At 59.6% G+C, this 115343-nt stretch carries 93 protein-coding genes and 3 tRNA genes (2 of these 96 cut by a window edge); 36 read left to right on the forward strand and 60 right to left on the reverse strand.

The window, feature by feature from the left end; translation table 11 throughout:
• The 3 genes from mazG to rlmD form a co-directional block, all read right to left on the reverse strand.
• Positions 1-495: the 5' portion of a nucleoside triphosphate pyrophosphohydrolase gene (gene mazG, locus M2416_RS17215; protein ID WP_041146975.1), read on the reverse strand. 297 nt of this gene lie to the left of the window's left edge; the window shows 495 of its 792 coding nt (coding positions 1-495); its start codon is at positions 493-495; its stop codon lies beyond the left edge, outside the window.
• A gap of 142 nt (positions 496-637) precedes the next feature.
• Positions 638-2875 (reverse strand): GTP diphosphokinase, encoded by a 2238-nt coding sequence (relA, locus tag M2416_RS17220; protein ID WP_041146976.1) that lies wholly within the window; start codon positions 2873-2875, stop codon positions 638-640.
• Between the two features lie 131 nt (positions 2876-3006).
• The gene (gene rlmD / locus M2416_RS17225; protein ID WP_195711568.1) at positions 3007-4347 is read right to left on the reverse strand and encodes a 23S rRNA (uracil(1939)-C(5))-methyltransferase RlmD; all 1341 of its coding nucleotides are present in this window, start codon (positions 4345-4347) and stop codon (positions 3007-3009) included.
• A gap of 57 nt (positions 4348-4404) precedes the next feature.
• Between rlmD and barA the strand changes: the two genes are divergently transcribed.
• Positions 4405-7158, forward strand: coding sequence for a two-component sensor histidine kinase BarA (gene barA / locus M2416_RS17230; RefSeq protein WP_076945997.1), 2754 nt, complete (start codon positions 4405-4407; stop codon positions 7156-7158).
• 51 nt (positions 7159-7209) lie between these two features.
• On the opposite strand, the gene M2416_RS17235 is transcribed toward barA, so the two are convergent.
• From M2416_RS17235 to syd, 8 genes are all read right to left on the reverse strand, one after another.
• A complete protein-coding gene (locus M2416_RS17235; protein ID WP_259226088.1) occupies positions 7210-8349 on the reverse strand; it encodes a glycerate kinase in 1140 nt (379 codons plus the stop codon).
• Positions 8350-8419: 70 nt separating this feature from the next.
• Positions 8420-9760, reverse strand: a complete 1341-nt coding sequence (gudD, locus tag M2416_RS17240; protein WP_259226090.1) for a glucarate dehydratase — start codon at positions 9758-9760, stop codon at positions 8420-8422.
• Positions 9761-9778: 18 nt separating this feature from the next.
• A complete protein-coding gene (locus M2416_RS17245; protein WP_259226092.1) occupies positions 9779-11119 on the reverse strand; it encodes a glucarate dehydratase family protein in 1341 nt (446 codons plus the stop codon).
• Between the two features lie 2 nt (positions 11120-11121).
• A complete protein-coding gene (gudP, locus tag M2416_RS17250) occupies positions 11122-12474 on the reverse strand; it encodes a galactarate/glucarate/glycerate transporter GudP (protein ID WP_041146982.1) in 1353 nt (450 codons plus the stop codon).
• A gap of 474 nt (positions 12475-12948) precedes the next feature.
• A complete protein-coding gene (locus M2416_RS17255; RefSeq protein ID WP_041146983.1) occupies positions 12949-13392 on the reverse strand; it encodes a flavodoxin in 444 nt (147 codons plus the stop codon).
• Between the two features lie 2 nt (positions 13393-13394).
• A complete protein-coding gene (gene truC / locus M2416_RS17260; RefSeq protein WP_045857518.1) occupies positions 13395-14189 on the reverse strand; it encodes a tRNA pseudouridine(65) synthase TruC in 795 nt (264 codons plus the stop codon).
• Entirely contained in the window at positions 14189-14518 is a 330-nt protein-coding gene (locus tag M2416_RS17265) for a YqcC family protein (protein ID WP_076945994.1), read from the reverse strand. Before M2416_RS17265 ends, truC begins: the two co-directional genes overlap by 1 nt.
• 631 nt (positions 14519-15149) lie before the next feature.
• Positions 15150-15695 carry a SecY-interacting protein gene (gene syd, locus M2416_RS17270; protein ID WP_259226099.1) on the reverse strand — a complete coding sequence of 182 codons (546 nt, stop codon included), beginning with the start codon at positions 15693-15695 and terminating at the stop codon, positions 15150-15152.
• Between the two features lie 68 nt (positions 15696-15763).
• Here syd and queF point away from each other — a divergent pair, with 68 nt between their 5' ends.
• From queF to M2416_RS17295, 5 genes are all read left to right on the forward strand, one after another.
• A complete protein-coding gene (gene queF, locus M2416_RS17275; protein WP_115192008.1) occupies positions 15764-16609 on the forward strand; it encodes an NADPH-dependent 7-cyano-7-deazaguanine reductase QueF in 846 nt (281 codons plus the stop codon).
• 113 nt (positions 16610-16722) lie between these two features.
• Positions 16723-18090 carry a nucleotide 5'-monophosphate nucleosidase PpnN gene (gene ppnN / locus M2416_RS17280; RefSeq protein ID WP_133600419.1) on the forward strand — a complete coding sequence of 456 codons (1368 nt, stop codon included), beginning with the start codon at positions 16723-16725 and terminating at the stop codon, positions 18088-18090.
• 662 nt (positions 18091-18752) lie between these two features.
• A complete protein-coding gene (locus tag M2416_RS17285) occupies positions 18753-20042 on the forward strand; it encodes an HAAAP family serine/threonine permease (protein WP_076945990.1) in 1290 nt (429 codons plus the stop codon).
• Between the two features lie 57 nt (positions 20043-20099).
• Positions 20100-21467, forward strand: coding sequence for an L-serine ammonia-lyase (locus M2416_RS17290; RefSeq protein WP_076945989.1), 1368 nt, complete (start codon positions 20100-20102; stop codon positions 21465-21467).
• A gap of 148 nt (positions 21468-21615) precedes the next feature.
• The gene (locus tag M2416_RS17295; protein ID WP_259226104.1) at positions 21616-22554 is read left to right on the forward strand and encodes a sulfonate ABC transporter substrate-binding protein; all 939 of its coding nucleotides are present in this window, start codon (positions 21616-21618) and stop codon (positions 22552-22554) included.
• A 37-nt stretch (positions 22555-22591) separates the two neighbouring features.
• On the opposite strand, the gene M2416_RS17300 is transcribed toward M2416_RS17295, so the two are convergent.
• The 8 genes from M2416_RS17300 to ssuD all read right to left on the reverse strand — a co-directional run bounded on the left by M2416_RS17300 (position 22592) and on the right by ssuD (position 32061).
• On the reverse strand, positions 22592-23815 hold the full coding sequence (locus M2416_RS17300) for an acyl-CoA dehydrogenase family protein (protein WP_259226106.1): 1224 nt from the start codon (positions 23813-23815) through the stop codon (positions 22592-22594).
• A 10-nt stretch (positions 23816-23825) separates the two neighbouring features.
• Positions 23826-25247 (reverse strand): MFS transporter, encoded by a 1422-nt coding sequence (locus tag M2416_RS17305; RefSeq protein WP_076945987.1) that lies wholly within the window; start codon positions 25245-25247, stop codon positions 23826-23828.
• A 170-nt stretch (positions 25248-25417) separates the two neighbouring features.
• On the reverse strand, positions 25418-26296 hold the full coding sequence (locus M2416_RS17310) for a MetQ/NlpA family ABC transporter substrate-binding protein (protein ID WP_076945986.1): 879 nt from the start codon (positions 26294-26296) through the stop codon (positions 25418-25420).
• Positions 26293-26991 carry a methionine ABC transporter permease gene (locus M2416_RS17315; RefSeq protein WP_041146996.1) on the reverse strand — a complete coding sequence of 233 codons (699 nt, stop codon included), beginning with the start codon at positions 26989-26991 and terminating at the stop codon, positions 26293-26295. Before M2416_RS17315 ends, M2416_RS17310 begins: the two co-directional genes overlap by 4 nt.
• Positions 26988-28007 carry a methionine ABC transporter ATP-binding protein gene (locus tag M2416_RS17320; RefSeq protein ID WP_076945985.1) on the reverse strand — a complete coding sequence of 340 codons (1020 nt, stop codon included), beginning with the start codon at positions 28005-28007 and terminating at the stop codon, positions 26988-26990. The genes M2416_RS17315 and M2416_RS17320 overlap by 4 nt, the downstream gene beginning before the upstream one ends.
• A complete protein-coding gene (locus tag M2416_RS17325) occupies positions 28004-29410 on the reverse strand; it encodes an LLM class flavin-dependent oxidoreductase (protein ID WP_076945983.1) in 1407 nt (468 codons plus the stop codon). Before M2416_RS17325 ends, M2416_RS17320 begins: the two co-directional genes overlap by 4 nt.
• Before the next feature lie 39 nt (positions 29411-29449).
• Positions 29450-30844 (reverse strand): FAD/NAD(P)-binding protein, encoded by a 1395-nt coding sequence (locus M2416_RS17330; RefSeq protein WP_259226112.1) that lies wholly within the window; start codon positions 30842-30844, stop codon positions 29450-29452.
• Positions 30845-30888: 44 nt separating this feature from the next.
• Positions 30889-32061, reverse strand: coding sequence for an FMNH2-dependent alkanesulfonate monooxygenase (gene ssuD, locus M2416_RS17335; RefSeq protein ID WP_259226118.1), 1173 nt, complete (start codon positions 32059-32061; stop codon positions 30889-30891).
• Between the two features lie 271 nt (positions 32062-32332).
• Here ssuD and M2416_RS17340 point away from each other — a divergent pair, with 271 nt between their 5' ends.
• Positions 32333-34276 (forward strand): sigma-54-dependent Fis family transcriptional regulator, encoded by a 1944-nt coding sequence (locus tag M2416_RS17340; RefSeq protein WP_259226120.1) that lies wholly within the window; start codon positions 32333-32335, stop codon positions 34274-34276.
• Positions 34277-34432: 156 nt separating this feature from the next.
• Positions 34433-35188, forward strand: a complete 756-nt coding sequence (gene xni / locus M2416_RS17345) for a flap endonuclease Xni (protein ID WP_045857486.1) — start codon at positions 34433-34435, stop codon at positions 35186-35188.
• Between the two features lie 118 nt (positions 35189-35306).
• Here xni and fucO read toward each other — a convergent pair whose 3' ends face one another.
• Both fucO and fucA read right to left on the reverse strand, forming a co-directional pair.
• Positions 35307-36455 (reverse strand): lactaldehyde reductase, encoded by a 1149-nt coding sequence (gene fucO, locus M2416_RS17350; RefSeq protein WP_259226123.1) that lies wholly within the window; start codon positions 36453-36455, stop codon positions 35307-35309.
• A 27-nt stretch (positions 36456-36482) separates the two neighbouring features.
• Positions 36483-37130, reverse strand: coding sequence for an L-fuculose-phosphate aldolase (gene fucA / locus M2416_RS17355; RefSeq protein WP_041147004.1), 648 nt, complete (start codon positions 37128-37130; stop codon positions 36483-36485).
• Positions 37131-37695: 565 nt separating this feature from the next.
• Between fucA and fucP the strand changes: the two genes are divergently transcribed.
• Genes fucP through fucR form a run of 5 tightly spaced genes read left to right on the forward strand, consistent with a single transcriptional unit; the run spans position 37696 to position 43481 of the window.
• Positions 37696-39006 carry an L-fucose:H+ symporter permease gene (fucP, locus tag M2416_RS17360; RefSeq protein WP_259226126.1) on the forward strand — a complete coding sequence of 437 codons (1311 nt, stop codon included), beginning with the start codon at positions 37696-37698 and terminating at the stop codon, positions 39004-39006.
• A gap of 30 nt (positions 39007-39036) precedes the next feature.
• Positions 39037-40812, forward strand: a complete 1776-nt coding sequence (fucI, locus tag M2416_RS17365) for an L-fucose isomerase (RefSeq protein ID WP_259226127.1) — start codon at positions 39037-39039, stop codon at positions 40810-40812.
• A 51-nt stretch (positions 40813-40863) separates the two neighbouring features.
• Entirely contained in the window at positions 40864-42282 is a 1419-nt protein-coding gene (fucK, locus tag M2416_RS17370; RefSeq protein WP_259226128.1) for an L-fuculokinase, read from the forward strand.
• Between the two features lies 1 nt (position 42283).
• Positions 42284-42706, forward strand: a complete 423-nt coding sequence (fucU, locus tag M2416_RS17375) for an L-fucose mutarotase (RefSeq protein ID WP_259226131.1) — start codon at positions 42284-42286, stop codon at positions 42704-42706.
• A gap of 58 nt (positions 42707-42764) precedes the next feature.
• On the forward strand, positions 42765-43481 hold the full coding sequence (gene fucR / locus M2416_RS17380; RefSeq protein WP_041147009.1) for an L-fucose operon activator: 717 nt from the start codon (positions 42765-42767) through the stop codon (positions 43479-43481).
• 63 nt (positions 43482-43544) lie between these two features.
• On the opposite strand, the gene rlmM is transcribed toward fucR, so the two are convergent.
• The 3 genes from rlmM to gcvA are packed head-to-tail and all read right to left on the reverse strand — an operon-like array spanning position 43545 to position 45970.
• The gene (gene rlmM / locus M2416_RS17385) at positions 43545-44645 is read right to left on the reverse strand and encodes a 23S rRNA (cytidine(2498)-2'-O)-methyltransferase RlmM (RefSeq protein ID WP_076945971.1); all 1101 of its coding nucleotides are present in this window, start codon (positions 44643-44645) and stop codon (positions 43545-43547) included.
• Positions 44638-45033 carry a DUF423 domain-containing protein gene (locus M2416_RS17390; protein WP_041147011.1) on the reverse strand — a complete coding sequence of 132 codons (396 nt, stop codon included), beginning with the start codon at positions 45031-45033 and terminating at the stop codon, positions 44638-44640. Before M2416_RS17390 ends, rlmM begins: the two co-directional genes overlap by 8 nt.
• 19 nt (positions 45034-45052) lie before the next feature.
• Positions 45053-45970 (reverse strand): glycine cleavage system transcriptional regulator GcvA, encoded by a 918-nt coding sequence (gcvA, locus tag M2416_RS17395; protein ID WP_041147012.1) that lies wholly within the window; start codon positions 45968-45970, stop codon positions 45053-45055.
• Between the two features lie 434 nt (positions 45971-46404).
• Between gcvA and csdA the strand changes: the two genes are divergently transcribed.
• Together csdA and csdE are read left to right on the forward strand one after the other, a co-directional pair.
• Positions 46405-47610 carry a cysteine desulfurase CsdA gene (gene csdA / locus M2416_RS17400; protein WP_259226143.1) on the forward strand — a complete coding sequence of 402 codons (1206 nt, stop codon included), beginning with the start codon at positions 46405-46407 and terminating at the stop codon, positions 47608-47610.
• Positions 47610-48050, forward strand: coding sequence for a cysteine desulfurase sulfur acceptor subunit CsdE (gene csdE, locus M2416_RS17405; RefSeq protein WP_259226150.1), 441 nt, complete (start codon positions 47610-47612; stop codon positions 48048-48050). Before csdA ends, csdE begins: the two co-directional genes overlap by 1 nt.
• A gap of 6 nt (positions 48051-48056) precedes the next feature.
• On the opposite strand, the gene tcdA is transcribed toward csdE, so the two are convergent.
• Positions 48057-48872, reverse strand: coding sequence for a tRNA cyclic N6-threonylcarbamoyladenosine(37) synthase TcdA (gene tcdA / locus M2416_RS17410; RefSeq protein WP_115191993.1), 816 nt, complete (start codon positions 48870-48872; stop codon positions 48057-48059).
• 68 nt (positions 48873-48940) lie between these two features.
• Positions 48941-50038 (reverse strand): murein transglycosylase A, encoded by a 1098-nt coding sequence (mltA, locus tag M2416_RS17415; protein ID WP_041147016.1) that lies wholly within the window; start codon positions 50036-50038, stop codon positions 48941-48943.
• Positions 50039-50252: 214 nt separating this feature from the next.
• Between mltA and M2416_RS17420 the strand changes: the two genes are divergently transcribed.
• The 3 genes from M2416_RS17420 (at position 50253) to M2416_RS17430 (ending at position 50576) form a co-directional block, all read left to right on the forward strand.
• A tRNA-Met gene (locus M2416_RS17420) sits at positions 50253-50329 on the forward strand.
• A 48-nt stretch (positions 50330-50377) separates the two neighbouring features.
• Positions 50378-50454: transfer RNA gene (locus tag M2416_RS17425), tRNA-Met, on the forward strand.
• Between the two features lie 45 nt (positions 50455-50499).
• Positions 50500-50576 (forward strand) — tRNA-Met (locus tag M2416_RS17430).
• A gap of 165 nt (positions 50577-50741) precedes the next feature.
• Here the strand turns inward: M2416_RS17430 and cobS are convergent.
• From cobS to amiC, 6 genes are all read right to left on the reverse strand, one after another.
• Positions 50742-51485 carry an adenosylcobinamide-GDP ribazoletransferase gene (gene cobS, locus M2416_RS17435; protein WP_259226157.1) on the reverse strand — a complete coding sequence of 248 codons (744 nt, stop codon included), beginning with the start codon at positions 51483-51485 and terminating at the stop codon, positions 50742-50744.
• Positions 51482-52027 (reverse strand): bifunctional adenosylcobinamide kinase/adenosylcobinamide-phosphate guanylyltransferase, encoded by a 546-nt coding sequence (gene cobU, locus M2416_RS17440; protein WP_259226180.1) that lies wholly within the window; start codon positions 52025-52027, stop codon positions 51482-51484. The genes cobS and cobU overlap by 4 nt, the downstream gene beginning before the upstream one ends.
• Positions 52021-53544, reverse strand: coding sequence for a cobyric acid synthase (locus M2416_RS17445; RefSeq protein WP_259226189.1), 1524 nt, complete (start codon positions 53542-53544; stop codon positions 52021-52023). Before M2416_RS17445 ends, cobU begins: the two co-directional genes overlap by 7 nt.
• A 65-nt stretch (positions 53545-53609) precedes the next feature.
• Positions 53610-54569 (reverse strand): adenosylcobinamide-phosphate synthase CbiB, encoded by a 960-nt coding sequence (cbiB, locus tag M2416_RS17450; protein WP_259226190.1) that lies wholly within the window; start codon positions 54567-54569, stop codon positions 53610-53612.
• Between the two features lie 334 nt (positions 54570-54903).
• Complete coding sequence (gene cobD, locus M2416_RS17455) at positions 54904-55989, reverse strand: threonine-phosphate decarboxylase CobD (protein WP_259226192.1); 1086 nt, start codon at positions 55987-55989, stop codon at positions 54904-54906.
• 15 nt (positions 55990-56004) lie between these two features.
• Positions 56005-57258 carry an N-acetylmuramoyl-L-alanine amidase AmiC gene (amiC, locus tag M2416_RS17460; protein ID WP_076945965.1) on the reverse strand — a complete coding sequence of 418 codons (1254 nt, stop codon included), beginning with the start codon at positions 57256-57258 and terminating at the stop codon, positions 56005-56007.
• Between the two features lie 229 nt (positions 57259-57487).
• On the opposite strand from amiC, the gene argA reads away from it, so the two are divergent.
• Positions 57488-58819 carry an amino-acid N-acetyltransferase gene (gene argA, locus M2416_RS17465; RefSeq protein ID WP_076945964.1) on the forward strand — a complete coding sequence of 444 codons (1332 nt, stop codon included), beginning with the start codon at positions 57488-57490 and terminating at the stop codon, positions 58817-58819.
• A gap of 71 nt (positions 58820-58890) precedes the next feature.
• Here argA and recD read toward each other — a convergent pair whose 3' ends face one another.
• The 12 genes from recD to rppH all read right to left on the reverse strand — a co-directional run bounded on the left by recD (position 58891) and on the right by rppH (position 77440).
• Positions 58891-60729 (reverse strand): exodeoxyribonuclease V subunit alpha, encoded by a 1839-nt coding sequence (gene recD, locus M2416_RS17470; protein WP_259226197.1) that lies wholly within the window; start codon positions 60727-60729, stop codon positions 58891-58893.
• Complete coding sequence (gene recB / locus M2416_RS17475) at positions 60726-64271, reverse strand: exodeoxyribonuclease V subunit beta (RefSeq protein WP_259226198.1); 3546 nt, start codon at positions 64269-64271, stop codon at positions 60726-60728. Before recB ends, recD begins: the two co-directional genes overlap by 4 nt.
• Positions 64268-67153, reverse strand: a complete 2886-nt coding sequence (gene ptrA, locus M2416_RS17480; RefSeq protein WP_259226199.1) for a pitrilysin — start codon at positions 67151-67153, stop codon at positions 64268-64270. Before ptrA ends, recB begins: the two co-directional genes overlap by 4 nt.
• Before the next feature lie 128 nt (positions 67154-67281).
• Positions 67282-70653 (reverse strand): exodeoxyribonuclease V subunit gamma, encoded by a 3372-nt coding sequence (gene recC / locus M2416_RS17485; protein WP_259226200.1) that lies wholly within the window; start codon positions 70651-70653, stop codon positions 67282-67284.
• A gap of 12 nt (positions 70654-70665) precedes the next feature.
• Positions 70666-70989 (reverse strand): prepilin-type N-terminal cleavage/methylation domain-containing protein, encoded by a 324-nt coding sequence (locus M2416_RS17490; protein ID WP_076945956.1) that lies wholly within the window; start codon positions 70987-70989, stop codon positions 70666-70668.
• Positions 70974-71381, reverse strand: coding sequence for a DUF2509 family protein (locus M2416_RS17495; protein ID WP_076945955.1), 408 nt, complete (start codon positions 71379-71381; stop codon positions 70974-70976). The genes M2416_RS17490 and M2416_RS17495 overlap by 16 nt, the downstream gene beginning before the upstream one ends.
• A complete protein-coding gene (locus tag M2416_RS17500; protein ID WP_259226201.1) occupies positions 71378-71941 on the reverse strand; it encodes a prepilin peptidase-dependent protein in 564 nt (187 codons plus the stop codon). The genes M2416_RS17495 and M2416_RS17500 overlap by 4 nt, the downstream gene beginning before the upstream one ends.
• Positions 71932-72399, reverse strand: a complete 468-nt coding sequence (locus M2416_RS17505) for a prepilin peptidase-dependent protein (RefSeq protein WP_259226202.1) — start codon at positions 72397-72399, stop codon at positions 71932-71934. The genes M2416_RS17500 and M2416_RS17505 overlap by 10 nt, the downstream gene beginning before the upstream one ends.
• A 334-nt stretch (positions 72400-72733) precedes the next feature.
• Positions 72734-73528, reverse strand: coding sequence for a thymidylate synthase (gene thyA, locus M2416_RS17510; protein ID WP_045857434.1), 795 nt, complete (start codon positions 73526-73528; stop codon positions 72734-72736).
• A 6-nt stretch (positions 73529-73534) separates the two neighbouring features.
• Complete coding sequence (gene lgt, locus M2416_RS17515; protein WP_076945951.1) at positions 73535-74410, reverse strand: prolipoprotein diacylglyceryl transferase; 876 nt, start codon at positions 74408-74410, stop codon at positions 73535-73537.
• A 240-nt stretch (positions 74411-74650) separates the two neighbouring features.
• The gene (gene ptsP / locus M2416_RS17520; protein WP_041147035.1) at positions 74651-76897 is read right to left on the reverse strand and encodes a phosphoenolpyruvate--protein phosphotransferase; all 2247 of its coding nucleotides are present in this window, start codon (positions 76895-76897) and stop codon (positions 74651-74653) included.
• A gap of 12 nt (positions 76898-76909) precedes the next feature.
• The gene (gene rppH, locus M2416_RS17525; RefSeq protein WP_041147036.1) at positions 76910-77440 is read right to left on the reverse strand and encodes an RNA pyrophosphohydrolase; all 531 of its coding nucleotides are present in this window, start codon (positions 77438-77440) and stop codon (positions 76910-76912) included.
• 682 nt (positions 77441-78122) lie between these two features.
• Between rppH and mutH the strand changes: the two genes are divergently transcribed.
• From mutH to M2416_RS17545, 4 genes are all read left to right on the forward strand, one after another.
• Positions 78123-78818 (forward strand): DNA mismatch repair endonuclease MutH, encoded by a 696-nt coding sequence (mutH, locus tag M2416_RS17530; protein WP_076945949.1) that lies wholly within the window; start codon positions 78123-78125, stop codon positions 78816-78818.
• A gap of 63 nt (positions 78819-78881) precedes the next feature.
• Positions 78882-79595, forward strand: a complete 714-nt coding sequence (locus tag M2416_RS17535; protein ID WP_041147038.1) for a TerC family protein — start codon at positions 78882-78884, stop codon at positions 79593-79595.
• A gap of 125 nt (positions 79596-79720) precedes the next feature.
• The gene (locus tag M2416_RS17540; protein ID WP_004867116.1) at positions 79721-79939 is read left to right on the forward strand and encodes a YgdI/YgdR family lipoprotein; all 219 of its coding nucleotides are present in this window, start codon (positions 79721-79723) and stop codon (positions 79937-79939) included.
• Between the two features lie 233 nt (positions 79940-80172).
• Positions 80173-81213 (forward strand): NADP(H)-dependent aldo-keto reductase, encoded by a 1041-nt coding sequence (locus M2416_RS17545; RefSeq protein ID WP_041147039.1) that lies wholly within the window; start codon positions 80173-80175, stop codon positions 81211-81213.
• A gap of 57 nt (positions 81214-81270) precedes the next feature.
• On the opposite strand, the gene lplT is transcribed toward M2416_RS17545, so the two are convergent.
• Both lplT and aas read right to left on the reverse strand, forming a co-directional pair.
• The gene (gene lplT, locus M2416_RS17550) at positions 81271-82464 is read right to left on the reverse strand and encodes a lysophospholipid transporter LplT (RefSeq protein WP_076945948.1); all 1194 of its coding nucleotides are present in this window, start codon (positions 82462-82464) and stop codon (positions 81271-81273) included.
• A complete protein-coding gene (gene aas, locus M2416_RS17555; RefSeq protein ID WP_132512957.1) occupies positions 82457-84616 on the reverse strand; it encodes a bifunctional acyl-ACP--phospholipid O-acyltransferase/long-chain-fatty-acid--ACP ligase in 2160 nt (719 codons plus the stop codon). The genes lplT and aas overlap by 8 nt, the downstream gene beginning before the upstream one ends.
• Before the next feature lie 770 nt (positions 84617-85386).
• Between aas and galR the strand changes: the two genes are divergently transcribed.
• The gene (galR, locus tag M2416_RS17565; protein ID WP_041147042.1) at positions 85387-86403 is read left to right on the forward strand and encodes an HTH-type transcriptional regulator GalR; all 1017 of its coding nucleotides are present in this window, start codon (positions 85387-85389) and stop codon (positions 86401-86403) included.
• On the opposite strand, the gene M2416_RS17570 is transcribed toward galR, so the two are convergent.
• The 4 genes from M2416_RS17570 to M2416_RS17585 form a co-directional block, all read right to left on the reverse strand.
• On the reverse strand, positions 86364-86843 hold the full coding sequence (locus M2416_RS17570) for a GNAT family N-acetyltransferase (protein ID WP_076945946.1): 480 nt from the start codon (positions 86841-86843) through the stop codon (positions 86364-86366). The genes galR and M2416_RS17570 overlap by 40 nt on opposite strands.
• Positions 86840-87613, reverse strand: coding sequence for a GntR family transcriptional regulator (locus M2416_RS17575; protein ID WP_041147044.1), 774 nt, complete (start codon positions 87611-87613; stop codon positions 86840-86842). The genes M2416_RS17570 and M2416_RS17575 overlap by 4 nt, the downstream gene beginning before the upstream one ends.
• 67 nt (positions 87614-87680) lie before the next feature.
• Positions 87681-89108 carry a glycoside hydrolase family 1 protein gene (locus M2416_RS17580; RefSeq protein WP_259226203.1) on the reverse strand — a complete coding sequence of 476 codons (1428 nt, stop codon included), beginning with the start codon at positions 89106-89108 and terminating at the stop codon, positions 87681-87683.
• A gap of 7 nt (positions 89109-89115) precedes the next feature.
• Positions 89116-90453, reverse strand: a complete 1338-nt coding sequence (locus M2416_RS17585; RefSeq protein ID WP_041147045.1) for a PTS sugar transporter subunit IIC — start codon at positions 90451-90453, stop codon at positions 89116-89118.
• 312 nt (positions 90454-90765) lie between these two features.
• Between M2416_RS17585 and M2416_RS17590 the strand changes: the two genes are divergently transcribed.
• On the forward strand, positions 90766-91764 hold the full coding sequence (locus M2416_RS17590; RefSeq protein WP_166646214.1) for a LacI family DNA-binding transcriptional regulator: 999 nt from the start codon (positions 90766-90768) through the stop codon (positions 91762-91764).
• Position 91765: 1 nt separating this feature from the next.
• On the opposite strand, the gene lysA is transcribed toward M2416_RS17590, so the two are convergent.
• Positions 91766-93028 carry a diaminopimelate decarboxylase gene (gene lysA, locus M2416_RS17595; protein ID WP_133600460.1) on the reverse strand — a complete coding sequence of 421 codons (1263 nt, stop codon included), beginning with the start codon at positions 93026-93028 and terminating at the stop codon, positions 91766-91768.
• A gap of 135 nt (positions 93029-93163) precedes the next feature.
• On the opposite strand from lysA, the gene M2416_RS17600 reads away from it, so the two are divergent.
• On the forward strand, positions 93164-94090 hold the full coding sequence (locus tag M2416_RS17600) for a LysR family transcriptional regulator (protein WP_041147048.1): 927 nt from the start codon (positions 93164-93166) through the stop codon (positions 94088-94090).
• Here M2416_RS17600 and M2416_RS17605 read toward each other — a convergent pair.
• The gene (locus tag M2416_RS17605) at positions 94077-94769 is read right to left on the reverse strand and encodes an aspartate/glutamate racemase (protein ID WP_259226204.1); all 693 of its coding nucleotides are present in this window, start codon (positions 94767-94769) and stop codon (positions 94077-94079) included. The two genes, M2416_RS17600 and M2416_RS17605, sit on opposite strands and share 14 nt — an antisense overlap.
• Positions 94770-94907: 138 nt before the next feature.
• Here M2416_RS17605 and M2416_RS17610 point away from each other — a divergent pair, with 138 nt between their 5' ends.
• The 5 genes from M2416_RS17610 (at position 94908) to M2416_RS17630 (ending at position 99995) form a co-directional block, all read left to right on the forward strand.
• Positions 94908-95234 (forward strand): cupin domain-containing protein, encoded by a 327-nt coding sequence (locus M2416_RS17610; RefSeq protein ID WP_259226205.1) that lies wholly within the window; start codon positions 94908-94910, stop codon positions 95232-95234.
• A gap of 532 nt (positions 95235-95766) precedes the next feature.
• Positions 95767-96657: a carbohydrate ABC transporter permease gene (locus M2416_RS17615; protein WP_041147051.1), complete on the forward strand. Its 891-nt coding sequence runs from the start codon at positions 95767-95769 to the stop codon at positions 96655-96657.
• A complete protein-coding gene (locus tag M2416_RS17620; RefSeq protein WP_041147052.1) occupies positions 96650-97552 on the forward strand; it encodes a carbohydrate ABC transporter permease in 903 nt (300 codons plus the stop codon). Before M2416_RS17615 ends, M2416_RS17620 begins: the two co-directional genes overlap by 8 nt.
• 12 nt (positions 97553-97564) lie before the next feature.
• Positions 97565-98692, forward strand: coding sequence for an ABC transporter ATP-binding protein (locus M2416_RS17625; RefSeq protein ID WP_076945939.1), 1128 nt, complete (start codon positions 97565-97567; stop codon positions 98690-98692).
• Positions 98693-98708: 16 nt separating this feature from the next.
• Complete coding sequence (locus tag M2416_RS17630; protein ID WP_041147054.1) at positions 98709-99995, forward strand: ABC transporter substrate-binding protein; 1287 nt, start codon at positions 98709-98711, stop codon at positions 99993-99995.
• A gap of 114 nt (positions 99996-100109) precedes the next feature.
• Here the strand turns inward: M2416_RS17630 and M2416_RS17635 are convergent, their stop codons facing one another.
• The 3 genes from M2416_RS17635 to M2416_RS17645 form a co-directional block, all read right to left on the reverse strand.
• A complete protein-coding gene (locus M2416_RS17635; protein WP_259226206.1) occupies positions 100110-101453 on the reverse strand; it encodes a carbohydrate porin in 1344 nt (447 codons plus the stop codon).
• 253 nt (positions 101454-101706) lie between these two features.
• Positions 101707-103140 (reverse strand): glycoside hydrolase family 32 protein, encoded by a 1434-nt coding sequence (locus tag M2416_RS17640; protein ID WP_076945936.1) that lies wholly within the window; start codon positions 103138-103140, stop codon positions 101707-101709.
• An 18-nt stretch (positions 103141-103158) separates the two neighbouring features.
• Positions 103159-104400 carry an MFS transporter gene (locus tag M2416_RS17645; protein WP_041147057.1) on the reverse strand — a complete coding sequence of 414 codons (1242 nt, stop codon included), beginning with the start codon at positions 104398-104400 and terminating at the stop codon, positions 103159-103161.
• A 245-nt stretch (positions 104401-104645) separates the two neighbouring features.
• On the opposite strand from M2416_RS17645, the gene M2416_RS17650 reads away from it, so the two are divergent.
• Positions 104646-105641 (forward strand): LacI family DNA-binding transcriptional regulator, encoded by a 996-nt coding sequence (locus M2416_RS17650; protein WP_041147058.1) that lies wholly within the window; start codon positions 104646-104648, stop codon positions 105639-105641.
• On the opposite strand, the gene araE is transcribed toward M2416_RS17650, so the two are convergent.
• Together araE and kduD are read right to left on the reverse strand one after the other, a co-directional pair.
• Positions 105642-107060, reverse strand: coding sequence for an arabinose-proton symporter AraE (gene araE, locus M2416_RS17655; RefSeq protein WP_076945933.1), 1419 nt, complete (start codon positions 107058-107060; stop codon positions 105642-105644).
• A 307-nt stretch (positions 107061-107367) separates the two neighbouring features.
• The gene (gene kduD, locus M2416_RS17660) at positions 107368-108129 is read right to left on the reverse strand and encodes a 2-dehydro-3-deoxy-D-gluconate 5-dehydrogenase KduD (protein ID WP_045857388.1); all 762 of its coding nucleotides are present in this window, start codon (positions 108127-108129) and stop codon (positions 107368-107370) included.
• Positions 108130-108675: 546 nt separating this feature from the next.
• Between kduD and M2416_RS17665 the strand changes: the two genes are divergently transcribed.
• The gene (locus tag M2416_RS17665; protein ID WP_259226207.1) at positions 108676-109851 is read left to right on the forward strand and encodes an oligogalacturonate lyase family protein; all 1176 of its coding nucleotides are present in this window, start codon (positions 108676-108678) and stop codon (positions 109849-109851) included.
• 221 nt (positions 109852-110072) lie between these two features.
• On the opposite strand, the gene M2416_RS17670 is transcribed toward M2416_RS17665, so the two are convergent.
• The 3 genes from M2416_RS17670 to M2416_RS17680 all read right to left on the reverse strand — a co-directional run bounded on the left by M2416_RS17670 (position 110073) and on the right by M2416_RS17680 (position 113189).
• Positions 110073-110768, reverse strand: coding sequence for an oligogalacturonate-specific porin KdgM family protein (locus tag M2416_RS17670; RefSeq protein WP_041147062.1), 696 nt, complete (start codon positions 110766-110768; stop codon positions 110073-110075).
• Between the two features lie 256 nt (positions 110769-111024).
• Entirely contained in the window at positions 111025-112203 is a 1179-nt protein-coding gene (locus M2416_RS17675) for an acetyl-CoA C-acetyltransferase (RefSeq protein ID WP_045857382.1), read from the reverse strand.
• Positions 112204-112319: 116 nt separating this feature from the next.
• Positions 112320-113189, reverse strand: a complete 870-nt coding sequence (locus M2416_RS17680; protein WP_076945926.1) for a LysR family transcriptional regulator — start codon at positions 113187-113189, stop codon at positions 112320-112322.
• A gap of 140 nt (positions 113190-113329) precedes the next feature.
• Here M2416_RS17680 and M2416_RS17685 point away from each other — a divergent pair, with 140 nt between their 5' ends.
• From M2416_RS17685 to M2416_RS17695, 3 genes are all read left to right on the forward strand, one after another.
• Positions 113330-113791: a multidrug/biocide efflux PACE transporter gene (locus M2416_RS17685; RefSeq protein WP_076945925.1), complete on the forward strand. Its 462-nt coding sequence runs from the start codon at positions 113330-113332 to the stop codon at positions 113789-113791.
• A 135-nt stretch (positions 113792-113926) separates the two neighbouring features.
• Positions 113927-115156, forward strand: a complete 1230-nt coding sequence (locus M2416_RS17690; protein ID WP_076945924.1) for an amino acid permease — start codon at positions 113927-113929, stop codon at positions 115154-115156.
• Positions 115157-115272: 116 nt separating this feature from the next.
• Positions 115273-115343 carry the 5' end (the start) of an oxidoreductase gene (locus M2416_RS17695; protein WP_076945923.1) on the forward strand. Its footprint extends 796 nt past the window's final position, so 71 of the gene's 867 nt are visible here — the first part of the coding sequence; it begins with the start codon at positions 115273-115275; the stop codon falls past the right edge of the window.

Below are 115343 nucleotides of genomic sequence, written 5' to 3' on the forward strand. Positions count from 1 at the left end.
CACCGGGCCGAGCGAGGTCCAGTCAAAGCCCACTCCCGAGCAGCGCTTCTGTATTTTATGCGCGCGCATCAGCGCCGGCAGGCTGTGCGGGATATCATCCAGCGCGGAGTGCTGGGATTTTTCCGCCCGCTCGGCGCTTTTTATCTCTTCCCAGCGCGCCAGCACTTCGCTGCTGGTACCGGCGCTGGCATCGCCGAAGATATGCGGATGGCGGCGCTCCAGCTTGTCGCTGATAGCCGCGCAAACGTCGTCAAAGGCAAAGCGCCCCTCTTCCTGCGCCATCTGGGCGTAGAACACCACCTGGAACAGCAGGTCTCCCAGCTCGCCGCGCAGATCGTCAAAATCTTCGCGGGCGATAGCGTCCAGCACTTCGTAGGTTTCTTCGAGGGTATAGGGGGCAATGGTGGCAAAGGTCTGCTCTTTGTCCCACGGGCAGCCGGTTTCCGGGTCGCGCAGGCGTTGCATAATGCCGAGCAGGCGGTCGATTTGAGTCATGGTGATTCCTTGCAAAATTACGCGTATTTCCCCTCACCCACCCCGTTTAGTCAGAAAACCGCAGCCCGATGCCGGCTGCGCCGGGCCGAGCCAGAGGCAACCTCTCCCTGCCGGGAGAGGTTGGTGGTGAAGGGGAGAGAAATTAGCCGCCGTGCAGACGGCGGGCATCAATAACGTCCGGCACCTGGTTCAGCTTGCCGAGCACGCGGCCCAGCACCTGCAGGTTATAGATTTCGATATTCATATCGATGGTGGCCAGCTGCTGTTTGGTATCGCTACGGCTGGCAACGCCCAGCACGTTGACCTTCTCGTTGGCGAGGATGGTGGTGATATCGCGCAGCAGCCCGCTGCGATCGTTGGCGACCACGCGCACCACCAGCGAGTAGCCCGCCGAATAGCTCTCTCCCCAGACCGCATCCACGATCCGCTCCGGCGCGTGCGACTGCAGCTCCGCCAGCTGATCGCAGTCTGCCCGGTGCACCGAGATCCCGCGTCCCTGGGTGATAAAGCCGACGATCTCATCGCCGGGGATCGGCTGACAGCAGCGTGCGATGTGGTGCATCAGATTACCAACGCCTTCCACAACCACCCGACCGTTGTCTTTGCTGCGATTCTGCGGCGCCCAGCTCTTCTGCTGCAGCTGCTTCAGCGCCGCCGCATCCTGCTCGGCCGCGCTCGGCTTATTGAACTGCGCCTGCAGGAAGTTGACCATCTGGTTAAGGCGAATATCTCCGCCGCCGATGGCCGCCAGCAGCTCATCCAGCTCGTTGAAGTTGTAGCGCGGCAGCAGATGCTTTTCTGCGTCCTTCAGGCTGATGCCGAGATGCTCAAGCTCATCGTCAAGGATCTGCCGCCCGGCGATAATATTTTTGTCGCGATCCTGCTTGCGGAACCAGGCGTGAATTTTCGAGCGCCCGCGGCTGGTGGTGACGTAGCCAAGGTTCGGGTTCAGCCAGTCGCGGCTTGGGTTGGGCTGCTTCTGGGTGATGATTTCAATCTGATCGCCCATTTGCAGCTGATAGGTAAACGGCACAATGCGTCCGCTGATTTTCGCCCCGATGCAGCGATGCCCGACATCGCTGTGGATGTGGTAGGCGAAATCGAGCGGCGTCGAGCCGGCGGGTAAATCGACAACGTCGCCTTTCGGCGTAAAGACGTATACCCGGTCGTCAAAGACCTGGCTACGCACTTCATCCAGCATTTCGCCAGAATCCGCCATCTCTTCCTGCCAGGCGATCAGCTTACGCAGCCAGGCAATACGATCTTCGTAACCGCGGCCGCCGCCCACCACTGCGCCAGCGCCCTCTTTGTACTTCCAGTGCGCGGCGACGCCCAGCTCGGCATCCTCATGCATCTGGCGAGTACGAATTTGAATTTCCACCGTTTTGCCGCCGGGACCGAGCACCACGGTATGAATAGACTGGTAGCCGTTCGGTTTTGGGTTAGCGACGTAATCATCGAACTCATCCGGCAGATGACGATAGTGAGTATGTACTATCCCCAACGCGGCGTAGCAGTCCTGCAGGCGCTCAGCGACGATACGCACCGCCCGCACGTCAAACAGCTCATCAAAGGTGAGATGCTTTTTCTGCATTTTGCGCCAGATGCTGTAGATGTGCTTCGGCCGGCCGTACACTTCGGCCTTAACGCCTTCCGTTTTCATTTCTGAGCGCAGGTGGCCGACGAACTCGTCAATGTAGTGTTCACGGTCGATTCGCCGCTCGTGCAGCAGCTTGGCGATGCGCTTATATTCGTCCGGATGCAGATAGCGGAAGCAGTAATCCTCCAGCTCCCACTTCAGCTGGCCGATCCCTAAGCGGTTGGCCAGCGGGGCGTAGATATTGGTGCACTCTTTTGCCGCCAGTACACGCTCATCTTCAGGCTCGTCTTTGACTTCCCGCAGGTGGGCGATACGTTCGGCGAGCTTGATGACCACGCAGCGGAAATCGTCGACCATCGCCAGCAGCATGCGGCGAATGTTATCCACCTGTTCTGAGGAGACGGAGTCGGTATGGGTGGCCTTGAGCTGGCGGATGGCCGCCATGTCGCGTACGCCGTGGATCAGGGTCACCACCGATTTACCGACGCTCTCCTGCATCACCTCTTCGCTGACGACCTCACCGTCCGCCAGCGGGAACAGCATCGCGGCCCGCAGCGTATCGATGTCCATGCTCAATGTGGAGAGGATTTCTACCATCTCCACGCCGCGCCATAGCAGGATATCCGCACGCGGATGCCCCTGCGTTTGCTCGCGACAATAGTCCCAGGTTTCGGCTAAGCGTTCACACGACTGCTGGCTGGAAATTCCCAGACTCGCGATCCATTTATTCGGGTCAAATTCACCAGCTTTATTTAGATGTGCACTTCTTACCGCAACCATTGTCCTCTCCTTAAGGGACCTGGCCTGCCGAAGTCGGCAAGCCTCAACTTTTACACGTCATCCTGCAAATCGTGTCGCGTCGGCGCCTGTCCGCTCACCTCAGTTTCTGGGCTAAGCGGGCCGCTGAGGATTTACTCTACTGCCGCCTCGATGCGATTCGTATGATTTTGTGCAAGCTTGTGCTCAAACAGCACCATTGATTCCAGATGCCCGGTATGCGGGAACATATCCAGCATCGCCAGGCGTTGGATTTCATACCCCGCCGCTAAAAGCAGTTCGCTATCGCGCGCCAGCGTCGCCGGGTTACAGGAGACATAGACTACGCGCTGCGGGGCTAATTTTATAATGTGTAACATCACGCCAGGCGCACCGGCTCTTGCCGGATCGAGCAGTATTTTATCAAAGCCATGCTGCGCCCAGGCCTGGCGCGTCACGTCCTCTTCCAGATTTTCATGGAAGAATGTGACGTTATGCAGATGGTTAAGCGCGGCGTTCTCGCGCCCCTTTTCCACCAGAGCAGGAACGCCCTCAACGCCCACAACCTGCGCCGCGCGCTGCGCCAGCGGTAGGGTAAAATTGCCCATTCCGCAGAACAGATCCAGCACCCGGTCCTGCGGCTGAATATCCAGCCACTCGAGGGCCGTGCGCACCATCAGCTGATTAACGCCGTCGTTAACCTGAATAAAGTCGCGCGGACTGAACACTAAGCGTAGTCCGTCTGACGTATACCATGGCGCTTCGCCGCTAATATGTTCAAGTATCTCGCTTTGCGGCGCGAGGTACAGGGAAAGACCGTGAGATTGCGAAAATCGTTCCAGTTTTTCTTTATCGCCGGCGGGCAGCGCTGCGGTATGACGCAATACCATCAGCGGCCCGTTATCGGCCTGCACCAGCTCAACGTGGCCCAGTTGGCGCACGGATTTCAGGCTGCTCAGACATTCGCGTACCGCCGGCAGCAATGCCTCAAGAGTGGGCACCAAAACGGGGCACCGCACCACTTCGACAATGTCGTTGGAGCTGGCCTGGCGAAAGCCCATGCGTAATTGTTGGGTCTTTGGCTGATAATTCAAGCTCAGGCGCGCGCGTCGACGGTAGCCCCACGGCGAAGCGGCTATAATCTCATCGACATCGCGTTTCATCAGGCGACCGAGCGCGGCACGTTTGCTTTGCTGCTGCAGCTCAACGCTGGCATGCTGCTGCTGGCAGCCGCCGCAGACGCCAAAATGTGGGCAGCGCGGCGTCTGGCGCTGCGGGCTGTCGTTGAGGCGGCGTTTTACCGTGGCGTGCGCGTACTGTTTTTTCTCGTCAACCAGCACCACCTCGGCCTGCTCCTGCGGCAGCAGGCCGCGAACAAACAGCGCTTTTCCCTGGTGACGCGCAACGCCCTGACCAAAGGGATCGAGGTCATTGACTGTAACGGTTATGATCTGGCGCGTCGTCACACGCCGTTTTGCAGAGTAGAATTGCGCCATCGTAGAGATTTGTCTCAATCAAATATACTGACTCTTATTCTCCCATAACGGAACCGCATGACCAACTACAGCCTACGTGCTCGCATGATGATTCTTATTCTGGCACCCACCGTACTTATTGGTTTGCTGCTCAGTATTTTCTTCGTCGCCCATCGCTATCACGACCTGCAGCGGCAGCTGGAAGACGCCGGAGCCAGTATTATCGAGCCGCTGGCGGTCTCCAGTGAATACGGCATGAATCTGCAAAACCGCGAATCTATCGGGCAGCTGATAAGCGTGCTGCACCGCCGCCACTCGGATATTGTGCGCGCGATTTCGATCTATGATTCGCAAAATAAGCTCTTTGTGACCTCCAATTTTCAGCTTAACCCCAGCGAGCTGCGGCTGGAAAAAGGGGCAAAGTTCCCCCACCAGCTCAGCGTGACCCGCAAAGGCGACGTGATGATTTTGCGTACCCCTATCATCTCGGAAAGCTATTCGCCCGATGAGTCGCCGGTGACCGATGCCAAAATGCCCGGCAACATGCTGGGCTACGTGGCCCTCGAGCTGGATCTGAAATCGGTACGCCTGCAGCAGTACAAAGAGATTTTTATCTCCAGCGTCATGATGCTGTTTTGTATCGGGATTGCGCTGATTTTCGGCTGGCGGCTGATGCGGGACGTCACCGGGCCGATCCGCAATATGGTGAATACCGTTGACCGCATTCGCCGCGGGCAGCTGGATAGCCGCGTCGAAGGTTTTATGCTCGGCGAGCTGGATATGCTGAAGAACGGCATCAACTCCATGGCGATGTCGCTGGCGGCCTACCATGAAGAGATGCAGCACAATATCGATCAGGCGACGTCCGATCTGCGCGAAACCCTCGAGCAGATGGAGATCCAAAACGTGGAGCTGGATCTGGCGAAAAAGCGCGCTCAGGAAGCCGCGCGTATCAAATCAGAGTTCCTCGCCAATATGTCCCACGAGCTGCGTACGCCGCTGAACGGCGTGATTGGCTTTACCCGCCTGACGCTGAAAACCGATTTAAACACCACACAACGCGATCATCTGACCACCATCGAGCGCTCCGCCAACAACCTGCTGGCGATCATCAACGACGTGCTCGACTTCTCCAAACTGGAGGCCGGGAAGCTTATTCTCGAGAGCATCCCGTTCCTGCTGCGCAACTCGCTGGATGAGGTAGTAACCCTGCTGGCGCACTCGGCGCACGATAAAGGGCTGGAGCTGACGCTCAACATCAAAAATGACGTGCCGGATAATATTATCGGCGACCCGCTGCGCCTGCAGCAGATCATCACCAACCTGGTGGGCAACGCCATCAAGTTCACCGAGCACGGGAATATCGACGTGCTGGTGGAGCAGCGCGCCATCAGCAACTCCCGGGTGCAGATCGAGATTCAAATCCACGATACCGGGATCGGCATTCCGGAGCGCGACCAGTCGCGGCTGTTCCAGGCTTTCCGCCAGGCCGATGCCAGCATCTCCCGCCGTCACGGCGGCACCGGGCTGGGGCTGGTGATTACCCAGCGCCTGGTGAAGGAGATGGGGGGTGATATCTCCTTCCACAGCCAGCCTAATCGCGGCTCGACCTTCTGGTTCCATATCAGCCTCGACCTTAACCCGAACGCCATTCCCGACAGCCCGCTGACCGACTGCCTGCGGGGGAAAACGCTGGCCTATATCGAAGCCAACGCCGCGGCGGCCCAGTGCACGATGGAGCTGCTGGCCAACACGCCGCTGGAGGTGGTCTACAGCCCGACGTTTTCCGCTCTGCCGGAGGCGCATTACGACATTCTGCTGGCCGGTATTCCGGTTTCCATGCGCGACCTTAACCAGCAAAAGGATAAGCTCACCAAAGCCTGTTCGATGGCCGATAATTTACTTCTCGCGCTCCCCTGCCACGCGCAGATCAACGCCGAAGCGCTGAAGCGCGAGGGCGTGGCCGCCTGCCTGCTTAAACCGCTGACCTCAACCCGGCTCCTCCCTGCGCTAACGGCCTCCTGTCGGACGCAGCCCGCGGTGATGTTGACGCATACGGACAGCAGCAAGCTGCCGATGACGGTGATGGCGGTTGACGATAATCCGGCCAACCTGAAGCTTATCGGCGTGCTGCTGGAGGACCTGGTCCAGAACGTGACGCTCTGCGAGAGCGGCCAGCGCTCCGTAGAGCTGGCCAGGGAGATGCAGCTGGATCTGGTGCTGATGGATATTCAGATGCCGGACATGGACGGCATTCGCGCCTGCGAGCTCATCCGCCACCTCCCTCATCACCAGCAAACGCCGGTCATCGCGGTCACGGCCCATGCCCTGGAGGGACAAAAAGAGAAGCTGCTGAGCGCCGGCATGAACGATTACCTGGCAAAACCGATTGAAGAGGAGAAGCTGCACAGCCTGCTGCTGCGCTATCAGCCGGGGATGCACGCCGCCGCCCCGCTGGCGGCCGAAGTGGTTGAACCCCCGGTCGATCATAACGTGACCCTCAGCTGGCAGCTGGCGCTGCGGCAGGCGGCGATGAAGCCGGACCTGGCGCGGGAGATGCTGCAGATGCTGATCGCCTTTATGCCAGAGGTGCGTAACAAGGTTGAAGAGCAGCTGGTGGGCGAAGCGCCGGAAGGGCTGCTGGATTTGATTCATAAGCTTCACGGGAGCTGCAGCTACAGCGGCGTGCCGCGGCTGAAGAAGCTGTGTCAGACTATCGAGAGCCAGCTGCGCGCGGGAACCGCCGCCGAAGATCTGGAGCCCGAGCTTCTGGAACTGCTGGATGAGATGGATAACGTCACGCGGGAAGCCTGCAAGCTAATGGGCATCTAGCCCCGGCCAGCTCTGCGGGCCCAGGCTGTGGCCCGGCCCCGCGGAGCGCGGCTACAGCTTTTGCCCCATTTTCAGTATCGCCGCCACGTTGCGCGCCGTCATGCGCACGTTATCGGCAGCATTTTCCAGCGCCTCTTCGAGGGTGCAGACCGAATAGAGCACGCTGAAAACCGCATCCAGCCCGTGCTGGTGCACAACGCCCACGTCCGCAGTCAGGCTGCCGGCAATGCCAATCACCGGGATGTTGTAGCTTTTTGCCACCTTAGCCACCCCAACCGGCACCTTGCCGTGAATCGTCTGGCTGTCAATGCGCCCCTCGCCGGTGATAACCAGGTCAGCGTCCGCCACCCGCTCCGCAAGGTGCAGGGCGTCGGTCACAATCTCAATCCCCGGGCGCAGCTTCGCCCCGCAAAACGCGTAGAGCGCGGCGCCCATTCCGCCCGCCGCGCCACCGCCCTCAAGGTGCAGGACGTCAATACCGAGATCGCGATGAATAATTTGTGCGAAATGCGTCAGCGCGCGATCGAGGCGGGCGATCATCTCCTCCGTCGCCCCTTTCTGCGGGCCAAATACCGCCGTCGCGCCTTCCGGGCCGGTGAGCGGGTTGGTTACGTCGCAGGCAACCTCGATGCGGCAATCCGTTAAGCGTTGATCCAGCTCGCTGAGGTCAATCTTCGCCAGCGCCTCCAGCGCCGCGCCGCCGGCCGCTAGCTGCCGATTATCTTCCGTCAGCAGCCTGCCGCCCAGCGCCTGCACCATCCCGGCGCCGCCGTCGTTAGTGGCGCTGCCGCCGATGCCGATAATAATCTGCTTCACGCCGCTGTCCAGCGCGTGGCGGATCAGCTCCCCGGTCCCCCAGCTGGTGGTGAGCAGCGGATTACGGCGCGCCGGCGGTACGCTCTCCAGGCCGCTGGCCGCCGCCATTTCGATATAGGCGCAGCGTTCGTCGCCGGAAAGGCCGTAAAACGCGTTCACCGGCTCGCCGAGCGGGCCGGTAACGACAGCCCGCACCAGATGCCCCTGAGTGGCGGCAACCATCGCTTCGACGGTCCCCTCCCCGCCGTCGGCGACCGGTAGCTTGAGGTATTCTGCATCGGGATAAATCTCCCTGAACCCCTGCTCTATCGCGGTCGCTACGCCCAGCGCACTCAGGCTCTCCTTGTATGAATCTGGTGCAATGACTATTTTCATAAGCTGTCCTTAACATGAACACAAGCCAGATAGCAAAAAGCGACCGGCCCCCGCAGGAGCCGGTTTGTCCTCAGCGCACCATGCACGGGCGCTTGTTATTAAACGTCCACTCCGGGATCAGGTACTGCATCGCCATCGCATCGTCGCGAGCGCCCAGGCCGTGCTTTTTATACAACTCATTAGCCAGCATAACGCGGTCCATGTCGAGCTCTACGCCAAGGCCTGGCGTCGAAGGTACCTGCACCATACCACCTTTGATCTCAAAAGGTTGTCGGGTCAAACGCTGGTTCCCTTCCTGCCAGATCCAGTGGGTATCAATGGCGGTGATCTTACCCGGTGCCGCCGCCGCAACGTGGGTGAACATCGCCAGCGAGATATCAAAATGGTTATTGGAGTGCGAACCCCAGGTCAGGCCAAACTCATGGCACATCTGGGCAACGCGCACCGATCCCTGCATGGTCCAGAAGTGCGGATCGGCCAGCGGGATATCAACCGACTGCAGCGACAGGGTGTGCCCCATCTGCCGCCAGTCGGTGGCAATCATATTGGTCGCCGTCGGCAGACCGGTCGCGCGGCGGAATTCAGCCATCACCTCACGGCCGGAGTAACCCTGCTCGGCCCCGCACGGATCTTCCGCGTAGGCCAGCACGCCTTTCAGCTGTTTACCAATGGCGATGGCTTCGTCGAGCAGCCAGGCGCCGTTCGGGTCAAGCGTCACCCGCGCCTGCGGGAAGCGCTTCGCCAGCGCGACGATAGACTCGGCCTCCTCTTCGCCGGCCAGAACGCCGCCTTTGAGTTTGAAATCGTTGAAGCCGTACTTCTCATAGGCCGCTTCCGCCAGGCGCACGACGGCGTCCGGGGTCATGGCCTCTTCGTGGCGCAGCCGATACCAGCCACACTTCTCATCCGTCTGGCTCTGGTAGGCCAGCGGCGTGGCCTGGCGGTTGCCGACGAAGAACAGGTAGCCAAGCATTTCCACTTCGCTACGCTGCTGCCCGTCGCCCAGCAGTGAAGCCACGTTCACGCCAAGGTGCTGCCCAAGCAGGTCCAGCAGCGCCGCTTCAATCCCGGTCACCACATGAATAGTGGTACGCAGGTCAAAGGTTTGCAAACCGCGGCCGCCGGCATCGCGGTCGGCAAATTGCTGGCGAACGGCGCCCAGCACGTTTTTGTATTCGCCGAGAGTTTTGCCGACAACCAGCGCCGCGGCATCCTCCAGGGTCTGGCGGATTTTCTCACCGCCAGGAATTTCGCCCACCCCGGTGTGACCCGAGTTATCTTTAATAATCACGATATTGCGGGTGAAGTACGGCGCGTGCGCGCCGCTGAGATTCATCAGCATGCTGTCGTGACCGGCCACCGGGATAACCTGCATAGAGGTGACTGCCGGCGTTGAGAATTGCGTCGTCATGATTGAATCCTTTTCTAATTAATTACGGCCGAAAACGGGACGTTTGCGGTCAAATTTCCAACCCGGGATCAGGTATTGCATTGGGGCGGCGTCGTTACGCGCCCCTCCGGGCAGCGTCTTATAGACCTCGTGCGCCTTTTGCACCTGCTCCCAGTCCAGCTCCACGCCCAGACCCGGCGCGTCAGGTACGGCAATCCTGCCGTTTTCAATCTGCAGCGGATTTTTGGTCAGGCGGCAGTCGCCCTCCTGCCAAATCCAGTGGGTATCGATGGCGGTCGGATTGCCCGGCGCCGCCGCGCCGACGTGGGTAAACATAGCCAGTGAAATATCGAAGTGGTTATTTGAGTGGCAGCCCCACGTCAGCCCCCAGTCATCGCACAGCTGCGCGACCCGCACCGCGCCGGACAAGGTCCAGAAGTGCGGATCGGCGAGCGGGATATCCACCGCATTGAGCATCACCGCGTGCCCCATTTCACGCCAGTTAGTGGCAATCATATTGGTTGCTACCGGCAGCCCGGTGGCGCGGCGGAATTCCGCCATTACCTCGCGACCGGAAAAGCCCTGTTCGGCGCCGCAGGGATCTTCGGCGTAGGTCAGCACGTCCTGCAGGCCTTTGCAGAGCTCAATGGCTTCATCCAGCAGCCAGGCGCCGTTGGGATCGACGGTAATACGCGCATCCGGGAACCGTTTTTTCAGCGCGCGAGCGGTATCAATCTCCTGCTCGCCCGGCAGCACGCCGCCCTTAAGCTTGAAATCTTTAAAGCCGTAGCGCTCCTGGGCGGCCTCAGCGAGGCGGACCACCGCTTCGCTGCTCAGCGCTTCCTGATGCCGCAGGTGGTACCAGTCGTGCTGGCCTGGGGTAGTCTCCAGGTACGGCAGATCCGTTTTCTGGCGATCGCCGATATAGAAGAGATAGCCCAGAACGGTGACCGCGTCGCGCTGTTTGCCAGGCCCCAGCAGCTCGCACACCGGGACATTCAGCGCTTTGCCCAGCAGATCCAGCAGCGCAGCCTCCAGCGCCGCGACCGCGTTAACCCGCAGTTCGAAGGTCCAGGCGCCGTTTCCGAAAGTGTCGAAATCCGCCGCCTGATTGCCTTTATGCACCTGCTGAACCACCTTGTTCAGGCGCGCAATTTCCTGCCCCAGCACCTGCGGAATAGCGTCCACCAGCGTCTGGTAGATAACTTCACCGCCGGGGGCCTCACCGATGCCTGTGTTGCCGGCGCTGTCGGTGAGTACCACGATATTGCGGGTAAACCAGGCGCCGTGCGCGCCGCCGATATTCAGCAGCATACTGTCATGCCCGGCCACCGGGATCACCTTCATGTCGGTGACGACTGGAGTCGATTGCGTATTCATCGTTAGCGCTCCCCTACAGGCTTCAGTTCGATACGTTTAATATCCCCCACCAGCACCAGGTAGCTCAGTACCGCCACCAGCGCATGCACCCCGACATAAATCAGCGCCCCGTTGAACGAGCCCGTCGTCCCGACGATGTAGCCGATGGCAATAGGCGTGACGATACCGGAGATATTGCCGAACATATTGAACAGACCGCCGGAGAGGCCGCTTATCTCTTTCGGTGCGGTATCCGCCATCACCGCCCAGCCCAGCGCGCCGATGCCCTTGCCGAAGAAGGCCATCGCCATAAAGCCGATAATCATCCATTCCGCGTTAACGTAGTTACAGAACACCATTACCATCGACAGCAACATGCCAAGCACGATGGGGGTCTTGCGGGCAATATTCAGCGAGCCGGTGCGGCGCATCAGCCAGTCGGAGATAATGCCGCCTAAGACGCCGCCGACAAAGCCGCAGATGGCGGGAACGGAGGCGACAAACCCGGCTTTCAGAATCGACATGCCGCGCGCCTGCACCAGATAGACCGGGAACCAGGTGATAAAGAAGTAGGTCAACGCGTTGATGCAGTACTGACCAATGTAGATCCCGACCATCATTCGCGATCCGATCAGCTGTTTGATCTGTCCCCACTTTTCACTGAACGGCACCTTCTGCGCGTTTTTCTTCTGATCCATATTGATCAGCGCCCCGCCGGCGGCGATATAGTCCAGCTCTTTTTGGTTCACGCCGGGGTGCTGATTCGGCTCGTGGATCACTTTCAACCACACGAAGCTAATCACGATCCCCAGTCCTCCCATAAAGAAGAAGACGTGCGACCAGCCGACTTCGTGGGTCAGCCAGCCCATGATCGGCGCGAAGATAACGGTGGCAAAGTACTGGGCGGAGTTAAAAATAGAGACCGCGGTGCCTCTCTCCTGCGCCGGGAACCAGGCCGCGACGATGCGGCTGTTGCCGGGAAAGGATGGCGCTTCCGCTAAGCCGACGAGGAATCGCAGGGTAAACAGCGCGATGATGATGCCAAAACCGCTAAAGATATCGACGAAACCCTGCAAGAGGGTAAACATCGACCAAATGAAGATCGACCAAAAATAGACCCGTTTTGAGCCAAAGCGATCGAGCAGCCAACCGCCGGGGATCTGACCAATAACGTAGGCCCATGAGAACGCAGAGAAAACGTAGCCCATTCCCACCGCGTCGAGGCCAATATCTTTGGCCATTTCCGAGCCGGCAATCGACAGCGTCGCGCGGTCGCCGTAGTTAAAAGAGGTGACGATAAACAGCATCACCACTATCCAGTAGCGGGCGTTGGTGCGTTTTTCCGCGCCGCTCGCCGCCTGACTTAATGTACTCATTGTTGCACTCCTGAATCATAGCAATTAGCTACGTTCATTCTGAACAGCACAACCTGTAGGGTAGTCAGAATGACGTGTTAGTGTTTTCGTTTTATCTGGCATTTTGCTTTTTCAAACTGGCAGGAAAAGTATAAAAAGAGGACATGGCTGGCTCACCGTGCACATACACAGCTTTGCGGGACGTGCTGAAATCGATTTATGGCTTATGCCTAATCAGATGGGGGGTAGTTCACGGAAATGAAAAGCAACCGCCGGTTAGCGCTGCCGGTGACGGTGCAAACGGCAGGAGTGTGAAATGTCTCTCTTGACCCGGTGAAAACAGGCGCAAAAAACCACTTTTATCCAGTGGTTATTAGGCAGATGCCTGAACCCCTGACGGGCGGGCGCGGGTATGATCCCGTTGGGCATTTATCCGGCGCTGGCCTTCAGAAGGGACGCCCTCTACGGAGGGGGAGAGCGTCACTTTTCATCCGCTTATTCGAGCAGGGTCGCCCACTGTTCAACCCACGGGTTGGACACGCCTTCGGGTTCCGGGTCTTCGCTGGCGTCGATCGTCAGCATGTCGCCGACGCGCTTTGCGCCCTGCTCCTGCAGCAGCGCATCAAAGGTCTTGCCGCCGCCGCAGAAGTTAGCGTAGGTGCTGTCGCCGAGCGCAATGATTCCGTAGCGCAGGTGCGGCTGGTACATATCCTTAATGCCTTCGTACAGCGGAATGATGCTGTCCGGCAGATCGCCCTGTCCGGTCGTTGACGTCACGACCAGAACGTATTTGCCGCTGTAGGGCTCCCAGTCCTGAACCTCCGGGTCTTCGAACACCTTCGCCTTGTGGCCAAGGCCGCTCAAAATGGCTTCAGCTTCTTCAGCGACCAGCAGCGCGTTACCGTACATCGTACCGACAAAAATCCCGACTTCTGCCATCTTTATCTCCCTGGATTGACCTCAATCCGTTCATCCTGACCGCTGTCGTCTGCAAACTCAACCCTTTCATTTAACGGCAGAAGGCCTCGCCAGCCAAACTGCGACAGCGCCCGCATCCACACGTCGTCCAGGCTGGCGCGAATGACCAGCGGCTCGCCGGTAAACGGATGGGTTAACGAGAGCTGGCTGGCGTGCAGCATCAGGCGGTCGCAGGCAAAGTTTTCAACCGCGCTGCGGTTCTGGCGCAAATCGCCGTGCTTGCTGTCGCCGATAATCGGGTGGCGCAGGTGGGAGAGATGGCGGCGCAGCTGGTGCTTACGCCCCGTTTTCGGCTCCAGCTCAACCAGGCTGTAGCGCGTCGTCGGATAGCGTCCGGTGGCGACCGGCATCTCAACCGTCGCCAGGCCACGATAGTGGGTGACCGCCGGCTGCGGGCCTTTATCTTCGCGCGCGAACTTGTCGGCTATTTTGTCCAGCTCTTCAACCAGCGGATAATCGAGCAGCGCCTCTTCGGTCAGCCAGCCGCGGGCAATGGCGTGGTAGCGTTTTTGCATCTGGTGCTGCTCAAACTGCTGCGACAGCCGCCTTCCCGCCTCGCTTGATAGCCCCATCAGCAGCACGCCGGAGGTCGGTCTGTCGAGGCGATGGGCGGTAAAGACGTGCTGACCAATCTGATCGCGCACCGTTTGCATGACCACCACTTTCTCATCGCGATCCAACCAGCTGCGGTGGACCAGCCAGCCGGAGGGCTTATTGACCGCCACCAGCCACTCGTCCTGATAGATAATTTCCAGCATCAGGCGTCGTCGCTCGCAAAAAGGGTATCCAGCAGCAGCAGCTCCGCCAGCACGCGATCGCGCAGCGGGTGGGCGGCATCAAGGGCCACCTCATAATAAGGGGCGACGGCAAAACTCTGCGGCAGCGGCTGCTCAGCGTCCAGCAGCTGATGCATACGCGGGATCAGCACCCACTGCAGCCACTCCAGCGGCTCCATAGTATCCATGCAGAACGGGCTGTCGCTGGCAAAGGCGCTGCTTTGCGGCGCGTTTTCCTGCCAGTACTGCGTTTCGCGCAGCAGCGCTTCAATCGCGCGCAGGCGCTCGCGCACGCTGAGGTGAAGAGTCATGGGGAAACCTCGATGAGTTGTAAACCGGCGCAGAATAGCAAATTTAGAAGAGAAATAAAAAAAGGGAGCACTGTATAAACAGTGCTCCCGGTTCGTTTCGCAGCAATCCAGCTACATTGGTGCTCCCTGCTCGTCCGTGAAAACTTTTCCTGAGGTCTCCTGACCATGTTCATCCATAAACCAGTGCGTCCTGCTTTCACACCACCCCGATGTGAAATTACCTGTCCTTAAGTCTATCCCGATCTTCCTGATCCACCGTTCATCATGAGCGGCTCACGTTCTCCATCCTGGAGGTGTCCTTTACGCCATCCTGCGTTATCCTGTGCTTCATCCTGAAGCCTGTCCTTGCTACGCCTTCCCGGCGGGTCCTGCAGAAGTGTCATCATCCTGATGTTCACTTCATTTCGCGACTTCCTGTCGACGTACATAGGATCACTGATTCCGCCTCGTCTTACAACCCTTCATACGACAATCTCTTAAGATTAGTCACCACTAAAAAAGACCATATAAAACCTAACCATATGAATTAAAATAGTTTATTAAATATTAAATAGTTGAAAAATGACTTAAATGATGACGATCTCTTACAGGTCTTGTAAGAGATCTCTCACAAACGGACCGGCATAATGGATTACACAACCGGCTCGAGCTGGTTGAGAAAACTCGCCAGGGAGGCAGAAAGGGTCGTACGCCTGCGCGTGCCGAGGGTCTCTTTGAGGACTTCACCGCTGACGTTACAAACGGAGATAACGTCCAGCTCGCTGTCCAGCGTGGCGATAAACAGCGTCGGCGACAGCTTCAGGCGTTTTTGCACCACCAGGTGGCCGATCAGATTTTCCTGCATGCGCTGGAAGTCATCCGGGCTCCAGGCCTGCAGCAGGGTCATCGTTTCGCCCGCAAAGCGCGCCTGCATATCGCCGGCGAACTGGGTGGTATAATAACTATGAGCCGGCTGTTGTACCACAATATCGAAGGCCCTTTCAACCGCGCTGATATTGGCGGGGAGAGAAAAGGGCTGCGGCTGCCAGAAAACGGCGTCGGCGTCCGTCGCGCTGATGCAGGGCGACGGGATGCCGCAAAGCTCTTCGCTGCGCGGCAGGCTTGCGCGCTGCTGCTGCCAGGCGTCGCAATAACGTTGGGTAAATGCTTGCAGCGCTTCTGCGGTCTGATTGTCCACCGGTTTCTCTCTTCACGTTAGCCAGGATACACTTAGCGAATAGTGTACCCGCTTTACTATGGTGAAACATGTCTTCTTATGAGAATCATCAGGCCCTCGCTGGCCTGACGCTCGGTAAATCAACCGATTACCGTGATACCTACGACGCGTCCCTGCTGCAGGGCGTACCGCGCAGCCTGAACCGCGATCCGCTGGGCCTGCACGCCGACAGCCTGCCCTTCCACGGCGGCGATATCTGGACGCTGTACGAGCTCTCCTGGCTGAATGCAAAAGGTCTGCCGCAGGTTGCGGTGGGCCACGTCGAGCTGAGCGATACCAGCGTGAACCTCGTGGAGTCGAAGAGCTTTAAGCTCTATCTCAACAGCTTCAACCAGACCCGCTTTGCCGACTGGCAGGAGGTGCAGGCGACCCTGACGCGCGACCTTAGCGCCTGCGCCCAGGGCGAGGTCACGGTTGCACTCTATCGCCTCGACGAACTCGAAGGCCAGCCGGTGGCCCATCTGCACGGCACCTGCATCGACGATCAGGATATCGAAGTTGATAACTATGAATTCAGCACCGACTACCTGCTGGACGCTGCCGGCGACAAAATCGTCGAAGAGACGCTGGTGAGCCATCTGCTGAAATCCAACTGCCTGATCACCCATCAGCCGGACTGGGGTTCGGTGCAAATCCAGTATCGCGGGCCAAAAATCGATCGCGAAAAGCTGCTGCGCTACCTGGTCTCGTTCCGCCACCATAACGAGTTTCACGAGCAGTGCGTCGAGCGGATCTTCAACGACCTCCTGCGCTTCTGCCGGCCGCAGTCGCTCTCCGTCTACGCCCGCTACACCCGCCGCGGCGGCCTCGACATCAACCCGTGGCGCAGCAACGCGGACTTTGTTCCCGCTATCGGCCGTCTCGCGCGTCAGTAGGTAAAATATTTCACACTTTGCGTGCGTTCACGCGTACGCAAGGTTGTGAAAACGCCGCAGGCAGGGCTATTGTAATCACAGGAAGACGATAATCGTCCTGTTAAGGAGTTCACTTGATTACACATGTTAGCCCGCTTGGTTCAATGGATATGCTGTCACAGCTGGAAGTGGATATGCTTAAACGCACCGCCAGCAGTGACCTGTATCAACTCTTTCGCAACTGTTCGCTTGCCGTGCTCAACTCGGGGAGCCTGACCGATAACAGCAAAGAGCTGCTGTCTCGTTTTGAAAACTTCGATATTAACGTGCTGCGTCGCGAACGCGGCGTGAAGCTGGAACTGATCAACCCGCCGGAAGAGGCGTTCGTTGACGGGCGGATTATCCGTTCCCTGCAGGCCAACCTGTTTGCCGTGCTGCGCGACATCCTGTTCGTTTACGGGCAGATTCATAATACCGTTCGTCTGCCGAACCTCGACCTCGAAAGTTCGGTACATATCACCAACCTGGTGTTCTCGATTCTGCGTAACGCCCGCGCCCTGCACGTCGGCGAAGCTCCCAATATGATTGTCTGCTGGGGCGGCCACTCGATTAATGAGACCGAATATCTCTACGCCCGCCGCGTCGGGACCCAGCTCGGCCTGCGCGAGCTGAATATCTGCACCGGCTGCGGCCCGGGCGCGATGGAAGCGCCGATGAAAGGCGCCGCGGTTGGCCATGCCCAGCAGCGCTACAAAGACAGCCGCTTTATCGGCATGACCGAACCTTCGATTATTGCCGCCGAGCCGCCGAATCCGCTGGTGAACGAACTGATCATCATGCCGGATATCGAAAAACGCCTTGAGGCCTTCGTGCGCATCGCCCACGGCATCATTATCTTCCCGGGCGGCGTGGGTACGGCGGAAGAGCTGCTCTATCTGCTGGGCATTTTGATGCACCCGGACAACAAGGCGCAGGTGCTGCCGCTGATCCTCACCGGACCAAAAGAGAGCGAGAACTATTTCCGCGTGCTAGATGAGTTCATCGTCCACACCATGGGCGAATCGGCGCGTCGCCACTACAAGATTATCATTGACGACGCCAGCGAAGTGGCGCGTCAGCTGAAGAAAGCGATGCCGCTGGTCAAAGAGAGCCGCCGGGAAACCGACGACGCCTACAGCTTTAACTGGTCGATTCGTATTTCGCCGGACCTGCAGATGCCGTTCGATCCGACGCACGAGAACATGGCCAACCTCAAGCTCTATCCGGACCAGCCTGTAGAAGTGCTGGCCGCGGATCTGCGCCGCGCCTTCTCCGGGATCGTCGCCGGGAACGTCAAAGAGGTCGGCATCCAGGCGATTGAAAAATTCGGCCCTTATAAGCTGCACGGCGATGCGGAGATAATGCGCCGGATGGACGATCTGCTGCAGGGCTTCGTCGCCCAGCACCGCATGAAGCTGCCGGGCGGCAGCGCCTATATCCCTTGCTATGAAATAGGCTCCTGAGCCCTGTTCTGACCCTCCCGGGCGGCGGCTAACGCCCTGCCCGGGCAATCCAGTCCGCACTCCCGTTCTCCTGCCCCCCAGCGCGCCTCCGCTCCCGCACGCCCGTTCTCCCGTTCTCCCGTTCTCCCGTTCTCCCGTTCTCCCGTTCTCCCGTTCTCCCGTTCTCCCGTTCTCCCGTTCTCCCGTTCTCCAGCACGATAATCTGCTGACCCCGGCTCTCCCGCGCCTCCTTTCTGAAATCTATTTTCTTTGTGAATGTTTTGTAGCTTTTTACAAAGCCAATCGTTTGCCTTTCCAAAAACAGCAATAAATATCACCACAAAAAAGATACTTGAGAGCTAAAACATCGATAACACCCCATTTTTACAGCGTAAACCTCGTTATTACGCCGCCACGCTTTTATCTCATATGCTGCGAATGTTAGCCTTCGCGCCACAAATATCTGGCTGAACATCAGAAACAGACTGTTGGACTAAAAATATCCACCCTGAAAGTGGATTATTGCAATTGAGATCGCGATCACTGATAGATTTCCAATATGAATGTATCTTTCCGCCCCACTTGTTACGGAGAAAATCACGAAAAAACCGTAAACAAACGAATTTAATATTACTTAATTGATTTTATTTATTATTTTTTGTCGCTTCCTCCAGGAGATACAGATGGAAACCACGCAAACCAGCACTATCGTTTCGGGCGAAACCCGCAGCGGATGGCGCAAAACAGATACCATGTGGATGCTGGGCCTGTACGGCACGGCTATCGGCGCGGGCGTTCTGTTCCTGCCGATCAACGCCGGCGTCGGCGGTATGATCCCGCTGATCATCATGGCTATTCTGGCTTTCCCGATGACTTTCTTTGCCCACCGCGGGATGACCCGTTTTGTGCTGTCCGGTAAGAATCCGGGAGAAAACATCACCGAAGTCGTAGAAGAACACTTTGGCGTTGGCGCAGGTAAGCTGATTACCCTGCTCTACTTCTTTGCTATCTACCCGATTCTGCTGGTGTATAGCGTTGCGATTACCAATACCGTCGAGAGCTTTATGCTGCACCAGCTGCAGATGACGCCGCCGCCGCGCGCTATTCTGTCGCTGATCCTGATCGTCGGGATGATGACCATCGTGCGCTTCGGCGAGCAGATGATTGTGAAAGCGATGAGCGTACTGGTCTTCCCGTTCGTGGTCGCCCTGATGATTCTGGCACTCTATCTGATCCCTGAGTGGAACGGCGCGGCGCTGGAAACCCTCTCCCTGAGCAGCGCAACCTCTACCGGCAACGGCCTGTGGATGACCCTGTGGCTGGCGATCCCGGTGATGGTGTTCTCCTTTAACCACTCGCCGATCATCTCCTCCTTCGCCGTGGCGAAGCGTGAAGAGTACGGCCAGGGCGCGGAGAAGAAATGCTCCAGCATCCTCGCTCGCGCTCACATCATGATGGTTATTACGGTGATGTTCTTCGTCTTCAGCTGCGTACTGAGCCTCTCCCCTGCGGACCTGGCGGCGGCGAAAGATCAGAACATCTCGATTCTCTCGTACCTGGCGAACCACTTTAACGCCCCGCTGATTGCCTGGATGGCGCCGATCATTGCGATGATTGCCATCACTAAATCCTTCCTCGGCCACTATCTCGGCGCCCGTGAAGGCTTTAACGGCATGGTGATTAAATCCCTGCGCGGCAAAGGTAAATCCATAGAAATCAACAAGCTGAACAAGATCACTGCGCTGTTCATGCTGGTTACCACCTGGATCGTGGCGACGCTGAACCCCAGCATTCTCGGCATGATCGAAACTCTCGGCGGCCCGATTATCGCGATGATTCTGTTCCTGATGCCGATGTACGCGATTCAGAAAGTCCCGGCGATGCGCAAATACAGCGGCCACGTCAGCAACGTCTTCGTTGTGCTGATGGGCCTGATTGCTATCTCCGCTATTTTCTACTCCCTGTTCAGCTAATCTCCCCCTCGCGCCGCCCACCGGCGGCGCGCTTTCCGACAGTTCTGGATGTGCACCATGATCAGCGTATTCGATATCTTTAAAATCGGCATCGGCCCTTCCAGCTCCCACACCGTGGGGCCAATGAAAGCGGGCAAACAGTTCACCGACGACCTTATCGCACGCGGGCAGCTTGCCGACGTCACCACCGTCATCGTCGACGTATACGGCTCCCTTTCCCTGACCGGCAAAGGCCACCATACCGACATTGCGATTATTATGGGCCTGGCGGGCAACATGCCCGATAGCGTCGACATTGACGCCATTCCGGCGTTTATTCAGGACGTCAACACCCACGGGCGCCTGATGCTGGCAAACGGCCAGCAGGAAGTCGACTTCCCGGTAGACCGCTGCATGAATTTCCATGCCGACAACCTGTCGCTGCATGAAAACGGCATGCGCATTAGCGCCCTCGGCGGCGATAAGGTGCTCTACACCCAGACTTACTACTCCATCGGCGGCGGTTTTATCGTCGACGAGCAGCACTTCGGCCAGAGCAACGACGCGCCGGTGGCCGTGCCTTATCCCTACAAAAACGCGGCTGATTTACAGCGACACTGCCGCGAAAGCGGGCTCTCGCTTTCCGGCCTGATGATGCAAAACGAGCTGGCGCTGCGCAGCAAAGAAGAGCTGGAGCAGCACTTTTCCGCCGTCTGGGACGTGATGAGCGGCGGTATCGAGCGCGGCATCAGCACCGAAGGGGTGCTGCCGGGCAAGCTGCGCGTCCCGCGCCGCGCCGCGGCGTTACGCCGGATGCTGGTCAGCCAGGACAATACCAACAGCGATCCGATGGCGGTCGTTGACTGGATCAACATGTTCGCCCTGGCAGTCAACGAAGAGAACGCCGCCGGCGGCCGCGTGGTCACCGCGCCAACCAACGGCGCCTGCGGGATCGTGCCGGCGGTACTGGCCTACTACGATAAGTTTATCCGCAAGGTTAACGCCAACTCGCTGGCGCGCTACCTGCTGGTAACCAGCGCGATTGGCTCGCTGTATAAGATGAACGCCTCGATTTCCGGTGCCGAAGTGGGCTGCCAGGGCGAAGTTGGCGTCGCCTGTTCAATGGCGGCGGCCGGCTTAACTGAACTGCTGGGCGGCAGCCCTGGCCAGGTGTGCATCGCCGCCGAAATCGGTATGGAGCACAACCTCGGCCTGACCTGCGACCCGGTTGCCGGCCAGGTTCAGGTGCCGTGCATCGAGCGTAACGCCATCGCCGCGGTGAAGGCCGTCAACGCCGCCCGGATGGCGCTGCGCCGCACCAGCGAACCGCGCGTATGTCTCGATAAGGTTATCGAGACGATGTACGAAACCGGCAAGGATATGAACGCCAAGTACCGCGAAACGTCGCGCGGTGGCCTGGCGATGAAAATCGTGACCTGCGATTAATGCCTCTCCCGGCGGGCGACCGTTCGCCGGGACTCTCCCCGCAGTCCCGCCTGAAAGATATTTCGGTTATATAAATTAAAATTTAGTTATTTATTGGTTATAAGGACGATTTGCTACCTTACGGGAAACCGCTACAGGAGAACAAATCATGTCAAAAAGGTTCCATCTGGCCCTGCTGCCGCTGCTGCTCGGTCTGTCCGCTTCCGCGCTGGCGAAGGCGCCGGAAACCGTCAACATTGGCTACCAGAAGGCCAATATTTTCGCCCTGCTGAAATATCGCGGCACCCTCGATGAGACCTTCAAAAAAGAGGGGATCGCCGTGCGCTGGGTAGAATTCCCCGCCGGCCCGCAGATGCTGGAAGGGCTGAACGTCGGCAGCATCGACCTGGCGGCCACCGGCGACGCCCCGCCGGCCTTCGCTCAGGCGGCGCAGGCGGATCTGGTTTATCTCGCCCACTCCCCGGCGAACCCCAAAACCGAAGCCATCGTGGTGCCGGAAAGTTCAACCATCCGCAGCGTGGCCGACCTGAAAGGCAAGCGCGTGGGGCTGAATAAAGGCTCGGACGTCAACTACCTGCTGGTCACCGCGCTGGAAAAGGCCGGGCTGAGCTATAAAGATATTACTCCGGTCTATCTGCCGCCGGCCGACGCCCGCGCCGCCTTCCAGCGCGGCGCCATTGATGCCTGGGTTATCTGGGATCCGTACCTTGCCGAAGTTGAAACCAACGCTAAGGCGCGGCAGATCCGCAACGCCGAGGGGCTGGTGCCGCACTACACTTTCTATCTCGCCAGCCGTAAATTTGCTGAATCCTATCCGGATACCGCGAAGCAGGTCGTTGATGAGCTGGGCAAGCTGAGCGACTGGGCCAACGCCCATCAGGACGATGCCGCCGGGATTTTGTCGACCTCCACCGGGCTGGATAAGGCTATCTGGCTGAAGGCGCTGGCCCGCCTGCCCTACGGCGCCGAGCGCATGACGCCCGCAGTCTATAACGAACAGCAGGCGCTGGCGGATACCTTCACCCGCGTTGGCCTGCTGCCGGTCAAAGTGGACGTGCGCAGCGCCACCTGGTCGCAGGATAAGTAGTGTTGACCGGCGACGGTTTTCCCCGTCGCCGCCTTCCTTACCCCTGCGTTTTCTCGCCGTTGCCTATCTGCCAGATAAAGGTCGGCGCTTCGCCGTTGACCAGCCAGCTGCCGATGTTGCGCGCTTTATAGATAACCGGATTGTGCGAGGCCACCGTGCGCGCGTTGCGCCAGTGGCGATCGAGCGCTTTGCCGACCCGGGTGTCCGACGCGCCGAGGGCGTTAAACAGCTCGGTCGCCGCCCGCGGTATCCAGTCGCTGGCAATCACCTGCGCCTGCGCCGCTTCCACTTCCGCCAGACGATTACGCTGCGCAATCAGCGCCTCGTCGCCGCTGGCGTGAACGATATAGGCCTGCTGTAAAGACTCCGCCGCCTGCAGCACCGCCGCGCGGGTCGCCCACGCCCAGCTGCTGATTTGCCCGACCACCTGCAGCACCTGAGGATCGTCGCGCGGCACGGCGGCATTGCCGTGGCTGTACATACGGGAGCGTTTTTTCACCCCTTCGGCGGCATCGCGCTCCACCGCCAGGCCGATACCCGCCAGCGTCGCCAGCAGGATATGCTGGTAGAAAGCGGTCTGGTAGCGAAAGCGCTCGGCAAAATCGTAGACGTGCTCCTGCTCAACCTGCGCCTGCCGGAAGCGGGTGGTGCCGCTGCCGGTCAGCCGCTGGCCAAAGCCGTCCCAGTCGTCGTCGCGCTCCACCCCGCTCTGCCTGGTACTGACCAGCGCTATCACGTCGCCGCCGTTGTCGCTGCGGCGGGCGAAGACGTCAATCCAGTCGGCGTACAGCGTTCCGGTGCTGTAAAACTTCTCGCCGCTTAGCCGCCAGCCGCGCTCGTCCGGCGTCACCTGAGTATTCACCTCCCCCAGCTTTACCGCCCCCGTTTCGGTCCAGCCGCTGCCCACCAGCTCCCCGTCGCGAAAACGCTGGAACCAGCGATCGCGCTGCGCAGAATCGGGCTGATTCAGACGATCCTCAACAAAGGCAAAATGAGCGCGCAGCGCCTGCGGCAGGTTTGAATCAGCCTCGGCCAGCTCAATCAGCAGGGCAATCAGCTGCGGCAGCGACGCCCCCCAGCCGCCCTTTTCCCGCGGGATGCGCAGCGTGCCGAATCCCGCCTCCTTCAGCCAGCGAATCGGCTCCTCGGGCAGAATGCGCTGCTGCTCGCGGCTGGCCGCCCCTTGCGCAATGCGCGAGAAAATCGGCCGAAAGGCCGCCGCCAGCTGTTCGTAATCGGTACCGGTAGAAAGTTGTGTCATCATCTGTTCCTTAATGGTGGCTGTCGTCAATGTCGTGACGCGTCGGCTCGTGGCGAACCGCAAGCAGGAAGAAGATCGGAATCAGGGCGGCCAGCGATACCACCCAGAACATCTGCGTGCCGAGAGAGGCCTGCAGCAGCGGCAGCACGAACAGCGCCAGCGCGCTGCCGATCCCGGAGAGCGCCCGGCTGAAGCCGACGCCGGTGGCACGAATCGCGGTGGGATAGGAGAGCGCCGGATAGATCATCAGCTGCGCGCCGGGGCCAAAGCCCTCGGCAAACAGCCACAGCCCAAGCATCGCCATCGCCAGCACCACGCCGACGGTGGCCTGCGGCTGGCCCACCAGCGCGAGCACAATCAGGGCGATAAACTGCAGCGCGAAGCCGGCAATCGCCACGTGGCGCGACGGATATTTCCACGCCAGATGCATCCCCAGCAGCCCGCCGGTAAAGGCAAACAGCGCGTTCAGCCCCAGCGAAGCGGAGATGGTTTCAAACACGCCGGCCCCGAGAAACTGCGCGAGGATCGACGGCAGGAAAAAGGCGATGGCGGTGTACTCAAAGGAGATACAGATATTCATCACCCCGGCAACGACGGTGCGCTCGCGGTACGGCTTTTCAAACAGCACGCGGAAGCTCACCTTCGGCGGCGGCGCGGGGCGTTCGGCCGGCGCCTCATGGGCAACAATACCGTAAGAGTCGCGCAGAATGCGCACCGCCGAGGTCAGGTCACCCTGGTTTGCCGCCCACAGCGGCGATTCATTCATAAATTTTCTGCGCACGGCGATAATCAGCAGCGCCGGAACCGCGCCAAACAGCAGCGAGGCGCGCCACAGCCAGTCGAGATGCTCCTTTGGCAGCACAAAATAGAGCCCGAAGATAATAAGAAAACAGACCGTCGAGGCGGCGTACCACATCGGGCACCAGGCGGCGAGGCGCGAGGCCTTGTTGCCTTTGCCGGTAAAACGGGAGAATTCAGCGAGGTAGGACATAGCGACCGGCAGATCGATACCGACGCCGATGCCCATCAGGAAACGGGCGCCGATCAGCACCCAGACGTTGGGCGCCAGCCCCGCGGCGATAGCCGAGACGACAAAAAACAGCATATCGGCCATAAACACCGAATAGCGGCCATATTTATCCGTCAGCCAGCCGCCGATCAGGTTACCAAAAATGGTGCCGACCATAATGGATGAGGTGACCAGGCCGGTCAGCAGCGGCGACAGCTGAAATTCGCGCACCACGTCATCAATGCCGTAGGAGAGCGTGGTTAAATCATAGGCGTCAAGGAAGACGCCGCCGAGCGCGAGGAAGACAATCATCCGCGCATATTTAGCCCGATCCTTGCCCGAATTAATTAGCCGCGCCACGTCCCCGACGCTACTCACCGGCGCGGAGGCCACGCCGGGATTATCAACAGACAGCGTACTCATGTTTTCACCTTATTATGTTGTGCAGGTGATCGCAGTTATAGGCCGACCCTTGATAAAGGGGAACCAACAAAAATGCATATAAAAATCAATATATTCAATAAGTTAACTAAATAAAACGACAGCAGCAGGACGGGCCTTCGCCCGTCCTGCGAGATACCTGTCGACGCAGATTATTCAGCGGAAACCGGCACCAGCACGTCTTTCACCAGCGGATCGTCGGTGGTTTTCAGCCAGGTCTGGATGCGCGGGTCGGAAAACGCCTGTTTTAATTTGACGATGTTCTCCTGCGACAAATAAGGCGTGCCGATGACCAGCTGCGACGCGAAGGTGCGCGGCGCCGGCGGGAATAAAATCCCTCTGTCCCGCGACACCTTTCCGGCATCAAACTGCGAGACATAGCCGATTGCCGCATCCACCGAATTGAGCGCCCGCGGCATGGTGAGCAGGTCCAGCTCTTTGAAATTAAACTGATGCGGGTTGCCGACGATATTTTTCAGCTTCGCCGTGCGCGGCTCCACCGCCGGGTCGAGCGTAATCAGGCCGATGCGCTGCAGCAGCCACAGCGCCTGCCCCTGGTTGGCGCCATCGTCCGGCACCACGATCGTCGCTCCGTTCGGCAGATCCTTGACCGACTTATAGCGATCGGAGTAAATCCCAAAGGCCCACTGGAACACCGGCACCGTGGTGGAAAGCGCGAAGCCGTTGGCGTCCACCACCTGCTTGAGCCACCACTGATGCTGATAGATGGTTCCGGCGTACTCCCCCTGCGCCACCGCGCGATCCGCCTGCACCGGATCCTGTAGACCCACCGCCTCCAGCTTCAGGCCATAGTCCGGTGCGATATGCTCGCCGATGTACTCAATGATCCGCTGCTCGCCGGCCATCGCCGGTTCATAGTGAATTTTCAGGGTGGTGCCGAACACCACCTGTTGCGACTGGGCCTGCCCCCGCCACCACCAGAAGGCGGCGGCCAGCGCCACAATCACTACCAGCGCCGCCAGCCACGGCCAGCGGCGGGCCTTACGTAACTCAAACTGTTCTGTTGTCATGAAGAGATCCCCTGCGTGTGGCGAAGTTTGTTGACCAGACGGTCACCGAAAAATTGAATCAGCTGGATAGTGGCGATCAGCGCGATAATGGTGGCGATCATGATGTGATTGTCGAAGCGCTGGTAGCCGTACACCACCGCCAGATAGCCAATCCCTCCCGCGCCGATGGTGCCGGCAATGGCGGAATATTCGATCATCGACACCAGGTTGAGCGTTACCGCCGCCACCAGCGCGGGCAGGGCTTCGCTCAGCTGGGCGCTGCGGATAATCTGCCAGCGCGAGCCGCCGCAGACGATCCCGACGGCGGTGACCTCCGCCGGCAGCTCGCGCAGGGCGTTCTCCACCAGCCGGCCGAAAAACGGCACTCCGGCGGCGATCATCGGTACCACCGCGGCCGGGATGCCGATGGTGGTCCCGGTGAGCCAGAAGGTGAAGGGAATGATCGCCGCCATCAGCACCAGAAACGGCAGGGAGCGCCCCATGTTCACCACCCAGTTCAGCACCCGATAGAGCGCGGCGTGCGGAAACAGCCCCCGTGACGAAGCGTTGAACAGCACCACCCCGACCGCTCCGCCGAGGGTCACCACAAACAGCATCACAATGGCCACCATCAGCCAGGTTTCGCCGTAGGCGGGCAGCAGCAGCGTATGGATCTCGCTCCAGGGCGTATCCTGGCTGATTACCGAAGGTTTCATACCGCCTCCCTGAGCTCAGGCGCGTCGTCGAGGACCTCGGCCGCAATGCCGAGCTGCGCCAGCAGCGCCAGCATCCTACCAGCCGACAGACGCTCGCCCTGAAAGCGCACCCCCGCCTGCAGCCGCCCTGCCAGCCGGCCGTTTATCACCTCAACGTGGCCGCCGAGCAGGTCAATTTGCAGCGCAAACTGCTGGCTCAGGCGGCTGATCCAGTCGGTGGCCACCGGCACATCCCAGCGATAGCTCAGGCGCAGCAGCAGATCGCTATGGGCCGCCACCGGAGAGAGAGGCAGCAGCTGCTGGCCCAGAAGAGAGTCCGGGCGCGCCAGCAGCTCTTTCACCTCGCCGAACTGGAGGATCGCGCCGTCGCGAATTTCCGCGACCGCATCCGCCGCCGCGCGTACCGCGTCCATCTCGTGGGTAATCAGCACGATCGCCAGCCGGTACTCATCGCGCAGGCGCTTAAGCAAATTGAGCACCGCGGCGGTGGCCTGCGGGTCCAGGCCCGAAGTGGCCTCGTCCGCCAGCAGCACCGAAGGACGCAGCGCCAGGGCGCGGGCGATGCCGATGCGCTGGCGCTGGCCGCCGGAGAGCTGGGCCGGCCAGGCGTCGGCCTTATCGCTCAGGCCAACGCTCTCCAGCAGCTCGCCCACCCGGGCTTTGACATCCCGCTCCACCACTCCGAGGTACTCCAGCGGCAGAGCGATATTTTGCCAGGCCGTTTTGCGGTTCAGCAGCGCCGAGGACTGGAACACGGTGCCGATCGCCCGCCGCTCGCGGCGCAGCGCCTCGCCGCTGAGCAGCGACAGGTCGTTACCGTTAACCCGGATGCTGCCGCTGTCGGGACGCTCCAGCAGGCTGATGCAGCGCGCAAGAGTCGATTTACCCGCGCCGCTTGGCCCCACCACCGCGGTGATCGAGCCGGTTGGCACCCGCAGCGACAGCCCTTTCAGCACCTCGCTGACCCGCCCGCCCGCCGTGCGGTAGCTTTTATGCAGGTCGTCTATCTCAATCATGTCACCTTCTCCCCCGCCCCGGCGTCGATGCGCACGCCGCGCCGATAGCCGGCTCCCGGATGCGGGGCCACCAGCCGCGGCCCGGCGCCGAACAGTTTTTCGCGCAGGGTGCCTTCGCGGTACTCCTGCTTGAAGACGCCGCGCTTTTGCAGCTCGGGGATCAGCAGTTCCACCACATCGCGGAAGGTTTCGTGGGTCACGGCGTAGGCGAGGTTAAAACCATCGACATCGGTCTCCTCGACCCACGACTGCAGCTCATCGGCCACGGTTTCCGCGCTGCCGACGATCAGCGGGCCAAAGCCGCCAATGCCCACCCAGTCGGCCAGCGCCTGCACCGTCCACTGACGGTCAGGGTCGGCGGTGGAAAAGGCCTCAACCGCCGACTGAATGGCGTTGGTATGCAGATACTTCAGCACCTGATCCGGCTGATACTGGCCGAAGTCGATCCCGGTCCAGCCGGAGATCAGCGCCAGCGCCCCTTCATAGCTGACGTAGGATTTATACTCCTGCCATTTGGCCTGCGCCTCGCGGTCGGTTTCGCCGACAATGACCGTTTGCAGGTTGAAAATCAGGATGCTGCGCGGATCGCGCCCGGCCTCCGCGGCGCGGCGGCGAATGTCGGCCACCGTCTTTTTAAGCAGCGTTTTTGACGGCGCGGCGACAAACACGCACTCGGCGTGCCCGGCGGCAAACTGCTTCCCGCGGCTCGACGCCCCGGCCTGATAGAGCACCGGCGTGCGCTGCGGCGACGGCTCGCAGAGGTGGATCCCCGGCACCGAGAAGAAGTTGCCCTGGTGGTTGATCGGGTGGATTTTCTGCGGATCGCTGAAGATCCCCCGCTCGCGATCGCGCAGCACCGCCCCGTCTTCCCAGCTGCCTTCCAGCAGCTTGTAGACCACGTCGAGGTACTCGTCGGCGTAGTCGTAGCGCGCGTCGTGATCGGTCTGCGCCTGATGACCAATATTGCGCGCCCCGCTTTCGAGGTATGAGGTCACGATATTCCAGCCCACCCGGCCTTTGGTCAGATGGTCAAGGGTCGACAGGCGACGGGCAAATGGATAGGGATGCTCAAACGACAGCGAGGCGGTCAGGCCAAAGCCGAGATGCTCCGTCACCAGCGCCATCGGGGTAATCAGCGCCAGCGGATCGTTCACCGGCACCTGCGTCGCCTGGCGAATGGCGGCATCGCCGCTGCCGTTCAGCACGTCGTAGATGCCCAGCACGTCGGCAATAAACAGGCCGTCAAACTTACCGCGCTCGAGAAGGCGCGCGAGGTCAACCCAGTAGTCCAGATCCTTGTACTGCCATGAGCGGTCGCGCGGATGGGTCCACAGCCCCGGCGACTGGTGGCCGACGCAGTTCATATCAAAAGCATTAAGACGAATTTCGCGTTGTGATGACATAGCACTTCTCCAGGGCGCGTCCCGACAGGGGGCGCACGCTTAATCATGAATAACGAAAGAACCCTCGAGCCCCAGCGTCGCCAGCGCTTCGGCCGCCACCGCGGCGGCGTGGTCAGCGACCTGCGGCAGCCCCATCAGCTCGCCAAAACGTCCGCGAGCCGCCGGGCCAGAAATCAGCACCTTTGGCGTCACCGCGCCCTCGCGGCCAATCGCCCGGGAGCGCGAATCGACGTCGAGCCCGAGCCCCAGCGCGTCGGCGCGGATCAGCCCGTCCCGCGCGAGGTCGCGTAGCAGCGGCTGGCTGTCGGTCAGGCCGCCGTGCGCGGGGCCGGTGGTGAGGATCAGGCGATCGACGGTCAGCGATTGCGGCTCACCGCGGCGCGGGCTCAGGGTCAGGGTCAGCCGGCCGGCATCGGCCTCCAGCGCCGTCAGCCTTGCCGCCAGCACCTTCAGGCTACCGTCGCGCTGGCGCTGGCTAAGCACATCCGCGACCTGCGGAGCGATGCGGTAGCGATGCACATCCCAGTAACTGCGCAGGTGGCGCAGGAAGCGCTGGCGGTCGGCCAGGCTCAGCCCCTGCCAGATGCTCTGCCCCTGGTTACGCACCGCGTCCAGCACCACCTGCCAGGGCTGGCCCTGCTCGGCGGCGTGATGGATATCTTCCCGCACCCGCCGCAGCCGCTGGCGCAGCGAGCCCTCGCGATAGTCGCCGGGCCACGGCTCGGCGGCGCCGCTGATGTTCCCGCGGGGCAGCAGGCCGTGGCGCGAAAATGCCGTCACCGGGCCGCGATGGCCGAGCCGCGCCAGGGTGGCGATGGTGTCGGCCATGGTCAGCCCGGTGCCCATCACCGCCACCCGCGCATCCGGCGCAACGTCGGCAAGCGCATCTGCACGCCACGGGTTGGCAATCAGCGCCGGATGGTCAATAAACGGGACCGCCAGGCGCGGCAGCGCCGGCGGCGGATGGCTCACCGCAAGGATCAGCAGATCGCTTTTCAGCACCTGACCGCCGGCGGTGGTGACGCCGCGCGGGCCATAGCTCAGCGCCTCTTCCCGCAGGTGCACCAGCCGTCCGTCGCTCGCCCGCAGCGCCTCGGCAAAACGCTGGCTGACGTAGCGGCCAAACTGGCCGCGCTGCGGATAGAGCGCCCCGTCCTCACGCCGCGCCTGCGGGTCGTCGGCGAACGCCGGCTGGTCGCGATACCAGCGGTCGAAAGCGCCCTCCTCCTCGCCGGCCAGCTGCATCCGCGCGGCGGGGACGTTGATGCGATGGGAGGGCTCGGCGGTGGAGTAGGCCACCCCCGCGCCGGGCACCGCGCGCGGCTCCAGCAGCGTCACCCGCAGCGCGTTTGGCGCCAGGCGCAGCAGCTCAATCGCCACGGCGGCGCCGCTGAACCCGCCGCCGATAATGACCACCTGCGGTTCAGCGCTCATCGGCAATCCCCCTCTGGAGGCAGAAAAACATATCCACCTCCCGCTCAGCTGGCGCTGACCTGTTTAACCGGCCGCTTATCGCCGCCGATGGTTTCGCCAAACGGGCCGGTATTCACGCTGCGCGCTTTCGGCTGGGCACTGCCGGCAAGCGGGAGCAGCGGCATGACCAGGTCGGCAAAGCGGTGGGCCTCTTCAAGATGCGGGTAGCCGGAGAAGATAAAGTTGGTGATGCCGAGGGCCTGATATTCGCGAATGCGATCCGCGACCTGCTGCGGGCTGCCGACCAGCGCCGTGCCCGCTCCGCCGCGCACCAGACCAACGCCCGCCCACAGGTTAGGGGCGATGCGCAGGTTGTCGCGGGAGCCGTTATGCAGGGCGCTCATCCGCGCCTGGCCTGCGGAATCCATGCGGGAAAATATTTTTTGCGCCTGGGCGATGGTGTCGTCATCCAGATGGGCAATCAGGCGATCGGCGGCGGCCCAGGCCTCCTCCTCCGTTTCGCGCACGATCACGTGCAGGCGAATGCCGTACTCCAGGGTGCGGCCGCGGGCGGCGGCGCGCTCGCGCACGATGGCCAGCTTCTCCGCCACCAGCGCCGGCGGCTCGCCCCAGGTCAGATAGCTATCGATTTGCTCAGCGGCAACGTCAATGGCCTCCTCCGAAGAGCCGCCGAAGTAGAGCGGCGGGCCGTTTTCCTGCACCGGCGGGAAGAGCACTTCCGCCCCTTCAACCTGGATATGCTCGCCGTGATAATCCACCTTCTCGCCTTTCAGCAGGCGCGAGTAAACGTCCAGAAACTCGCGGGTCACCTGATAGCGCTGGCTATGGTCGAGGAAAATTCCGTCGCCCTTGTTCTCCACCGGATCGCCGCCGGTGACCACGTTGATCAGCAGCCGGCCCTCCGACAGGCGGTCAAGGGTTGCAGCCATACGCGCCGCCAGCGTCGGCGGCTGCAGCCCCGGGCGTACCGCCACCAGATAGCGCAGGCGGCGGGTTAACGGCGCCAGCGCCGCGGCGACCAGCCAGGAGTCTTCGCAGCTTTTGCCGGTGGGGATCAGCACGCCGTAGTAGCCGAGGCTGTCGGCGGCCAGCGCAACCTGCTGTAAATACGCTAAATCAACGGGACGTCCGCCTTCGGTGGTGCCCAGATAGCGGCCGTCGCCGTGGGTGGGTAAGAACCAAAACACGTTGATCTTATCGCTAGCTTTCTGCGTCATTATCCATTTCCTATATAACCATATTCGATATTCATCGAAGAGTTGTTTAAATTTGGTTATATAGGTGTTAGCGATAATCGTGCCAACGCGGCAATGAAATTTAAGGCAATAAAATCAAATAATTAATAAAATCACTCGCCCGCCAGGCTGTTGCAAATGCGTCAGCGGATGGGGTGAGGCTGCCGCGTTTGCAACAAAACCACAGGGTTTGCCCGTGTTTATCGCCGCCGACAGAGGATAAGTTCAAGGCGTTATTTAGCGGAGGACTCCCATGCTTAATCCTGAACCCCCGGCCGATACCCCGGTGCTGATCGACCCGGCATCAAAGGCCTTTCAGAACCTGTTGGATAAACTGGCGCCCACCGAGGCCACCGTACTGATCGTCGGTGAAACCGGCACCGGTAAAGAGGTGGTCGCCCGCTACCTGCATCACCACAGCAGCCGCCGTCAGCAGCCTTTTCTTGCCGTAAACTGCGGCGCGCTCACCGAGAGCCTGGCGGAAGCGGAGCTCTTCGGTCACGAGAAAGGGGCGTTTACCGGCGCGGTGCAGAGCCATCCCGGCTGGTTTGAGGCCGCCGAGGGCGGCACGCTGCTGCTCGATGAGATTGGCGAGTTAAGCCTGCCGCTGCAGGTGAAGCTGCTGCGCGTGCTGCAGGAGCGCGAGATTACCCGCGTCGGCTCGCGCAAGGCGGTCAAAGTCAACGTGCGGGTGATTGCCGCCACCCACGTGGATTTGGCGCAGGCGATCCGCGAACGCCGCTTTCGTGAAGACCTCTATTACCGCCTGAATATCGCCATCGTCCCGCTGCCGCCGCTGCGCCAGCGCCGCCAGGATATTCCCCTGCTGGCCAACCATTTCCTATCGCTCTATGCCCGCCGGCTGGGACGCCCGACCCGCTATCTGGCGCCGGAGGCGCTGGACCGGCTGATGGACTACCCGTGGCCCGGCAATATCCGCGAGCTTGAAAACACGCTGCATAACGCGGTCCTGCTCAGCAGGGAAGAGGAAATTACGCCAGCCCAGCTGCGCCTGACCACGCTGCACGCCGCGCCGCTGACGGCAACGGATCTTGAGCTGGACGACTTTATCCACCAGCAGCTTGCCCAGCCCGGCGACGCGCTGTGGGAGCGCATGACCGGCGCGCTGATCCGCGGCGCCATGGCCCACTGCGACGACAATCAGAGCCAGGCCGCCGCCCTGCTGGGGATAAGCCGCCACACCCTGCGCACCCAGCTGGCCAATATTGGCGTAATTAAAAGCCGCCGCCGGGTGGAGTCGACGCCGCGCAGGCTGGCCGAAGCCGCATCCGTCGACCGCGAGCTGCGCATCGGCTATCAGCGCTTCGGCAACCTCGGCATTTTAAAGGCCCGACAGAGCCTCGAAAGCGCCTTCTCCAGCCTCGGCGTCAGCGTGCTGTGGAGCGAATTCCCGGCCGGGCCGCAGCTGCTGCACGCCCTCGCCTGCAATGAGATCGATTTCGGCACTACCGGCGAAGCGCCGCCGGTATTTGCCCAGGCCAGCAGCGCCGAGCTGGTGTACGTCGCGTGGGAGCCGCCGGCGCCGCAAAGCGTGGCGATGGTGGTGCCGCAGCATAGCGAGATCCGCACGCTCGGCGATCTGCGCGGCAGGCGTATTGCGCTGAATAAGGGCTCAAACGTGCACTGGCTGCTGCTGCAGATTCTGGAAGAGGCCGGGCTGGGCCTCAACGACGTGAAGGTGGTCTACATCCCGCCGAAGTATCCGCTCACCGCCAGCGATTATCTGGCGGTCGACGCGTGGATGATGTGGGACCCGCTGCTCAGCGACGCCGAACATACCGGGGAGCTGCGGGTGGTCGCCAGCGGCGAGGGGCGGGTGCACAACCATCAGTTCTATCTCTCGCGCCGCGATTACGTCAATCACAACGGCGACATCATGCAGCGTCTGCTGCACGAGCTGACGCAAACCGGGCAGTTTATCGATAGCCGGCGCGAAGAGGCCGCCGGGCTGCTTGCCGCCGAATTAGGCATTAACGTCGATTCGCTGGCCCTCGCCCTCGCGCGGCGCAGCCATCGCCCGCGGATGATGGATCTTAAGGTCATCCGCGCCCAGCAGACCATCGCCGACCGCTTTTATGCCCTCGGGCTGATCGGCAAACCGGTTTCCGTGCGCGAAGCGGTGTGGTACGGCGAAGCGGCCCACAGCGACCTGAGCCTGCTGCTGCACGCCGATTAGGCCGCTTTGCGAGGCGCATTCCCGATTATCCCCGCGCCGATAGCCTCCTGTGCACGGCAATGATACCCTTACATTTATGAGAACTCGGCTCGGGCACGGCGCCCGACCAGGCCGGCGGACCGCTCATCTGCCGGCATAAATGATAAGGAGAGACCTGTGGCCGTTCATCTGTTAATCGTCGACGCGCTCAATCTGATTCGCCGCATTCACGCGGTGCAGGGTTCGCCCTGCGTTGACACCTGCCTGCACGCGCTGGAGCAGCTGATCGTCCATAGTCAGCCAACGCACGCGGTGGCGGTATTTGATGATGAAGATCGCGCCCACAGCTGGCGGCACCAGCGCCTGGCGGAATATAAGGCCGGCCGCGCGCCGATGCCGGAGACGCTGGAGGCCGAAATGCCCGCGATCCGCGCGGCGTTTGAGCAGCGTGGAATTCGCTGCTGGGCCCTGGCGGGCAGCGAGGCCGACGATCTCGCCGCCACCCTGGCGATGAAGGTCGCCCAGGCCGGGCACCAGGCCACCATCGTCTCCACCGATAAAGGCTACTGCCAGCTGCTTTCGCCCACGGTTCGCATCCGCGACTACTTCCAGAAGCGCTGGCTGGACGCCCCTTTTATTGCCAACGAGTTTGGCGTGACCCCGCAGCAGCTGCCTGATTACTGGGGGCTGGCGGGCATCAGCAGCTCAAAAGTGCCGGGCGTGGCGGGTATCGGCCCCAAAAGCGCCGCCCAGCTCTTAACCGAGTTTACCGATCTGGAGGGGATTTACGCCCGTCTCGACGAGGTCGCGGAGAAATGGCGCAAGAAGCTGGAAGAGCATAAAGAGATGGCGTTCACCTGCCGCGAAATCGCCCGTCTGCAGACCGATTTACAGCTCGACGGCAATCTGCAGCAGCTGCGGCTGACGGCGTAGTCGGTGTCGTTGGCATAGTTGGTATAGTCGGTATAGTCGGTATAGTTGGTATAGCTGGCGGCCGCCGTTTAGCCGAAAAGGGCGATAGCCAGCATCGCCCTAAACCCCCCGGCAGCGTTTACCAGGCGCTATGGTAGAGCTCGATAATCTCCGCCAGGCTGGCTTCCCGCGGGTTGCCTCCGGTGCAAACGTCATCCAGCGCGGCCTGCGCCAGCGCCGGAATATCCTCTTTACGCACCCCGACATCGCGCAGATGCGGCGGGATCCCCACGTCGCGATTGAGCTTACACACCGCCTCTACCGCCGCCTGGCGGACCTCCTCTTCGCTTCTGCCTTCAACTTTCTCGCCCATCGCCCGGGCGATATCGGCAAACTTGCCTCCACAGTACGCGGCGTTGTAGCGCATCACGTGAGGCAGCAGAATGGCATTGGCCACGCCGTGCGGGGTGTTGTAAAACGCGCCTAAAGGATGCGCCATGCCGTGCACCAGCCCGAGACCGACGTTGGAAAACCCCATTCCGGCAATATACTGCCCCAGCGCCATTGCCTCGCCGGACCGGCTCTCGCCCGCCACCGAGCCGCGCAGCGCGCCGGCGATAATCTCTATCGCCTTCAGATGCAGGGCGTCGGTTAACGCCCAGGCCGCCCGCGTCGTGTAGCCCTCAATGGCGTGGGTCAGCGCGTCAACGCCGGTGGCAGCCTTCAGCGCCGGCGGCATCCCGTCCATCATGTCGGCATCGATAAACGCGACCTGGGGAATATCATGCGGATCGACGCAGACAAATTTCCGCCGCTTTTCCTCGTCGGTGATCACGTAGTTGATCGTCACCTCCGCCGCGGTTCCGGCGGTGGTCGGGATAGCCATAATCGGCACGCTCGGCGCGCGGGTTGGCGATAGCCCTTCCAGGCTACGCACGTCGGCAAATTCGGGGTTAGCGCTGATGATCCCCACCGCCTTACAGGTATCCTGCGGCGAGCCGCCGCCAATGGCGATCAGGTAATCCGCCCCGCTCTGCCTGAAGACGCGCAGCCCCTCCTGCACCACCGCAATCGTCGGGTTGGGGATCACCCCGGAAAAGATCTCCCACGCCAGGCCGGCGGCATCCATGCTGTCCGTCACCCGGCTAACCGCGCCGCATTGAACCAGCGTCTTATCGGTGACAATCAGCGCCTTCCCATAGCCCCGACGCTTCACTTCATTGGCCAATGCCGCCACCGCCCCTCGGCCAAACCACGCCGTTTCGTTCAAAATCATTCTGTTCGCCATCACCCGTCTCCTGTTCGCCGTGCGGGATCACTCTTCGATACGTAGCCCATAGGTTTTGAATTTTTCCAGTACGATGGCTATCGCTTCGTCGTCCAGTACCGGCACCGGATCGATAATCGCCAGCGTGCTGAGGTACAGCTGCGCCAGCACCTCCACCTCGTGCGCCAGCCACAGCGCTTTTTCCAGATTCTCTTCACAGGCAATCAGCCCGTGATGCTGCAGCAGGGTCGCCTTGCGGTTTTTTAGCGCCACGGCCACGTATTCAGAGAGCTCTCGCGTGCCGAAGGTGGCGTAGGGTGCGCAGGGAATGGAGTTGCCGCCGGCGGCGGCAATCATGTAGTGGATCGCCGGAATGGGCCGGTTAAGGATCGATACCGCGGTGCAGTGAACCGCGTGGTTATGCACCACCGCCTGCGCGTCGGGGCGGGTCTGGTAGGCCGCCATATGAAAGCGCCATTCGCTTGACGGCAGCTTGCCCTGCTCATGCTGGCCGCTGGCGTCAATCCAGACGATGTGGGATTCGGTGAGCTTTTCGTAAGGGATACCCGTCGGCGTAATCAGCATGCCGCCTTCATAGCGCACGCTCACGTTGCCTGCGGTCCCCTGATTCAGCCCCAGCCGGGTCATTTCCAGGCAGGTATCAATAATCTGCCGCGCCAGCGTATTTCGTTCCATTATTTACCTCTCTCAGTGTTTCAAAACGGACCAACAGAATCCTCGCTAACCTCATCCCGGCTCTGTCGAATTAATCAGGTATTTACTCACCATCATCATATTGAATAACCAGAATGGAATTGACATCAGCGTATTATGTGACCGCCATCAATTAATCTCCGGGAATAAATACAGCGCCGGTTATTTCCGCCAAAGAAAACTGCCCGTTATTTTTCTTGTTGTTTAAAACGGGCATTTTAGTTGCCCCTTAACAATTGCCCGTTTGCGCAGCAATAAATTAAATCGGGCAGCACCGCTGTGGCTTTTAAATTAAATAATCTCAAACGGTCATTGTTTTAGATAAATTAAAGTGATGCTAATCACATAAAGCCATTGTCTCCGGGCCAAATGTGACCGCCATCATATTAAAAGACCTTGTTTATTTGAAAATGAGTTCATGAGTTCATTCACGAGAGCATTTTATTCACCGCCGCTTAACCGGAACTCACCTTACTTTACCGGCTGGAGAGAGTGACCAGCCGCATGCTAAAGATGCTGGACACGCTTCTGAACTGATGAGGATGCTATGGGAAACACAACAATACAAACGCAGAGTTTTCGTGCGATAGATGTCGGACAGAGTAAGCGCTATATAATTCCATTCGCCCTGCTGTGCTCGCTATTTTTCCTGTGGGCCGTTGCCAATAACTTAAATGATATTTTACTGCCGCAGTTCCAGCAGGCTTTTACCTTAACCAATTTTCAGGCTGGGCTGATTCAATCAGCCTTTTATTTCGGCTATTTCGTCATTCCGGTCCCCGCCGGGATCCTGATGAAAAAGCTCAGCTATAAGGCCGGAATAATTACCGGGCTATTTCTCTACGCTCTCGGTGCAGCCCTATTCTGGCCGGCAGCGGAAATAATGAATTACACTTTATTTCTGATTGGTCTTTTTATTATTGCCGCAGGCCTGGGATGCCTTGAAACCGCCGCAAACCCTTTCGTTACGGTCCTTGGCCCGGAAAGCGGCGGGCATTTCCGCCTCAACCTGGCGCAAACCTTTAACTCCTTTGGCGCCATTATTGCCGTCGTCTTTGGGCAAAGTCTTATTTTGTCTAACGTGCCGCATCAATCGCAGGAGGTGCTCGATAAAATGGCGCCCGAGCAGCTCAGCGCCTATAAGCACAGCCTGGTGCTATCGGTTCAGACGCCGTACATGATTATCGTGGCGATCGTGCTGCTGGTTGCCGTGCTGATCGCGCTGACAAAATTTCCTTCTCTGCAAAGCGACGACCATGTTGATAGCGAACAGAGCTCTTTGAGCACCTCCTTCGCCAGGCTGGTGCGCATTCGCCACTGGCGCTGGGCGGTTCTGGCGCAGTTCTGCTACGTTGGCGCGCAAACCGCCTGCTGGAGCTATTTGATTCGCTATGCTATCGAAGAGATCCCCGGCATGACGCCCGGCTTCGCCGCGAACTACCTGACCGGCACCATGGTCTGCTTCTTCATCGGCCGCTTTAGCGGTACCTGGCTTATCAGCCGTTTTGCCCCGCATAAAGTGCTCGCCGCCTATGCCCTGCTGTCGATGGTGCTGTGCCTGATCTCCGCGCTCAGCGGCGGCCATATCGGCCTGCTGGCGCTGACGCTGTGCAGCGCGTTTATGTCGATTCAGTACCCGACCATTTTCTCCTTGGGGATCAAAAACCTGGGGCAGGACACCAAATACGGTTCGTCATTTATCGTCATGACCATTATCGGCGGCGGCATCGTCACGCCGGTGATGGGCTTTGTCAGCGATGCGGCGGGCAATATCCCGACCGCCGAACTGGTCCCGACGCTGTGCTTCGCCATCATCTTTATTTTTGCCCGTTTCCGTTCACAAACGGCAACCCACTGAACATTTTCCGCATAACGTGAGGAGTCTGGAATGAAAAAAATCAGCTTACCGAAAATAGGCATTCGCCCGGTCATTGACGGACGTCGCATGGGCGTACGCGAGTCGCTGGAAGAGCAGACCATGAGCATGGCGCAGGCCACCGCCGCGCTGATCGGCGAAAAGCTTCGCCACGCCTGTGGCGCGCAGATCGAGTGCGTCATTGCGGATACCTGCATCGCCGGTATGGCGGAGTCTGCGGCCTGCGAAGAGAAGTTTAGCGGCCACAACGTCGGCGTGACCATTACCGTCACCCCCTGCTGGTGCTACGGCAGCGAAACCATCGATATGGACCCAATGCGCCCGAAAGCCATCTGGGGCTTTAACGGCACCGAGCGCCCGGGAGCGGTCTATCTCGCCGCCGCGCTGGCCGCTCACAGCCAGAAGGGCATTCCGGCCTTCTCGATCTATGGTCACGACGTTCAGGACGCGGACGATAGCGCGATCCCAGCGGACGTCGAAGAAAAGCTGCTGCGCTTCGCCCGCGCCGGGCTGGCGGTTGCCGCCATGAAGGGCAAAAGCTATCTCTCCGTCGGCGGCGTATCCATGGGGATTGCCGGCTCCATCGTCGATCATAACTTCTTCGAATCCTGGCTCGGCATGAAGGTACAGGCGGTCGATATGACCGAGCTACGTCGGCGCATCGACCAGAAAATTTATGATGAAGTGGAGCTGGAGATGGCGCTGGCGTGGGCGGATAAAAACTTCCGCTACGGCGAGGACCAGAACGCACAGCAGTACAAACGCAATGCCGAGCAGAGCCGGGCGGTTCTGAAAGAGAGCCTGCTGATGGCGATATGCATTCGCGACATGATGCAGGGCAACGCGAAGCTGGCGGACAAAGGGCTGGTGGAAGAGTCGCTGGGCTATAACGCCATTGCCGCCGGTTTCCAGGGCCAGCGCCACTGGACCGATCAATACCCGAACGGCGATACCGCCGAGGCGCTGTTGAACAGCTCGTTTGACTGGAACGGAGTGCGCGAGCCGCTGGTTGTCGCGACCGAAAATGACAGCCTCAACGGGGTGGCAATGCTGCTGGGTCACCAGCTCACCGGCACCGCCCAGGTCTTTGCCGACGTCCGGACCTACTGGTCACCGGATGCGGTTGAACGGGTGACGGGTCAGCCGCTTACCGGGCTGGCGCAGCACGGCATTATCCACCTGATCAACTCCGGCTCTGCGGCGCTGGACGGCTCCTGTAAACAGCGCGATGCCGCCGGCAACCCGACCATGAAACCGCACTGGGAAATCTCGCAGCAGGAGGCCGACGCCTGCCTCGCGGCCACCGAGTGGTGCCCGGCGATCCACGAGTATTTCCGCGGCGGTGGCTACTCCTCGCGCTTCCTCACCGAAGGCGGCGTGCCGTTTACCATGACCCGGGTCAACATCATTAAGGGCCTGGGGCCGGTCCTGCAAATCGCCGAAGGCTGGAGCGTCGAGCTACCGAAAGAGATGCACGACCAGCTGGATGCGCGCACCAACTCCACCTGGCCAACCACCTGGTTTGCGCCGCGTTTGACCGGCAAGGGCCCGTTCAGTGACGTCTATTCGGTGATGGCGAACTGGGGGGCCAACCACGGCGTGCTGACCATTGGCCACGTCGGCGCGGACTTTATCACCCTCGCCGCCATGCTGCGCATTCCGGTCTGCATGCATAACGTGGAGGAGGCGAAAATCTATCGCCCTTCAACCTGGTCAGCGCACGGGATGGATACCGAAGGTCAGGACTACCGCGCCTGCCAGAACTATGGCCCGCTGTACAAACGTTAATACGTTCCGCCCTTTCATCGCGAAAGGGCTTTTTTTGTTTCAGGAGCAATGATGAAACAAGAGGTTATTCTGGTCCTCGATTGCGGGGCAACCAACGTCCGGGCCATCGCAGTCGATCGGCAGGGGAAGATTGTCGCCCGCGCATCGACCCCCAACGCCAGCGACGTCGCGGCGGAAAACGGCGCCTGGCACCAGTGGTCTCTGGAGGCGATCCTCCAGCGCTTCGCCAGCTGCTGCCAGACGCTCGCGGCGGAGCTGGCCGCCTGCCGCATTCGCGGTATTACGGTCACCACCTTTGGCGTCGACGGCGCGCTGGTCGACGAACGCGGCGCCCTGCTCTACCCGACGATCAGCTGGAAATGCCCGCGCACCGCGGCGGTGATGCGCGACATCGGCAGAATAATGCCGGCCCAGCGGCTGCAGGAGATCTCCGGCGTCGGGGCCTTCAGCTTCAATACGTTATATAAGCTGGTGTGGCTGAAAGAGAACCACCCCCAGCTGCTGGAAAAGGCGCACGCCTGGCTGTTTATCTCATCGCTTATCAACCACCGCTTAACCGGCGAGTTCACCACCGATATCACCATGGCGGGTACCGGCCAGATGCTGGATATTCACCAGCGCGAGTTTAGCCCCGAGATCCTGCAGGCCGCGGGGATCCCGCGTCGGCTGTTCCCGCGGCTGGTGGAGGCGGGAGACAAAATCGGCACCCTTCAGGCCGACGCCGCCGCGCTGCTGCAGCTCCCCGTCGGGATACCGGTTTTCTCCGCCGGGCACGATACGCAGTTCGCGCTGTTTGGCGCCGGCGCGCAGCAGGACGAACCGGTGCTCTCCTCCGGCACCTGGGAAATCCTGATGGTGCGCAGCGCCGGGGTTAACACCCCGCTGCTGAGCCAGTACCCCGGCTCAACCTGCGAACTGGACAGCCAGCCCGGCCTGGCCAACCCCGGGATGCAGTGGCTGGCGTCCGGCGTGCTGGAGTGGGTGCGTCAGCTGCTGTGGACGCCGGAGACGCCGTGGCACACGCTGATTGAGGAAGCGCGCCTTATTCCCGCCGGTGCCGAAGGCGTGAAGATGCGCTGCGATCTGCTGGCCTGCCGGGACGCGGGCTGGCAGGGCGTAACGCTGAATACCACCCGCGGCCATTTTTATCGCGCCGCGCTGGAGGGCCTAACCGCTCAGCTGCAGAGCCACCTGCGCAGCCTGGAGAAAATCGGCGGCTTTAAGGCCAGCGAGCTCCTGCTGGTGGGCGGCGGCAGCCGTAACGCGCTGTGGAATCAAATTAAAGCCAACGCGCTGGATATGCCGGTTAAGGTGCTCGATGACGCGGAAACCACCGTTGCCGGCGCGGCGATGTACGGCTGGTTTGGCGCCGGCGAGTTTGCCAGCCCGGAACTGGCCAGAGCCGAGGTGCACTACCGGTACCGCTACTTTTACCCACAAACCGAACCTGAACTGATAGATGAGGTATGACATGCTAAAAACTATCTCGCCACTCATCTCCCCCGAGCTGCTTAAGACCCTGGCCGAGATGGGCCACGGGGATGAAATTATTTTTTCCGACGCCCACTTCCCGGCCCACAGTATGGGGCCGCAGGTCGTTCGCGCCGACGGCCTGCTGGTCAGCGATCTCCTGCAGGCGATCGCGCCGCTGTTTGAGCTCGACGGCTACGCGCCGCCGCTGGTGATGATGGCGGCGGTAGCGGGCGACGCGCTCGACCCCGACGTTGAGCGCCGCTATCGCGATGCGCTCTCCCGGCAGTCGCCGTGCCCGGAAGTCATCCGCATCGATCGCTTTGCGTTCTACGAGCGGGCGCAAAAAGCCTTTGCGATCGTTATCACAGGGGAGCGCGCGAAGTACGGGAATATTCTTTTAAAAAAAGGAGTAACGCCGTAATCTCATGCCGGAGCGCCCGCCTGATGCGGGCGTTTATTGACTGACAGGGTGAGAGAAAATGAAAGCGGCACGCCAGCAGGCGATAATAGACCTGCTGATCAACCACAGCAGCCTGACGACCGAAGCCCTATCGCTGCAGCTCGCGGTCAGTAAAGAGACGATTCGTCGCGACCTCAGCGAGCTGCAGTCGCAGGGCAAAGTGCTGCGTAACCACGGGCGCGTCAAAATCATTCATCGCCAGAGCCAGGACAGCGGCGATCCGTTCCACATCCGCCTCAAAAGCCACTATGCCCACAAAGCCGATATCGCCCGCGAGGCCCTTGCCTGGATAGAAGAAGGGATGGTTATCGCCCTCGACGCCAGCTCCACCTGCTGGTATCTGGCCCGTCAGCTCCCGGACGTCAACCTGCACGTGTTTACCAACAGCCAGCCCATCTGCCAGGAGCTGAGCAAACGCGAGCATATCCAGCTCACCTGCTCCGGCGGCACCCTGCAGCGCAAATACGGCTGCTACGTCAGCGCTTCGCTTATCCCGCAGCTCCGATCGCTGGAGATCGATCTGTTCGTTTTTTCCTGCGAGGGCATCGACAGCAACGGCGCGCTTTGGGATTCAAATACGGTTAACGCCGAGTTCAAGTCCCTGCTGCTCAAGCGGGCGGCGCAGTCTTTGCTGCTGATCGATAAGAGTAAGTTTAATCGCTCGGGCGAGGCCAGCATTGGCCATCTCGATGACGTGACGCACATCATTTCTGATGAGCCCATCGCGGCAAAATAGCCGGCAGGAGAAGGGGGAGGAGAGCCCGGATAGCGGTGCCGCTACCCGGGAGACGACGCGAAGCTAGCGCTCGTCGCGACGACCGCCAACCGCAGCCCACAGGCGGCGAATATGAACGGTGACTTCTTCACGATCGTGATACAGCTGGCGCGCCTGAATCTGCGCATTAATGCCGTGCTCATCCAGCTGTTCCTGGATGTAGGCCAGATTGCGCGACAGCTCTTCATAGCGCTTTTTCATCGGCAGCTTCAGGTTGAAGATAGTCTCGCGGCACCAGCCGTTGACCAGCCACTGCGCCATCAGCGCCGCAACCTTAGCCGGCTTTTCCACCATGTCGCACACCATCCATGAGATGTTGCTGCGGGTCGGGCGGTAGCGGAAGCCATCTTCACGCAGCCAGGTCACCTGTCCGGTATCCATCAGGCTCTGCGCCATCGGGCCGTTATCGACCGACGAAACCCACATGTTGCGCTTCACCAGCTGATAGGTCCAGCCGCCGGGACAGGCGCCAAGATCCACCGCATACATGCCGTTGCCCAGGCGCTCGTCCCACTCATCGGCCGGGATAAAGACGTGGAACGCCTCTTCCAGCTTCAGCGTAGAGCGGCTCGGCGCATCGGCAGGGAATTTAAGCCGCGGGATCCCCATATAGAACGGGGAGTTGTTGTTGGAGTAGGAGTAGCCGGTATAGCAGCAGCCCGGAGCGATAAAGAATACGTGCACCACCGGACGCTTCGTGGTTTCGTAGCTGGTCAGCACGCCCGCTTCACGCAGGGCCGCGCGCAGCGGAACCGTAAGCTTACGGCAGAACTTCATCAGCTCTTTGCTTTCATTGGTATCGGCCACTTCAACCCGCAGGTCGCCACCCTTCTCCACCACGCCCTGCAGCATGCCGACAATCGGCGTGATGCGATCTTCCGGCGGCAGGTCGCGAAGCAGTTCGCCTACCACAAACATCTGGCGGGCAAAGACCAGCGAGCTGAACGGCAGCTCGCGCGCCAGCTTGTCGCCATCTTCCATCTGATAGCATTCAAAAATCACGTACCCGGCGTTATCTTTCACGCGGGCAAAACCAAACACCTCAAGGCGGGATGCCTTATCGGTAATTTCTGCTGCGCACTCCTTCTCAAACCCGGGGCGACAATAGAGGACAACCTTATTCATGAACAACGCCCTTACGTTTCAGACGAATTGCACCAATTAACATTAAGACCCAACCGGCGAGGAAGCTGACGCCTCCCACCGGCGTAACGAACGCCCACAGGCGTAAATGCGACAGCGCCAGGCAGTAAAGGCTGCCGCTGAACAAAACGGTTCCCAGCGCCATAAAGACGCTGCTCCAGTAAAACCAGATGCTGATGCGGCGCTGCATCGCCACCGCCAGGCCAAAAATGGCCAGCGTATGGAAGGCCTGGTACTCAAGGCCGGTATGGATCCAGCCCATTTCCGCAACGCCCAGCGACCGGCTTAACACGTGCGCGCCGAAGGCGCCCAGAGCAACAAAGATAAAACCGCTTATCGCGGCGAATATCAGCATAAAACGGCTGGTCATGTTATTACCCTACAATCATTTATTGTTCGTAACGAAAACGAAATTTTTCTTGTTCACTTGCCGCTTTCGCCAGTATCCACTGCCGGAAGGCGGCTATTTTACCCAGTTCAGCCTGACTGTCATGACAAACCAGATAAAAGGCATTTTTACTGACCAGAACATCATTAAACGGACAGACCAGACGGCCGGCTTCAATTTCGGACTGGGACATCACGTTATTGGCGAGCGCGACCCCCTGTCCGTGAATGGCCGCCTGCAGCACCATTGCGCTGTGGCTGAAAATCGGCCCCTGCTGGACGTTAATATGGCTTAGACCCAGCTGGCGGGTATAAGTTTGCCAGTCGCGACGGGAAGCATCGTGCAATAGCGTATGTTGCGCCAGATCCGCAGGCGTTTTCAACGCTTTGTCACCGGTCAGCAGCACCGGCGAGCACACCGGCAGCAGATACTCGGCGTACAGTTTTTCGACGCGCAGCCCCGGCCAGTTGCCGCGGCCGTAGAAAATCGCCACGTCAACGTCATCCGCCAGCTTGTCCTCCTGACGGTCCACCGCCTGGATTCTGACGTCGATTCCCGGATAAGCTGAGTTAAAGCTTGAAAGGCGCGGGACCAGCCACTGAATCGCAAAACTGGGCAACAGGCTGACCGTTAACGCCCCTTTTGCGCTTCGCGCCTGCAGTTTACGCGTCGCCTCCGTCAGCTGCGAAAAAATATCTTTAATATCCTGAAAATAGCTCTGGCCCTCTTCCGTCAGCAGCAGCGATCGATTGCGCCGCCGAAACAGCTTCAGCCCAAGAAAGTCCTCTAGTGACTTGATTTGGTGACTTACTGCGGCCTGGGTCACAAAAAGCTCATCGGCTGCGCGAGTGAAGCTTAAATGACGTGCGGCTGCATCAAAAACACGTAATGCATTCAGAGGTGGTAATCGCTTTGACATGGTTATTCTGGCTTAGATGTTAAGGCAATTTAACAAACAGGAAACAACGTTTAACCTATTAGTTTTTTTTATCTGAGCCATTATAATTTGTCCGTTGAGGTTCTACCAGCAAATACCTATAGTGGCCGCACTTCCTGAGCCGGAACGAAGAGCTTTTTTTGGAATGCGTGTTCCAACAAGCTTTTGGCTTACGGTTGTGATGTTGTGTTGTTGTGTTTGCAATTGGTCTGTCTTTGCGGACCATGGTGGCTAAGCTACCCCCTTTTCACTTCCTGTACATTTACCCTGTCTGTCCATAGTGATTTAATGTAGCACCGCAACGCGCGGTGCTTTTTTTTGCCCTGAATTTCCCCTCTCTTCCTTATCCGGTGCTTGTCAGCCTTGCCCTGACGGATAAATTGCGCGACGATCGTCGGATTGCAACGAGGAGCTCCATGAACGCATTCAATCCCGCTCAGTTTCGCGCGCAGTTTCCGGCTCTGGCCGATGCCGGCGTTTACCTTGATAGCGCGGCGACGGCGCTAAAGCCGCTGGCCACCATCGAGGCCAGCGATCGGTTCTATCGCCTCAGCGCCGGCAACGTGCACCGCAGCCAGTTTGCCGCCGCCCAGCGCCTGACCGAACGTTATGAAGACGCCCGCGAGCGCGTCGCGGCGCTGCTTAACGCGCCGTCGGGCAAAGATATCGTCTGGACCCGCGGCACCACCGAAGCCATTAACATGGTGGCCCAGAGCTACGTGCGCCCGCGCCTGCGGCCCGGGGACGAAATCATCGTCAGCGAAGCGGAGCATCACGCCAATCTGGTTCCCTGGCTGATGGTGGCCGAGCAAACCGGCGCCCGGGTGGTGAAGCTGCCCATCGGCGCCGATCGCCTGCCTGACGTGGCGAGCCTGCCCTCCCTGATTACGCCGCGCAGCCGGGTGCTGGCCATTGGCCAGATGTCTAACGTGACCGGCGGCTGTCCGGATCTGGCGCTGGCGATCCGCCTCGCGCACGAGGCGGGAATGGTGGTGATGGTCGACGGCGCGCAGGGCGCGGTGCATTTCCCGGCCGACGTCCAGAATCTGGATATCGACTTTTACGCCTTCTCCGGCCATAAGCTGTACGGCCCGACGGGGATTGGCGTGCTGTACGGTAAAAGCGAACTGCTGAACGCCATGTCGCCGTGGCTCGGCGGCGGTAAAATGATTACCGAAGTCACGTTCGACGGGTTTAAAACCCAGCCCGTCCCCTATCGGCTGGAGGCCGGCACGCCAAACGTCGCCGGCGTCATTGGCCTGAGCGCGACGCTGGAGTGGCTGCAGGAGACCGATATCGCCCAGGCCGAAAGCTGGAGCCGCAGCCTGGCGACGCTGGCTGAAGACGAGCTGGCGAAACGTCCGGGCTTCCGCTCCTTCCGCTGCCAAAGCTCAAGCCTGCTGGCGTTTGATTTCGCCGGCGTGCACCACGGCGATATGGTGATGCTGCTGGCGGAGTCCGGCATCGCGCTTCGCGCCGGGCAGCACTGCGCCCAGCCGCTGCTGGCGGCGCTTGGCGTCAGCGGCACCCTGCGCGCCTCGTTTGCGCCTTATAATACCCAGGATGACGTTTACGCGCTGGTGCATGCCGTTGACCGCGCTCTGGAAATTTTGGTGGACTAATGACGACTCCCAACCCGCAGAACCATCCGTTTGGCACCGCCATCACCGAAGCGACGCTGCGGCAAACCTTCGTCCCGCTGAGCCAGTGGGAAGATAAGTACCGCCAGCTGATTCTGTTAGGTAAAAAGCTGCCGCCGCTGGCGGACGAGGCGAAAGCCCTCACGACGGAGATTGCCGGCTGTGAAAACCGCGTCTGGCTGGGGTATAGCGTGCGCGACGGTCGGCTGCATTTCTTTGGCGACAGCGAGGGACGGATCGTTCGCGGCCTGCTGGCCGTGCTGCTGACGGCCGTTGAGGGGAAAAGCGCCGCCGAGCTGCAGGCGCGCGATCCGCTGGCGCTGTTCGACGAGCTGGGGCTGCGCGCGCAGCTTAGCGCCTCTCGCGGCCAGGGCCTCGCCGCGCTGGGCGCCGCGGTGCTTGCCGCGGCCCGCGAGGCTTAACCCGAGCTAAAGCGCCTGGCCCTGACGCCCGGCTTTCGCCAGCATTTTCTTCAGCGCATGCGATACGGCGACAAAGCCAAAGGTGGCGGTAACCATCGTTGCCGCCCCAAAGCCCGACGCGCAGTCCATTCGTTTGGGGCCTTCCGCGCTGCTTTTCATCGCGCATACGCTGCCGTCGGCCTGGGGATAAACCAGCGCCTCGGTCGAGAACACGCAGTCGATGCCGAGCTTGCCCTTACTGTTTTTGACCACTCCGAACTGGCCCTTCAGGCGCTCGCGCAGCTTCGCCGCCAGCGGATCCTGAATCGTTTTCGCCAGGTCCGCCACCTGAATCTGGGTCGGGTCAATTTGCCCACCCGCACCGCCGGTAGTCACCAGCGGCACCTTATAGCGACGGCACCAGGCAATTAACGCCGCCTTCGGCCGCACGCTATCGATAGCGTCAATCACGTAGCTGAAGCCCGCGCCCATATATTCGGCCACGTTCTCCGGCGTCACGAAATCGTCAATCACCGTCACCTGACATTCAGGGTTGATCAGCCGGATGCGCTCCGCCATCACCTCGGCTTTCGCCAGCCCGACGTTGCCGCCCAGGGCATGAATCTGCCGGTTGGTGTTGGTGACGCAGACGTCGTCCATATCGATAAGGGTAATGGCGCCAATCCCGGTTCGTGCCAGCGCTTCTGCGGCCCAGGAGCCGACGCCGCCGATGCCGACGACGCAGACGTGCGCGTCGGCAAAACACTGCAGCGCTGATTCACCATACAAACGCGCCGTCCCACCAAAACGCTGGCGCCAGGCGTCGCTAATTACAACAGACATATAACCTCAAAATAAAATGGCCGCTTCCCCGACGCACGCGTGCCGTCGGGGAAGCGGAGAAAGGAGTGTTAGCCGCTAAAGACGTTGCCCGTGCCCGGGGCGTTTTTCAGCACCCAAACGCGGCCATAGTGGTTATACCAGCCCGCGCGATGCCCGGCATCCGCCCCGATACCCTGATAGATATCGAAGTGCTGGCCTTTAATCGCGCCGCCGACGTCCAGCGCAACCATCAGGCGCAGCTCGTACTGACCGTTAAACTTGCCTTTATTATCCAGCAGCGGGACTTCCGCCAGCAGGGTGGTTCCCGGCGGGATAATGCTGCGATCAGAGGCGACCGACGCGCGGCCAATCAGCGGTACTGCGCTGGCGCCTTTCACCGGGGCGAAGGATTGCGGTTTAAAGAAGACGAAGGACGGGTTCTCTTCGAGCAGCGCGCGCACTTCGGCTTCGCTATGGGTTTCACCCCATTCGCGGATCGCCTGCATCGACATATCTTCTCTCTTCACTTCGCCGCGATCGATAAGCACTTTACCGATGCTGCGATACGACCAGCCGTTCTTCCCGGCATAGCTGAAGAAGTTCAGCGGCGAGCCGTCGCCAAAATCGATATAGCCGCTGCCCTGGACATCCATAATGAAGTTGTCCATCAGCGAGTTGCTGTAGGCCAGGATATAGCTGTCGCTCAGCCCGCCGGCGTAGATGCTGGCGCGGGACGGAAGCTTGCCGCGCTTCGGCGGCATGCGGTAAATAGGATACTGGAACTCACCCTGGCGGGTGTGGCGCGCCTGCACCACCGGGGTGTAGTAGCCGGTAAACTGCACGTTGCCGTAGCTATCGGCGCCCTGCATCTGCCAGGCGTCAATGCCGTACTGGCTCAGCGTGCGGGTATCGCCGCCGGCGCTTAGCCACTGCTGCAGGGAGTTATAGACGTTGCTCTGGCTATTATAGAGGCGCGGAGAAGCGCTGCGGATCTGCCTGACCTGTTCGGAGAAGTCGCCCGCGTTAATTGGCGTGCCGACCGCATCAGGTTGGTTAACCAGTGAAAACGGCTGGGTAAGCTTTCCTTCATTATACTGCTGACCGCGATCGGTCGGTTTCGAGGAGCAGCCGGCGAGCATCGCCAGTATTGCTCCGGTTGCCACATACTTTGCCCAACATCCTTTCATGGTATCTCTTCTTTTGCCGCTTAGTACCGGTTCGTGATGAGGGAAGATAACAAACCGCCAGGGCTATTGAAATGCGATAAAGCAGCACAAATACAAAATCGGCTAAAAAACGCGCTAAAAACGGTTCTTTCTACACCATTCATTACAAAATTATCGATTTAGCTGAAAAAGGGTTGCATCAAAACGTTAGCAGAGTATAGTGCGCATCCACGGACGCGGGGTGGAGCAGCCTGGTAGCTCGTCGGGCTCATAACCCGAAGGTCGTCGGTTCAAATCCGGCCCCCGCAACCAATTAAAATCAGAGAAGTAAGCTTTACTTGATGGAAGAGTAAAGACGGACGCGGGGTGGAGCAGCCTGGTAGCTCGTCGGGCTCATAACCCGAAGGTCGTCGGTTCAAATCCGGCCCCCGCAACCAATTAAAATCTGATGCAAAGTTTACTCGATGAAGAGTAAAGACGGACGCGGGGTGGAGCAGCCTGGTAGCTCGTCGGGCTCATAACCCGAAGGTCGTCGGTTCAAATCCGGCCCCCGCAACCAACACAATAAACACCCTTCAGGGTGTTTTTTTGTTTCTGCAATTCCCTCACGATAGCTTCAGCCCGCCGGTTCACGGCCCCGAACGACCTTTCTTAGCAGCAATACTCAGATCCGGCCTCATCGCCAGGTGCGCCATCGCCGCGTGCAGCAATGGCGCAGCGTGGCTCACAGCAGAGCCAGCAGGAAGATCAGTTCGCCGAGCTCAATGGCCGCTCCCAGCGTATCGCCGGTTTGCCCACCGAGGGTGCGCTTTAAGAGCTGACCGAGAATGAAAATCGCCGCCGCGCTGACCGCCAGCGCCGCCACTCCGCTCATGCCCGGCAGCAGCACCGCCGCGAGAATAACCGCGAGCCCCAGGGTTACACAGGTTTGTCGCCCGCTCACCTTGCCGATAAACACGTTGCCCAGCCCCTCTTCCCGCGCATAGCGGTGGCGGTACATCAGCAGCACGCTGGCTCCCCGCCCTACCGCGCAGGCTGCCGCCAGCGCCGCCAGCATCGGCGTGCCGCGCAGCGCCAGCTCGCTGACCACCAGTACCTTCGCCAGCAGCACAAAAATCAGCGCCAGCCCGCCGTGGGTTCCCAGCCGGCTGTCGCGCATAATCTCCAGCATCCGTTCACGACGGCGGGCGGAAAACACCCCGTCGCAGGTGTCGGCCAGTCCGTCGAGGTGGAAGCCGCCGGTGAGCAGCGCCAGCGCCAGTACGGCAAACAGCGCCGCCAGCGGGATGCCGCACCACGCCTGCACGGCGAGAAATACCAGGCCGCTCAGCAAGCCCAGCAGCGCGCCGACCACGGGAAAGGTGACAATACCGCGAACGTAGCGGTCGATATCCAGCCCCTGCGACCAGCGCTCCGGTACCGGTAAACGGCTGAGAAAAGAGAGCGTTGCCCAGAATAGTTTGATCATTTTATTTTGACTCCAATACCTGATACCACCAGCCAGACCTCATCCGCCGCCGCCGCCAGGCGCTGGTTAACCCGGCCGGCGATATCGCGAAAATGCCGCGCAAGGCGATTCTCGGGGACAATCCCCATTCCCACTTCGTTGGTGACCACCACGATCTTCGCCGCAGAGCGCTGGCAGGCGGCGATCAGCGCGTGGATCTCGTCATCAATCATCCGCTCCATGGCCGCATAATCCCAGCCATCGGGATCGCTGTCGCCGCCGCAGGCAAACAGCAGGTTGGTCACCATGGTGGTGATACACTCCAGCAAAATAGCTTCGTTAGGATCGTCGTGCGGGGCAATCAACTTATCAAGATGCTGCCAGCGCTCGACGGTGCGCCAGTGCGCCGGTCGGCTATCGCGGTGATGCTGGATCCTCGCGGCCATCTCCTCATCAAAAATCTGCGAGGTGGCGAGATACAAAACCTGCGGTGAGCCGACGATCAGCGCTTCGGCGTGACGGCTTTTCCCGCTGCGCGCGCCGCCGGTGACCAGAATCAGCATGATGGCTCCTGATGCTGCTGCATAATTTGGTAAATTTTTTCAATATCAATATGTTGACGCATTGCATCCGCCAGAATATCGAACTGCTGCGACTTGTACTGCGCGTAGTGGAGGGTGCTATCCAGCGCCGCCAGGCCTTTGCGTTGACGCAGGCCGTTGACCAGCGCGCGGGTGAAATCATCGCTGTCGAACAGGCCGTGCAGGTAGGTACCAAACGCCAGCCCGTCGTCCGTCATCGCCCCGTCAGCCACCGTCCGCCCCTCTTTTTCCAGCTGCAGCAGCGGCCGGCACTCGCCTTGCCGGGTCGTTTCACCCATATGAATTTCGTAGCCGCGCACGCGTAGCGCGGAGGCGCCCGCCAGCCAGCCAGGGAGCGCAGCCGCCATCGTCGCCTCAACCAGCGTCGTGGTTTTATGGCGGGCAAAGTGCGTAACGGTATTGAGCAGCCCCAGGCCTGGCAACATGCCCAGCCCGGACTCCACCTCATCGAAGATGGTCTCGCCAAGCATCTGGTAACCGCCGCAGATCCCCAGCAGCGGAATCCCCTGCTGATGCGCCTGCAGCACGCTCTGTTCCATCCCGCTTTCGCGCAGCCACAGCAGATCGCCCAGCGTATTTTTGCTGCCGGGCAGGATCACCAGGTCGCTCGTCGTCAGATCCTGGGGATGACGAACGTAGCGCACGCGGACGTCCGGCTGCGCCGCCAGCGCGTTGAAATCGGTGAAGTTCGACGTATGCGGCAGCTGAACCACCGCAATCTCAATCTCCCGCGGCGCGGTGCTCAGGTATTTTCCCTTCTGCAACGCCACGCTATCTTCATCTTCCAGATCGACCTCCAGCCACGGCAGCACGCCCAGCACCGGAACGCCGGTCAAAGCCTCAATCTGTTCGATGCCCGAGTACAGCAGCGCCACATCGCCGCGGAACTTATTGATGATCACCCCTTTCACCCTGGCGCGCTCCTGCTCCTCAAGCAGCGCCAGCGTCCCGTAGATAGCGGCAAACACGCCGCCTCTGTCGATGTCGGCAACGAGGATCACCGGACACTGCGCCATCTCCGCCATGCCCATGTTAACGATATCGCGATCGCGCAGGTTGATCTCCGCCGGGCTGCCGGCGCCCTCGAGAACCAGCACCTCATACTCCTGCGCCAGGCTGCGGTAAACCTCAAGGATCTGCTCGCGCAGGCGCGGCTTGTACTCGTGGTAGCTCACCGCGTCCATATGGGTCGCCACTTTTCCCATCAGCACCACCTGCGCGTTGAGATCGCTGGTTGGCTTTAACAGTATCGGGTTCATGCGCACATCCGGCGCAATGCCCGCCGCTTCGGCCTGAAAGATCTGCGCCCGTCCCATCTCTTTGCCATCGGCGGTGATGCCCGAGTTCAGCGCCATGTTCTGTGATTTAAACGGCGCCGTGCGCAGGCCGTCCTGGTAAAAAATTCTGCACAGGCCCGCCACCAGCACGCTTTTTCCCACGTCGGATGCCGTACCTTGCAACATAATTGCCCGCGTCATGGGGCCTCCTTTATCGCGTTCTGTCGCCTTCGCATTAAACTCATCTTTCGCTATAGCCGCGGCGTTCATGCCGCGCCGGCCAGCAGATAGCGCGCCAGCATAAACAGCGCCAGCGCCAGGGTTGATACCACCCACATCAGCCGGATCGTGCGGGGGATATCGTCGACTGAAATGTCGCGCACGTCGTCGCCAATCCACGGCTTCTCTACTCGTTGGCCAAAATAGTTGTTTGGACCGCCCAGCCGAATCCCCAACGCGCCGGCCACGCTGGCTTCCGGCCATCCACAGTTGGGGCTGCTGTGGTTATAGCGATCCCGCCAGCCGATACGTACCGCTCCGGGACCATCGTTGCGGCATAAGAAGGCCGCCATACTCAGCAGCAGCCAGCTCAGACGGGCGGGAATAAGGTTGGCGACATCATCAAGGCGGGCGCTGACCATGCCAATAGCGCGATACTTTTCATGCTTGTAGCCCACCATTGAATCGAGGGTATTCACCGCCTTGTAGGCCATAGCCAGCGGCGCGCCGCCGATCAGCAGGAAGAAGAGCGGGGCAATAATGCCATCGACGGTGTTCTCCGCCACCGTCTCCACCACCGCGCGGTTAATCTGCTCCGGCTGGAGCTGAGACGTGTCCCGCCCGACAATCCACGAGAGCTTCTCGCGGCTCTGCGCCAGGTCACCCTCGCGCAGCGGACGCTCAACGTCGCGGGCGGAGGTTGCCAGGCAGCGGCCGGCCAGCAGCGTAAAAATCATCCACACCTCAATCACCCAGCCGAGCCAGGGATGGATGCTTTCCGCCAGCGTCAGTACGCCCCAGGAAACGCCCCACGTCAGCCCTACCACCGCCAGCCACATCAGCCCTCCGCCGATGCGTAGCGCCCTGTCGCTGCGGCAGTAGCGCCTGACGACGCGTTGCGTGGCGGTAATGAGGTGGCCAATCCAGCGTACCGGGTGGGGCCAGCGCGGGGGGTCGCCGATGATGAGATCGAGGAGCCAGGCGACGCTCCAGGCAAGTAGCGTCATCGCGCGAGCCTCGAAGACGCCTGCCGGCGTACGGGAATAGATGAATGGAGTCTTGCCGCCATACCCGGTTCCTGTTCAGGGTGGTCGGAGGGCAAAGGTGCAACAGCGGTACGCTTTCGCCGGTACGCCTCTGAGCACCCTACTTACCACCGAGGTTGTTGGTGATAACCAACAGGCAGGATTTCTGGCTTAGCGTCAGCATCGCAGCGGCGGGGAATTTTGGCTCCCGTCGCTGGCACCCGTTGGTTGATATCGCGAAAGCATCCTGAGGCTCTGCCGTTCGCGCAATAAGGAACGGCATTATGCCACACCGATGCGCCGGCGGCTTGCGAAGTCAGACGCCGACGGGCAGGATCTTCGCCAGCGCCGCAAGCAGCCGCTGATTCTCTTCCGCGCTGCGGATCGCCACGCGGAAATAGCCCGCCCCGAGGCCGGGGTAGTTGGCGCAGCTGCGAATCAAAATGTGCTGCTGCAGCAGGGCATACTGCAGGTCGATGCCCGGAATATCGGCGCGCAGAAACAGATAGTTTGCCTGGCCCGGATAGACCGTCAGGCCGGGAAGCTGGCGGAGCTGCTGGTAAAAACGCCGGCCTTCTTCCGCCAGCCAGCGCCAGGTCTTCTGCTGGTAGGCGCTATCCTGCAGAATAATTTCCCCCGCCAGCGCGGCAAACGCGTTTATTGACCACGGCATCTGCCGCTCGCGCATCCTGGCGACGGCGCGTTCATCGCCGTTGACCAGATAGCCCAGCCGCAGGCCGGGGATGGCATAGAACTTGGTCAGCGAGCGCAGTACCCAGATATGCGGGTTATCGCGCAGCAGAGGAATAAACCCCGGCTGGTCGGGAATGAAATCGATAAAAGCCTCATCGAGGATCAGCGCGATGTCTAGCGCTTTGCAGCGCGCGGCAATCGCCGCCAGCAGGTGGCTCTCCGGCAGCAGTCCGGTTGGGTTGTTGGGCGTACAGAGGAACAGGCAGTCGAGGTCCGGCGTCAGGGCTGCGAGAAGGGCCTCGGTCAGCTGCCAGCCATCCTCTTCCCGCAGCGCGAACTCGCGGATCGCGCAATCTACCGCGCTCAGCGCGCGGCGATATTCGGCAAAACCGGGTACCACGATCATCGCCTGGCGCGGCTGCAGGCCGTTTACGACGGTGAAAATAGATTCGGTTTCGCCATTGCCTGCGACGATCCACGAGGCGGGAATATGGTGATGCTCGGCCAGGGCCTCGTGCAGCTGCTGATAGTCCACGTCGGGATAGCGCTCCGCGCGGTCAAGATTAGCGATCAGGGCGCGTTTGAGGCTTTCAGGCATGCCCAGCGGATTAATATTGGCGCTAAAATCGAGCAGCTGCGCGGGCTGAATGCCCAGCAGCGCCGCCGCCTCTCGCGTATTGCCGCCGTGGGCGCTCTTTAACAGGGCCATCTCCCGCTCCTTTTATCAGCCACGCCTTGCCAGGGTTGCGCCATCGGCGAAGTAGGCCTTAATCCCCGCCAGTATCGACTCGGCAACTTCCTGCTGGAAGGTCGCCGTTTTCAGCTTACGCTCCTCCGCCACGTTGCTGATAAACGCGGTTTCGACCAGGATCGACGGGATATCCGGCGCTTTCAGCACCGCAAAGCCGGCCTGTTCCACCTGGTTTTTGTGCAGGTTATTAATTCTGCCCATCTTCTGCAGCACGGCCTTACCAAACTTCAGGCTATCGGCGATGGTCAGCGACTGCACCATATCAAACATCGTATGGTCGACGTAGCGATCGCCGCTCTTGCTGACGCCCCCCACCAGATCGGCGGCGTTCTGGGTTTGCGCCAGATACTTAGCCGCGGTGCTGGTGGCGCCTTTGGTTGAGAGCGCGAATACCGAAGAGCCGCTCGGCTGTCGGCTGGTAAAGGCATCGGCGTGGATCGAGACGAAGAGATCGGCACGCTGCTTTTGCGCCTTGGCGACGCGCACCTTCAGGGGAATAAAGACATCTTCATTGCGGGTCATATAGGCCTTCATATTTCCCTCTTTTTCGATCAGCGCCCGAAGCCGGCGGGCGATCTGCAGCACCACGTCTTTCTCACGGGTGTGGTATTTACCCACCGCGCCGGAGTCTTCCCCGCCGTGTCCCGGATCGAGCATGATCACAATCGGCCGGTCGCGCCCGGCTTTACCCGGCTTCGGCCCGCTTTCCGCCGGCGGTACCTGACGATCGAGATCGCCCTTGTTGTAATCCTCCAGCAGCGCCAGCAGCGGATCCTGCACGTCGGTCGCCGTAGACGGATAGAGATCCATCACCAGACGCTCTTTAAAGCCGGCAACCGGCGCGAGGGCAAAGAGCTGCGGTTTCACGTTCTGTTTAAGCTCAAACACCATGCGCACCGTCTGCGGATCGAACTGGCCGACGCGGGCGGACTTAATATAGGGATCGTCGTCGCGAATGCTGGTTCCCATGCCCTTTAGCACGGAATTAAGGTTGACCCCTTCCAGATCGACCACCAGCCGCTCCGGATTGCTCAATGCAAATTGCCGATATTTCAGCACATGGTTGGATTCCACCGTAACGCGCGTATAGGTTGACGACGGCCAGACGCGCACCGCGACGACCTGGGCAACGGCGGCTAAACCAACCGGACTGACGCTCATTAACCACATGGCGCTCGCCCCCTGTAAAAAACGGCGACGGCTTAATCCTGACTTGTATCCCGGCATGCCACTCCCAAGCAATAAAAACGCTTTCGTATCCAAAACAAACAGATTGACCGGAAACTTTAACGAAAGCCGTATAACCTGTCATCAATAAAAGGGTAAACAATCTTTGGTAGCACGCGTTAAGTCACAGTTCTTTCGCATATTGGTGACAAATTTTGGCTTGCGTTTACGCGCAAAACAGAATAAAAATACACTTATTACGAATAATCATGCATTGAGGGTTGTGGTCATGGTGAAGGAACGTCGCACCGAACTGGTAGAAGGATTCCGCCATTCAGTTCCCTATATTAACGCCCATCGGGGAAAAACCTTTGTTATCATGCTGGGCGGCGAAGCCATCGAGCATGAAAATTTCTCCAGTATAGTCAATGACATTGGCCTATTACATAGCCTGGGCATTCGCCTGGTGGTGGTCTATGGCGCGCGTCCTCAGATAGACGCTAACCTGGCCGAGCATCATCATGAGCCGCTTTACCATAAGCAAACGCGCGTGACTGACGCCAAAACCCTCGAACTGGTTAAACAGGCCGCCGGCATGCTGCAGCTGGAAATTACCGCGCGCCTGTCGATGAGCCTCAACAACACCCCGCTGCAGGGCGCCCACATTAACGTCGTGAGCGGCAATTTCATTATTGCCCAACCGCTTGGCGTGGACGACGGCGTCGATTATTGCCACAGCGGGCGCATTCGTCGTATCGATGAAGAAGCGATCCACCGCCAGCTTGATAACGGCGCCATCGTGCTGATGGGCCCGGTTGCGGTATCGGTCACCGGCGAAAGCTTTAACCTGACTTCCGAAGAGATTGCCACCCAGCTGGCCATCAAGCTGAAAGCGGAAAAAATGATCGGCTTCTGCTCTTCGCAAGGGGTGTACAGCCAGGAGGGCGAGATCGTTCCCGAGCTGTTCCCGAACGAAGCCCAGGCGCGGGTTGAAGAGCTGGAAGCGGATGAGGACTACAACTCCGGTACCGTGCGTTTCCTGCGCGGCGCGGTGAAAGCCTGCCGCAGCGGCGTGCGTCGCTGCCACCTGATCAGCTACCAGGAGGATGGTGCCCTGCTGCAGGAGCTGTTCTCGCGCGACGGTATCGGTACCCAGATCGTCATGGAGAGCGCCGAGCAGATCCGCCGCGCCACCATCAACGATATTGGCGGTATTCTTGAGCTGATAAGCCCGCTGGAGCAGCAGGGAATTCTGGTGCGCCGCTCCCGCGAGCAGCTGGAGATGGAAATAGATAAATTCACCATCATTCAGCGCGATAACACGACAATCGCCTGCGCCGCGCTCTATCCGTTCCCGGAAGAGAAAATCGGTGAAATGGCCTGCGTGGCGGTCCATCCGGACTACCGCAGCTCATCGCGTGGGGAAGTGCTGCTGAACCGCATCGCGACCCAGGCAAAACAGATGGGGCTAAGCAAACTGTTCGTGCTGACTACCCGCAGCATTCACTGGTTCCAGGAGCGCGGCTTTACGCCGGTGGATATCGACCTGCTGCCGGAAAGTAAGAAAGAGATGTACAACTATCAGCGCCGTTCCAAGGTGATGATGGCCGACCTTGGCTGAGTGAGCGTTCCCCTTTGCCGGCCAGGCGTAGCGCGCAGGCTGGCAAAGAGGGAGCAGTTGAACTGCCGAGGCTACCCGCCGCTGGCGAAGATATCCGTCAGCCCGCTGCGCCGTTCGGTGCGCGCCACGATAGCCTGAGTCAGCACCTGCTCATCGGCATAAATCGACAGCTGCCGTTTGGCGCGGGTTATCGCGGTATACACCAGCTCGCGCGTCACCAGCGGCACGCTGCGGGAAGGCAAAATCAGGGCCGCGTGGTCAAACTCCGAGCCCTGGGATTTATGCACCGTCATCGCCCAGGCGGTATCATGCTCCGGCAGGCGACTGGGCTGCACCGACTTAATGCTGCCATCCGGCATCGGGAACCAGACGCGAAGCCCGTCTCCCCTTTCCAGCGCAATGCCAATATCCCCGTTAAACAGCCCCAGCGCGCTATCGTTGCGCGAGATCATCACCGGCCGGCCCTCATACCAGCGCGAATGCCGCGGCAGCGCAATCGCCCGCTTACGATTGAGCATCCGCTCCAGCTGTTCGTTCAGCCCGCTGACGCCGTAGGGACCCTCGCGCAGGGCGCACAGTAGCCGAAACTCGCCGAAAGCGGCGATCGCCGCCTCCGGATCCGCCCGCTCGCGCAGCAGCCGGAGATAGCGATCGTAGCCGGCCTGCGCCTGCGTCAGCATCGCTTCATACTCCTCGGTGGTGCTCAGCGGGCGCAGCACGATGTCGTCGAACGGCTGACGCAGGGTCGTCTTGACCCCATGCCGATCGCCGGCGTTTACCGCCCGGGCCAGGCTACCGATGCCGGAGTGGCTGCCAAAACGATAGCTTTTTTGCAGCAGGCACAGGCTGTCGCGCAGGGCGCCCGCCGCCTCGCCCTCCCCGGCAGGCACCGGCAGGCCGGTCAGCCGCTTTAGCTGCGCCGCGCGCTCGGCGGTATAGCCCGCACTCACCCATGCGCAAATATCCCCCAGCACCGCGCCGGCCTCCACCGACGCCAGCTGATCGCGGTCGCCGAGAAAAATCACCCGACCGTGCGCCGGCAGGGCGTCAATCAGGCGAGCCATCATCGGCAGGTCAATCATCGAGGCTTCATCCACCACCAGCACGTCGAGGTGCAGCGGATTACCGGCGTGATAGCGCATACGCTGGCTGCCCGGCTGCGCGCCAAGCAGGCGGTGCAGGGTGCTGGCCTCTGTGGGCAGCTGCGCCTTCTGCTCATCCGTCAGCGGCAGCTGGCGCAGCGCGCTGCCCAGCGACTCGGTCAGGCGCGCGGCGGCTTTGCCGGTGGGCGCCGCCAGGCGGATGCGGCAGCGGGGCGTATCCGTCGTCTGGATCAACGCCGCCAGCAGCCTGGCGACGGTAGTCGTTTTACCGGTGCCTGGACCGCCGGAAATAACCGAAATCCGCCGGGTCAGCGCCACCGCCGCCGCCACCTTCTGCCAGTCAATATCGTCCCCGGCGGGGAAGAGCGCATCCAGCGTCGACGCCAGGCGCGTTTCATCCACGCTCAGCACCTGATTGGCTTCGTTAAAAAAGCGCGCGACGGTCAGCTCGTTGCGCCACATGCGGTTAAGGTAAAGCCGTTCGCCGCAGAGGATCATCGGCGTCGGACGCTCCCCGCGGCTCACCGCCGCTGACGAGAGCAGCAGCGCCGACCAGTCATCGGGCGCACCGGCCTGCGCCAGCAGCTGCTCGCGCAGAGCGGCGACCTTGCCGCTCAGCACGTCGTCAGCGGCAAGGCGCGAGAGCGGCAGGCAGACGTGCCCTTCGCCGGCGTCGCGGCTCAGCACCGCCGCCGCCAGCCTCACCGCCGGATGCGCATCCCGAGCGACCATCAGCGCAAACTGGACGTCAAGAGGACGTAACAAACGCTGGTTTGCTGCCTCAAGCAGCAGCTCATCCATGGTCATGAAGCGATCTCCTGAACTTCGCCGGCAAACAGGGCGTCCAGGCCGTCAATCAGCGGCCGCTCAGGGCGCGTGGTAAATATCCCCTGCCCGCCGTCCTGCCCGTCCATTCCGCGTAAAAAGAGATAAATGACGCCACCAAAATGGCGCTCATAGTCGTAGTCAGCAACGCGATGGCGTAAATAGCGGTGCAGCGCCAGACCGTAGAGCTGGTACTGCAAATCATAGCGGTGCGTGCACATCGCCTGCGCCATCGCCTGCCGGGTGTAGGCTTCGCGATCGTCCCCCAGCCAGTTGGATTTGTAATCCAGCAGGTAGTAGCGGCCGTTATGCCGAAACACGAGGTCAATAAACCCTTTCAGCATTCCGCGAACCTGACGGAAATCAAGCTCCGGGCACTGGGCCGAAAGCGGGTCGTAGCGGCGAACCAGCGCATCCAGGCGCTGCGCGTCCAGCGGGGCTTCAATGGGTAAATAAAACGCCATCTCAACCTGCTTATCCGCCGCCGCGAGCTGATTCAGCGCGATATCGGCGCCCGGTAGCGGCGTGCGCAGCACATCATCCAGCCATTGGGTCAGCACCGGCGTCCACTGTTCAGCAAATCCGCCGGAGCGCAGCTTTTCCGCCATCCAGTCGGCGGGGACCGGCTGGGTAAAGTCGAGATCTTCAAACAGGCCGTGCAAAAATGTCCCCGGCGACGCCCCGCGCGGGAACTGATGCGGGGTGAGCTGCGGCTCCTCCGCAACCTCCCCCACCCCGGCGGCGTCAACGTCAAGACGGGGCAGTAAATCCTGCGCCGGGCTGTGGCCATGCTGCTGTAGCCCGGAGTAGCTGGTAACCCGCCAGTCATCGACGATCGAACGTCCCAGCATCCGCGCCGACAGCGGCGGCAGCGCCTCCTGCGGTGCCTGCCAGGGCTGCCTATCGGCAACGCCGGGGGTTTGCAGCGCAATATCCTCGCAGCAGAACGCCTGCAGGCGGGCCGTCAGCCCCGCAGCGTCCATCGCCTCACCTCCCTGCAGAAGGCGGCCCAGGGCGCTGTGGTGAAAATCACTGTTGCCCGGCTTGTCGCTGCGTCGGGTGCTGAGCGGCGCCACGCCGAGGCTGCAGTGCCAGACCGCTCGCGTCAGGGCCACGTACAGCAGGCGTAAATCCTCCGCCAGACGCTCCGCCTCCGCCAACTCGAGGCTCCCCTCATTCTGCTCAAGGTCGAGCACCGCCGCAAAGGAGTCGCGATCGTGATAAAACGCCTGATCCTGCTTGCGGAAGCGGGCGATAAACGGCAGCCACACCAGCGGGTATTCCAGCCCTTTCGATTTATGTACGGTGACGATCTGCACCAGATGTTTGTCGCTTTCCAGACGCATCTGCTGGCTGGAGGCGTTGCTGTCCGGCTCGGCGATGCGCTGCGTCAGCCAACGCACTAACGCATGCTCGCTCTCCAGCTGGTTGGCCGCTTCCTGCAGCAGTTCGCTGATATGCAGGATATCGGTTAAGCGCCGCTCGCCGCCGCTCGTCACCAGAAGGTTTTCGGCAATATGTCGGGCGGTCATCAGCGCTCTTAGCATCGGCATCACCCCGCGCTGACGCCAGATGTGGCGGTAGTCGCTAAACTCTTCCACCAGCGCATCCCACGCGCGCTCATCCTTGTTGAGGTTTTCAATATCAAGGGCGTTCAGGCCGAAAATCGAGGTCGCCAGTGCGCTGCGCAGCGTGTTTTCTCGCTCGGGCGCCAGCGCCGCCTGGAGTACCCACAGCAGCTCCTGCGCTTCCGGCGTTTCAAATACGCTATCGCGGTTGGAGAGATAGACCGACGGAATGGCCAGGGCCTGCAGCGCATCGCGGATCAGCGACGCCTCCTGGCGGTTACGCACCAGCACCGTGATATCGGAAGCCTGCACCGGCCGGGCGCAATCGTCGCGCCACAGCAGCGCCCGCCCCTGCTGGCCGGCGCTAAGCCAGTCGCGGATCTGCGAAGCGCAGAGCTGGGCCATAAAGGTTTGATAATCCCCCGCGCCCACCGCTTCCCCCGGCATCAGCCAGACATTCATTGCCGGAACCGCATCGTCGTCAACGGTGAAGCGCAGATGCTGGTTTTTCGGCGCCGACTTTACCGGCAGGAACGGGATTTCGCGGAACATAAACGGATTATCGCTGAGGCTGAACAGGCGATTGACGCTCTCCACCATTCCCGGAGCGGAGCGCCAGTTGGTATCCAGCGTGTAGTGCGCGGCGACGTCGCCGCGCGCCTTCATATAGGTAAAGATATCCGCGCCGCGAAAGGCATAAATAGCCTGTTTGGGATCGCCGATAAGCAGCAGCGCCGTCTCCGGCTGCCGCCGCCAGATGCGGCGAAAAATGCGGTACTGCTGCGGGTCGGTATCCTGGAACTCATCGATCATCGCTACCGGAAAACGCTGCCGGATAGCGCTGGCCAGCGCTTCGCCGCTTTCGCTACGCAGCGCATCGTCGAGGCGGCTGAGCATGTCATCAAAACCGAGCTCTCCGCGGCGACGCTTTTCGCGCGCCACCGCTTCGCGGATCTCCACCATTGCCCGGGCAATCAGCAGATCGGTCAGGGTCAGCGGCGCAGAGAGCAGCGCCTCAATCGCGCTAAATAGCGGGTGAACCGGCGGTTCGCCATCCGCTTTGGTGCGTTCATAGAGGAACGGCTGGGAGAATTTTTCCAGCGCCTCCGGCAGCCGGTAGCTCAGGGTCTCTTCCTGCGCCCAGAGGCTGACTTTCTCGATCCACTTCCCCTGGTTACCGCGGTTGAATTTACGCCGGTCGAGGCCGGAGTTTTCCAGCACGCTTTCAATCTCGCCCACCTGCTCGCGCCACTGCCGCTTCACCGCGTCAATGCGCGCGATGATTTGCTGATGGCGTTCGGCCAGCGTCTCCTCCTGCGCAGGCGGGGATTTAAGCTGCGGGGCTTCGCCCTGCAGCCAGCGGTCGAGGGATTTCAGCAGGTCGCGCGGGCCTTTCCAGGCTTCGTGGATAACCGCGGCTATTTCGCGCGGGAGCGGGTAGCAGTGGCGGCGCCAGAAATCGGCGCAGGCCTGATAGCGGAGCCGGGATTCGTCCTCGATAAGCTGCTGTTCGAAGAGCATGCCGGACTCAAACGCGTTGAGGCTGAGCATGCGCTGGCAGAAGCCGTGGATGGTGAATACCGCCGCTTCGTCCATCTGCCGCTCCGCCAGCATCAGCGTTTGTGCGGCCTGGTTTTTGTCCGGGATTTCCGCCAGCAGCGCGGCGTAGAGAGGGTCGGAAGCCGTTTCGCGCAGGCAGGCGATGCGCAGCCCGTGGATGTTGCTGCGGATACGGCCGCGCAGCTCCTCGGTCGCCGCCTCGGTGAAGGTCACCACCAGCAGCTCCTCCACGCTCACCGGCCGGGGAAAGGCGGATTCTCCGCCCAGCCCCAGCAGCAGCCGGAGGTACAGCGCCGCGATGGTAAAGGTTTTTCCGGTGCCCGCAGAGGCTTCTATCAGGCGCTCGCCCGTCAGGGGCAAGCGCAGGGGGTCAAGAGGCTCGGCGGTTTCGGTCATTCATTCTCTCGCATCAGGGGTAAGGATTTCTGCAATGCGCTGACGTTTTCCCAGACTTTGCCGCCCTGCGGCAGGGCGTAATCGGTTTTACCATTCTGGCTACCGGATACCTGGGATAATATCGCCATGCCCTGCGGATCCACCACCGTCTGATGGAAGAAGTCGGCAAGCTTTTGCGGCGTCAGCAGTTTAATCTGAGCCACTACTTTATCACGTGAATCGAAGCGCATATTACCGCGATCGAAATCTTTGCTCAGCTGCGAGGCTTCACCGCCCAGGGTTTGCGGCGCCTGCATCATCTGGGCGATCGTCGCCTGCTGAATTTGCGCAAACTCTTGCGGGGTCATCGCCCTCAGCTTTGCCTCCGCCGTCGGGAAGAAGGCCTGGAAGCGCTGCCACAGGAAGGCGGGCTGCTTATCGCTGCTTTGCAGCAGGAAGCCGACGCCCCACTGGCGGCCGACGTTCATCGAAAACGCGAACACCGCATAGCCCAGCTGTTCTTCAGTACGCAGCTGGTTATAGAACCACGGCTGGATAATTTGGCCCAGCAGGGAGCTGGCGGCGGAGCTGCTGTACTCATCGATATTGGGCGGTGCAAAGACCGCGGCCAGCGCCGAGTCGGTGCTGCTGCCGGTTTTCTCAAAAATGGCCAGCTGCTTGCTGTTCACCAGCACGTCTTTATTGCGGCACCATTCGTTGCCGTCTGAACCCAGCTGTTGCTGGATCTGGCGAGCCATATCGGTGGATTGCCCGGCGGTCAGGTTGCCAATCACCAGCAGCTCCGGACGCCCTTTCGCTTTCAGGTTGTCACGGTAGGCCAGAACCTCTTTGAGAGCGATCGACGGCAGCAGCGCCCGGCGCTCTTCACGCTGGAAGTAAGGCACCTGCGATACCATCTGGGCCGGCATAATCGCCTGATCGTACGCTTTGCCTTTATCCGCCGAGTCCATCATCTGCGCGTACCAGGATTTCGCCTGTTCCAGCTGCTCTTCGGTCGGGGCGTAGCTGAAATAGCCGTCCAGCAGCGCGGTGAACAGCTGCGGCAGCCGCTGGGTGTAGCCGTTGGCGTTGACCATCAGCCCGTTGTTGGCGCCGGTAGAGAAAGTGATGCCTCCCACCGCAGCCTGGTTGCTGAGCTGGTCGAGGGCAATTCCCGCCAGGTAGTCATTCAGCGCAAACATCACCTGGCTGCGGGCGCTGTCCATGGCCTGCGGATTACGCAGCACCAGCGACACGTCGGCCTTAGGCTCGCTGGCGAAGTACTGGCTCGGGGCGTAGACCACCCGCAGGGTCGGCTCATCGACGATCAGCTGCGGATGCGGATAGGCTTTATCGCTTTTGATCAGCGTAAAATCGTCAGGAATATAGGGGTTCAGCGTCGGCAGATTAAGGTCAATCGCGCTGGCTTTCTGCTGCCAGTCGGCGAAGGTCTGCGGGCTGATTTTATCGACCTGGTACGGCGCATTGACGAAATAGGCCGTTTTATTATGCGGCTCCTGCGGGCTGATATACCACACGCGCGCGTTTTGCGGGGTCATCATCGCCAGGCGGTCTTTAATCGCCTGCGGATCGTAGCGATCGGCAATATTCACCACGTCGAGAGTATGCTCAACCGGCACGCGGATCATGGTGTCCGCCAGCCATTCAACGTAGTCCATATCGCGGTTGATTGAGGGATAGCGGAAGTCGAGCGCCAGGACATGCGCCAGCTCGTCGAAATAGCGCTTATCGATGCCCTGGGTGCGCAGCAGGTTGAGGTAGCTGAAGATGGCCGCAGCAACCTCGTCGCGATGCGCCAGGCCCTTATCGGTCAGGGTTGCGGAAATGGCCAGCACCCCGCTGTTGCCGTTCACCACCGGATCGGAGTCCGCGCGGATACCTTCCACCAGTCCCTGCTGCTGCAGCCAGTCAGATAATGTCCCCGGACTGCGGTTGCCGATCATATAGGTCACCAGCTCGTCGGTCTTGCTGCGGAACTGCTCGCTGTTGTTATCGATGCGGAATTCAACGCGCAGCACCTTGCGAGGCATCGCCGGCACGTAGTGGATGATGATGCCCTTTTGCGCATCGGTCACCACCGGAACGGTAATTACCGGCCGGTCGATATTATGATTCGGCACCCGGCCGTAGGTTTTGGCGGCAATGCTCGCCAGCTCCGGCAGCGGCTTATTGCTGTAAATGACCGCCTTCATCAGGTTAGCGGAGTACCAGCTGTCGCGGAAGGTATGCAGCGCATCAAGCACCGGTTTTCCCGGCTTGTCGCTCAGCGTTTCCAGGTTACCGCCGGAAAAATGCGCCGCCGGATGCGCCGGGTTTATGGTTTCGGCGCTCACCTGAGCCATGCGCATCCCGTCACGGGTCCGCGCCATGGTCAGCTCGGCGTTGACCGCATTACGCTCACGGTCGGCATATTTTTTATCCAGCAGCGGAGAGGCAATGGCATCCGCGAGGCGATCGACCGCCCCGTCCAGCGCGTCGTTCTCGACTTCCAGATAGAAGGCGGTGCGATACGGCGCGGTGCTGGCGTTGTGGCTGCCGCCGTGCATTTTCAGGAACTCTGCGAGGCTGTCGGGCTGCGGATAGTTCTTCGAGCCCATTAACGTCATGTGCTCGAGGAAGTGCGCCAGGCCCTGATGCTCTTCCGGGTCCTGCAGCGACCCCACCGGCACCACCAGCGCCGAAAGTGATTTTACCGCCTGCGGATCGGAGACCAGCAGAACGATCATGCCGTTATCGAGATGAATAGCCTGATACTGACGCGGATCTTTTTCGCTTTTGCGGATGGTTTCCTGAACGGGCTGCCATCCGGTATCTGCCTGACTTAACGGCGCCCAAAGGGCAGCCAGCACTACAATAACCTTGAACCATAAACTACGGGGCATTCACGGACCTCATCATTAACAAACTTTTCGCTGTGCAGAGCCAGCGTTGATAAAAACATCAGTCCGTGATTGGTTGCGCATGATAATTGAAGAGCCGTCACCTGCGCAATTTTTATACTATTACAATTTTATTCGGACTGATGGAAACGAAATACCGGCAACAGATAACGCTGCGCCTGAGCAATAATTTCGTCATAGTAAGCAGGCTCAAGGGTGCGCCACAGGCGCTGGTACCAGACATCGCTACCCTCACCGCTAATCACCATATTGCCTTCATACGCCTGTACAAACTTGCTGCGCGCTTTTTGTTGCGTCTCGTCGTCCATTAACATGACATCCTTTTCAGCGTCATAACAGGCTTTTAGCCATGCCCCCGCGCTTTCAGGTAGCAGCAGCAGCGGTTTTGACATGCCCTGCAGATAGCCGTCAACCAGCTCATCAAGATAGGCCTTCGCCTGCTCCTGCGCCAGCGGCGGGAAACGCCATTCGCCTTCCTTGCGCACCAGCAGACGGCTGGTGCCGGTTCCGCCGCTAGCACAGTAGACAAGGTGCTCCAGCCAAAGTTGCATTCCCTGCGCCACGCTGAGCAGCGAAGGCCGCCAGCGCAGCAGGCCGTCAGATTGTACCTGCTGCAGCCATCCGGTAATGTTGACGCCGTTACATTGCAGATCGATTTCCATGCTTTGTCCCGGCTGGCGGCTGGCGATCACCCGTTCCGCGAGGTTCTGCATCTCCTGGCGCTGAGTCTCCCAGGCCAGTTCGCCGAAGGCGCCGTAGGGCAGCTCGCCCGCCGCGCGGAAGCGGCGGTACATCACCGAGGCATCCTGCTGTTCAATGAGCGTATTCAGCAGCTGTTGGTTGAGCTGGTAGCGGCTCAGCCCTTCGAGCGTGAACGGCTCATCGTCCGGGATCTCGCTCTCCTCGGCGCGGAAGTTGACCCGCAGCCGCTGCTGGAAGAAGGCGCGAACCGGGTGCTGCCAGAAGCGCAGCAGCTGCTCAAACGGCAGGTTTTCGATTTCCGCCGCCGGCAGCGGCTGGATAAAGTCGCCGTGCGCCTCCCCTTGCTGGCTGGCGGCGGCCAGCCATTCCCGAGCGTAGCTTTGATCTTCGTCGTCGCGGAAGTTGGCCGTATCGAAGGGCATGCGGCTATGCAGATGGGTAATATGCGCTTTGACCCGCCGCTCGCTGGCGTCGCAGTCCTGCTCCTCATCGCCCGCCAGGCAGTGGCTCTGGCCGATATAATCCGCCAGCTCCTGTACCAGCACCGACGGGTAGCGTTCGCTGTTGTCCTGGATTGAACGGCCGATATAGCTGATATAGAGCTTCTGCTCGGCCGACATCAGCGCTTCCAGGAACAGGTAGCGGTCATCATCGCGACGGCTGCGGTCGCCGCGCTGCGGCTTCTGGCTCATTAAGTCAAAGCCTAGCGGCGCCAGGGCGCGGGGGTAAACGCCGTCATTCATCCCCAGCAGACAGACGACTTTGAACGGAATAGAGCGCATTGGCATCAGGGTACAGATGTTGACCGGCCCGGCGAGGAAACGCTGGCTGATGCGCTGCTGATCGAGGCGCTGCGCCAGCTCATCGCGCAGTAAAGAGAGCGGCACCGTCTGCGCATACTGCGCCTGGACCCCTTCGCCAATCGCCGCCTGCCACTGCTGTTCAATCAGCGCCAGCGCGGCTTCCGTTTCGCTATCGGGAAGGAAGAAGTCGTCGAGCAGATCGCGACAAACCGGCAGCCACTCCGCCAGCGGGCGCTCCTGCGCCAGGCCGCGCCGCCAGAGGTTGAGCTGCATCAGCAGCGACGCCAGGTTACCCACCAGCTCGGCAATCAGCCCGCTGGACTCATCGTACGGCAGCACCGACTGCCATTCGCCCTGGCTGCTGTCCATCGCGTAGCCGAGCAGCATCCGCGTCAGGCCAAAGCGCCAGGTGTGCTGCCCGGTGGCGGGGAGATCCAGCTCGCGCACGTTATCGTCATCCATACCCCAGCGCACGCCGGATTCGTTGACCCACTGACGCAGGTAGCGCAGCCCTTCTTCATCGATATTAAATCGTGCCGCCAGCACCGGAACATCCAGCAGAGCCAGCACGTCTTCGCTGGCAAAGCGGCTGTCGGGCAGGGAAAGGAGCGTAATGAAGGCCTGCAGCGCCGGGTGCGATTCGCGGGCGCGGCGGTCCGAGATGGCCCACGGTAGCCAGCGCTCGCCGCTGGCGGCACCAAACACCGCCTGTATGTAGGGGCTGTAGCTGTCGATATCCGCCACCATCACGATAATGTCGCGCGGCGTGAGGTCGGGGTTCTCCTCCAGCATCGCCAGCAGCCGGTCGTGCAGCACTTCCACCTCGCGCTGCGGGCTATGGCAAACGTGAATGCTGAGGCTGCGGTCGTTCGGGGCCAGCAGGCGCTTGCTGCGACTATGGGCAAACTCTTGCGCCGTACGCCCGGCCACCGCCGCGTTGCGCAGCTCGAGGATGTCAGACTGCAGGTTATGCAGCAGGTTATCCGGGGCGATATCCACGAATGCGTCCAGCTCTTCGTAACGCTCCAGCCCGGCCAGCAGATAGATGTAGTCCCGTCCCAGCTTGCCCCAGGAGGCCAGCAGCGGATTGCCAACATCCTGCTCGCCGTCGTCGTTAAACAGGCCGGGAGCCCGTTCTGCATCGCGAAAGAGCGGCAGCTCTCGCGGCTCGCGATGGTGACGGCGCTGGCGCGACATCAGCTTAGCCAGAAAAGCAGGATCTTTAATATCCCCCCAGTAGTAGCGGCACGGGTTGGTGAAAAGGACATAAACATCAACGTGTTTGCCGAGCGCCTGCAGCGCCTGCAGGTAGACCGGAGGCAGCGCCGAGATGCCGCATATAAAGACCCGCGACGGCAGCCCGGCCGGCGGCTCATCCGCGGCCTCAAGCGCGCTGATAAACCGCTGATAAAGGTTGGCGCGGTGCCACAGCGGCTGCCCCAGCTCGGCGGTATGCTCGACTAACGCTTTCCACAGCGGTGCCTGCCACTGCTGGGCCTCTCCGAGGCCATCAACGCGCTCGTCTGCTTCCCAGCGCATCAGCCATTCCGGACGATAGACCAGATACTGGTCGTAGAGATCCGCCACTCTGGCTGCCAGCTGAAATAGCTTACGCTTGTCGCTGTCGTCGCTGAGGTAGTGGCGCAGCAGGGCGAAGGCGTCGTCATCCAGGCGCTGCGGCAGCAGGGTCATCAGCTTCCAGCTCATGCTCTGTTTGCTAAACGCGCTTTCGCCGGGGATATCGGAGAGCACGCGCACAAACATATCCCAGATAAAGCTCGCCGGGAGAGGAAACTCGATGTTGGCGGCAATACCGAAGCGTTTTGCCAGCGTCATCTGCAGCCATTGCGCCATGCCGGTACTTTGCACCAGCACCATCTCCGGCTTGAAAGGGTCATCCAGCCGCTGGCGCTCGACGATAAACTCCATCAGCGCTTCAAGTACGTCCAGACGGTTTGAGTGGTACACCCTTAACATATTCGCTCCTGACTACTGGCTGACCGGGCAGTGCAGCCGGGTCATCTGTACCCGCTTTTCCAGCGGCATGGTGATCGTGACTCTGATGCTGACACATCTTGCTGTCGATGTCTGCAAGCGGGTGACGCTCCCGCCTGCCGCGGATTCTGGCGGCTTGAGCTGCCCATAGCGCCACGCGTCTCGCCACAGCTGACGATACTGGTTTAGCTCAATAAAGCCGCCGGCCAGCCCCCGCTGGTAGCCGCTAAGGGCGGTAATAACCATCACCAGCAGCGCCGTTGCGAGGATCGTTTCCGGCAGGCTAAAGCCCCGCTGGCGGCTCAGGGTATCTGACATAGGCTCGGCTCCTTCAGCGGGCAGAAATCGCTCCAGCCGTGGGGCGAGAAGCGCACGCTTCCCTGCTCAACCCGGCCAGAGTGCCACAGCAGCACGCGGCCGCTGGCGGCGATCAGCAGCGCTGACGCATCGCTAAATACCCGCAAACAGACGTGCCAGCCTTCGGCGCCCGACCGTCGACACGCCTGCGCCTCCTGCGCTGACCAGGTTAGCGTTTTCCCCCACTGCAGGGCCGAGTGCGCGCCAGCGGTCTCGCGCAGCGCCCGGGTTTCGCCGGCGGTTTGCGCCAGCAGCGAGCGCTGCTGCTGGTTGAGCCCCTGCAGCAGCAGGCTACCGAGCGCCAGCAGGAGCAGCACCATCAGCAGCGAAGAGAGCCCGCGCTGGCGGTTCACAGGTTGTACCCCGTTACGCTGTATTCCACCTGCGCCGTGATGCGGGGATCCAGCGTCGAGCGCGCGGCCAGCACGATGCTAAGCTCCGGGGCGAAGCCGGTAATATCGAGGCGCTTAACCTGAAAGCGGGTCACCTCTATGGCGCTGGGGTTGGTCATGCGCTCCCAGCCTTGCTCAGCGCAGCGGGTCGCGCCGCGCCGCGTTTCGAGCGCGCCATTGCGTAACCGAAACCCCGTGGCATCGGACATCGCCTCCGGCGAGGTATTCCAGACGCCGTCGCTCGCGCTGTCCCAGCGGACAATAACGCACTCGCCGCTGCCGGCAATCTGCAGCGGCTGCCCAACGCAGCTGCCGCGACAGTAGCCGGCGCGCTGCAGGTGCTTCGCGACCGCGTACAGCCGCTGCCAGAGCTCGTTATCGAGGGCCTGCTGCTGCGTCTGCTTCAGCACCTGCCGCTGCAGCGCGGGCAGGAAGCGCGCGGTTCCGAGCAGCAAAACGGAGCCTATGGCCATCGCAATCAGCGTCTCCGGCAGCGAGAATCCTCGCGCGTCTACAGACATGATGCCGTCTCCATACCGCGACAAAGGCGGATGCGCCCCCAGTTAGAGACGATGATATTCCAGCCATCACCGGCGTTTTGCAGACGGATATGTCCGGCCCAGGCGCTGTTGCGCAGGCCGTAAAAGCCCAGGCCCGGCGTGATGTTAGCCAGCGAGACTTCGGGCCACTGCGGGCGCAGCGTAAAGGGCCCCTGCGCCGCGCAGTCGGCCGGCGTATCAGCAGCGCTCAGGCACCAGCCCTGCTCCGCCTTCCCAACGCTCAGCAGCCGATCGCGGTTGTGCCAGTTGGCGTCATCGCGCAGCAGCACCAGATAGTCGCGGACCTGAACGGCGGTTTGCCACAGGCGCTGCTGCTGCTGCCAGCTCTTCCAGCCGAACGTCCCGCTGGCGCCAAGAATCATCACCAGCGCCAGCGTCGCCAGGGTTTCAATAAGGGTATAGCCACGTTGTCTGTTCATACGCCGAGTATGGATATGACCCGCCTCGGGTACGAGAGGCAAATCCGCCGTTAGCGCAGCGCGTCGAAGAGTATCGGCAGATTTACAGGAGGTTGCAGAAAATCAGGAAGCAGGCGAGCAAAAGCGGCGGCGGACAAAACGCGCTCTCCGGCGGCCGACCCGAGAAATCCGCGAGGAAAAGCCGGCGCAACGCGCGTTATAGCCGAGAGTTAAGAGCCACTCCGCTCAGCGTTGATTATCGCCGCTGGGGCAAAAAAAATGCCGGTCAGTGGATTAACTGACCGGCATGGATGCGCCGGGCCTCGGCCCGGCTTACCACGAGATAGCCGCGGAATTAAATCGCCACCGGCGCTTTAATACCCGGGTGCGGATCGTAGCCTTCGATGTCAAAGTCTTCAAAGCGGTAGTCAAAAATCGACGCCGGTTTGCGCTTAATCACCAGCTTCGGCAGCGGACGCGGCTCGCGGCTCAGCTGCAGATCGGTCTGCTCAAGGTGGTTGCTGTAGAGGTGCGTATCCCCACCGGTCCAGACAAAATCACCCACTTCCAGGTCACACTGCTGCGCCACCATATGCACCAGCAGCGCATAGCTGGCGATGTTGAACGGCAGGCCAAGGAACACGTCGCAGGAGCGCTGATAGAGCTGACAGGAGAGCTTGCCGTCCGCGACGTAGAACTGGAAGAACGCGTGGCACGGCGCCAGCGCCATTTTATCCAGCTCGCCGACGTTCCACGCCGAAACGATGATCCGGCGCGAGTCCGGGTCGTTTTTCAGCTGCTCCATCACGGTGCTAATCTGGTCGATATGGCGGCCGTCCGGCGCAGGCCAGGAGCGCCACTGTTTGCCGTATACCGGCCCCAGATCGCCCTTTTCATCCGCCCATTCATCCCAGATGGTGACGTTGTTTTCGTGCAGATACGCCACGTTGGTGTCACCCTGCAGGAACCACAGCAGTTCATGGATGATGGAGCGTAAATGACAGCGCTTGGTCGTCACCAGCGGGAATCCTTCCTGCAGGTTAAAACGCATCTGATGGCCGAAAATGGAAATCGTGCCGGTACCGGTGCGGTCATTTTTTTGCGTGCCCTCGGCGAGCACTTTCTGCATCAAATCAAGATACTGTTTCATGGTTCCTCAAGAAGTTTGTTGCTGCGGACGACGGCGGTACGCCCAGACCATCATAATGATACCCGCAAGCACCATTGGAATCGAAAGAATCTGCCCCATGCTGATGTACTGGACCCATTCGCCGGTGAACTGCTGATCCGGCTGGCGGAAGAATTCAACGATGATACGGAACAGACCGTAGCCGATCAGGAACAGGCCTGAGACCGAGCCGGTCGGGCGCGGTTTGCGGATAAACAGGTTCAGGATCAGGAACAGCACGATACCTTCCAGCGCCAGCTCGTACAGCTGCGAGGCGTGTCGCGGCAGGGCTCCGTAAGTGTCGAACAGCGATTGCCACTCCGGGTGCGAAGGCAGCAGCGCCATATCTTCCGCCCGCGAGCCGGGGAAGATCATCGTGTAGTGGAAGCTCGGATCGACGCGGCCCCACAGCTCGCCGTTAATGAAGTTGCCCAGACGACCGGCGCCGAGGCCAAACGGGATCAGAGGCGCAATGAAATCAGCAACCTGGAAGAAGGTGCGCTTGGTGCGTTTGGCGAAGATGATCATCACCAGAATCACCCCGATCAGGCCGCCGTGGAACGACATCCCGCCGTCCCAGACGCGGAACAGATAGAGCGGATCCTGCAAAAACACCGGCAGGTTGTAGAACAGGACGTAGCCGATACGGCCGCCGAGGAAGACCCCGAGGAACCCGGCATACAGCAGGTTTTCAACTTCGTTTTTAGTCCAGCCGCTGCCAGGACGATTGGCCCGACGGGTGGCTAACCACATCGCAAAAACAAACCCGACCAGGTACATCATGCCGTACCAGTGAAGGGCGACTGGCCCAACGGAAAATATTACCGGATCAAACTCCGGAAAATGCAGGTAGCCACTATTCATCTGTCACCATAAAGACTTGTTATTCCGCTGGAAGTGGACAGCGGTGATCTTGCGCACTCGCAGAAAACGGGCGCTCCAAAGGTTGCGAATGATAGCATAAGCGCCAGGCACGATCCGCGCCGGGCATGTAAAAGATATGTATACGAATGCGAATAAGCGGCGGAGCATTCCCGGCAGGCGGCGCGCGGCGCCCCTTCGGGCCGGGAATGAGCGAACAGCGGCGCAGGCGCCCTGGCAGAACTAGCGGCCGCCGCGGATCAGGCCGCCCAGCCCTCGACGCTCCATAAAGGCCGCAACCTGATGGCGAACTTCCGTCGTCATCTGCGCCTCCAGGCTACGCCGGGAAAGCTCCTGGGCCTCTTCGATGTCAATGCGGCGCAGCAGGTATTTTACCCTTGCTACCGACCGGCCATTCATCGACAGGTGGCGATAGCCAAGGCCAATCAGGATGGTGACACACATCGGATCTCCGGCCATTTCGCCACAAAGCCGCAGGTCGATGCCGAAACGTTCGGCGTCGCGGGCAATCATCGCCAGCGCCCGCAGCACCGCCGGATGCAGGCTGTCGTACATATTCGCCACCCGGGTATTGTTGCGATCGACGGCGAGGATGTACTGCGTCAGGTCATTGGTGCCGACGGAGATAAAATCGACGCGGCTGGCGAGCTGCGCCAGCATGAAGACCATCGACGGCACTTCCAGCATCACGCCGATGCGCGGGCGCGGAATGGCGTAGCCAATCATCTCTTCAACTTCGCGGCTGGCGCGGTCGATCAAACGGCGCGCCTCGTCGACCTCATCGAGGCTGGTGATCATCGGCAGCAAAATGCTGAGGTTGCCGGTGGCGGCATTCGCGCGCAGCATCGCCCGCACCTGAATAAGGAAGATCTCCGGCTGATCGAGCGTGATGCGGATCCCGCGCCAGCCGAGGCACGGATTCTCTTCGCTGATCGGCATATAGGGCAGTTGCTTGTCGGCGCCGATGTCGAGGGTGCGCAGCGTAACCGGCTTCTCGTTAAACATCTGCAGCATGCCCTGATACTGGGCAACCTGCTCCTCTTCAGACGGAAAGCCGCTCTGCAGCATAAAGGGAATTTCAGTGCGGTACAGGCCGATACCGTCAATAAAGCCGCCGAGCTTCTCTTCATGGCCAAGGCTCAGGCCGGCGTTCAGCATGACCTTCACCCGCTCGCCGCTTTTCAGCTCGGAGGCGCGCTCAAGATCGTCTTCCGCCAGGCGGCTGAGCTCGTTCTCCTCGCTGATCAGGCGCTGATACTCTTTCAGCAGCGCCGGTTCCGGGTCGACCAGCAGCTCGCCGCGGTAGCCGTCCACCACCAGAGTGTGGCCATGCAGCAGTGAAGGCTGAATATCGGCTCCCATCACCGTCGGGATCCCCAGCGCGCGCACCATGATGGCGGCATGCGAGTTTGCCGCCCCGTCGCGCACGACAACGCCTACCAGCCTGTCCTGAGGGACCTCCGCCAGCGTCGTCGCCGAGAGTTCGTCGGCGACCAGAACGATCCGCTCCGGCCAGGTGTTTGGCCCCTGGGTGGTGTCGTCAAGATGAAACAGCAGCCGCTGGCCGAGCGTGCGCAGATCGCCGGCCCGCTCTTTAAGATAGCCGTCGCTGAGCGCCGCAAACTGCTCGGCGAACTTCTCGATAATTTTTTTCACCGCCCACTCGGCGACGGCCCCTTTGTCGACTTCCGCAAAGAGTTCGCGGCGCAGGCGCGCGTCTGAAAGCAGGTGGGAATAGAGGTCGAAGATAGCCGACGTCTCTTTTTGCGCCCCGGCGGCGTAGCGCTTGCTGTAGCGACGAAACTCGCTGGCCGCCTCTTCCAGCGCGCCGGTCAGGCGCTCGCGTTCGGAAGCCGTGTCCAGCGTCGAGGCTTCGTACACCTGCTCCATCAGCGGCAGGCTGACGTCCATCCAGCCTTCGGCAATTGCCACCCCCGATGAGGCGGGCAGCGCGCGGATCCGCGTCTGGCGATACTGGCCAAATAGCGCGGTCAGCTGCGACTGGGAGAGAATGGCGGCCATCTGCGTCGCCAGGGTTACGAGGAAGGACTCCTCGCTTTCATCAAACTGACGCAGCTCGCGCTGCTGCACCACCAGCACGCCCAGCAGCTGACGGCGCTGGATAATCGGCACGCCAAGAAAAGCGCGGAAGCGGTCCTCTTTTACGGCCGGAATGTATTTAAAGCTGGGGTGTTTATGCGCATCGGCAAGGTTGATGGGCTCCGCAAGGCGCCCGACGAGGCCGACGAGGCCTTCGTCAAAAGCGAGCGCAACGGTGCGCCCGCGAGGTTTTTTCAGCCCGCGAGTCGCCATCAGGTAATAGCAGCGTCGGTCGTGATCGGCCAGATAAACCGAGCAGACTTCCGTTTCCATCGCTTTGCAGATATCCGTGACCAGGATATCCAGCGCCTCGTTTAAACGCGGCGCACTCGCGACCTTCTCGACGATTTCTCGTAACCGAGTGAGCATAATGTGCGTGGCTTAACCTCTTTTACGTCGATATGCCGGCGCGCTTTGCGGCTTAGGTGCGGTTTCGGCCAGCGACATGGTGACGCTGGCGAACTCTTTCATCACCCGGCGGTAAACGTCGCGCTTAAACGATACCACCTGACGAACCGGATACCAGTAGCTTACCCAGCGCCAGCCGTCGAACTCGGGCGTGCTGCTGGTTTGCATATTGACTTCCGCATCGCTGCCGATCAACTGCAGAAGAAACCACTTCTGTTTCTGGCCGATACAAACCGGCTTCGTGTCCCAACGCACCAAACGTTTAGGCAATTTGTAACGCAACCAGTTACGGGTAGAGGCCAGAATGCGGACATCTTTACGACTTAGCCCAACCTCTTCAAACAATTCCCGATACATTGCCTGCTCGGCTGATTCTCCTGGATTAATGCCCCCTTGCGGGAACTGCCACGAGTGCTGGCCATAGCGTCTGGCCCACATAACCTGGCCCTGGCGATTACAGATTACAATACCGACATTTGGGCGGTAGCCATCGTCATCAATCACCGGACTACCTCAAAATAATCTTCAATGTGAACGATTGTTTCACACTCGCTGGAAACGGTAAACCACTCTGTTGCCACACGGCTCACTAATAACATTTGAATAACTCACAGTTATCAGCAGAGTTATAAACAGCGTTAGCTATCGCAGCGCCATTTTATTCACTTTTTCTGTGGATAGAGTTGTGAAGAAGTATGGAATTACCCAGGGAAAACCCGGAGTAGTCCGAAGCGCTTACCTGTAGCCATATTTAATAATGGCATTATATTCATTAAGTTAGAATGTATTATTTTCATAAATTACAGCATAACGTGATGATCATCACACATGCGATCCTGGAACTGATGAAAGATCGAACAATGTCGGTTTTATCCACAGATTACGCCAGCTCATCGGGCATATTTTGTCTAAAAATTCGATTTTCGTCGCACGTCAAGGCTGTAAATGGAAACAGTAGTGAGGCTTTTCCCCAGTTATCCCACTTTTCTGTGGATAACATGGTGTAAGATCCTGTTCATTGCCAGTGACCAGTTCTGGAAAACCCGCTGCGGTAATTTTTTTAGCGGCAAAAAAGCAAAAAAAAAGTCATATGAATCATCAAATTGTCATACTTACCCAGGAAAAGGTAAACTCTATCCACAACGCACAAAAATAGCGCTCATTTTTTAACCAGAGGTTTCATCTTATGCCAGCCCTCTCGCCCCTGCTTGCACCACCGCAAACCCAGCAGCAGCTTTTAGCCCAGGCCCAGCGGCTGGCGGGCTATTCGCTGGGCGAGCTGGCCGCGCTGGCGGGGATTCCGATTCCGCGCGATCTGAAGCGCGATAAAGGCTGGACGGGTATCCTGCTGGAGATTTGGCTGGGCGCCAGCGCCGGAAGTAAGCCCGAGCAGGATTTCGCCGCGCTGGGCGTCGAGCTGAAAACGATCCCCGTCGACGCTCAGGGACGGCCGCTGGAAACCACCTTTGTCTGCGTCGCTCCGCTCACCGGTAACAGCGGCGTCACCTGGGAGAGCAGCCACGTTCGCCATAAGCTCAAGCGCGTGCTGTGGGTGCCGGTAGAGGGCGATCGCGCGATCCCGCTCGCCCAGCGTCGGGTCGGGGCGCCGCTGCTCTGGACCCCCAGCGAAGAGGAGGATCGTCAGCTGCGGATGGACTGGGAAGAGTTAATGGATCTGATCGTGCTGGGCCAGGTCGAACGCATTACCGCCCGCCACGGCGAAGTGCTGCAGCTGCGCCCAAAAGCCGCCAACAGTAAAGCCCTAACCGAGGCTATCGGCGCGCACGGCGAACCGATCCTCACCCTGCCGCGCGGTTTCTACCTGAAGAAAAACTTTACCGCCGCCCTGCTGGCCCGTCATTTTCTGCTTAACCACGATTAATTTTTTGTTCTGCCCGCCGGGTTGCATATAATTGCGACTTTCTTTTTTGCAGGACTTTGAACAATGTTATTTGCATGGATAACCGATCCTAACGCCTGGCTGGCGCTGGGTACGCTGACGCTGCTGGAAATCGTACTCGGGATCGATAATATTATTTTTCTCTCTCTGGTTGTTGCCAAACTGCCTACCGCCCAGCGCGCCCACGCGCGACGCATCGGGTTGATGGGCGCAATGCTGATGCGTCTTGGGCTGCTGGCCTCCATCGCCTGGGTCGTTAAGCTGACCAACCCGCTGTTTAGCGCGTTCGGCCACGACATCTCCTTCCGCGATCTGATCCTGCTGCTCGGCGGGCTGTTCCTTATCTGGAAGGCCAGTAAAGAGATCCACGAATCGATCGAGGGGGAAGAGGAAGGGCCGAAGACCAACGTCCACTCGTTTATGGGCGCCATCGTGCAGATTATGCTGCTGGATATCATTTTCAGCCTCGATTCGGTGATCACCGCCGTTGGGCTCTCGGACCATCTGTTCATCATGATGGCCGCGGTGGTTATCGCGGTGCTGGTGATGATGTTTGCCGCCCGCTCGATTGGCGACTTTGTTGACCGCCATCCGTCGGTGAAAATGCTGGCGCTAGCGTTTTTGATTCTGGTTGGCTTCACCCTGATGCTCGAAAGCTTCGGTATCCATATCCCGAAAGGCTACATCTACTTTGCGATGTTCTTCTCGATTGCCGTCGAAAGCCTCAACCTGCTGCGTAATAAAAAAAATCCGCTGTAGCCCGCAAAAATGCAGCCCAAACCTGGGCTGCAATCTTTTTTAAGACTTTACTGCTTTTTATGTCTCACAAATCAGGCTATTAATACACTGGTGTGAGGTGCGACCATCAAGTAGAGGTGTTAACGATGAAAAAATGGGCAGTGTTGATTTCCGCCGTAGGACTGGCCTTCTCGGTTTCAGGTTGCAGCAGCGATTACGTTATGGCGACAAAAGACGGACGCATGATTTTGACCGACGGCAAGCCGGCGGTTGACGACGATACCGGTCTTATCAGCTACGAAGATCAGCAGGGTAATAAAATGCAGATCAATCGTGACGACGTTTCACAGATTATTAAGCGCTAAAGATTGCCGCGGCTAACCGCCTGCCGGCAATCGCCTGGCAACGCGTCCTCTGCAACAAATCACGGTGTTGAGAAAAGAGTCGGGTAAACCTGATACGTCCGCTGCAGCAGCCTGCGGACCCCACCAGCCCGGCTTTTTTGATCTTTTTACTTCCTCTTTTTCCTCCCCTCTGCCATTTTGATACTCCTTTGTCGGGGAAAGCCTGACCTTGTCGATAAAAAAGGAAGCCGGCTATGCAGTATCACCGTATCCCACACAGTTCTCTCGAAATCAGCACGCTGGGGCTGGGCACTATGACCTTTGGTGAACAGAATAGCGAGGCCGACGCTCACCAACAGCTCGACTACGCTGTCAGCCAGGGCATCAACCTGATAGACGTCGCTGAAATGTATCCCGTCCCGCCGCGCCCGGAAACTCAGGGGCTGACGGAAACCTACGTCGGCAACTGGCTGGCGAAACACGGCAGCCGCGAAAAGCTGGTTATCGCCTCCAAAGTCAGCGGCCCTGCGCGTAACAACGACAGCAGCATCCGCCCGAACCACGTTCTGGATCGCAAAAATATCCGCGACGCACTGCACGATAGCCTGAAGCGTCTGCAGACCGATTATCTCGATCTTTACCAGGTTCACTGGCCGCAGCGCCCGACCAACTGCTTCGGCAAGCTGGGCTACACCTGGACCGACTCCGCGCCGGTGGTCACCCTGCTGGACACCCTGGAAGCGCTCACCGAATTTCAGCGCGCCGGCAAAATCCGCTACATCGGCGTTTCCAACGAGACGGCGTTTGGCGTGATGCGCTACCTGCACCTTGCGGATAAGCACGACCTGCCGCGCATCGTCACCGTCCAGAACCCGTATAGCCTGGTGAACCGCAGCTATGAAGTTGCGCTGTCGGAAGTGAGTCAGTATGAAGGCGTGGAGCTGCTGGCCTACTCCTGCCTGGCGTTCGGCACGCTGACCGGCAAGTATCTCAACGGCGCGAAGCCGGCTGGGGCGCGCAACACGCTGTTCAGCCGCTTTACGCGCTACAGCGGCGAGCAGACGCAGCTGGCGGTCGCGGCATACGTCGATATCGCCAAACGGCATAACCTCGATCCGGCCCAAATGGCGCTGGCCTTCGTGCGCCGCCAGCCGTTTGTCGCCAGCACGCTGCTCGGCGCCACTTCGCTGGAGCAGCTGAAGACCAACGTGGAAAGCCTGCATCTTGAGCTCAGCGAAGAGGTGCTGGCAGAGATTGAAGCGGTGCACCGGGTTTATACCTATCCGGCGCCGTAAACGGCCTCTCCGGGCTACGGCAGGGACAACGCCGTAGCCCGCTAAGCGCAAGACTCGCTAGCGCCGCCGTCCCCAAAGCCACAGGGCGGCGATGGCCAGCGCGAATATCGCGCCAAAGACAACCCCGATGCCAACCACCGGTATGCCCGCCTTGACCGCCATCGAGTAGAACCCCAGCATCAACAGCATGGCGACGTTTTCGCCGAGATTTTGCACCGCTATCGCGTTGCCCGCGCCAACGGTATGCTTTCCTCGCTCCTGCAGCAGGGCGTTAAGCGGCACGATAAAGAAGCCGCCAAACACGCCGAGCAGCAGCAGCAGACCAAACGCCGGCAGAAGCGCATGCTGAAGGGTAAAGAAGATCACCGCGACGCCAATCAGAATCCCGGCAGGCATGCAGCGGGAGACCGTTTGCAGCGTCACCAGCTTCGCCGCCGCGCCCGCGCCCAGCACGATCCCCACCGCCACCATCGCATTCAGATAGGTTGGCATCGCGTTGTTAGAAATCCCCAGCGCCACCGGTACCCACAGCACCAGCAGGAAGCGCAGCGTTACGCCGGCGCCCCAGAACAGGCTGGTTCCCACCAGCGAAAATCGCGTCTCCCCGTTGCGCCACAGCGTTTTACAGGCGCTGAAGAAGCTGTGGGTCATCGGCGTAAAGCGCCATGATTGTCCGGGACGGGCCGCCGGTAGTTTGGGGATCCACAGGTTCGCCACCACCGCGCCGCCGTAGACCAGTGCGCAGAGGGCCAGCGCCGCCAGCACGTGCCAGTCCGCGAGGATGCCGCCCGCCATCGAGCCCAGCAGGATCGCGGCGATGGTCGAGGATTCCATCAGGCCGTTGGCCTTCACCAGCTTATCGCCGGTGGTCAGCTCGCCGAGAATGCCGTACTTCGCCGGGGAGTAGGCGGCCGCGCCGATCCCGACCAGGGTGTAGCCGAGAAACGGATTCACGCCAAAGCAGATACAGCCGGCGCCAACCAGCTTCATGCCGTTGGCGACCATCATCACCCGTCCCTTGGCGAAGCTGTCGGCAAACTGCCCGACAAATGGCGCAAAGAGAATGTAAGCGCCCACAAACAGCATCTGCATCACCGGCTGGCTCCACTCCGGGTAGAACTGCTGCTTCATCAGCGCGAGGGTTGCAAACAGCAGCGCGTTATCGCCAAATGCCGACAAAAACTGGGCGCAGATAACCGCCATCATCCCCTTCGAGTACAGCGAATTGTTAGTGTGTACTGACTCACTCATCAGAATGTTCCGTCTCTTCAACCATACTTTTAAGGGTGACAAAGTCCGGCTTGCCGCTGCCGAGAACCGGCAGCTGCTTCAGCCAGCGAATGTCGCGCGGAACCGCCAGCTCCGGCACCCCGTGCTCACGGGCGTAGCGCAGCAGCTTTTCGCGATTCAGTTCATTATCGGTGGTGAAAAGCACTAAGGCCTCGCCTTTGCTGGCATCCTGCCTGATGGCCGTCCCGTGCATCCGCTCGGGGGAGACCGCCAGCGCCATCTGCTCCACCATCTCCAGCGACACCATCTCACCGGCAATTTTAGCAAAGCGCTTCGCGCGCCCCTGAATACGCACGTATCCCTGCTCGTCAAAGGTGACGATATCCCCGGTGTCGTACCAGCCGCTCTCCATTTCGCCATGCTGGTTTTCCGCCCCAGGCGCTTCCAGCACGCCCGGGTTTTCCACCCGCAGATAACCGTTCATAATGTTCGGCCCTTTCAGCTGCAGACGACCGCCCTCTTCAATGCCCGGCATCGCCAGCAGGCGCGCGTCCATTCCCGGCAGGATCCGCCCAACGGTGCCCACCTTCGCCGCCATCGGGACGTTAATCGACACCACCGGCGCGCACTCAGTTACGCCATAGCCTTCGAGGATGCGCAGGCCAAATTTGTCCTGCCACAGCTGTTTAGTACTGTCCTGAAGTTTTTCCGCTCCGGCTACCACGTAGCGTAGACGATAAAAATCATAGGGGTTGGCAAAGCGGGCATAGTTCCCGAGGAACGTTGAGGTGCCGAACAGCACCGTGCAGTTGCGGTCATACACCAGCTCCGGCACCACGCGGTAGTGCAGCGGGCTCGGGTAGAGGAACACTTCCGCTCCGGTAAACAGCGGCGTGAACAGGCCGACCGTCAGGCCAAAGGAGTGGAACAGCGGCAGCGCCGACATAAAGCGGTCGTTGGCGGTAAAATCGGCGATGGTTTTAATCTGCTCGACGTTGGCAAGGATGCTCTTGTGGCTATGCACCACGCCCTTCGGATGGCCTTCCGAACCGGAGGTGAAGAGCACGATCGCCGCATCTTCCGGCTGCTGCCTGACCTGCGCCAGCTTCGGCATCAGCAGATGGCTGAAGATCCACAGCTTATCGGCGGCGGTGACGTCACCTTTTAAATCCTCAAGAAATACCCAGCGCACCTGGGTCAGCTGCTCCGGGAGGTGCCAGAGCTTGCCCTTATCGAGGAAGGTGCGGGAGGTGAACACGGTTTTGATTTCAGCGGCGGTAATCGCGCTGCTCAGGCCTTTTACCCCGGCGGTATAGTTCATCATCGCCGGAATACGCCCGCGCGCAATCGCGCCAAAAATCACCGCCGCGCTGATCCCGGCGTTCGGCAGCATCAGGCCGATTTTTTCGCCCTGCGCGCTGTATTTTTCCAGAATTCGCGCGACAAACAGCGTTTTGGTCAGCAGCTTGCGGTAGGTATCCGGCTGGAAGTTAATATCTTCCACGCAGTTTTTCCGCGCGCCGAAACGGTCCTGCGCCGCCAGCAGAGACTCATAAAGCGTTTCCCGCGGGCGCACCGCCATCCGCGCTTCCATCATTATCTGATGCAGCATTTCGCCGGCAATTTTGCGACGATCGCGGGCCCGCGGCGCTTCCGGCATCGGCAGATGCGTCGGCGGCAGCAGGTGGAGGCGGATGCGCGGGAACGGGCGGCGTCTGACCAGCCCTTTCAGGCGACTGAACGGCGTCAGCTCGGCGCCTTCGATACGCAGCGGAACAATGGTGGCCTGCGACTTCGCGGCAACGAACGCGGCCCCATCGTAGATTTTCATCAGCGATCCGCTCACCGAGATACGCCCTTCCGGGAAGATAACCACCGGCCGCCCCTGCTCAATCAGGCGCACGAGATGCTTAATCGACATCGGTTTGGTCGGATCGAGGGGAACAAAGTCGATAATCGGCGACAGCGCGCGCATAAACCAGCGCTGGCTGATGGAGGAGTACACCGCAAAGACCGGGCGAACGGGAAGAAACAGCGCCAGCAGGACCCCGTCAAGGAAGGAGACGTGGTTCGGGGTAATGAGGACCTTTTTGCCATGCAGAGCCTGCGTGTCACCGGTCAACCTGACCCGGTACATTCCTTTGAACAGCAGCCTGAAAAATGCCAAAAGCATAACAACTCCATCTGACCGGTTATTAAGTCATTGAAGGTTACACGAGAAGGCGTTTGAAAGCAGTGTGGGGGAGAATTTTCACAATAAAAAAAACCTGCGCATCTGCGCAGGCCGGTGCAAGATAATCAGTACGAAATGCGTACTTAAAAAACTCACCTATCAATACCTCTGGGACCCTGATTGTGCGGTTTTTTGGCCCCGCGACGCCAGCGTTAAAACGCAAGGGAATGAGCCTAAGTGCAACCAGTTATTACCATTTTCGCTAACTGTAACAGCGGCGGATAGCGGCGCGAAAACTGCCGATTCTTGATGACGGGCTGGCCGCAGAGAACATCAGCGGGGCGTACGGAACAGCCGTGAAGGGAACATTCCCCGGAACAGATCGAATGAAAAACGCCCCGCTGACGACCGCCTGCCGGTGCCGGTTTGCCGCGGGCAAAAAAAAACCTGCGCATCTGCGCAGGCTGGTGTAATTAAAGTGGTCAACGTGAAGTCGACTCCACCTATCAATACCTCTGGGATAACAAGAATATCAATGCAGTGAACGGGGAAACCAGCGAACATTCGCAACAGCTAATCGCAAAGTGTAACCAAAGGTGTGAATTTACCCGCTGCCGTTTCATTCACCGCGACGGCTGTGTGTAACTTTGTCATCAGCAAGGCAAACCTGCATCACATTTGCGTTAACCCGTTAGCCCTTATCCTTGAATCTGCCGAGCTTTCCCGTAACATAACCTCAATGTAAACGCTTACCCTATAAAAGGTCAGGTATGGCGACAATTAAGGATGTAGCCCGACTCGCTGGAGTGTCCGTCGCTACCGTATCCCGCGTTATCAACAACTCCCCGAAAGCCAGTGAAGCGTCCCGCCAGTCCGTCAGCACGGCGATGGAAGCGCTGAACTACCACCCGAACGCCAACGCCCGCGCGCTGGCGCAGCAGTCAACGGAAACCGTCGGTCTGGTGGTGGGCGACGTATCCGACCCCTTTTTCGGCGCCATGGTCAAAGCCGTCGAGCAGGTCGCCTACAATACCGGCAACTTTTTGCTGATTGGCAACGGCTACCACAGCATCCAAAAAGAGCGCCAGGCGATTGAACAGCTCATTCGCCACCGCTGCGCGGCGCTGGTGGTACACGCAAAAATGATCCCCGATGACGAGCTCGCCGGGCTGATGAAGCAAATTCCCGGCATGGTGCTTATCAACCGTATACTGTCCGGCTTCGAGCAGCGCTGCGTGGCGCTGGACGACCGCTACGGCGCCTGGCTGGCGACCCGCCATCTGATCCAGCAGGGCCATACCCGTATCGGCTATCTGTGCTCCAACCACGCGATTTCGGATGCCGAAGATCGTCTGCAGGGCTATTACGACGCGCTCAAAGAGAGCGGCATAGCCATCAACGATCGGCTGGTGACCTTTGCCGAGCCGGATGAAAGCGGCGGCGAGCAGGCGATGACCGAACTGCTGGGACGCGGCAGGAATTTTACCGCCGTTGCCAGCTACAACGACTCGATGGCCGCCGGCGCGATGGGGGTGCTGAACGATAACGGCATCGACGTGCCGCGTGAGATTTCGCTGATTGGCTTTGATGACGTGCTGATATCCCGCTACGTTCGCCCGCGGCTGACCACGGTGCGCTACCCGATTGTGACCATGGCAACCCAGGCGGCAGAACTGGCGCTAGCGCTGGCGGACAGGCTCCCGCCGCCGGAAATCACCCACCTGTTCAGCCCGACGCTGGTTCGCCGTCACTCGGTGATCGCCCCGTCGGACAACGACAGGTCGTAGCGGTAGAGGTGCACGGCGGTGGCCGGATAATCGAGGCCCTCGCCGATATAGCGCCAGCCAAAGCGCTCATAAAAATCCCGGCAGGCGGAGTAGAGATGCAGCTGCGGATAGCCGCTCAGGCGGGCATAATCGATAACGTGCCGCTGTAGTTTTCCCGCCAGCCCCTGCCCGCGCGCCGCTTCGGCAACGTACAGCGCCGCCATCCACGGAAACAGGTCCTGACGGCTGATCAGATCGCAGCGCCAGAGCCCCACCGTTCCCAGCAGAAGCTCGCCCTCAACGGCAATAAAGGTCAGCGGCAGCGCGCCCGGCGTCTGGCTGTGGGCGACGATGCTGGCAAAGAACGCCTGCGGCAGCGTCTCGCCGCCAAAGGCCTGCCACAGCCACTCCGTGACCTGCGGCGCGTGCTGCGGCGCGGCGTACAGAGGCAGGATGGTCATACCGGCTTTCCCTGAAAAATCGGCACCGACTCAAACAGGTAGCCGTCGAAGTCCGGGGCGTCTTCGTCCGACAGCTCCAGCAGGCTGTTTTTAACATTTTCCAGGTGCTGCCACATCGCCTGCCAGGCGCCCATTACGTCGCGACGGCGCAGCGCGGCAAGAATCGCCTGCCGCTCGCCGAGCCACTTCAGGCGATAGGCGCGGCTGGCAATATGCGCGTTAAACTGCTGCCAGAGCGGGCTGCTGTCCATCTGCAGCCAGATACGCTCCACCGTTGCCAGCAGCATCTGGTTTTGCGTCGCCCCGGCCAGCACCAGGTGAAACATCCGCGCGTTATCCTGAGAGGCGTCGTTGCCGGCAATCGCCCGCTGCTCCTGCTCGATAATACGCTTAAGGTTGTCGATATCGGCGCGCGTCGCCATTTTTGCCGCAAAGGCGGCAATGTTGCTCTCCAGCAGCTGACGGGCCTGCAGGATCTCAAACGGACCAACGTCGCTGCTCAGCATCTGCTCTTCCTCGCTATCATCCTCGTGGGGAATGCGCATCACGTAAACTCCCGAGCCCTGGCGAATATCGACCGTGCCCTGCAGCTCCAGCATCAGCAGGGCTTCGCGGACAATGGTGCGGCTGACGCCGTAGGTTTCGGCGATATTGCGTTCCGGCGGCAGCCGCGACCCGATGGGGTAACGCCCCTGCGCAATCTGGGCGCGTAAATCATCGCCAATTTCCTGGTAGGGTTTCTTTTCCGGCGGAATGATAGCCTTCTCCACAATATCACCTGTGCCTTGTCTGCGAGTGAATCCATATCGGCGCTATCTTAGCAAAATTTACGCCGGGCTAGCGCAACTCATCGTCGATATCCAGCGTCAGCTCGCGGCTTTCGCGCAGCGTGCGAAACCAGCCGGCGGAAGCCTTCGGTCGCCGCGCCCGGCCGTTCTGCAGATCGATTTCAATCAGCCCATAGCGATTTTTAAAGGCGTTCATCGGCGACACGTTGTCGGTAAACGCCCACAGCATGTAGCCGTGACAGTTGGCGCCCGCCTCCCGCGCGAGCAGCGTCTGCCAGAGATGCTCGCTGATAAAGCGAATGCGGTACTCGTCGACAATGGTGCCTTCGTCGTTGCGAAACTGGCCTTCGTTTTCAACGCCCATGCCGCTTTCGGCGATAAACCACGGAATATTGCGGTAATCATTTTTAATTCGCATCGCCATATCAAAGACAATACGCGGATAAATTTCCCAGCCGCGGGAGGCGTTCATTCGCCGCCCGGGCAGCTCGAAGGGCTCGTAATACCAGGCCGGATGGAACGGCGTCTGCGGGTGCCAGGCGCGCGACGGCGCCTTCACCCGGTGCGGGTAGTAGAGGTTTATGCCCAGCTCATCCACGGTGTTGTCGCGGATAATCGCCAGCTCTTCGGCGCTGTAGTCCCAGGCGACGTCGTGCTGCGCCAGCAGCGCAAACAGCGCGGGCGGATACTCGCCGTGGACCAGCGGGTCGAGGAAGATACGGTTATAAAACAGATCGTAAACCTCGGCGGCGCGCACGTCGTGAGCGGCCGTTGAGCGCGGATAGGTCACCTCAGGATTGAGAATGCAGCCCACCGTCCCGCGATAGCCCTTATCGCGAAACAGCCTGACCACCTTCGCCGTCGCCAGCACCTTGTGGTGGTTCCACTGCATCCACGTGCCGGTATTCTGCTCGTAGGGCCAGCGCAGCGCGTCAAGGTAAACCCGGGTTTGCACGACGATCGGTTCATTGAAGGTAAACCAGCGCGTGACCTTGTGATGATAGCGGGCGAACACCTTCTCCGCGTAGCGGACGAACAGCTCAACGACATTTTTGGCCGCCCAGCCGCCGTACTGCTCCAGCAGGTAGCCGGGCAGCTCGTAGTGTTCAAGGCAGATCATCGGCTCGATGCCGTTCGCCAGCAGCTCGTCGAACAGCCGGTCGTAGTAGGCCGCGTACTCCTCATCAACCGTGACGTTTTCATAGTCGGTCAGAAAGCGCGACCAGTTGATTGAGGTGCGGTAGTGGGTGAGCCCCGCCAGCTTCATCAGCTGGACGTCCTCGCGAAAGCGGTTGATAAAATCGGTGGCCACCGCCGGGCCGTAGCCGTTATGCCAGACGTGGCGATCGCGTTTGTACCAGAGATCGGGCCAGGAGTCCTGACCCTCTTTCTTGCCGCTCCAGCCCTCGGTTTGCCAGGCGGAAGCCGCCGCGCCAAGGATAAAATCGTCGGGGATCGCAATCCTTTTTGTACTCATCATATCCTCAGGCGTTATCGGTTATTTGCGCGTTTTCCGCCTGCCGCTGCGCGGTTTCCAGGCGGCGGGAGGCAATCTTCACAAACGGCAGGTAAATCAGTACCGCGGTAATGATACAAACCAGCTGGGTCACCACCGCCCCCATCGAACCAGCAGTAGAGAGCCAGGCGTTAATCAGCGGCGGCGTGGTCCAGGGCACCATCACCACCGCTTTTCCGGCAAATCCGGCCGCCGTGGCGAAGTAGCCGATGCTGCCGGTCACCAGCGGCGTGATGATAAAGGGGATCGCGAGGATCGGATTGAGCATGATCGGCATACCGAAAATGACCGGTTCGTTAATATTGAACAGCCCCGGGCCGATCGACAGCTTGGCGATCTCTTTCATCTCTTTGCGCTTGCTGGCGATCATGACCGCAATCAGCAGGCCGATGGTCAGCCCCGAGCCGCCGATGCTCATATAGACGTCCCAGAACGGCATGGTGATGATGTTCGGCACCTCTTTTCCCTGCTCAAAGGCGCTCATGTTGACGGTAATCGCCCCCAGCAGCAGCGGTTCGCGGATCGGTTTGATCATCTGATTGCCGTGAATACCGATAACCCAGAACAGCTGGGCGACGAACATCAGCAGCAGGATCCCCGGCAGGCTTTGCACCACGCGCTCCAGCGGCTGCTGCACCACCAGGTAGACCGCGTCATACAGATACATGCCGGTCAGCTGATGGAAAATAAAGCCAAAGGTGGCGATGGCGGTGGTGGTAAAAATCGCCGGGATCAACGCCGAAAACGACGCCGCCACGTTCGGCGGCACGGTATCCGGCATCCTGATCTTCAGCCCCTTGCGCGTCTCCAGCCAGCAGTAAATCTCGACCGACAGAATGGCGATAAACATGCCGAGGAACAGGCTGCGGGTGTCCGAGAACTGGCGCAGCAGCACGTCTTTGACCACCTGCATCTGGCCATCGACCATCATCTCAACGGTGGTTGGGGTGACGCAGATAAAGCAAATGACCGCCAGCAGGCCGGGGAACAGGCTCTTGATGCCGTTAATGCGCCCCAGCTCGATGCCGATCAGAAAAACGGCGCCAATATTGAGGAAGTTGAGGGTCGCATAGTTTATCGCGCTGGTAATCGGCTTGAGCGCGGCGAGAAACGACAGCGACTGAAAGCTGGCCAGTCCGTTCTTCGGATCCAGCACCATATTTGAGATCAGCACCGAAAAGGCGCCAACGATGATCACCGGCATCAGGGTAATAAAGGCGGATTTTATCGCCATGATGTAGCGGTAGCTGTTGAATTTCGTGGCGAAACTCCCCAGTGAGTCGATCAGTTTTTCCTGCAATGCCATAGAGGATACCTCAGGTTTAAGGGCTTTTTGCGCGCCAGGTGTACAGCCGAACACCTTTTGGCATACCAAAAAATAGTCACTGGCGGCAAAAAGTTCTGTGATTGAGATCTCAACGCCAGATTTGGCATTCCAAATTTTTATACCATCGCCATATTGGCATACCGCATTAGCGACATCGTTTTTACCGCGGGCAGTTCCTGCAAAAAGCGTGATCCCGATAGTTCTTTGCACGGCGTAGAGGTCATATCCCCCTGAATGTCTGTGATAAACTGCAAAACACCACGTGATATCAGGAATCGATGAATGGCTACAATGCTGGATGTCTCAATTCGCGCAGGCGTCTCTAAAGCGACGGTTTCCCGCGTGTTGAACGGCACAGGTCAGGTAAAAGAGAGTACCCGTCAGCAGGTATTCAAGGCGATGGAGGAGCTGGGGTATCGGCCGAACTTTCTCGCCCGTTCGCTGGCCAACCGCACGAGTAACAGCATCGGGCTGGTGGTTTCCACCTTCGACGGCTTCTACTTTGGCCGTCTGCTGCAGCAGGCTTCGCGCCAGACCGAAGCCTGGGGAAAGCAGCTGATTGTCACCGACGGCCACGATGCGCCGGAGCGCGAAGAAGAAGCGGTGCAGATGCTTGCCGATCGCCAGTGCGACGCCATCATCCTCTATACCCGCCATATGAGCGAAAAGAAGATCATGTCGCTTATCGACTCCATCGAGATGCCGCTGGTGGTGATTAACCGCGACGTCAGCCTCGCGCGCGAGCGCTGCGTGTTCTTCGAGCAGGAGGATGCCGCCTTCCAGGCGGTGAACTATCTGATTGCCCAGGGCCATCGCGAGATCGCCTGCCTGACGGTCCCCATGCACACGCCAACGGGCAAGGCCCGCCTGCAGGGCTACCGTAAGGCGCTGAAAAAAAATGGCATTGCGTGGGATGAGGGGAGAGTAAAATACGGCGACTCAACGATGACCCGCGGCTACGAGCTGTGCCGGGAGCTGCTGGAAGAAAAAACGCCGTTCAGCGCGCTTTTTTCCTGTAACGACGATATGGCGCTCGGCGCCTCAAAAGCGCTGCATCAGGCGGGACTGCGGATCCCGCAGGACGTTTCGCTCTTTGGTTTTGATGACGCCCCCAGCGCGAAGTGGCTGGAGCCGGGCCTGTCGACGGTCTATCTGCCTATCGACAATATGATCACCACCGCCATCGATCAGGCGATCAAGCTTGCCAACCATCAGCCGATCGAAACGATCCCGCCGTTTACCGGCACGCTGGTGCTGCGCGAGTCGGTCACGACGGGTCCCTGGTTTTAGATCAGATTTGCTCTAAGACCAGCAGCTCCTGAATGGTCTGGCGGCGGCGAATCAGCCGCGCGCTGCCGTTATCGAACAGCACTTCCGGCAGCAGCGGGCGGCTGTTGTAGTTCGAGGACATCGACGCGCCGTAGGCGCCGGTATCGTGCAGTACCAGGTAATCGCCCGGCGCCACGTCAGGCAGCAGGCGCGTTTCCACCTTCCCCCCTTCCTGCTGGGTAAAGACGTCCCCGGATTCGCACAGCGGTCCGGCGACCACGGTTTCAATCATCGGCGCCGCGCTAAGATCGCGACCGTCCGCCGCCAGGGCGCTGATGTGGTGGTAGCTGCCGTACATCGACGGACGCATCAGATCGTTAAAGCCGGCGTCAATCAGCACGAAGTGACGGCTGCCCATCTCCTTCACGCTGCGCACCTGGGAGACCAGCACGCCGGATTCCGCCACCAGGAAACGACCCGGCTCGATCTCCAGCTTCACCGGATGGCCAAGATGCTTCGCCACCTGCTCGCGGGCGGCGTTCCACAGGCCGTAATAGTGATCGGTATCGATCGCCTCTTCGCCTTCGCGATAGGGGATCGACAGGCCGCCGCCGGCGGAGATCGCCTGCAGATCCTGACCAAACTCGATCACCTGACGCACCATTGCGCCGCACACCTGCTCGAGGTGAGCATAATCCACCCCTGAGCCAATGTGCATGTGAATCCCCACCAGCTGCAGCTGATAGCGACGCATCACCTCCAGCGCCGCCGGCAGGTGGCTATACCAGATACCGTGCTTGCTGTTTTCGCCGCCGGTGTTGGTTTTCTGGCTGTGGCCGTGACCGAAACCCGGATTGACCCGCAGCCACACGCGATGGCCCGGCGAGACTTCGCCCAGCTGGCTCAGCATATCCACCGACCCGGCGTTGACCGGGATCTGCAGCTCCTTCACCCGCTCCAGGGTCGCGTCGTCGATCAGATCGGCGGTAAAGACGATATCTTCCGGATGCTGCTGCGGATCGTAGCCCGCCGCCAGCGCGCGCTCAATCTCGCCAAGCGATACGGAATCGACCTTCACGCCCTGCTCGCGCATCAGGCGCAGGATATGAATGTTTGAGCAGGCCTTCTGCGCAAAGCGCACCACGTCAAACTTACCGAGCTGGGCAATCTGGCGGCGAATAATCTGCGCGTCGTAGACCCATACCGGGCAGCCAAACTCGGCGGGCAGGCGCAGCAGGTTATCTGCGGTCAGGTCGGTATCGGTGGCGTAAAGCGAGCGTGGCATGGTGAACTCCGGCGTTGTTGGCGTTGTGCGTGTTTTTTTATGATTACGCCATAGCCTGAAGGGAATAAAAAATATCGTTTTGTCGTGAGTCTATGCAAAAATGATATGGATACCCCATATCATCCGAGAGCCGCCATGCCCGCCGTCAATTTGCGCCATATCGAAATCTTCCACGCGGTGATGACCACCGGTAACCTGACCGAGGCCGCCCGCATGCTGCATACCTCGCAGCCGACGGTCAGCCGGGAGCTGGCGCGCTTTGAAAAGGTGCTGGGGTTAAAGCTTTTTGAGCGCGCTCGCGGCCGCCTGCAGCCCACGGTACAGGGGCTGCGGCTGTTTGAAGAGGTGCAGCGGTCGTGGTACGGGCTGGACAGGATCGTCAGCGCGGCGGAAAGCCTGCGCGAGTTTCGCCAGGGCGAGCTATCGGTGGTGTGCCTGCCGGTATTCTCCCAGTCGTTTTTACCGCTGCTGCTGCAGCCGTTTCTGGCGCGCTACCCGGAGGTCAGCCTGCAGATTGTCCCCCAGGAGTCGCCCCTGCTGGAGGAGTGGCTCTCCGCCCAGCGCCACGATCTTGGCCTGACCGAAACCCTGCATACGCCCGCCGGCACCGAGCGCACGCCGCTGCTGACGCTGAATGAGGTCTGCGTCCTGCCGCAGAACCATCCGCTCGCCGCGAAGCAGGTTTTGACCCCCGCCGATTTCCACGCTGAAAACTACATCAGCCTGTCGCGGACCGACAGCTATCGCCAGCTGCTTGACGCCCTGTTCCTTGAACATCAGGTCAAGCGGCGAATGGTGGTCGAAACGCACAGCGCCGCCTCGATTTGCGCGATGGTGCGCGCGGGCGTCGGTATCTCGGTGGTTAATCCGCTCACCGCCCTCGACTATGCCGAAAGCGGCGTCGCGGTGCGCCGCTTCAGCATCGATGTGCCCTTTACCGTCAGCATGATCCGCCCGCTGCACCGCCCCGGTTCGGCGCTGGTCGACGCCTTTATTCACCACTTGCAGCACAGCCTGGCGCAGATCCAGCGCCCGCTCGATACGGTGCTTAAGAAAGCATAAACTCCACCGCGTCCGCGGCGTGAATGGCCGCGGTATCAAATACCGGCAGCGGGCTGCTTTCTACGGGCACCAGCAGGCCAATCTCGGTGCAGCCGAAGATAACGCCTTCCGCGCCCTGCGCCGCCAGCGCCTCGATAACCTGCAGGTAGTAGTCGCGGGAAGCCTCGCTAAAGGTGCCGAGACAGAGCTCATCAAAGATAATCTGGTTGATCCGCTGGCGATCGTCGGCGGGCGGCACCAGGGTCTCGATCGCAAACTGCTGCTGCAGGCGGCCGCGATAGAACGTTTGCTCCATGGTATAGCGCGTGCCCAGCAGGGCGACGTTACGCATGCCCTTTTTCTCAATCGCCCGCCCGGTCGCATCGGCAATATGCAGAAACGGCACGCCGCAGCGCGCTTCAATGGCATCCGCCACTTTGTGCATGGTGTTAGTACAGAGCACGATACCTTCGGCGCCCGCCTGCTGCAGCCCCACCGCCGCCTGGGCCAGCATATCGCCGGCACGCTCCCATTCTCCGGCAGCCTGACAGGCTTCAATCTCATGAAAATCAACGCTATGCAGCAGCAGGCTGGCGGAGTGCAGCCCGCCAAGACGCGCCTTGATCCCTTCATTGATCAGGCGGTAATAGGGAATGGTCGATTCCCAGCTCATTCCCCCCAACAGGCCAATCGTTTTCATCATTCGCTCCTTTTATGGTTTCCCCCAGTGAAGCAAACTTGTGATCAACTTTCCACTTCTCCCGTCGATCGTTTCTTTTTAGAAAATTGTGATATAAATTAAATGAAACATTGTTTCACTTAACTACAGGACCCGCGGATGTTTATTTTTCATAAAGAGACCACCCTCGACGATCTGGGCAACGGCGTGACCCGACGCATTCTGGCGCACGGCGGCAAAATGATGGCGGTTGAGGTTAACTTTGACGCCGGCGCCATTGGTCCGATGCATAACCACCCCCACGAGCAGCTGACCTACGTGCTTTCAGGCGAGTTCGAATTCACCATCGGTGATGAGAAACGCGTGGTCAGCGCCGGCGACACGCTCTACAAGCAGCCGCATATTATGCACGGCTGCGTGTGTCTGAACGCGGGAACCCTGCTGGATACCTTTACGCCCGTTCGTGAGGATTTTCTGCAAAACTAATCTTCCCCGGGCGCGATGGCGAAAGAGCAGGCATGCACCCCTCTTCCGCCACCGCGTCCCCTTACGCCCATCATTATTTGTTAAAAAATATGTACACAGATAATCATTAGCCGGGCAATAAAATACCGCACGTCTGTGCCAGGTCCCCTTTCCGACATCTCTCCCCAGCCCTTACCAGCCTTACAAAACGCCCGCCTTCTCATTTTTTGAAACATCGTTTCGACTTCGATCACATTTCCGCTATGAATCGAATGACTCCGTAATAAATCGCAATAAAATAAATTTAAAACGGCGTTTTATAAAATTAAAGGCGCCGGGCATAGCAAAGCCGAACCGGTGCACGCTCAGCAGGGAGCTGCGGGTGACAAACCATGACAAAAACAGGGTCCAACAGGGAAGGAAGCGCCAGCACAGACACCAGCAACAGATTAACTTTTCCGGCTAATTTTCAGCGCGGATAGCGCACACAGCGTGAAGTACACCGGGTATAAACCGAATCCGTTTTACAAACTCGTAAGCCAGGTAGGTATGTATGAATGAAAACAAGCTGCTGGGATTGGCATGGATATCGCCCTATATCATCGGGCTGATAATCTTTACCGCCTTTCCCTTTGTTTCATCTTTCTTCCTCAGTTTCACTGAGTACGACTTGATGAGTCCGCCGGTATTTAACGGCATTGAAAACTATCGCTACATGCTGACCGAAGATTCTCTCTTCTGGAAGTCCATGGGCGTCACCTTCGCCTATGTCTTTTTAACTATTCCGCTAAAGCTGGCCTTTGCGCTGGGCATCGCGTTTGTTCTCAACTTTAAGCTGCGCGGCATCGGTTTCTTCCGTACCGCCTATTACATTCCGTCGATTCTCGGCAGCTCCGTCGCCATCGCCGTACTGTGGCGCGCGCTGTTCGCTATCGACGGCCTGCTGAACAGCTTTATCGGCGTGCTGGGCTTCGACCCGGTCAACTGGCTCGGCGAGCCGTCGCTGGCGCTAATGTCGGTGACCCTGCTGCGCGTCTGGCAGTTCGGTTCGGCCATGGTGATTTTCCTCGCGGCGCTGCAGAACGTTCCGCAATCGCAGTACGAAGCGGCGATGATCGACGGCGCCTCGAAGTGGCAGATGTTTATGAAGGTGACGGTGCCGCTGATTACGCCGGTGATCTTCTTCAACTTCATTATGCAAACCACCCAGGCGTTCCAGGAGTTTACCGGACCGTACGTGATAACCGGCGGCGGCCCAACCTACTCCACCTATCTGTTCTCACTCTATATCTACGACACCGCCTTTAAGTACTTCGATATGGGCTACGGCGCGGCGCTGGCATGGGTGCTGTTCCTGGTCGTCGCGGTGTTTGCCGCTATTGCCTTTAAGTCTTCGAAATATTGGGTGTTCTACTCCGCCGATAAGGGAGGCAAAAATGGCTGATATCCAACAAATTTCCGCAGCACGGGACATCGCAGAGCGCGAGGTTGCCAGAACGCTGCGGCGGGAAAAAATGAACGCCAGTATCCGCTATGTGATCCTGCTGTTCGTTGGCCTGCTGATGCTCTACCCGCTGGTGTGGATGTTCTCGGCGTCGTTCAAACCGAACCACGAGATCTTCACCACCCTCAGCCTGTGGCCCGCTCACGCGACCTGGGACGGATTTATCAACGGCTGGAAGACCGGCACGGAATACAACTTCGGCCACTACATGCTGAATACCTTCAAGTACGTGATTCCGAAGGTGATCCTGACCATTATCTCCTCCACCATCGTGGCCTACGGCTTTGCCCGCTTCGAGATCCCGTGGAAGAAATTCTGGTTCGGCACCCTCATCACCACCATGCTGCTGCCGAGCACCGTGCTGCTCATCCCGCAGTACCTGATGTTCCGCGAAATGGGGATGCTGAACAGCTATCTGCCGCTGTACCTGCCGCTGGCCTTCGCCACTCAGGGGTTCTTCGTCTTCATGCTGATTCAGTTCCTGCGCGGCGTGCCGCGCGATATGGAAGAGGCGGCGCAAATTGACGGCTGCAACTCCTTCCAGGTGCTGTGGTACGTAGTGGTGCCGATTTTAAAACCGGCAATTATCTCGGTCGCGCTGTTCCAGTTTATGTGGTCAATGAACGACTTTATTGGTCCGCTGATTTACGTCTATAGCGTCGATAAGTATCCGATAGCGCTGGCGCTGAAAATGTCCATCGACGTCACGGAAGGCGCTCCATGGAACGAAATTCTGGCAATGGCGAGCATCTCCATTCTGCCATCCATCATCGTATTCTTCCTGGCACAACGCTACTTCGTACAGGGCGTCACCAGCAGCGGAATTAAAGGTTAAGAGGGAAATATCATGGCTGAAGTTATTTTCAAAAAACTGGAAAAGGTCTACTCCAACGGCTTCAAAGCGGTACATGCTATCGACCTGAAAATCGCTGACGGGGAGTTTATGGTGATCGTCGGGCCGTCCGGCTGCGCCAAATCCACCACCCTGCGCATGCTGGCGGGTCTCGAAACCATCAGCGGCGGCGAAGTGCGCATCGGGGAGAAGATCGTTAACAACCTCGCGCCAAAAGCGCGCGGCATTGCGATGGTGTTCCAGAACTACGCGCTCTATCCGCATATGACGGTGCGCGAAAACCTCGCCTTTGGCCTCAAGCTGAGCAAGCTGCCAAAGGATCAGATTGAGAGCCAGGTTAACGAAGCGGCAAAAATCCTCGAGCTGGAAGAGCTGCTCGACCGCCTGCCGCGCCAGCTCTCCGGCGGCCAGGCCCAGCGCGTGGCGGTAGGCCGGGCGATCGTGAAGAAGCCGGACGTGTTCCTGTTCGATGAGCCGCTCTCTAACCTCGACGCCAAGCTGCGCGCCTCGATGCGCATCCGGATCTCCGACCTGCACAAGCAGCTGAAGAAATCCGGTAAACCGGCGACCACCGTTTACGTTACCCACGATCAGACCGAAGCCATGACCATGGGCGACCGTATCTGCGTGATGAAGCTGGGCCACATCATGCAGGTTGATACCCCGGACAATCTCTACCACAAGCCAAAGAATATGTTTGTCGCAGGCTTTATCGGCGCGCCGGAGATGAACATTCGTCCCTGCAAGCTGGTTGAGCGCGACGGCCGCCTGCATATGAATATCGGTGACGAGCTGCTGCCCCTCAACGATGCCCTGCAGAGCAAAGCCGAAGGCTACAAGGACCAGCCGCTGTTCTACGGCGTGCGCCCGGAGTTCGTCTCTATCTCGGACCAGCCGTTCGCCGAAGGCTGCGGTTCCGGTGAGATGGTGCGCGTGGAAAATATGGGCCACGAGTTCTTTGTCTATATGAAGGTCGCCGATTATGAGCTGACCGCCCGCGTCCCTTCCGACGAAGCGAGGCCGATGATCGAAAAAGGGCTGCATCGCAAGGTCTATTACCAGTTCGATCTCAACAAATGTCATCTCTTTGATGCGACGACCGAACAGAACATCTCTCTGTAATCACTGGAGTATTAAAATGAAAAAAGTGCTCTTAAGCGCCGCAATCTCCGCCACTCTGGGCCTGACCGCGCTACCTTCTCTGGCACAGGATGTCGACCTGCGCATGTCCTGGTGGGGCGGCAACGGCCGCCATCAGGTGACCCTGAAAGCGCTGGAAGAATTTCATAAGCAGAACCCGGATATTAACGTCAAAGCGGAATACACCGGCTGGGACGGCCACCTTTCGCGCCTGACCACGCAAATCGCCGGCGGCACCGAGCCGGACGTGATGCAGACCAACTGGAACTGGCTGCCTATTTTCTCGAAAAATGGCGACGGCTTCTACGACCTCAATAAGATGAAGGACGTCATCGATCTCAGCCAGTTTGACGCGAAGGAGCTGCAGTCCACCACCGTGAACGGCAAGCTCAACGGCATTCCTATTTCCGTGACCGCCCGCGTCTTCTACTTTAACGATGAAACCTGGAAAAAAGCCGGCGTCGCCTACCCAAAAACCTGGGATGAGCTGATGGCGGCGGGAAAAGCCTTTGAAAGCAAGCTCGGCAAGCAGTACTACCCGGTGGTGCTGGAGCACCAGGACACCCTGGCGCTGCTGAACTCTTACATGATTCAGAAGTACAACCAGCCGGCTATCGACGATAAAACCAAGAAATTCTCCTACAGCAAAGAGCAGTGGGTCGAGTTTTTCCAGATGTATAAAAAGCTTATCGACAGCCACGTCATGCCGGACACCAAGTACTACGCCTCGTTTGGCAAAAGCAATATGTACGAGATGAAGCCGTGGATCCAGGGCGAGTGGGCGGGGACCTACATGTGGAACTCCACCATCAACAAATACTCCGACAACCTGAAGCCGCCGGCGAAGTTGGAGCTGGGTGAATACCCGATGCTGCCGGGTGCCACCGACGCCGGCCTGTTCTTTAAGCCCGCGCAGATGCTCTCGATCGGTAAATCAACGAAAAACCCGGAAGCGGCGGCGAAGGTGATTAACTTCCTGCTCAACAGCAAAGCCGGGGTCGATACCTTAGGACTCGAGCGCGGCGTGCCGCTGAGTAAAGTGGCGGTGCAGTACCTCACCGAGGACGGCACAATCAAGGCCGACGATCCGGCGGTTTCCGGGCTGAAGCTGGCGCAGTCCCTGCCGGCGAAGCTCTCCGTGTCGCCCTACTTCGACGACCCGCAGATCGTAGCCCAGTTCGGCACCTCCCTGCAGTACATCGATTACGGGCAGAAATCCGTAGAAGAGACGGCGGCGGACTTCCAGCGTCAGTCGGACCGCATTCTCAAGCGTGCCATGCGCTGATATCTGGTCACACGAACCTCCCTCGCGGCTCCGGCGGCGGGGGATTTTTTTGCCACCAGCCCGTCCTGAAAGGCAAACCGCTTCGCGGGATGCCGGGCCGGCGGCTTTTTACCCTCAGAAGAAGTATTTGAAGCGTACGCGAGCGCCGTAGCGTTCGTCCGACCCCGCGCTTTTCTCCGCCGATGAATCCAGCCACGAGGCGTAGGCGCCGAGGTAAATGTTAAAATTCGCCATATCCATGATATTCGGCAGCAGCCACGAGGCGTGCAGCGTGTGGATGTCATAGCGCCCCGGGGCGAGTACCGCGCACTCGTTGTCGCATTCTGCGCTCACGCCCGCCAGATTAAACTGGTCGATTTTGTTATGCGCATAGATATAGCCCAGCTCCACGCGATGCCATAGCGCGTTGATGCCGGCGCTGAAGTCCTGCTCATCCGTGGCGTCGAGATAGGCGGTGCTCAGATTTACCACCGCGCCATCTTCGGCATCGGCCTTCAGCGTGTTCCAGCTCATGGTCATGCCGTAGCCGGTACGGCTCGACTGGTCGACCCAGCGGCCGCGTGAGTCCTGATAGCCGTAGGCGTTATTGACGAGGTTACTCTCCATCGCCGCCGCCACCGACCACGCGCCGGATTGCCACGCCACTACCGGACGCACGTAGGCGACGTTTTTCTGGTTATCCAGCGCGTTGCCGTGATAGCTCTGGTCAACAAACAGCGAGCTGCCGTCCTCCACCAGCGTATTGACCTCAAAATACCAGTTATCGAGGGTTTTACTGAGCAGGAAGTTACCGCCGCTGCTGCTGCGCCCGCGCCCTTCTTTCATCATGTAGATATAGCCGTAGCCATCGCTGTACAGGTCGTTGGCCGTGTTGCCGGAATATTCAATAAAGGTATCCTGATTCAGCGGGAACATATCGTAGGCTTCAAAGCGCCCAATTTTAATTTTCCAGTCATCCTGCTGGCCAAAGAAAAAGGCCGCATCGTCCAGATTCATCTTGCCATTAATATCCGCCAGCGGCTGTACGCTAAAGCCGGCATACCTGCCATCGGCCCCTTTCCGCAGACCATCAAAACCGAGAAGAATACGTCCATTAATATCCCAGCGCTCTTTTTTCCCCGGCGCCCAGTTTTTATTTGCGCTGGTTCTCACCGAGGTCAGGCTACCGGTACGGCTGGCGCCGTCCATATTAAACTCAACGTCGCCATAGAACTTTAATTCGCCATAATCATTGACCTGCAGCGCGGGTTTGGCCGCCGCGTTGCTGGCCGCGACAGCCGGCTTCTCCTGACGCTTTAGCGCCCGAATCTCCGCCTCGGCGCTGGTCGCCCGCTGTTCGGTCTCCTGCAGCCGCTGCTCCATTTGCGCCAGCCGTTCTTCGAGTGTTAATGGTGCCTGCGCATTAGCCAGAGGGGTAAATAAAGACGACAGAAAGCACCCGACCCAGATTTTATTCATCGGTAAACCCTTTTATTATTTAATTAAATGAAATCTTTATTTATACCCTAAATAATTCGAGCGGCATCAAGGCGGCAAGAGAGCAAGTCCCCAGGCGCTTACTGAAGTAAGTGACTGGGGTGAGAGAGTGCAGCCAACGCATATGCATGCCTGAAGTATGACGGGTATACAGGTAAAGCACGACGATGATGACAATAATAACCCGCCCATCGTCACAGACGGGTTATTAACGACAGAATAAACAGTAATTATATTATTCGAGCTGCCAGGCCCCGGCCTCAGATAAGCTGGCCGATCCGCTCCACGCAAATAGGGTTAATTCACGACGGTCAGCATCCGGATAAATACGGCTGCTGAGGCAGGCTTCGCCCTCGTTAACGAAGACCTCGACGGAAGAGCTGTCGAAGAATATCCGTAGACTGAGCGGCGCCCCGGCGGTTAACGGCACGCTGCGCGCGCCGCACAGGCCATGCTGCGGATAGTGACGTTCCAGCACCAGGCGCTGCATCTGCGCATCAACGTAGACCCGCAGACCGTCGCCGAAGCTGAGGCCATATTGCTCAGCGCTACAGCTGGCGCTGTCCCAGCGCAGGATAACCTCCATTGCCTCGCAGTTTTCCACCAGCATGGTCTGCTGGTTTTTCAAGGTGCTTACCGGCCACGGGAACCACGCTCCGCGCAGGCTTTCGACCTCTTTCGCCGGGCGCATCTGCAGCCGGCTGTCGGCGCTCAGGCTCAGCTCGCGCGGCAGCGAGAGCATCCCCGCCCAGCCGTCCTGCTGCTCCGGCAGCGGCGACTCCCACATATCCAGCCAGCCGATAACGATCCGCCGACCGTCCGGCGTCAGGAAGCTCTGCGGCGCATAAAAATCATGCCCGCTGTCCATCTCAACGAACTCGCCTTCACGCACAAAGGTGCCGCCCGGCTGCCAGTCGCCGAGCAGGTAGCCGCTCTGGAACAGGTTGCGATTCTGATAGCCCTGCGCCGCCATTCCCTGCGGAGAAAACATCAGCACGCGCCTGTCGTTGAGGGCAAAAAAGTCCGGGCACTCCCACATGTAGCCCATCTCTTTTTCCGCCTCATCAAGCACGCCCGCGTCCTGCCACTGGCGCAGATCGGCCGAACGGTACAGGCGCACCTGGCCGACGTCGCCGAGGCGCGCGCCGACAATCATGTACCAGCTATCGCCCTCGCGCCACACCTTAGGATCGCGGAAATGGTGCAGCCCCGGCGGGGTATCGAGGACGATCCCCTGGCGCTCAAAGTGGATGCCGTCGCGGCTGGTGGCCAGGCACTGCACCTGATACAGGTTGGCCTCGTCGTTCGGGTCACCGTGGAATTTATGCCCGGTATAAATCAGCGCCAGCGTATCGCCGTCGACCACCGCGGAGCCGGAGAAGCAGCCGTCTTTATCCTCCGGGCCTTCCGGCGCCAGCGCCACCGGCAGATGCTCCCAGTGCACCAAATCTTTACTGCGCGCATGACCCCAGTGCATCGGCCCCCACTGCGTCGAGTAGGGATGGTGCTGGTAAAAGGCGTGATACCAGCCGTCGAACCACACCAGGCCGTTAGGATCGTTGATCCAGCCCGCGCGGGCGGCAAGATGGTAGCGCGGGTACCAGCGCAGGTTCAGCGCATCGCTTTTCGCCTGCAGTTCCTGTTCGGCGTTGCTAATTGAGTAGGTCATAGTCTTCACTCTTTTCATTCAAATAACGGAAGGTTGCGGCATCAGCGGGTCCGATGGTGACTTAGCCGAGCGCAGCAAGAAGATGGAGATAAAGGTGGTGAAGAACACCAGCAGGCCCATAATCAAATAGGACCGGGCAAAGCCGTAGATCTCGTAGCTATAGCCCGCCAGCGGCGACAGCACGGTAGCAATAACCGAGCTGGTGCAGGCAAAGCCCACCAGATAGAGCGTCGATGAGAGGCGCTTATCAAAGTTTAAGCTGTTGTATTTAAAGATAGATACCAGCAGGATCGGCAGCTCCACCGCGTGCAGCAGCTTGGTGATAGAGATGAGCAGCGGCCCCTCCACCAGCCCGGAGGCCACCATCCGCAGCGCCATCACCATGCCGGCGAAAATCAGGCCATTTTTAGCGCCAATGCGGTTAACCAGCCAGGGCGCGCAGAACATCCCTGCCGCCTCAAGAAACACCTGGAAAGAGTTCAGGTAGCCGTACATGGCGTTGCCCTCCTGCAGGGTGGCGAACTGCGAGGAGAAGTAGACCGGGAACTGCTGGTCGTAGACGCCGTAAATACAGGTGCCGACGACGAAAAACACCAGCGCCCAGAAGCGGCGCAGGGTGAGCAGACGCAGCGCGTCCTCCAGCGTCACCTTGCCGCCCGCTACCGCTTCCTCCATCGCCTGCGGTGCAGAGGAGACCCGCAGCCGCGCCAGCAGGAAAAAGAACACCAGGCCGGAGCAGCTGGCGACGGCAAAGTTCAGCTTCGGGTTGATGTTAAACAGCAGGCCGGCAAAAAAGGTCGCCACCGCCCAGCCCAGCGATCCCCACATCCGCGCCTTGCCGAACTCAAACTGGCTCTGCCGCGCCACGCGCTCGGTGTAGGACTCCAGCACGCCGATGCCGCCGTTGAAGGTCAGGCCGATGTAGATCCCGCCAAAAATACTGCCGAGAAAAATGTTAATGCCCAGCAGGTAGCCAAACAGCAGATAGGCCGGCCCGGAGAGGATCAGCAGCGCGGTGATATACCAGAGCAGGTTTTTACGCAGGCCGAGCTTATCCTGAATAAAGCCGTAGCAAATTTGGGCAAACAGCGCTGAAACGGAGAGAACCGCGTAGATGATGCCGGTATCCCCCGCCTTCAGGCCGACCTCCTGATGGAGCCAGATAGAGAGCAAAGAGCCGGACGAAGACCAGGTCACGAAAAAGAAGAACAGTAAGGCGCTGAGTATCGGATAGCTGTGAGAGTGATGTGCTTTCATCATGACGTTCTCTGTGGGAGTAATGCGCAGATGGTAACGTTAACAAAACCCAAAACTCATGCCCTTTTGCTGAGATACATGATGTTAATCACATAAGTTAACGTTAACATAACAGAGATGCGATCGCGATCAAATATTCCTCGCCATCGCTGTGGCGCATCCTGCGATAGAATATCGCATATGATCCTTTTACATCAGCGACTTAGTTATATAGCCTGTTGCCTGGCGACAGCGTTGGAGTGGTAAATATGGCATCCTTGAAAGATGTGGCAAAACTGGCAAACGTCTCTCTGATGACGGTCTCACGGGCGCTGAATAGCCCGGAACGCCTGAAACCAGAGACTCTGGCTCGCGTTCAGGCCGCCATTGAACAAACCAACTACGTCCCCGATCTCTCCGCCAAAAAAATACGCGGCGCCCACGCCACGCCGAATACCATCGGGGTTCTGGCGCTGGATACCGTCACCACCCCCTTCTCGGTGGAAATTACGCTCTCAATCGAAGAAACCGCGCGGGCGCACGGCTGGAACAGCTTCGTGGTCAACATGTTTTCCGACGATAGCCCGGACACCATCGTCGATCTGCTGCTCTCCCACCGGCCGGACGGGATTATCTACACCACCATGGGGCTGCGCCAGGTGCCGCTCCCGGCCAAGCTGCTGACCCTCCCCTGCGTGCTGGCCAACTGCGAAAGCCTGCACGACCCGGTGGCCAGCTATATTCCGGACGACGAGCAGGGTCAGTATGCGGCGGTACAGGCCCTGCTGGCGGCGGGCTATCGCCGTCCGCTGTGCCTGCATCTGCCGGCGAAGCATCTGGCGACCGTGCGCCGACGCCAGGGGCTGGAGCGCGCCTGTCGCGAAGCGGGTCTCGATCCGCATACGCTCGAACACAGCTATATGGAGTATGGCGATGAGCACTATCGCGACATCCCGGCGATGCTGCTGGCAAACATTCGCGCGGGTAAGCCGCAGTTCGATGCGGTGATTTGCGGTAACGATCGCATCGCTTTTATGGTCTATCAGACGCTGCTGGCGCAGGGGCTGCGCATCCCGCAGGACGTGGCGGTGGTCGGTTACGATAATATGGTCGGCATTGGCGATCTGTTTTTACCGCCGCTCTCAACGGTGCAGCTTCCGCATTATGAAATAGGGCGCCTGAGCGCCCTGCATATTATTAACGGCGACAGCCATCGGGATACGGTGCGGGTTGCCAGCCCCTGGCTGCCGAGGGAATCGCTGTAATCAGTTACCGATGTCGCGCAGCTTCTTGCCGGACATCAGGTTGCGCTCGATGTGCTCAAGGGTGACGTTTTTGGTTTCCGGGATCAGCCAGAAGGTCACCCCGATAAAGGCGACGTTGAGCACGGTATAGAGCCAGAAGGTGCCGGCGGCGCCAATCGCGTCAAGCAGCGTCAGGAAGGTCGCGCCGATAATCATATTCGACACCCAGTTGGTGGTGGTGGAGCAGGTGATGCCGAAGTCGCGGCACTTCAGCGGCTGAATTTCCGAGCACAGGATCCACACCACCGGGGCGGCGCTCATGGCGTAGCCGGCAATACACATCATGGTCATGCCGACGGAAAGCCAGGATAAGCCGCTGGAGGCGGTGCCGTTATCAAACTGCATCAGGCAGTAGCCGAGCACCAGCGTGCCCAGCGCCATCACGCTAAAGCCAATTTTCAGCGCCGGCTTACGCCCGGCCTTGTCCACGGTGAACACCGCAATAAAGGTGGCAAACATAAAGGTCAGGCCGACGACGAGGGTCGCCATCATCTGCTGCTCGGTGGTGGTGAAGCCCGCCATTTTAAAAATACGCGGCGCGTAGTACATGATGATATTCATCCCGGTGAACTGCTGCATCGCCTGCAGCAGCATGCCGAGGAACACCGCCCGACGGACGTTGCGGTTGATCTTAAACAGCGCCCAGCCGCCCTGCTTGAGCTTCAGGCTTTCGCGAATTTCATTGAGCTCATCCCGGGCTTTCTCCGAGGTATCGCGCAGCATGCGCAGCACCTCTTCCGCCTCGACGTGGCGCCCCTTCTCCGCCAGCCAGCGCGGGCTGTTGGGCAGGAACACCACCAGCACAATCAGCAGGACCGCAGGCAGCGCCAGCACTCCCAGCATGGCGCGCCAGTTGCCGCTGTAGCTAAACGCCGTATCGGATAGAAAGGCCATCACGATCCCCAGCGTCACCATCAGCTGATACATGCTTATCATCTTCCCGCGGACATTTTCACTTGCCATTTCAGAGAGATAAAGCGGCGCGGTGTAGGAGGCGATCCCGACGGCAACGCCGAGGAGCACCCTCGCCAGCAGCAGGACCTCCACGCTGTTGGCAAAGGCGGAGCCGATGGATCCGGCCACAAAAAGTATCGCCCCAACCATCAGGCTGTATTTACGCCCGAGGCGGAAAGAGAGCCAGCCGTTGAACAACGCGCCGACGGCGGCGCCCAGCATCATGCTGCTCACCACCCACTCCTGCAGGCGGCTGGATAGGGCAAAATGATCGGTAATAAAGGGCAACGCCCCGGCAATCACCCCGATATCGAGGCCAAACAGGAGTCCGGCCACCGCGGCGGCAATGGAGACAAACTGGTTCATGCGCCGGGTATCGCGTTGCGTACGCGGCATTAACGTAGTGTCATTATTAATTGAGGTCATTTTTCCCTGCCAGAACATAGTAAGACGTGATGAGAAAGTACGGGATCGGCGGGGTAATGTGTCAGGGTGGAGATGCCAAAGATATGGACTAATTAGCTACTAGCCATCGTTTTGTGATGGACATTCAACTTTCATAACGGTGCGACAATTTATCAACTGCAGATAAAAATCCAATATTCATGCGAGTTATCACCACCCCATAACTAATTAATATGGATTATTTTCATTTATCAATATGGACAATTAATGTTCACACATAAAAAAACCTGCCGTCTGTGGCAGGTTTTTATTCGGCAAAGCGGGAAGATTAGCGCGCCAGCCAGCCGCCATCCACCGCCACGGTATAGCCGTTGATGTAGTCAGACGCGCTGGAGGAGAGGAACACCACCGGCCCCATCAAATCGCTCGGCAAACCCCAGCGGCCCGCCGGAATACGCTCAAGGATTTCGGCACTGCGCTGCTCGTCGGCGCGCAGCTGCTGGGTATTGTTGGTCGCCATGTAGCCCGGTGCGATAGCGTTAACGTTGATGTTGTGCTGCGCCCACTCGTTCGCCAGCAGCCGGGTCACGCCCATCACGCCGCTTTTTGAGGCGGTGTAGGAAGGCACGCGAATACCGCCCTGGAAAGAGAGCATGGAGGCAATGTTGATGATTTTGCCGCCGTTGCCCTGGGCAATGAAGTGCTTCGCTGCCGCCTGAGACATAAAGAACACGCTCTTGATGTTCAGATCCATCACGTCATCCCAGTCCTTTTCGCTGAACTCAAGGGCATCCTGACGGCGGATCAGGCCGGCGTTGTTGACCAGAATATCGATATGGCCAAATTCAGCAACGGCGCGCTCCAGCAGCTGCGGGATCCCCTCAATCTGGCGCAGGTCGGCGGTCAGGCTCAGAAAACGACGGCCCAGCGCGGTGACGCGCTCAATCGTCTCCGTTGGCTCAACAATATTGATACCGACAATATCGCAGCCCGCTTCCGCCAGCCCTACCGCCATGCCCTGGCCCAGCCCGGTGTCACATCCGGTCACAACGGCCACTTTACCCTGGAGAGAGAATGTATCGAGTATCATACCTGGTTCCTTTATCTTTCAGATAGCCCGTACTACACAGGCGAGGTTCTATAGGTTCGACCGGCTGCTTGCGCTGGCCATTATGGTTAGAAGAACTCTCTGGGGCTGGCCCATCATAAAAATAAAACAGAGTTCCGTTTTGCTAGTGGACCCATCTTATCTCCGGGCAAGGTCATTTTCAATTATTATTAAAACGTCGTTTCAATTTTTAGCGAAGCAAATATTAAAAATGCAAATCAGATCACGAAGCGCTGACTCGACCTGCAACAATAAAGAGTGAAATTCATTTAAATACAAAGCATTATAGCAACTTAGAAAATCATCATCAGATCGCAGAAAGTCGGCATAAAAACAAAGTTGCCTCTTCATGCCGCTGCCTGTAGGCAAAAAAGTGCGATCCAGAGCAGGAAGTTATTGCGAACTGCGCTCGCCATCACAAATAATGAAACGATGTTTTGATAAATTAACACCTATCTTTTAAATCAAAATCATCTGCTCACGCGCCCCTCAGGGAGGCGGCAGCGCAGGAAGGAAAAGGAGCACATCATGGCTAAAGGCATGCGGGTAAAACTCAACTATGAAGTCAGCCGCGATCCCGATACCGGGGCAGAGGTCACCCGCTTAACCCCTCCGGAAGTGACCTGCCATCGTAACTATTTCTATCAGAAATGCTTTTTCAACGACGGTAGCCATCTGCTGTTCGCCGGTGAATTCGACGGGCACTGGAACTACTACCTGCTGGATATCGCCGCGGCCGAAGCCGTCCAGCTCACCGAAGGGGCCGGCGACAACACTTTCGGCGGCTTCCTCTCGCCGGACGATACCTCCCTCTATTACGTTAAAAATGACCGCACGCTGCTGGAAGTTAACCTCACCACCCTGCAGGAGCGCGAAGTCTATCGCGTCGCCGACGAATGGGTGGGCTACGGAACCTGGGTCGCCAACAGCGACTGCAGCAAGCTGGTCGGCATTGAGATCGCCAAAAGCGACTGGACGCCGCTCAACGACTGGCAGACCTTCCACGACTTCTTCCATAAGGGTCCGCACTGCCGCCTGCTGGGCATCGATTTGCAAACCGGTGAAAGCCGCACCATCCATGAAGAGAAAAACTGGCTGGGCCATCCTATTTATCGGCCGTTTGATGACAACACCGTCGCCTTCTGCCACGAAGGTCCGCACGATCTGGTTGATGCCCGCATGTGGATGGTGAATGAAGACGGCAGCAGCGTACGTAAAGTCAAAGAGCATGCCGAGGGCGAAAGCTGCACCCACGAATTCTGGGTGCCGGACGGCTCGGCGCTGATGTACGTCTCCTACCTGAAGGGCCAGCAGGGGCGCACCGTTTACCGCTTTAATCCGGATAGCGGCGTGAACGAAGCGCTGATGCAGATGCCCGCCTGTTCGCATCTGATGAGTAATTTTGACGGCACGCTGCTGGTGGGCGACGGTTCCGGTACCCCGGTAGACGTGAAGGATACCAGCGGCTATACCATCGATAACGACCCCTATCTGTACGTTTTCGACGTGGCGAAGCGGGCCTTCTTCCGCGTTGCGCGTCACGATACGTCGTGGGCAACCATTGCCAACAGCCGCCAGGTGACCCATCCGCACCCCTCCTTTACGCCGGACGATAGCGCGATCCTCTTTAGCTCCGATAAGGACGGTAAACCGGCTATCTATATCGCGAAGCTCCCCGAGCAGCGCGAGATGCTGCAGGCATAACCTGTTGTAACCTGAGTTTGATTGCGTACTTCTGTAACTGGCCTTGCCCTCCTTCATGGAGGGCTTTTTTTGGCCCGCAGTCGGCTCAATTCCGGCGGTCAGGGAGCGGTGAAGCGCACGCCCGCGCGAGCGGGCATTTATCATTAACAGAGGTTCACGGCGGGGAAGCGGCAAAACCCCGGCTAACTGCGCCGGGGTCAACGATGAGGCGGTTATTTATATCAGAAGGTGTACGCCACGCCTACGCGGAAGCGGGTCTGGCGGTCGCTGCGGTCGTTGACGCCAACGTTACCCACCTCGCCGTAGGGCGCCCAGTTTTTATCCAGCTTATAGGCCAGCTTGACGTTATATTCCTGGGAGTAGGGTTTATTGTCATTACGGTTTACGCCTTCGCTACTGCGGGCATAAACGTAATTCAGCTCGGTACGCCAGTCGCCCAGCACGAAGCCTGCCCACGCATCGCCGCGGTTAACTTTATCGTCCTCTTTGCCCGCGCTTGCCGGATAGCGGGTGTAGTCGTAACGGTAGCGGGCGGCAACGTAGAAACCGTTATCGAAGCTGTACTGCACGCGCAGGTTCGGCTTATAGATTGAGCGGCTGTCGTTACTTTCAATATTGAAGCCCGGCGTGACGGAGAAATTCTTGTTCGCCTTCCACTGCCAGCTGATGGTTTCTTCATGCCCATTGCCCACAAAGTCTGAATAAGGCTGATCGGTGTTATCCCCTCCTGACTTCCACTTTGCCTCGACGGAGAAACCAAAGCCGTTGGCGAACCGGTGCGACACGGAGACGCGGTCGGCGTTGGTTTTATCGGTTTTACCGCCGTCGATGAATTCATGACGCAAATCCACCGTTACGGCTGCAGCAGAAAAAGACGCGGCGCAGAGAGCAGCAAGGGCCAGAGATCGTGCAAACATAGGGTACCCCTCAAAATTAAAATTATGTTTCTATTTTATGAAACTGCATTTTATTTTTTAAGGGATGATGTTTTAGTGATCGAGATCGTAATTATTTGTTTCAAAAAACATGGCACATAAAGACGTGACAAAGCTCAACAAATAGGGCGGCTATTGGCCCTTTTTGCTGAGAACTATCGCGGAAATCGTGCTTAGCGCCGATAAAAAAGCCCCCTGATGGCAGGAGGCTAAGAAGGGAAAACGCTTTTGGAGGCCGCTACGCTCGCTCCACCGCCAGCGCGACGCCCTGGCCGCCGCCGATGCACAGCGTGGCCAGCCCTTTACGAGCGTCCCGCTTGATCATCTCGTGGACCAGCGAAACTAAAATGCGGCAGCCGGAAGCGCCGATCGGGTGGCCGAGGGCAATGGCGCCGCCGTTGACGTTCACCCGCCGCTCGTCCCACTCCAGCACCCTGCCCACCGAAATCGCCTGCGCGGCAAACGCCTCGTTGGCTTCAATAAGATCCACCTCGTCCAGCCGCCAGCCCGCTCTTTCCAGACAGCGGCGGGTCGCATGTACCGGCGCAATTCCCATTAGCGCCGGATCGACGCCAACGCTTGCGAACGCGCGGATCCGTGCGAGGATCGGCAGGCCAAGCTCCAGCGCCTTCGCCTCGCTCATCATCATCACCGCCGCCGCGCCGTCATTAATGGTTGAGGCATTGCCTGCGGTCACCGAACCCAGACGGTCGAAGGTCGGCAGCAGACAGGCCAGGCCTTCGGCGCTGGCGTCCACCCGCGGCTGCTCATCGGTATCCACCCGCCGCGGCGCGCCGTTCTGCTCGGTCATTACTGGGACAATCTCGTCGCGAAAGCGGCCGGAGTCGATCGCCCGCCGCGCCTTGTGCTGCGAACTCAGCGCCCAGGCGTCCTGCAGCTCGCGGCTGATGCCGTACTCCCGCGCCAGGTTTTCCGCCGTCACGCCCATATGATAATCATTGAACGCGTCCCACAGCCCGTCGTGTACCAGGCTATCGATCAGCTGGCTGTTTCCCAGCTGTGCCCCGGTGCGGCTGTCGGTCAACACGTGCGGCGCGCGGCTCATATTCTCCTGGCCACCGGCAATCACCACGTCCGCCTCGCCGCACTGAATAGCCTGCGTAGCGAGATGCAGCGCCTTCAGCCCGGAACCGCAGACGTCGTTAATGGTGATCGCCGAAACGGTATTCGGCAGCCCGCCGCGGATCGCCGACTGGCGCGCAGGGTTCTGCCCGGTGCCGGCGGTTAAAACCTGCCCGAGGATCACTTCATCAATAGCGTGGGGATCGATTCCGGCGCGTTCGACCAAAGCCTTAACCACCAGACTCCCCAGCTCCACCGCCGAGTGGCGCGATAGCGTCCCCTGGAAGCAGCCAATAGGCGTTCGCAGCGCGCCGACGATCACGACATCTTTCATCCTCTACCTCTGCCTGCCTCTGTGCAAAGAAACAACAACATAGTAGAGAATTGTTATCAAAAAATTTCGCAAATGTTTAAAAAAAGTGAGGTAAATCACAAAGATTTGCGGCGATTTTACTGCCCCTGGCGCTGCAAATGCTGGCGCAGCCAGCTCCCCGCCTCTCCCGGCGGCGCCCGCTTATTCCATAATAAATCTACGGATATCATCCGCGGCCAGCCCGCAATGTCGAGCGGCACCAGGGTTCCGACGCCGGCAAACTCCTCCACCAGCGCGCAGGGCAAAATGCACCAGCCCAGCCCCTGCACCGCCATGCTGAGCAGCAGCAGATAGTTGGGCGCCGACCACACCTGCCCCTGAGCAGGATCGGCCCGGCTTTCCAGATAGGTGCTCAGCCGCAGCTCGCGCCAGCTATGCAGCTCATCCCAGACGACCCTCCCCTGCGCCGCCAGCGGGTGCCGGGGCGCCACGTAAATCGCCATCGCGGTCTGTAGCGGCAGGCGCGTACAGCCGATTTCCGGAGGATAGCTATCCCTGGCCTCAACCAGCCCCACCTGCGCGCGCTCCTTTTGCAGCAGGTCGACAACGTCTTCATCCTCGCCGATCAGGCACTCAAATTCGGTGTGCGGGAAACGGCGGTCGAACTGCTCCAGCAGATCTTCAAGGACATCGGGATGCAGCGTATCGGAGAGCACAAAGGTGAGCCGGGCCTCCGTTTCGCCGGAGAGAGAAATAGCCAGCTCATCGAGCCGGTCGCTTGCCGCCAGAATCGCCTTCACGTAGCCCAGCACCTGCTCGCCCTGCGGCGTCAGCACCGGCTGGCGGGTGGAACGATCGAACAGCGTCACCCCGAGGTCGGCTTCGAGGTTTGAGATAGCGGTGCTGACGGTGGACTGGCTTTTGCGCAGGCGGCGCGCGGCGGCGGAAAACGAACCGCAGGCCACGGCTTCGACAAAAGCGGTGAGAGCTTCGGGAGAATAGCGCATGAACTATCTACTTTATCGATGGATACTATCTTTTGTTTATCACATTTATCCATAAAATGCGGAGTAATTTCTTATAACGCGTTCAGCCTGCATCGCTAATAAACGGCTGTGAACGACGGCTTTACCCGGAGGTAAACACCATGCAACAGAGCAACCTGCAGCGTAAGTCGCTGATGGAACGTATTATTCACGCGGTCAGCTTTGAGGGCCTCGCCACGCTGATCCTCGCCCCTACCGCGGCCTGGCTGATGCAGCGTTCGGTGGTCGAAATGGGCGGCCTGAGCATTCTGCTCGCCACCCTGGCGATGGTCTGGAACCTGATTTATAACGCGATCTTTGACCGTATCTGGCCGGTTTCCCGCGTGATAAGAACCCTCAAGGTTCGCGCCCTGCACGCCATCGGTTTTGAGTGCGGATTTATCACCATCGGCGTCACCGCCGTCGCGCTGCTCCTTGGCGTCTCGCTGATACAGGCATTTATGCTGGAAATCGGCTTTATGCTGTTCTTCCTGCCCTACACCATGCTGTTCAACTGGGCCTGGGACACGCTGCGCGTGCGGGTACTGAAGCACCGTCAAACGCAGATCCCTACGCGTAGCTAAACGCAGGAGGATCGCCGGGGCAGTTCCCGGCGATCCTCGCTGCTGCCCGCCATCCAAAACTATCGCCACGACCAAAACGCAGATGTGATAAATTACACTCCTTTTTTTTGGTTTTACGGTTGATAAATTCACACAATGTCTAAAATTTGGTCTAAAGAAGAAACTCTCTGGAGTTTTGCCTTATATGGCACTGCCGTAGGCGCTGGCACTCTGTTTTTGCCGATCCAGCTAGGGTCCGCCGGCGCCGTTGTTCTGCTCATCACCGCGCTGGTGGCGTGGCCGTTAACCTACTGGCCTCACAGGGCGCTGAGCCAGTTTATCCTCTCCGCTAAGGTCGCACCCGGCGTTGGCATCACCGGCGCGGTCAACCACTATTACGGCAAGAAGGTCGGGAATCTGATCACCGCGCTCTACTTCCTCGCCTTTTTCGTGGTGGTCCTGATTTACGCCGTGGCGATCACCAACTCTCTCGCCGAACAGCTGGCGCGACATATGCCGATCACCGCCGGCGTCCGCGCGCTGCTCAGCCTCGCCGTCGTCCTGGTGCTGAACCTGATCTTCCTGATGGGTCGTCACATCACCATTAAGGTGATGGGTTTTCTGGTGTTCCCGCTGATCGCCTGTTTCCTGTTCCTCTCTATCTACCTGATTGGCGACTGGCAGCCCGAGCACCTCACCAGCCAGATGCAGCTGAACTCGCATACGCTCCACCAGGTCTGGATCTCAATACCCGTGATGGTTTTCGCTTTTAGCCATACGCCGATTATTTCAACTTTTGCTATCGACCAGCAGGAGAAATACGGCGAGCAGGCGATGGGTAAATGCAAAAAAATCATGAAAGTGGCCTACACCATCATCTGCGCCAGCGTGCTGTTTTTTGTCGTCAGCTGCCTGCTGGCGATACCGGCCACCTATATTGAAAGCGCGCGTGATGAAGGCGTCACCATCCTCTCCGCGCTGTCGATGATGCCCGGCTCCCCGGCCTGGCTGGCGGTCACCGGGATCGTCGTGGCGGTGGTGGCGATGTCGAAATCCTTCCTCGGGACCTACTTCGGGGTGATTGAGGGCGCCAGCGAAATCGTGAAAACCTCGCTGGGGCAGATGGGAATTCGCAAAAGCCGCGCCTTTAACCGCGCGATGTCGATCCTGCTGGTTTCGGCGCTGACCTTCGCGGTGTGCTTTATTAACCCCAACGCCATCTCGATGATATACGCCATCAGCGGACCGCTGATCGCCATGATCCTGTTCATCATGCCGACCCTATCGACGTACATCATCCCGGCCCTCAAGCCGTACCGATCGCTGGGTAATTTCATCACCCTGGTCGTCGGCCTGCTGTGCGTGTCGGTGATGTTCTTTAGCTAATCCTCCCCTGCGGCGACGGCCACCGTCGTTGCCGCACGTTCTGCTAATATTCCCATCGCTGCAAATCCCCTGGCCGGTTTACACTTAGAACTTGCTCATGATCAGGGGGAGTTTCCATGTCCAACGTACGGCTATCCGCAACCGGCACCTTAGGCGACCGTCAGGTTTATCGCCTGGGATACGGAGC

The organism is Klebsiella sp. BIGb0132 (assembly GCF_024810075.1).
GTDB lineage: Bacteria > Pseudomonadota > Gammaproteobacteria > Enterobacterales > Enterobacteriaceae > Klebsiella > Klebsiella terrigena.

What these genes read in the sequence shown, in the direction of transcription:
- relA (WP_041146976.1), bottom strand. Translation starts at nt 2,875, where the DNA reads ATGGTTGCGGTAAGAAGTGCACATCTAAATAAAGCTGGTGAATTTGAC.
- rlmD (WP_195711568.1), bottom strand. Translation starts at nt 4,347, where the DNA reads ATGGCGCAATTCTACTCTGCAAAACGGCGTGTGACGACGCGCCAGATC.
- barA (WP_076945997.1), top strand. Translation starts at nt 4,405, where the DNA reads ATGACCAACTACAGCCTACGTGCTCGCATGATGATTCTTATTCTGGCA.
- M2416_RS17235 (WP_259226088.1), bottom strand. Translation starts at nt 8,349, where the DNA reads ATGAAAATAGTCATTGCACCAGATTCATACAAGGAGAGCCTGAGTGCG.
- gudD (WP_259226090.1), bottom strand. Translation starts at nt 9,760, where the DNA reads ATGACGACGCAATTCTCAACGCCGGCAGTCACCTCTATGCAGGTTATC.
- M2416_RS17245 (WP_259226092.1), bottom strand. Translation starts at nt 11,119, where the DNA reads ATGAATACGCAATCGACTCCAGTCGTCACCGACATGAAGGTGATCCCG.
- gudP (WP_041146982.1), bottom strand. Translation starts at nt 12,474, where the DNA reads ATGAGTACATTAAGTCAGGCGGCGAGCGGCGCGGAAAAACGCACCAAC.
- M2416_RS17255 (WP_041146983.1), bottom strand. Translation starts at nt 13,392, where the DNA reads ATGGCAGAAGTCGGGATTTTTGTCGGTACGATGTACGGTAACGCGCTG.
- truC (WP_045857518.1), bottom strand. Translation starts at nt 14,189, where the DNA reads ATGCTGGAAATTATCTATCAGGACGAGTGGCTGGTGGCGGTCAATAAG.
- M2416_RS17265 (WP_076945994.1), bottom strand. Translation starts at nt 14,518, where the DNA reads ATGACTCTTCACCTCAGCGTGCGCGAGCGCCTGCGCGCGATTGAAGCG.
- queF (WP_115192008.1), top strand. Translation starts at nt 15,764, where the DNA reads ATGTCTTCTTATGAGAATCATCAGGCCCTCGCTGGCCTGACGCTCGGT.
- M2416_RS17285 (WP_076945990.1), top strand. Translation starts at nt 18,753, where the DNA reads ATGGAAACCACGCAAACCAGCACTATCGTTTCGGGCGAAACCCGCAGC.
- M2416_RS17290 (WP_076945989.1), top strand. Translation starts at nt 20,100, where the DNA reads ATGATCAGCGTATTCGATATCTTTAAAATCGGCATCGGCCCTTCCAGC.
- M2416_RS17295 (WP_259226104.1), top strand. Translation starts at nt 21,616, where the DNA reads ATGTCAAAAAGGTTCCATCTGGCCCTGCTGCCGCTGCTGCTCGGTCTG.
- M2416_RS17300 (WP_259226106.1), bottom strand. Translation starts at nt 23,815, where the DNA reads ATGACACAACTTTCTACCGGTACCGATTACGAACAGCTGGCGGCGGCC.
- M2416_RS17305 (WP_076945987.1), bottom strand. Translation starts at nt 25,247, where the DNA reads ATGAGTACGCTGTCTGTTGATAATCCCGGCGTGGCCTCCGCGCCGGTG.
- M2416_RS17310 (WP_076945986.1), bottom strand. Translation starts at nt 26,296, where the DNA reads ATGACAACAGAACAGTTTGAGTTACGTAAGGCCCGCCGCTGGCCGTGG.
- M2416_RS17315 (WP_041146996.1), bottom strand. Translation starts at nt 26,991, where the DNA reads ATGAAACCTTCGGTAATCAGCCAGGATACGCCCTGGAGCGAGATCCAT.
- M2416_RS17320 (WP_076945985.1), bottom strand. Translation starts at nt 28,007, where the DNA reads ATGATTGAGATAGACGACCTGCATAAAAGCTACCGCACGGCGGGCGGG.
- M2416_RS17325 (WP_076945983.1), bottom strand. Translation starts at nt 29,410, where the DNA reads ATGTCATCACAACGCGAAATTCGTCTTAATGCTTTTGATATGAACTGC.
- M2416_RS17330 (WP_259226112.1), bottom strand. Translation starts at nt 30,844, where the DNA reads ATGAGCGCTGAACCGCAGGTGGTCATTATCGGCGGCGGGTTCAGCGGC.
- ssuD (WP_259226118.1), bottom strand. Translation starts at nt 32,061, where the DNA reads ATGACGCAGAAAGCTAGCGATAAGATCAACGTGTTTTGGTTCTTACCC.
- M2416_RS17340 (WP_259226120.1), top strand. Translation starts at nt 32,333, where the DNA reads ATGCTTAATCCTGAACCCCCGGCCGATACCCCGGTGCTGATCGACCCG.
- fucO (WP_259226123.1), bottom strand. Translation starts at nt 36,455, where the DNA reads ATGGCGAACAGAATGATTTTGAACGAAACGGCGTGGTTTGGCCGAGGG.
- fucA (WP_041147004.1), bottom strand. Translation starts at nt 37,130, where the DNA reads ATGGAACGAAATACGCTGGCGCGGCAGATTATTGATACCTGCCTGGAA.
- fucP (WP_259226126.1), top strand. Translation starts at nt 37,696, where the DNA reads ATGGGAAACACAACAATACAAACGCAGAGTTTTCGTGCGATAGATGTC.
- fucI (WP_259226127.1), top strand. Translation starts at nt 39,037, where the DNA reads ATGAAAAAAATCAGCTTACCGAAAATAGGCATTCGCCCGGTCATTGAC.
- fucK (WP_259226128.1), top strand. Translation starts at nt 40,864, where the DNA reads ATGAAACAAGAGGTTATTCTGGTCCTCGATTGCGGGGCAACCAACGTC.
- fucU (WP_259226131.1), top strand. Translation starts at nt 42,284, where the DNA reads ATGCTAAAAACTATCTCGCCACTCATCTCCCCCGAGCTGCTTAAGACC.
- fucR (WP_041147009.1), top strand. Translation starts at nt 42,765, where the DNA reads ATGAAAGCGGCACGCCAGCAGGCGATAATAGACCTGCTGATCAACCAC.
- rlmM (WP_076945971.1), bottom strand. Translation starts at nt 44,645, where the DNA reads ATGAATAAGGTTGTCCTCTATTGTCGCCCCGGGTTTGAGAAGGAGTGC.
- M2416_RS17390 (WP_041147011.1), bottom strand. Translation starts at nt 45,033, where the DNA reads ATGACCAGCCGTTTTATGCTGATATTCGCCGCGATAAGCGGTTTTATC.
- gcvA (WP_041147012.1), bottom strand. Translation starts at nt 45,970, where the DNA reads ATGTCAAAGCGATTACCACCTCTGAATGCATTACGTGTTTTTGATGCA.
- csdA (WP_259226143.1), top strand. Translation starts at nt 46,405, where the DNA reads ATGAACGCATTCAATCCCGCTCAGTTTCGCGCGCAGTTTCCGGCTCTG.
- csdE (WP_259226150.1), top strand. Translation starts at nt 47,610, where the DNA reads ATGACGACTCCCAACCCGCAGAACCATCCGTTTGGCACCGCCATCACC.
- tcdA (WP_115191993.1), bottom strand. Translation starts at nt 48,872, where the DNA reads ATGTCTGTTGTAATTAGCGACGCCTGGCGCCAGCGTTTTGGTGGGACG.
- mltA (WP_041147016.1), bottom strand. Translation starts at nt 50,038, where the DNA reads ATGAAAGGATGTTGGGCAAAGTATGTGGCAACCGGAGCAATACTGGCG.
- cobS (WP_259226157.1), bottom strand. Translation starts at nt 51,485, where the DNA reads ATGATCAAACTATTCTGGGCAACGCTCTCTTTTCTCAGCCGTTTACCG.
- cobU (WP_259226180.1), bottom strand. Translation starts at nt 52,027, where the DNA reads ATGCTGATTCTGGTCACCGGCGGCGCGCGCAGCGGGAAAAGCCGTCAC.
- M2416_RS17445 (WP_259226189.1), bottom strand. Translation starts at nt 53,544, where the DNA reads ATGACGCGGGCAATTATGTTGCAAGGTACGGCATCCGACGTGGGAAAA.
- cbiB (WP_259226190.1), bottom strand. Translation starts at nt 54,569, where the DNA reads ATGACGCTACTTGCCTGGAGCGTCGCCTGGCTCCTCGATCTCATCATC.
- cobD (WP_259226192.1), bottom strand. Translation starts at nt 55,989, where the DNA reads ATGGCCCTGTTAAAGAGCGCCCACGGCGGCAATACGCGAGAGGCGGCG.
- amiC (WP_076945965.1), bottom strand. Translation starts at nt 57,258, where the DNA reads ATGCCGGGATACAAGTCAGGATTAAGCCGTCGCCGTTTTTTACAGGGG.
- argA (WP_076945964.1), top strand. Translation starts at nt 57,488, where the DNA reads ATGGTGAAGGAACGTCGCACCGAACTGGTAGAAGGATTCCGCCATTCA.
- recD (WP_259226197.1), bottom strand. Translation starts at nt 60,729, where the DNA reads ATGACCATGGATGAGCTGCTGCTTGAGGCAGCAAACCAGCGTTTGTTA.
- recB (WP_259226198.1), bottom strand. Translation starts at nt 64,271, where the DNA reads ATGACCGAAACCGCCGAGCCTCTTGACCCCCTGCGCTTGCCCCTGACG.
- ptrA (WP_259226199.1), bottom strand. Translation starts at nt 67,153, where the DNA reads ATGCCCCGTAGTTTATGGTTCAAGGTTATTGTAGTGCTGGCTGCCCTT.
- recC (WP_259226200.1), bottom strand. Translation starts at nt 70,653, where the DNA reads ATGTTAAGGGTGTACCACTCAAACCGTCTGGACGTACTTGAAGCGCTG.
- M2416_RS17490 (WP_076945956.1), bottom strand. Translation starts at nt 70,989, where the DNA reads ATGTCAGATACCCTGAGCCGCCAGCGGGGCTTTAGCCTGCCGGAAACG.
- M2416_RS17500 (WP_259226201.1), bottom strand. Translation starts at nt 71,941, where the DNA reads ATGTCTGTAGACGCGCGAGGATTCTCGCTGCCGGAGACGCTGATTGCG.
- M2416_RS17505 (WP_259226202.1), bottom strand. Translation starts at nt 72,399, where the DNA reads ATGAACAGACAACGTGGCTATACCCTTATTGAAACCCTGGCGACGCTG.
- thyA (WP_045857434.1), bottom strand. Translation starts at nt 73,528, where the DNA reads ATGAAACAGTATCTTGATTTGATGCAGAAAGTGCTCGCCGAGGGCACG.
- lgt (WP_076945951.1), bottom strand. Translation starts at nt 74,410, where the DNA reads ATGAATAGTGGCTACCTGCATTTTCCGGAGTTTGATCCGGTAATATTT.
- ptsP (WP_041147035.1), bottom strand. Translation starts at nt 76,897, where the DNA reads ATGCTCACTCGGTTACGAGAAATCGTCGAGAAGGTCGCGAGTGCGCCG.
- mutH (WP_076945949.1), top strand. Translation starts at nt 78,123, where the DNA reads ATGCCAGCCCTCTCGCCCCTGCTTGCACCACCGCAAACCCAGCAGCAG.
- M2416_RS17535 (WP_041147038.1), top strand. Translation starts at nt 78,882, where the DNA reads ATGTTATTTGCATGGATAACCGATCCTAACGCCTGGCTGGCGCTGGGT.
- M2416_RS17540 (WP_004867116.1), top strand. Translation starts at nt 79,721, where the DNA reads ATGAAAAAATGGGCAGTGTTGATTTCCGCCGTAGGACTGGCCTTCTCG.
- M2416_RS17545 (WP_041147039.1), top strand. Translation starts at nt 80,173, where the DNA reads ATGCAGTATCACCGTATCCCACACAGTTCTCTCGAAATCAGCACGCTG.
- lplT (WP_076945948.1), bottom strand. Translation starts at nt 82,464, where the DNA reads ATGAGTGAGTCAGTACACACTAACAATTCGCTGTACTCGAAGGGGATG.
- aas (WP_132512957.1), bottom strand. Translation starts at nt 84,616, where the DNA reads ATGCTTTTGGCATTTTTCAGGCTGCTGTTCAAAGGAATGTACCGGGTC.
- galR (WP_041147042.1), top strand. Translation starts at nt 85,387, where the DNA reads ATGGCGACAATTAAGGATGTAGCCCGACTCGCTGGAGTGTCCGTCGCT.
- M2416_RS17570 (WP_076945946.1), bottom strand. Translation starts at nt 86,843, where the DNA reads ATGACCATCCTGCCTCTGTACGCCGCGCCGCAGCACGCGCCGCAGGTC.
- M2416_RS17580 (WP_259226203.1), bottom strand. Translation starts at nt 89,108, where the DNA reads ATGAGTACAAAAAGGATTGCGATCCCCGACGATTTTATCCTTGGCGCG.
- M2416_RS17585 (WP_041147045.1), bottom strand. Translation starts at nt 90,453, where the DNA reads ATGGCATTGCAGGAAAAACTGATCGACTCACTGGGGAGTTTCGCCACG.
- M2416_RS17590 (WP_166646214.1), top strand. Translation starts at nt 90,766, where the DNA reads ATGCTGGATGTCTCAATTCGCGCAGGCGTCTCTAAAGCGACGGTTTCC.
- lysA (WP_133600460.1), bottom strand. Translation starts at nt 93,028, where the DNA reads ATGCCACGCTCGCTTTACGCCACCGATACCGACCTGACCGCAGATAAC.
- M2416_RS17600 (WP_041147048.1), top strand. Translation starts at nt 93,164, where the DNA reads ATGCCCGCCGTCAATTTGCGCCATATCGAAATCTTCCACGCGGTGATG.
- M2416_RS17605 (WP_259226204.1), bottom strand. Translation starts at nt 94,769, where the DNA reads ATGAAAACGATTGGCCTGTTGGGGGGAATGAGCTGGGAATCGACCATT.
- M2416_RS17610 (WP_259226205.1), top strand. Translation starts at nt 94,908, where the DNA reads ATGTTTATTTTTCATAAAGAGACCACCCTCGACGATCTGGGCAACGGC.
- M2416_RS17615 (WP_041147051.1), top strand. Translation starts at nt 95,767, where the DNA reads ATGAATGAAAACAAGCTGCTGGGATTGGCATGGATATCGCCCTATATC.
- M2416_RS17620 (WP_041147052.1), top strand. Translation starts at nt 96,650, where the DNA reads ATGGCTGATATCCAACAAATTTCCGCAGCACGGGACATCGCAGAGCGC.
- M2416_RS17625 (WP_076945939.1), top strand. Translation starts at nt 97,565, where the DNA reads ATGGCTGAAGTTATTTTCAAAAAACTGGAAAAGGTCTACTCCAACGGC.
- M2416_RS17630 (WP_041147054.1), top strand. Translation starts at nt 98,709, where the DNA reads ATGAAAAAAGTGCTCTTAAGCGCCGCAATCTCCGCCACTCTGGGCCTG.
- M2416_RS17635 (WP_259226206.1), bottom strand. Translation starts at nt 101,453, where the DNA reads ATGAATAAAATCTGGGTCGGGTGCTTTCTGTCGTCTTTATTTACCCCT.
- M2416_RS17640 (WP_076945936.1), bottom strand. Translation starts at nt 103,140, where the DNA reads ATGACCTACTCAATTAGCAACGCCGAACAGGAACTGCAGGCGAAAAGC.
- M2416_RS17645 (WP_041147057.1), bottom strand. Translation starts at nt 104,400, where the DNA reads ATGATGAAAGCACATCACTCTCACAGCTATCCGATACTCAGCGCCTTA.
- M2416_RS17650 (WP_041147058.1), top strand. Translation starts at nt 104,646, where the DNA reads ATGGCATCCTTGAAAGATGTGGCAAAACTGGCAAACGTCTCTCTGATG.
- araE (WP_076945933.1), bottom strand. Translation starts at nt 107,060, where the DNA reads ATGACCTCAATTAATAATGACACTACGTTAATGCCGCGTACGCAACGC.
- kduD (WP_045857388.1), bottom strand. Translation starts at nt 108,129, where the DNA reads ATGATACTCGATACATTCTCTCTCCAGGGTAAAGTGGCCGTTGTGACC.
- M2416_RS17665 (WP_259226207.1), top strand. Translation starts at nt 108,676, where the DNA reads ATGGCTAAAGGCATGCGGGTAAAACTCAACTATGAAGTCAGCCGCGAT.
- M2416_RS17670 (WP_041147062.1), bottom strand. Translation starts at nt 110,768, where the DNA reads ATGTTTGCACGATCTCTGGCCCTTGCTGCTCTCTGCGCCGCGTCTTTT.
- M2416_RS17675 (WP_045857382.1), bottom strand. Translation starts at nt 112,203, where the DNA reads ATGAAAGATGTCGTGATCGTCGGCGCGCTGCGAACGCCTATTGGCTGC.
- M2416_RS17680 (WP_076945926.1), bottom strand. Translation starts at nt 113,189, where the DNA reads ATGCGCTATTCTCCCGAAGCTCTCACCGCTTTTGTCGAAGCCGTGGCC.
- M2416_RS17685 (WP_076945925.1), top strand. Translation starts at nt 113,330, where the DNA reads ATGCAACAGAGCAACCTGCAGCGTAAGTCGCTGATGGAACGTATTATT.
- M2416_RS17690 (WP_076945924.1), top strand. Translation starts at nt 113,927, where the DNA reads ATGTCTAAAATTTGGTCTAAAGAAGAAACTCTCTGGAGTTTTGCCTTA.